This is a genomic window from Bacteroides sp. K03, assembly GCF_019734355.1.
Lineage (GTDB): Bacteria > Bacteroidota > Bacteroidia > Bacteroidales > Bacteroidaceae > Bacteroides > Bacteroides nordii.
Map to the genome: position 1 here is coordinate 1 of NZ_JAASHC010000010.1, position 115,343 is coordinate 115,343.

80 protein-coding genes, 1 tRNA gene, 1 pseudogene, 1 CRISPR repeat array and 1 riboswitch (1 of these 84 running past the window's edge) are annotated in these 115,343 nt (G+C 41.6%); of the genes and pseudogenes, 44 read left to right on the forward strand and 38 right to left on the reverse strand.

The window, feature by feature from the left end:
* Positions 1 to 362: 362 nt before the first annotated feature.
* A complete protein-coding gene (locus HCG69_RS09205) occupies positions 363 to 1,907 on the reverse strand; it encodes an arylsulfatase (protein ID WP_195448894.1) in 1,545 nt (514 codons plus the stop codon).
* Positions 1,908 to 2,131: 224 nt separating this feature from the next.
* On the opposite strand from HCG69_RS09205, the gene fsa reads away from it, so the two are divergent.
* The gene (gene fsa / locus HCG69_RS09210; RefSeq protein WP_002561134.1) at positions 2,132 to 2,788 is read left to right on the forward strand and encodes a fructose-6-phosphate aldolase; all 657 of its coding nucleotides are present in this window, start codon (positions 2,132 to 2,134) and stop codon (positions 2,786 to 2,788) included.
* A 280-nt stretch (positions 2,789 to 3,068) separates the two neighbouring features.
* Positions 3,069 to 4,235: a mechanosensitive ion channel family protein gene (locus HCG69_RS09215; RefSeq protein WP_007486414.1), complete on the forward strand. Its 1,167-nt coding sequence runs from the start codon at positions 3,069 to 3,071 to the stop codon at positions 4,233 to 4,235.
* Here HCG69_RS09215 and HCG69_RS09220 read toward each other — a convergent pair.
* A complete protein-coding gene (locus tag HCG69_RS09220; RefSeq protein ID WP_221649802.1) occupies positions 4,232 to 8,173 on the reverse strand; it encodes a response regulator in 3,942 nt (1,313 codons plus the stop codon). The two genes, HCG69_RS09215 and HCG69_RS09220, sit on opposite strands and share 4 nt — an antisense overlap.
* Positions 8,174 to 8,239: 66 nt before the next feature.
* Positions 8,240 to 9,691, reverse strand: coding sequence for an arylsulfatase (locus HCG69_RS09225; RefSeq protein ID WP_221649803.1), 1,452 nt, complete (start codon positions 9,689 to 9,691; stop codon positions 8,240 to 8,242).
* Between the two features lie 215 nt (positions 9,692 to 9,906).
* Between HCG69_RS09225 and HCG69_RS09230 the strand changes: the two genes are divergently transcribed.
* Positions 9,907 to 12,351, forward strand: a complete 2,445-nt coding sequence (locus HCG69_RS09230; protein ID WP_221649804.1) for a glycoside hydrolase N-terminal domain-containing protein — start codon at positions 9,907 to 9,909, stop codon at positions 12,349 to 12,351.
* Between the two features lie 98 nt (positions 12,352 to 12,449).
* Here HCG69_RS09230 and HCG69_RS09235 read toward each other — a convergent pair whose 3' ends face one another.
* The gene (locus HCG69_RS09235; protein ID WP_221649805.1) at positions 12,450 to 13,502 is read right to left on the reverse strand and encodes a class I fructose-bisphosphate aldolase; all 1,053 of its coding nucleotides are present in this window, start codon (positions 13,500 to 13,502) and stop codon (positions 12,450 to 12,452) included.
* Positions 13,503 to 13,554: 52 nt separating this feature from the next.
* Positions 13,555 to 14,301, reverse strand: coding sequence for a 2,3-diphosphoglycerate-dependent phosphoglycerate mutase (gene gpmA / locus HCG69_RS09240; RefSeq protein WP_221649806.1), 747 nt, complete (start codon positions 14,299 to 14,301; stop codon positions 13,555 to 13,557).
* A gap of 212 nt (positions 14,302 to 14,513) precedes the next feature.
* On the opposite strand from gpmA, the gene HCG69_RS09245 reads away from it, so the two are divergent.
* Positions 14,514 to 16,334 carry a PAS domain-containing protein gene (locus tag HCG69_RS09245; protein ID WP_221649880.1) on the forward strand — a complete coding sequence of 607 codons (1,821 nt, stop codon included), beginning with the start codon at positions 14,514 to 14,516 and terminating at the stop codon, positions 16,332 to 16,334.
* A gap of 129 nt (positions 16,335 to 16,463) precedes the next feature.
* Here HCG69_RS09245 and HCG69_RS09250 read toward each other — a convergent pair whose 3' ends face one another.
* Genes HCG69_RS09250 through HCG69_RS09265 form a run of 4 tightly spaced genes read right to left on the reverse strand, consistent with a single transcriptional unit; the run spans position 16,464 to position 20,835 of the window.
* A complete protein-coding gene (locus HCG69_RS09250; protein ID WP_221649807.1) occupies positions 16,464 to 17,918 on the reverse strand; it encodes an ATP-binding cassette domain-containing protein in 1,455 nt (484 codons plus the stop codon).
* Positions 17,919 to 17,923: 5 nt separating this feature from the next.
* A complete protein-coding gene (pulA, locus tag HCG69_RS09255) occupies positions 17,924 to 19,921 on the reverse strand; it encodes a type I pullulanase (protein ID WP_221649881.1) in 1,998 nt (665 codons plus the stop codon).
* Positions 19,922 to 19,969: 48 nt separating this feature from the next.
* Positions 19,970 to 20,536 (reverse strand): crossover junction endodeoxyribonuclease RuvC, encoded by a 567-nt coding sequence (gene ruvC, locus HCG69_RS09260; RefSeq protein WP_002561125.1) that lies wholly within the window; start codon positions 20,534 to 20,536, stop codon positions 19,970 to 19,972.
* Positions 20,533 to 20,835 (reverse strand): DUF4286 family protein, encoded by a 303-nt coding sequence (locus HCG69_RS09265; RefSeq protein WP_221649808.1) that lies wholly within the window; start codon positions 20,833 to 20,835, stop codon positions 20,533 to 20,535. Before HCG69_RS09265 ends, ruvC begins: the two co-directional genes overlap by 4 nt.
* Before the next feature lie 113 nt (positions 20,836 to 20,948).
* Here HCG69_RS09265 and HCG69_RS09270 point away from each other — a divergent pair.
* Together HCG69_RS09270 and HCG69_RS09275 are read left to right on the forward strand one after the other, a co-directional pair.
* A tRNA-Ala gene (locus tag HCG69_RS09270) sits at positions 20,949 to 21,022 on the forward strand.
* Positions 21,023 to 21,355: 333 nt separating this feature from the next.
* Positions 21,356 to 21,770: a CRISPR direct-repeat array (repeat unit 20 nt; unit sequence GCTGTTAAAGATACTAATTT).
* Positions 21,771 to 21,971: 201 nt separating this feature from the next.
* Positions 21,972 to 22,127 (forward strand): hypothetical protein, encoded by a 156-nt coding sequence (locus tag HCG69_RS09275; protein WP_221649809.1) that lies wholly within the window; start codon positions 21,972 to 21,974, stop codon positions 22,125 to 22,127.
* Positions 22,128 to 22,290: 163 nt separating this feature from the next.
* Here the strand turns inward: HCG69_RS09275 and HCG69_RS09280 are convergent, their stop codons facing one another.
* Positions 22,291 to 22,548: a hypothetical protein gene (locus HCG69_RS09280; protein ID WP_221649810.1), complete on the reverse strand. Its 258-nt coding sequence runs from the start codon at positions 22,546 to 22,548 to the stop codon at positions 22,291 to 22,293.
* Positions 22,549 to 22,984: 436 nt separating this feature from the next.
* Between HCG69_RS09280 and HCG69_RS09285 the strand changes: the two genes are divergently transcribed.
* The 7 genes from HCG69_RS09285 (at position 22,985) to HCG69_RS09315 (ending at position 31,477) form a co-directional block, all read left to right on the forward strand.
* Positions 22,985 to 24,004, forward strand: a complete 1,020-nt coding sequence (locus tag HCG69_RS09285; protein ID WP_221649811.1) for a phenylalanine--tRNA ligase subunit alpha — start codon at positions 22,985 to 22,987, stop codon at positions 24,002 to 24,004.
* 239 nt (positions 24,005 to 24,243) lie between these two features.
* Positions 24,244 to 25,437, forward strand: coding sequence for an MFS transporter (locus tag HCG69_RS09290; protein WP_221649812.1), 1,194 nt, complete (start codon positions 24,244 to 24,246; stop codon positions 25,435 to 25,437).
* On the forward strand, positions 25,434 to 26,081 hold the full coding sequence (nth, locus tag HCG69_RS09295) for an endonuclease III (RefSeq protein WP_195349066.1): 648 nt from the start codon (positions 25,434 to 25,436) through the stop codon (positions 26,079 to 26,081). Before HCG69_RS09290 ends, nth begins: the two co-directional genes overlap by 4 nt.
* A gap of 125 nt (positions 26,082 to 26,206) precedes the next feature.
* Positions 26,207 to 27,466: a phosphoglycerate kinase gene (gene pgk, locus HCG69_RS09300; RefSeq protein ID WP_221649882.1), complete on the forward strand. Its 1,260-nt coding sequence runs from the start codon at positions 26,207 to 26,209 to the stop codon at positions 27,464 to 27,466.
* Positions 27,467 to 27,543: 77 nt separating this feature from the next.
* Entirely contained in the window at positions 27,544 to 28,524 is a 981-nt protein-coding gene (locus HCG69_RS09305; protein WP_221649813.1) for an ABC transporter substrate-binding protein, read from the forward strand.
* 105 nt (positions 28,525 to 28,629) lie between these two features.
* Positions 28,630 to 30,831 (forward strand): tetratricopeptide repeat protein, encoded by a 2,202-nt coding sequence (locus tag HCG69_RS09310; protein ID WP_221649814.1) that lies wholly within the window; start codon positions 28,630 to 28,632, stop codon positions 30,829 to 30,831.
* Positions 30,832 to 31,231: 400 nt separating this feature from the next.
* Positions 31,232 to 31,477 carry an RNA-binding protein gene (locus HCG69_RS09315; RefSeq protein WP_002561115.1) on the forward strand — a complete coding sequence of 82 codons (246 nt, stop codon included), beginning with the start codon at positions 31,232 to 31,234 and terminating at the stop codon, positions 31,475 to 31,477.
* Between the two features lie 90 nt (positions 31,478 to 31,567).
* On the opposite strand, the gene HCG69_RS09320 is transcribed toward HCG69_RS09315, so the two are convergent.
* The 6 genes and pseudogenes from HCG69_RS09320 to HCG69_RS09345 form a co-directional block, all read right to left on the reverse strand.
* The gene (locus HCG69_RS09320) at positions 31,568 to 32,149 is read right to left on the reverse strand and encodes a Maf-like protein (RefSeq protein ID WP_221649815.1); all 582 of its coding nucleotides are present in this window, start codon (positions 32,147 to 32,149) and stop codon (positions 31,568 to 31,570) included.
* Between the two features lie 19 nt (positions 32,150 to 32,168).
* Entirely contained in the window at positions 32,169 to 32,690 is a 522-nt protein-coding gene (locus tag HCG69_RS09325) for an HAD family hydrolase (protein ID WP_221649816.1), read from the reverse strand.
* A 23-nt stretch (positions 32,691 to 32,713) separates the two neighbouring features.
* Positions 32,714 to 33,508, reverse strand: coding sequence for a Rossmann-like and DUF2520 domain-containing protein (locus HCG69_RS09330; RefSeq protein WP_221649817.1), 795 nt, complete (start codon positions 33,506 to 33,508; stop codon positions 32,714 to 32,716).
* Complete coding sequence (locus HCG69_RS09335; RefSeq protein WP_002561111.1) at positions 33,505 to 33,840, reverse strand: hypothetical protein; 336 nt, start codon at positions 33,838 to 33,840, stop codon at positions 33,505 to 33,507. Before HCG69_RS09335 ends, HCG69_RS09330 begins: the two co-directional genes overlap by 4 nt.
* 2 nt (positions 33,841 to 33,842) lie before the next feature.
* Positions 33,843 to 34,379, reverse strand: a complete 537-nt coding sequence (locus tag HCG69_RS09340; RefSeq protein ID WP_007486257.1) for a nitroreductase family protein — start codon at positions 34,377 to 34,379, stop codon at positions 33,843 to 33,845.
* Positions 34,380 to 34,668: 289 nt separating this feature from the next.
* Positions 34,669 to 35,436, reverse strand: a pseudogene (locus tag HCG69_RS09345) (DUF4373 domain-containing protein).
* A gap of 78 nt (positions 35,437 to 35,514) precedes the next feature.
* Here HCG69_RS09345 and HCG69_RS09350 point away from each other — a divergent pair.
* Positions 35,515 to 35,610: a smalltalk protein gene (locus HCG69_RS09350; RefSeq protein WP_221649818.1), complete on the forward strand. Its 96-nt coding sequence runs from the start codon at positions 35,515 to 35,517 to the stop codon at positions 35,608 to 35,610.
* A gap of 181 nt (positions 35,611 to 35,791) precedes the next feature.
* Positions 35,792 to 35,977 (forward strand): hypothetical protein, encoded by a 186-nt coding sequence (locus tag HCG69_RS09355; RefSeq protein ID WP_221649819.1) that lies wholly within the window; start codon positions 35,792 to 35,794, stop codon positions 35,975 to 35,977.
* Here HCG69_RS09355 and HCG69_RS09360 read toward each other — a convergent pair.
* Positions 35,961 to 36,503 (reverse strand): carbonic anhydrase, encoded by a 543-nt coding sequence (locus HCG69_RS09360; protein WP_221649820.1) that lies wholly within the window; start codon positions 36,501 to 36,503, stop codon positions 35,961 to 35,963. The two genes, HCG69_RS09355 and HCG69_RS09360, sit on opposite strands and share 17 nt — an antisense overlap.
* Positions 36,504 to 36,621: 118 nt before the next feature.
* On the opposite strand from HCG69_RS09360, the gene HCG69_RS09365 reads away from it, so the two are divergent.
* The 11 genes from HCG69_RS09365 to HCG69_RS09415 all read left to right on the forward strand — a co-directional run bounded on the left by HCG69_RS09365 (position 36,622) and on the right by HCG69_RS09415 (position 50,441).
* On the forward strand, positions 36,622 to 37,608 hold the full coding sequence (locus tag HCG69_RS09365) for a GNAT family N-acetyltransferase (RefSeq protein ID WP_221649821.1): 987 nt from the start codon (positions 36,622 to 36,624) through the stop codon (positions 37,606 to 37,608).
* A gap of 43 nt (positions 37,609 to 37,651) precedes the next feature.
* Positions 37,652 to 40,057, forward strand: a complete 2,406-nt coding sequence (locus HCG69_RS09370; protein ID WP_221649822.1) for a TonB-dependent receptor — start codon at positions 37,652 to 37,654, stop codon at positions 40,055 to 40,057.
* A gap of 104 nt (positions 40,058 to 40,161) precedes the next feature.
* Positions 40,162 to 40,566, forward strand: coding sequence for a methylmalonyl-CoA epimerase (mce, locus tag HCG69_RS09375; RefSeq protein WP_002561104.1), 405 nt, complete (start codon positions 40,162 to 40,164; stop codon positions 40,564 to 40,566).
* 119 nt (positions 40,567 to 40,685) lie between these two features.
* A complete protein-coding gene (locus HCG69_RS09380; protein WP_221649823.1) occupies positions 40,686 to 42,239 on the forward strand; it encodes an acyl-CoA carboxylase subunit beta in 1,554 nt (517 codons plus the stop codon).
* Positions 42,240 to 42,258: 19 nt separating this feature from the next.
* On the forward strand, positions 42,259 to 43,173 hold the full coding sequence (locus HCG69_RS09385; protein ID WP_221649824.1) for an OadG family transporter subunit: 915 nt from the start codon (positions 42,259 to 42,261) through the stop codon (positions 43,171 to 43,173).
* Between the two features lie 25 nt (positions 43,174 to 43,198).
* The gene (locus tag HCG69_RS09390; protein WP_221649825.1) at positions 43,199 to 43,642 is read left to right on the forward strand and encodes a biotin/lipoyl-containing protein; all 444 of its coding nucleotides are present in this window, start codon (positions 43,199 to 43,201) and stop codon (positions 43,640 to 43,642) included.
* A 2-nt stretch (positions 43,643 to 43,644) separates the two neighbouring features.
* On the forward strand, positions 43,645 to 44,805 hold the full coding sequence (locus tag HCG69_RS09395) for a sodium ion-translocating decarboxylase subunit beta (protein ID WP_221649826.1): 1,161 nt from the start codon (positions 43,645 to 43,647) through the stop codon (positions 44,803 to 44,805).
* A gap of 206 nt (positions 44,806 to 45,011) precedes the next feature.
* Complete coding sequence (locus HCG69_RS09400; protein WP_221649827.1) at positions 45,012 to 46,862, forward strand: glycoside hydrolase family 13 protein; 1,851 nt, start codon at positions 45,012 to 45,014, stop codon at positions 46,860 to 46,862.
* 467 nt (positions 46,863 to 47,329) lie between these two features.
* Positions 47,330 to 47,770 carry a MarR family winged helix-turn-helix transcriptional regulator gene (locus HCG69_RS09405; protein ID WP_221649828.1) on the forward strand — a complete coding sequence of 147 codons (441 nt, stop codon included), beginning with the start codon at positions 47,330 to 47,332 and terminating at the stop codon, positions 47,768 to 47,770.
* 3 nt (positions 47,771 to 47,773) lie between these two features.
* A complete protein-coding gene (locus HCG69_RS09410) occupies positions 47,774 to 48,841 on the forward strand; it encodes an HlyD family secretion protein (protein WP_221649829.1) in 1,068 nt (355 codons plus the stop codon).
* Positions 48,842 to 48,845: 4 nt separating this feature from the next.
* The gene (locus tag HCG69_RS09415) at positions 48,846 to 50,441 is read left to right on the forward strand and encodes an MFS transporter (RefSeq protein ID WP_221649830.1); all 1,596 of its coding nucleotides are present in this window, start codon (positions 48,846 to 48,848) and stop codon (positions 50,439 to 50,441) included.
* Between the two features lie 432 nt (positions 50,442 to 50,873).
* Here HCG69_RS09415 and HCG69_RS09420 read toward each other — a convergent pair whose 3' ends face one another.
* Together HCG69_RS09420 and HCG69_RS09425 are read right to left on the reverse strand one after the other, a co-directional pair.
* A complete protein-coding gene (locus tag HCG69_RS09420; RefSeq protein WP_002561098.1) occupies positions 50,874 to 51,878 on the reverse strand; it encodes a class II fructose-bisphosphate aldolase in 1,005 nt (334 codons plus the stop codon).
* Between the two features lie 178 nt (positions 51,879 to 52,056).
* Complete coding sequence (locus HCG69_RS09425) at positions 52,057 to 53,073, reverse strand: endonuclease/exonuclease/phosphatase family protein (protein ID WP_221649831.1); 1,017 nt, start codon at positions 53,071 to 53,073, stop codon at positions 52,057 to 52,059.
* Positions 53,074 to 53,338: 265 nt separating this feature from the next.
* Here HCG69_RS09425 and HCG69_RS09430 point away from each other — a divergent pair, with 265 nt between their 5' ends.
* From HCG69_RS09430 to HCG69_RS09440, 3 genes are all read left to right on the forward strand, one after another.
* Positions 53,339 to 53,593 carry a type B 50S ribosomal protein L31 gene (locus tag HCG69_RS09430; protein ID WP_002561096.1) on the forward strand — a complete coding sequence of 85 codons (255 nt, stop codon included), beginning with the start codon at positions 53,339 to 53,341 and terminating at the stop codon, positions 53,591 to 53,593.
* A 146-nt stretch (positions 53,594 to 53,739) separates the two neighbouring features.
* Positions 53,740 to 55,716: a sensor histidine kinase KdpD gene (locus HCG69_RS09435; protein ID WP_221649832.1), complete on the forward strand. Its 1,977-nt coding sequence runs from the start codon at positions 53,740 to 53,742 to the stop codon at positions 55,714 to 55,716.
* Positions 55,717 to 55,821: 105 nt separating this feature from the next.
* A complete protein-coding gene (locus tag HCG69_RS09440; protein ID WP_221649833.1) occupies positions 55,822 to 58,218 on the forward strand; it encodes a transglycosylase domain-containing protein in 2,397 nt (798 codons plus the stop codon).
* A gap of 132 nt (positions 58,219 to 58,350) precedes the next feature.
* On the opposite strand, the gene HCG69_RS09445 is transcribed toward HCG69_RS09440, so the two are convergent.
* The 6 genes from HCG69_RS09445 to HCG69_RS09470 all read right to left on the reverse strand — a co-directional run bounded on the left by HCG69_RS09445 (position 58,351) and on the right by HCG69_RS09470 (position 69,000).
* Complete coding sequence (locus HCG69_RS09445; protein ID WP_221649834.1) at positions 58,351 to 61,170, reverse strand: alpha-amylase family glycosyl hydrolase; 2,820 nt, start codon at positions 61,168 to 61,170, stop codon at positions 58,351 to 58,353.
* Positions 61,171 to 61,247: 77 nt separating this feature from the next.
* Positions 61,248 to 62,735 (reverse strand): DUF5115 domain-containing protein, encoded by a 1,488-nt coding sequence (locus tag HCG69_RS09450; RefSeq protein WP_221649835.1) that lies wholly within the window; start codon positions 62,733 to 62,735, stop codon positions 61,248 to 61,250.
* Between the two features lie 29 nt (positions 62,736 to 62,764).
* Positions 62,765 to 63,649 carry a SusE domain-containing protein gene (locus HCG69_RS09455; protein WP_221649836.1) on the reverse strand — a complete coding sequence of 295 codons (885 nt, stop codon included), beginning with the start codon at positions 63,647 to 63,649 and terminating at the stop codon, positions 62,765 to 62,767.
* 33 nt (positions 63,650 to 63,682) lie between these two features.
* Positions 63,683 to 65,266, reverse strand: coding sequence for a starch-binding outer membrane lipoprotein SusD (gene susD, locus HCG69_RS09460; protein WP_221649837.1), 1,584 nt, complete (start codon positions 65,264 to 65,266; stop codon positions 63,683 to 63,685).
* Positions 65,267 to 65,293: 27 nt separating this feature from the next.
* Positions 65,294 to 68,338: a TonB-dependent receptor gene (locus tag HCG69_RS09465; RefSeq protein WP_221649838.1), complete on the reverse strand. Its 3,045-nt coding sequence runs from the start codon at positions 68,336 to 68,338 to the stop codon at positions 65,294 to 65,296.
* A 335-nt stretch (positions 68,339 to 68,673) separates the two neighbouring features.
* Positions 68,674 to 69,000, reverse strand: a complete 327-nt coding sequence (locus tag HCG69_RS09470) for a cupin domain-containing protein (protein ID WP_221649839.1) — start codon at positions 68,998 to 69,000, stop codon at positions 68,674 to 68,676.
* A 386-nt stretch (positions 69,001 to 69,386) separates the two neighbouring features.
* Here HCG69_RS09470 and HCG69_RS09475 point away from each other — a divergent pair, with 386 nt between their 5' ends.
* From HCG69_RS09475 to HCG69_RS09520, 10 genes are all read left to right on the forward strand, one after another.
* Positions 69,387 to 70,397, forward strand: coding sequence for a LacI family DNA-binding transcriptional regulator (locus tag HCG69_RS09475; RefSeq protein ID WP_221649840.1), 1,011 nt, complete (start codon positions 69,387 to 69,389; stop codon positions 70,395 to 70,397).
* A 181-nt stretch (positions 70,398 to 70,578) separates the two neighbouring features.
* Positions 70,579 to 71,892: an SLC45 family MFS transporter gene (locus tag HCG69_RS09480; RefSeq protein ID WP_221649841.1), complete on the forward strand. Its 1,314-nt coding sequence runs from the start codon at positions 70,579 to 70,581 to the stop codon at positions 71,890 to 71,892.
* A gap of 152 nt (positions 71,893 to 72,044) precedes the next feature.
* On the forward strand, positions 72,045 to 74,351 hold the full coding sequence (locus tag HCG69_RS09485) for a family 65 glycosyl hydrolase domain-containing protein (protein WP_221649842.1): 2,307 nt from the start codon (positions 72,045 to 72,047) through the stop codon (positions 74,349 to 74,351).
* A 128-nt stretch (positions 74,352 to 74,479) separates the two neighbouring features.
* Positions 74,480 to 75,538 carry an efflux RND transporter periplasmic adaptor subunit gene (locus HCG69_RS09490; RefSeq protein WP_221649843.1) on the forward strand — a complete coding sequence of 353 codons (1,059 nt, stop codon included), beginning with the start codon at positions 74,480 to 74,482 and terminating at the stop codon, positions 75,536 to 75,538.
* 148 nt (positions 75,539 to 75,686) lie between these two features.
* Positions 75,687 to 78,719, forward strand: a complete 3,033-nt coding sequence (locus HCG69_RS09495; protein ID WP_221649844.1) for an efflux RND transporter permease subunit — start codon at positions 75,687 to 75,689, stop codon at positions 78,717 to 78,719.
* Between the two features lie 89 nt (positions 78,720 to 78,808).
* The gene (locus tag HCG69_RS09500) at positions 78,809 to 80,080 is read left to right on the forward strand and encodes a TolC family protein (RefSeq protein ID WP_221649845.1); all 1,272 of its coding nucleotides are present in this window, start codon (positions 78,809 to 78,811) and stop codon (positions 80,078 to 80,080) included.
* 707 nt (positions 80,081 to 80,787) lie between these two features.
* Positions 80,788 to 81,001: riboswitch (cobalamin riboswitch) on the forward strand.
* A gap of 145 nt (positions 81,002 to 81,146) precedes the next feature.
* Complete coding sequence (locus HCG69_RS09505; RefSeq protein ID WP_221649846.1) at positions 81,147 to 83,156, forward strand: TonB-dependent receptor; 2,010 nt, start codon at positions 81,147 to 81,149, stop codon at positions 83,154 to 83,156.
* An 8-nt stretch (positions 83,157 to 83,164) separates the two neighbouring features.
* Entirely contained in the window at positions 83,165 to 84,310 is a 1,146-nt protein-coding gene (locus HCG69_RS09510) for a YncE family protein (RefSeq protein WP_221649847.1), read from the forward strand.
* 56 nt (positions 84,311 to 84,366) lie between these two features.
* Positions 84,367 to 85,653, forward strand: coding sequence for a PKD-like domain-containing protein (locus HCG69_RS09515; protein WP_221649848.1), 1,287 nt, complete (start codon positions 84,367 to 84,369; stop codon positions 85,651 to 85,653).
* Positions 85,654 to 85,668: 15 nt separating this feature from the next.
* Positions 85,669 to 88,800, forward strand: coding sequence for a DUF5074 domain-containing protein (locus HCG69_RS09520; RefSeq protein WP_221649849.1), 3,132 nt, complete (start codon positions 85,669 to 85,671; stop codon positions 88,798 to 88,800).
* 154 nt (positions 88,801 to 88,954) lie between these two features.
* Here HCG69_RS09520 and HCG69_RS09525 read toward each other — a convergent pair whose 3' ends face one another.
* The 8 genes from HCG69_RS09525 to HCG69_RS09560 all read right to left on the reverse strand — a co-directional run bounded on the left by HCG69_RS09525 (position 88,955) and on the right by HCG69_RS09560 (position 97,605).
* The gene (locus HCG69_RS09525) at positions 88,955 to 89,683 is read right to left on the reverse strand and encodes a nitroreductase family protein (protein WP_221649850.1); all 729 of its coding nucleotides are present in this window, start codon (positions 89,681 to 89,683) and stop codon (positions 88,955 to 88,957) included.
* Positions 89,684 to 90,045: 362 nt separating this feature from the next.
* The gene (locus HCG69_RS09530) at positions 90,046 to 91,281 is read right to left on the reverse strand and encodes a sodium ion-translocating decarboxylase subunit beta (RefSeq protein WP_221649851.1); all 1,236 of its coding nucleotides are present in this window, start codon (positions 91,279 to 91,281) and stop codon (positions 90,046 to 90,048) included.
* The gene (locus HCG69_RS09535; protein ID WP_221649852.1) at positions 91,281 to 93,107 is read right to left on the reverse strand and encodes a biotin/lipoyl-containing protein; all 1,827 of its coding nucleotides are present in this window, start codon (positions 93,105 to 93,107) and stop codon (positions 91,281 to 91,283) included. Before HCG69_RS09535 ends, HCG69_RS09530 begins: the two co-directional genes overlap by 1 nt.
* A 113-nt stretch (positions 93,108 to 93,220) precedes the next feature.
* Entirely contained in the window at positions 93,221 to 93,481 is a 261-nt protein-coding gene (locus tag HCG69_RS09540) for an OadG family protein (RefSeq protein WP_221649853.1), read from the reverse strand.
* Positions 93,482 to 93,853: 372 nt separating this feature from the next.
* Positions 93,854 to 95,428 (reverse strand): peptide chain release factor 3, encoded by a 1,575-nt coding sequence (locus HCG69_RS09545; RefSeq protein ID WP_221649854.1) that lies wholly within the window; start codon positions 95,426 to 95,428, stop codon positions 93,854 to 93,856.
* Positions 95,429 to 95,436: 8 nt separating this feature from the next.
* The gene (gene rfbD / locus HCG69_RS09550) at positions 95,437 to 96,291 is read right to left on the reverse strand and encodes a dTDP-4-dehydrorhamnose reductase (RefSeq protein ID WP_221649855.1); all 855 of its coding nucleotides are present in this window, start codon (positions 96,289 to 96,291) and stop codon (positions 95,437 to 95,439) included.
* A 95-nt stretch (positions 96,292 to 96,386) separates the two neighbouring features.
* Complete coding sequence (locus HCG69_RS09555; protein ID WP_221649856.1) at positions 96,387 to 96,926, reverse strand: DUF4924 family protein; 540 nt, start codon at positions 96,924 to 96,926, stop codon at positions 96,387 to 96,389.
* Positions 96,927 to 96,951: 25 nt separating this feature from the next.
* Complete coding sequence (locus tag HCG69_RS09560) at positions 96,952 to 97,605, reverse strand: LysE family translocator (RefSeq protein ID WP_221649857.1); 654 nt, start codon at positions 97,603 to 97,605, stop codon at positions 96,952 to 96,954.
* A 541-nt stretch (positions 97,606 to 98,146) separates the two neighbouring features.
* Between HCG69_RS09560 and purL the strand changes: the two genes are divergently transcribed.
* The 4 genes from purL (at position 98,147) to HCG69_RS09580 (ending at position 107,397) form a co-directional block, all read left to right on the forward strand.
* Positions 98,147 to 101,851, forward strand: coding sequence for a phosphoribosylformylglycinamidine synthase (purL, locus tag HCG69_RS09565; protein ID WP_221649858.1), 3,705 nt, complete (start codon positions 98,147 to 98,149; stop codon positions 101,849 to 101,851).
* A gap of 284 nt (positions 101,852 to 102,135) precedes the next feature.
* On the forward strand, positions 102,136 to 106,140 hold the full coding sequence (locus HCG69_RS09570) for a two-component regulator propeller domain-containing protein (RefSeq protein ID WP_221649859.1): 4,005 nt from the start codon (positions 102,136 to 102,138) through the stop codon (positions 106,138 to 106,140).
* Between the two features lie 55 nt (positions 106,141 to 106,195).
* Entirely contained in the window at positions 106,196 to 106,735 is a 540-nt protein-coding gene (locus HCG69_RS09575) for a chromate transporter (RefSeq protein WP_221649860.1), read from the forward strand.
* A 113-nt stretch (positions 106,736 to 106,848) separates the two neighbouring features.
* Positions 106,849 to 107,397: a chromate transporter gene (locus HCG69_RS09580; RefSeq protein WP_025867013.1), complete on the forward strand. Its 549-nt coding sequence runs from the start codon at positions 106,849 to 106,851 to the stop codon at positions 107,395 to 107,397.
* A 92-nt stretch (positions 107,398 to 107,489) separates the two neighbouring features.
* On the opposite strand, the gene HCG69_RS09585 is transcribed toward HCG69_RS09580, so the two are convergent.
* Together HCG69_RS09585 and HCG69_RS09590 are read right to left on the reverse strand one after the other, a co-directional pair.
* Positions 107,490 to 108,995, reverse strand: a complete 1,506-nt coding sequence (locus HCG69_RS09585) for a glycoside hydrolase family 10 protein (protein WP_221649861.1) — start codon at positions 108,993 to 108,995, stop codon at positions 107,490 to 107,492.
* 143 nt (positions 108,996 to 109,138) lie between these two features.
* Positions 109,139 to 111,076: a sensor histidine kinase KdpD gene (locus HCG69_RS09590; protein ID WP_221649862.1), complete on the reverse strand. Its 1,938-nt coding sequence runs from the start codon at positions 111,074 to 111,076 to the stop codon at positions 109,139 to 109,141.
* A gap of 184 nt (positions 111,077 to 111,260) precedes the next feature.
* Here HCG69_RS09590 and uvrA point away from each other — a divergent pair, with 184 nt between their 5' ends.
* Positions 111,261 to 114,032: an excinuclease ABC subunit UvrA gene (gene uvrA / locus HCG69_RS09595; RefSeq protein WP_221649863.1), complete on the forward strand. Its 2,772-nt coding sequence runs from the start codon at positions 111,261 to 111,263 to the stop codon at positions 114,030 to 114,032.
* Between the two features lie 106 nt (positions 114,033 to 114,138).
* Here uvrA and HCG69_RS09600 read toward each other — a convergent pair whose 3' ends face one another.
* The 3 genes in view from HCG69_RS09600 to HCG69_RS09610 are tightly spaced (at most 10 nt apart) and all read right to left on the reverse strand, a layout consistent with a single transcriptional unit that may run on beyond the window.
* The gene (locus tag HCG69_RS09600; protein WP_221649864.1) at positions 114,139 to 114,624 is read right to left on the reverse strand and encodes an outer membrane beta-barrel protein; all 486 of its coding nucleotides are present in this window, start codon (positions 114,622 to 114,624) and stop codon (positions 114,139 to 114,141) included.
* Between the two features lie 4 nt (positions 114,625 to 114,628).
* Complete coding sequence (locus HCG69_RS09605) at positions 114,629 to 114,859, reverse strand: hypothetical protein (RefSeq protein ID WP_002561056.1); 231 nt, start codon at positions 114,857 to 114,859, stop codon at positions 114,629 to 114,631.
* 10 nt (positions 114,860 to 114,869) lie between these two features.
* Positions 114,870 to 115,343: the 3' portion of a carbon starvation protein A gene (locus tag HCG69_RS09610; protein ID WP_221649865.1), read on the reverse strand. The gene runs 957 nt beyond the window's last position; the window shows 474 of its 1,431 coding nt (coding positions 958-1,431); its start codon lies off the right edge, out of view; its stop codon occupies positions 114,870 to 114,872.

Sequence of the window (115,343 nt, forward strand, 5' to 3'; positions counted from 1 at the left end):
GAAGGGCAGGATTAGAGTTGCTAAGAATTAAGATGGTGATGGAACATGTCTTTTTCAACTAAATTGAAGAAGAACCAGTTAACACAATAAAAAGTGTACACTCTTGAATCCAATGAAACAGCGCCTTCATTTCAACTGATAATCAATAATTTAGACTAACCACAACATTCAAATATCACTTTATATCTTGTTTATATAAAAATCCATACTTACTTTTTTAGCAACTAAGTAACTTCTCTAATTATTTTCAACAATAATTTTATAACAATACATTGAAACAAAATTTTAGAAAAAATAAAAAGGCTCCCAACGTATGGAAGCCTTTTTATTAAAGGTGTGTTTTATTCAAATCAATAGCAATCTCAGTACAGCGGCAACCCATATCGCCCATCTACAACCTTTTCCAATTCAGTACTTAACTGTTGTACGCGTTTGGGCTGCTCTTTTGCCAGATTATTCTTTTCACCGACATCCTTTTTCAGATCATACAATTGTGGTTCCATACTGTTACCTAACTCGATATTCACAGTCTTATTATAAGCAGGGCCCTGACCGGGACGAACATATTTCCAACGCCCGTCTGTAATAGAAAGGTTGTTTTGTGCATTCTGTAACACCAGATAGTCACGTCCTTTTTTCTCTTTTCCCATCCAGGCAGCTTTCATTGGACGACTGTCCGGTGCTGCACCTTCGGGAAGAGACTGATTCAGCATCTGGGCAAAGGTAGCAAACCAGTCAATCTGGCAAAGCAATGCGTCGGATACTCCCGGCTTAATCTGTCCCGGCCATCTCCAAATACAGGGAACACGTGTTCCGGCTTCATAAATACTGTATTTACCACCCCGATATTCACCTCCGGGTTTATGATCGCCCAATAGTTCTACGGCCTGATCTTTATAACCGTCATCAACCACAGGACCATTATCACTGGAAATAATGACCAATGTGTTCTTATCCAATCCCAACTCTTCAAGAGTATTCAGAATTTCACCCACACTCCAGTCAAATTCCAATAAACAATCGCCACGAGGCCCCATGCCACTCTTACCTACGAATTGTGCTCCGGGAACACGAGGTACATGAGCATCTTGTGTGGCAAAATAAAGAAAGAAGGGAGCATCTTTGTGCTTTTCAATAAAAGATACGGCTTTCCCGGTCAGTGTTTCGGCTATTTTATCATCTTTCCAAAGTGCCGACTTTCCACCTTTCATAAACCCGATACGGGAAATCCCGTTGACAATGCTCATATCATGCCCGTGCGAAGGGTGCATAACCAACAACTCCGGATTATTCTTACCGGTAGGTTCACCCGGGAAGTTCTTTTTGTAACTCACCTGGATAGGATCGGCAGGATCAATATTGATCACCTGATCGTTTTCTACAAATACACAAGGCACACGATCACCGGTGGCAGCCATAATAAACGAATAGTCAAAACCAATATCATTGGTACCCGGTTTCAAGGGTTTATTCCAATCCTGTTCGCCTCCCTTATCTCCCAGGCCAAGATGCCATTTACCTACCACTCCGGTTGCATAGCCGCTTTGCTTGAACATATCCGGCATAGTATAACGCTCCGGACGGATGATTGAAGCAGCGTCACCATCGGCAATACCTGTTCCGGCTTTACGCCAGGCATATTCGCCCGTAAGCATAGCATAACGGGAAGGTGTACTCGTAGCCGCCGCGCTATGTGCATTGGTGAAACGCACACCTTGGGCAGCAGCACGATCTACATTAGGAGTGTGGATCGTTTTTGCACCATTACAACTGAAATCACCGAAACCAATATCATCGGCATAAATAAAAACTACATTGGGACGCTGAGGTTCGTTATTTTGCGCAACAATCTGTTGAGCCAGACAAGGAGTTAAAACAAGAGGAAGTACAAAATATCTTTTTTCCATAATTAATTAATATTAGATTCCGAAACAAATATCGTCATTTACAAAGAGATTTACATCCTATATCAGTCAATACTTTTTCCGTACAATGAAAAAAAAGACGTTTATGGACATATTGATAGACAAATTTGGAAACAGAGAAAGGTTGTTTTTGATAATCTTGGAAATGGATAAACAAATACTTATCTTTGGACGTTAGATAGTTAACCACTAAAACTATATAAGTTATGAAATTTTTTATCGACACAGCCAATCTGGAGCAGATACGCGAGGCATATGCACTCGGAGTGCTCGACGGAGTTACTACCAATCCTTCGCTCATGGCAAAGGAAGGAATCAAAGGTACCGAAAATCAACGTAAACATTATGTTGAAATATGCAATATTGTAGGCGGTGATGTAAGTGCGGAAGTGATAGCCACCGATTACGAAGGAATGATTCGCGAAGGTGAAGAACTTGCAGCACTCAATCCGCATATTGTAGTAAAAGTGCCTTGTATTGCCGAAGGTATTAAGGCTATTAAATATTTTACAGAAAAGGGTATCCGTACCAACTGTACACTGGTCTTCTCTACCGGGCAGGCACTATTGGCAGCCAAAGCAGGAGCTACCTACGTATCTCCCTTTGTTGGTCGGCTGGATGATATTTGTGAAGATGGCGTAGGCTTAGTTGCCGAAATCGTACGAATGTACAGATTTTATAACTATAAAACTCAGGTACTGGCTGCTTCGATACGCAGTACAAAAAATATTATGGACTGTGTAGAGGCCGGTGCAGATGTAGCCACTTGTCCGCTAAGCGCCATCAAGGGGTTGCTTAACCATCCATTGACAGATTCCGGACTCAAAAAGTTTCTGGAGGACTATAAAAAGGTCAACGGATAAGAGCCTATTTAAAATTTTCCTCAAAAGTTTTTTCTTCAGCTTCTTTTGAGTTTATTTTCGGTCTGTTTTCCCGTTTTTATTAGCTTCGCACAAAACCTCTTTTGATCATTTCATTAAGGTATAGTCATCACATAGCCCGCTATGCTCCTCATAAAAACAGAAAAACATCCGCAAAAATAACTCTCAAAACAATGCTGAGCAAAATTTAAACAGGCTCTAAAAATCCGGGGTAAACAATTTCCTGAGTCTGCCGTTATACTTATAAAAACAAGATATAACTATGGACTTAGGAAATTGGATGAATAAGATTCTCATCGGATGGGGAGTAGACCCAAAGATAGCTAACACTTTCGATGAGGCTATTATCGCTGTTTTAATGATTTGTATTGCTGTGGGGCTTGATTATCTCTGCCAAAGTATTTTTGTTGGCGGGATGAAGAAGTACACCAAGCACTCTCCGCATGTATGGAATACATTATTGATGAAACGACGTGTATTTCATAACCTCATACATACCATTCCAGGCATATTGATATATGTAATGCTTCCGATGGCTTTCGTCAGAGGAAAAGAGTTACTGCTCATTTCGCAAAAGATATGTGCTATTTACATTATCATGTCTTTGTTGCTCGCTCTGAACGGGGTTCTGCTAATGATATTGGATGTATATACAGAGAAGGCAACAGCGAAAAATCGTCCGATGAAAGGCTTCATCCAGGTATTACAGGTTCTTCTCTTCTTCGTTGGTGGTATTATCATGATTGCTATCCTCGTTAATAAATCTCCTGCCAGCCTGTTTGCCGGATTAGGTGCTTCGGCAGCCATTCTGATGTTGGTATTTAAAGATACAATTCTTGGTTTTGTAGCGGGTATTCAGCTTTCTGCCAACGATATGGTACGTTTGGGCGACTGGATCACTCTCCCTTCAGGAAATGCCAATGGAGTGGTGCAGGAAATCACATTAAATACCGTAAAAATTCAGAATTTCGATAATACCATCTCTACAGTTCCTCCATACAGCTTGGTGAGTAACCCGTTCCAAAACTGGCGTGGAATGGTAGAATCGGGTGGACGGCGTGTTATGAAGAATATCACACTCGACCTCACCACTCTGAAGTTCTGTACCCCGGAAATGCTGGATAACTTTCGGAAAGAGATTCCTTTATTGGCCGACTACCAACCGGAAGAAGGGGTAATACCTACAAACTCACAAGTTTACCGCGTCTACATAGAACGTTATCTATGCAGCCTGCCTGTAGTCAATCAGGACCTGGACCTGATTATCAGCCAGAAAGAAGCAACCGAATATGGTGTACCCATCCAGGTATACTTCTTTTCCCGCAACAAGATATGGAAAGAATATGAACGAATCCAGTCTGATATCTTCGACCATCTGCTCGCAATGGTTCCGAAGTTTGAACTCAAAGTATATCAATATTCAGATTAAGAGGTCCGCTTATGGCTCTCTTTATACTGAGTAGGTGTCTCTCCTGTGTATTGCTTGAACGCTGTACTAAAATAACGTGAGGTAGAGAATCCTGTACGCTCTGCTATCTCTGTAAAGTTGAGGTCAGTAGTAGTAATAAGCTGTATCGCCCTTTCCAGTCTGAACTTATTGATGTAATCATTGGCTCCCATATCCGTCAAGGCTTTCAGCTTATTATACAATGTAGCGCGACTCATATACATCTCTTTACAGAGAAATGCAATATCCAGTACTGAACTATCCAGATTTTCTACAATAACTTTATTCAGCTTCAGAAGGAAAGTTTCATCTGCCTGGCTGAAAGTACTTTCCTCCGGTGCCGGTAATAATCCTGCATTGAGATAACGTACTTTAGTTTGCTCTCTGTTGCGCAAACGACTGCGAATCAGTTCCAACAACATTTCTTCCTCAAACGGTTTGGTCAGATAACCATCTGCACCAATCTTGTATCCGTGCAACTGACTTTGTTCGTCATCACGTGCAGTGAGCAAAATAACCGGTATATGGCTGATGTCAATATTCTCTTTTATCTGTTTACAGAGTTCATATCCGTTCATACGTGGCATCATCACATCACTGACTACAATGTCGGGCTGGTACTTCCGAACGATTTCCAAAGCCTCTACACCATCTGCAGCAGTATATACTTGCTTAAAGTGTGCTTTCATCGTATCTCTCAGGAAATCAATCAAATCCTGATTATCATCTACTACAAGCAACGAATAATCCTTCGTTTGGAAAGTATTTGTTTCTGTGTTCTTTTCTTCGTTATCATCCGTTATCAATTCGTTCAGATAGGCTTTGGGCTGACAAATAATCTCTTCTGATACTACCTGAAGCGGAAGTTCAAAGAAAAAAGTGGCACCTGCTGTATCATTGTCTCTGGCACCAATACTACCTCCATGCAACTCTGCCAATATTTTAGAATAAGACAAACCAATGCCCGTACCATTCCTTTCACCACTTCCCTGGTAGAATCGGGTGAAGAGTTTACGTATATTTACCTGCTTCAATCCACAGCCCTGATCGGATACGGAAACGCGAACCGACTGCTCATCCGGCAGAAGTTCCGTTTGAATCAAAATTTCACCACCCTCCGGACTATGTTTTAAGGCATTAATCAATAAATTGGTAAGGATGATCTCACATTTCTCCCTGTCAAAACTAACCACTGTAATCTGTTCATCCAACTGATAGCGTATATGTACGTTCCGTGCTTCTCCTTCACTTATAAAATCGGCAGAAACCTCTAATACCCAATCATTCAACTGCTGTGGGTAGACCTGCAACTTACTGACTCCAACCTCCATTTTTCGTAAATCCAACACCATGTTAAGTAAGTTTCTCATACGCTGTGACTGCCTGTAAATTCCTTTAAGCGGAACATAATTGGAATCTGTAGGTGCCAAAGATTTCAAAATACGATTGAGTGGTGCATGTATCAATGTCAATGGTGTACGGAGCTCATGACTGATATTAATAAGAAAACGTACTTTTTCTTCATACATTTGCTTTTCATGCTCCTTCATCGCCCACTTTAGCTTGTTTTCTTTACGGCGCATAGTGACCAGAAAAACCTGAATAATAACGCCGGATACAAGTAATATACAACATAGGATAAACCACCACGTCTGATACCACGGTGGTAATATGGTCAAGCTCAAAACTTGTTGTAAAGGAGTCCAGTTTCCGTCTTTTGTACTACATGAAGCCATAATCCGATAATCTCCGGGAGGTAACGAACGAATGACTAACTCCGAACTATAGGAATCAATGTACTGGTTATTCAATCCGACAATCTGGTAACGATATATTTTCTGACGGAAAATATCTTTCTCACAAGACATTACACGAACCGCAATAGACTTACTGCTCCAGGATACGGAAATACCGGTGGGATTTGCACTTAACGCATCATTTACCGACTCTCCGTTAATCAGTACATCCGTCAACTGCATTTGTGGATACTCTGAACTTTCTACCGGCAAATTCTTGTCTATCCTCAACAGTCCTCTGATGCCACCCATATAAATATCTCCCCGGGTAGAAATCAATCTGGGTTTAGACAAATATTCGTTTATAAAAACTCCGTCCGACTCACCAAACAGAATAAACCTCTTTTCATTGACAAGCCATGCAAACAACATATTGTCCGCACCTATCCATATTTTACCTCTCTGATCACACATTATGGAGGTGATCTCACCAAAAAGCGAGGTAGGTAAATGATTGTACTGACGGGTTGCCGGGTTATAACTGCTCAACCCCTGGTTGCTGCCAATCCAAAAGACACCGCGTTCGTCCCGTGATACGGCATTGATAAGCGTATCTTTGCCACAGGTATACACCGTATGTAGCTTATTAGTAGAGTGATTTAATACATAAATCCGTCTCAAATCACAAAAATAACTTACATCTGCTTCATGAGCTACCGGAAGAATTGTCCCAACCAAATCACTTCCTTCCTCTTCGATAGCTGCTTCAACCTTTCCGGAAGCGATATCATACCGGTAAATATGAGAGCCAAGCAATAGCACAGAACCCAAAGATACCTGACAAACATTTACTGTCTTCCCACTATACCGGAGCAGATTGTTTATTTCTTCGTTGTCAATGACCAACGGTTTGAGAGTTCCCGTCGATTTGTTAAAGACAAATAATCCTTTGGAGAAAAGAGAAAGTAACAATTCATTAGACGTATAGCCGGTAACAGAGGCAACCTTAGCCTTCCAGGTAGTAGGATAATGCCGGAATTTCTCTGATTCAGGATTTAATCTGTTCAACCCACCTCCATCCGTACCAATCCATATATCATCGGATACAGAATCCTGGTATAAACTAAGAACAGCATTATCACTTAACCCGTCATCATTCCCTGGTACTACATCCGTATAGGTTTTCATCGATATTTCACGAATATTGATCAGACCACCCCGGATACTACCTGCCCACATATTATTATTGACATCATTGTGCAGATATAAAATAGAATTTACAGGCAGGGAATAGCTATTACCGGGAATATGCTCAAGAATAGACATTTCTTTTGATTCGGGATCTAATATATTAATTCCTCCCCCATCGGTCCCTATCCAGAGATGATCATCTCTTTCGGTCATACATAGAACAACATCGTTATTGAGCTGAGAATTCTGAGTTGTATAAGAGGCCAGTAAAGTACCGTCTTTTGAGAAACACCGGATTCCATTATTATAGGGAGCCACCCAAATACGCTGCCGGGAGTCTATCATTATTTCCATAATCTCCTTGCCACAATCAAAAGGAGGAGAAGTTACTTGCCCGGAACGGAGATTAAGCAGTAAGACACCTTGCCAGCGACTGGCACAAAGCAGTGTTTCTGCATCCCACATACCAATAAACGAAATGGAGAATTGGGTATCGGAAGTAAAATCCTGAAGAAGAATGAAGGAATCATCTTTATAGCTATAAAAGTAGATTTTATTTCGTGCACCAAACAAGATCCCCTGATTTATTCTACACGAAGCATTAACTATTATATTCTGATTGTTCCGGTTTTTAATAACATCAAAATCATCGCTTTTGCGTCGGTAACGGGCTATCCCTTTATCTGTCATAATCCAAATGTTATGCAGACTGTCCTCCATGATCTGATGAACATGATTATGAGGTAATGAATTGGGATTGTCAGACTGATGTATATAACGTTTTAACTCATGCCCGTCGAAACGCCCCAAACCAGCTTTTGTCCCGATCCATACAAATCCTTTCTTTTCGGCATAAATACACCGCACCGTAGAGGGTAAACCCTCATTTAAGGATATCTGTTTGAAATAATAATGACTGGCTTTCAGATTATTAGAATAAAGAAACAAGCCTATTATCAAACAAAAGAGACGAAAGTTATTAGATATTTTCATAAGTAAGATTCGTATGTGATCAGGGCAAAAATAAACGTTTCTTTCTCATCTACCAAAAAAAGAGTATTAAAAGAGCGGCCAGTTCGGATCATCCGTATGAGCTTCCAACATGATAGCTTTCAATTCTTCTGCCTTTTCCGGATATTTATTCAGTAGATTATACTTCTCAGAAGGATCTGACGCCAGATTATAAAGTTCATAATATGGCTTTTCACCACGGATATTCATATGCACTAATTTCCACGACCCTTTACGTACCGCCTGACGCCCATTCAGTTCCTGAAACTCGAAATACAGGTATTCATGCTCTTTCTGCCCTTTTCTATTTTCAAGCAAAGGAAGCATGCTCACACCATCCATCTCTTTGATAGCAGCTTTTGGATTCAAAAGCTCTTCAAAAGTAGGCATAAGATCCCAAAAAGAACACATAAAATTTGTTTCCGTACCCGCCTGGATATGTCCCGGCCAGGAAATGATCATAGGAACACGAATCCCTCCCTCATACAAATCGCGCTTATAGCCACGCCAGATACCGTTACTATTAAAGAAATCCGGATCGGCTCCCCCTTCTCTATGAGGCCCGTTATCACTGGCGAAGATAATAATCGTATTATCGTATATTCCTTTATCCTTCAGCTTTTGTACCAATTGACCAACGTATACATCGAGCCGGTAAATCATTGCAGCAAATGTAGCACGGGGATTGAGTTGGGTACAATATCCTCCTTTACGAAATGCAGGACTTCCGGGTTCAAAGCCTTTGTATGGAACCTCCGGAAATTTACCACGAAATTTATTTATAATACTATCTTCGGGTACAATCAGTTCGGCATGTGGAATGATAGTAGGATAAAATAAGAAGAAAGGTTCTTCCTGCTTCCTGTTATCTAAAAAAGAAAGTGCTTTAGAATGAATCAAATCCTGAGAATAGGTTCCTTTGCCATATTCCACTTCCAACACATTATCTTTGAGTTCAATACGTTGATCGTTTTCCCATAAATGATCGGGGTAATAACTATGAGCCAGTAACTGACAGTTATAACCATAAAAATGATCGACACCTTGTTTATTGGGGTCACCTGTGGAACCTACGAATCCCAACCCCCACTTACCAAACGTACCGGTTTCATAACCTGCATCTTTGAATAAATGAAAAATAGTACGGGAGTCTGCCGGTAAAGGAAACTGCCCTTCGGGATTCAATTCCTTATTCCCCCGGATAGCTGTATGACCGCTATGAGTACCTGTCAACAGGCATGATCGTGAAGGAGCACTGACCGTTGTACCGGAATAACATTGCGTGAAACGCATTCCATTCTGAGCTAACAGATCGATATTGGGAGTATCAAATTTTTCTTGCCCGTAACAGCTCAGATCACCATAACCCAGGTCATCAGCCAGAATAAAAACAACATTAGGACGTTGGGAAGTTTTTGATTTCTTTTTCTGTGCAAAGCCCGGTTGAATTCCGGAAAAACCGATAAGTAATACGCTTCCGTATAAAATTTTGTTTCTCATTATGTACTAATATTTAAGATTTTCGTCACAAAGATAAGGTTTTCCATGAAAAGGCTTTTCCATTTTTGTCTTTTGATATGTTCGAATTTGTCTAAAGTCGTCCAATCCGGATTTTATTATCCGTTTTTCAAAGAAAACCTGATACTAAGAAAATAAATCACACGTTATTATTACAATTGAACAATCATCTTTGCTAAATTATTAATCATATTTATATGAAAAAGCTCTATTTATCTATTCTGGCTGCCCTATTCATTGTAGGTGCCCGCGCAGAGAAGCCGGATAACACTCCCTCTCTTTCCATCTGGTTTGATACTCCCAACAACCTTGACGGACGTGCTATCTGGCAAAGAGCCGATGGTAAAGGTGAAAACCCGGATAAAGCCTGGGAAACAAGTTCACTACCTTTGGGAAATGGTAGTCTTGGAGCCAACATTATGGGTTCTATTGCTGCCGAACGTATTACATTAAACGAAAAGACCCTATGGAAGGGTGGACCAAATACTTCCGGCGGAGCAGACTATTATTGGAATGTAAATAAACAATCGGCACCAATATTAAGAGAAATACGCCAGGCATTCACAGATGGTGACCAAAAACGGGCAGAGATACTGACCCGTAAAAATTTTAATGGTCTGGCAGCTTATGAAGAAAAGGACGAGACTCCCTTCCGTTTCGGCTCGTTCACTACCATGGGAGAGGTATATGTGGAAACCGGATTAAGTGAAATCGGCATGAGTGATTACAAACGTATTTTGTCATTGGATTCAGCCATGGCAACAGTCTGTTTCCTTAAAGACGGAATTCAATATCAAAGAAACTATTTTATCTCTTATCCGGACAGTGTGATGGTGATGAGATTTACCGCGGACAAACCGGGAATGCAAAATCTCACATTCAGCTACAGCCCCAATACTGAGACACAAGGAAAGATAGAAGCAGATGGAACAAACGGTCTTTGTTACGCCGGAAAGCTAAATAACAATCAAATGAAGTTTGCGCTTCGGTTCCGCGCCATAAACAAAGGAGGAACAGTAAGAGTTGAAAACGGAAAACTCGTGATAAAAGATGCAAACGAAGTTGTGTTTCTACTCACAGCCGATACGGATTATAAAATGAACTATAACCCGGACTTCAACACTCCGGAAACGTATGTGGGAAATAACCCGTCAGAAACTACCCGGAACATGATGAAGCAAGTGGAAGCAAAGACTTACGAAGCACTTTACCTTCGCCACCAAAATGACTATACTGCACTCTTCAACCGTGTAAAATTGAGCCTGAACCCTCAAGTGCCCATTGCAGACCTGCCTACTGATCAACGGCTGAAGCACTATCGCCAGGGAACTCCGGACTATTATTTAGAACAACTTTATTATCAATACGGACGTTATCTGCTAATAGCCAGTTCACGTCCCGGAAATATGCCGGCAAACCTGCAAGGCATATGGCACAATAACCTGGATGGCCCATGGAGAGTAGATTATCATAACAACATTAACATCCAGATGAACTACTGGCCTGCCTGCTCCACCAATCTGGACGAATGCATGTTACCTTTAATTGACTTTATACGTGGATTAGTGAAACCCGGAGAAAAAACAGCAAAAGCGTATTTTAATGCGCGTGGGTGGACGGCTTCTATTTCTGCAAATATCTTTGGATTCACCGCTCCCCTATCCAGTGAACAGATGGAGTGGAACTTCAACCCAATGGCCGGTCCCTGGCTGGCTACACACATTTGGGAATATTATGATTATACGCGTGACAAAAAATTTCTTTCAGAAATAGGATATCCATTGATAAAAAGTAGTGCACAGTTCACTGCTGACTACTTGTGGCATAAACCGGATGGAACATATACAGCAACCCCTTCTACTTCTCCAGAACATGGTCCGGTGGATCAGGGGGCTACCTTCGTACATGCGGTCGTACGGGAAATCCTTTTAGATGCCATTTCAGCAAGTAAGATATTAGGAGTAGACGCAAAAGAACGCAAACAATGGGAAAATATATTAAAGAACCTGGCTCCTTATCAGATTGGACGATACGGACAACTGATGGAGTGGTCAGTAGATATTGATGATCCTAACGACAAGCACCGCCACGTTAACCACTTATTCGGGTTACACCCGGGACATACTCTATCTCCCATTACAACTCCGGAATTGGCTCAGGCTGCCAAGGTGGTATTGCAACACCGGGGTGACGGTGCTACCGGTTGGAGTATGGGATGGAAGTTAAATCAATGGGCAAGGTTACAAGATGGAAATCACGCCTATATGTTATTCGGAAATTTATTAAAGAACGGAACCTTGGACAATTTGTGGGATACCCATGCTCCCTTCCAGATTGATGGAAATTTCGGAGGGACAGCAGGCATTACAGAGATGTTGTTACAAAGCCATATGGGATTTATTCAATTGTTGCCGGCACTTCCTGATGCCTGGAAAGAAGGTTCAATCAATGGCATTTGTGCCAAAGGTAATTTTGAAGTCTCTATCGCCTGGGAAAATAACCAACTAAAAGAAGCAACTGTCACATCAAAAGCCGGGGCACCTTGTACTATTAAATATGGTGACCAAACTCTCTCATTCAAAACTCAGAAAGGACAGAGCTACAAAATTGTAGGAGAAGGGGGGAAAATTAGGAGGGAGTGATGAGTGAAGTGATGAGTGATTAGTGATGAGTGATGAGTGGCTGCGCTATTATGCCGCATGGCACTAATCACTCATCACTAATCACTCATCACTATTTATCACGCTATCGTCACCGCCGGATCAAGATAAACATCCTGAATGGCATTCAATAATTCGACACCTTTATTCATCGGTTTCTGGAAAGCTTTACGTCCACTAATCAGCCCCATACCTCCGGCGCGTTTATTAACAACAGCTGTAACTACGGCATCTCTTAAATCGGAAGAGCCATGAGATTCTCCACCGGAATTTATTAATCCAACGCGTCCCATATAGCCATTGGCTACCTGATAACGGCAAAGATCAATAGGATGTTCCGAAGCTAACTGTGTATACATACGTTCGTCTGTTTTACCAAAACCAATAGCAGTAAAGCCACCATTGTTTACAGGAAGTTTCTGTTTTACAATATCAGCTTTGATAGTCACACCAAGACGGTCAGCCTGTCCGGTAAGGTCAGCAGCAGCATGATAATCCACACCATCTTTCTTGAAATCGCTATTACGCAAATAACACCACAAGATAGTTGCCATACCTAATTCATGGGCGTAATCAAACGCTTCGGCTATCTCCACCAATTGACGGCGGCTCTGCTCAGAACCAAAATAAATAGTAGCACCTACAGCTACAGCCCCCATTTCCCACGCTTCTTTCACAGTGCCAAACAGTACCTGATCATACGTAGTAGGGTAACTTAACAACTCGTTATGATTCAACTTCACCACAAAAGGAATCTTATGTGCATACTTACGTGCCACAGCACCCAATATACCAAAGGTAGAAGCTACGGCGTTACATCCTCCTTCAATAGCCAGTTTCACAATGTTCTCCGGATCGAAATAAATCGGATTCGGAGCAAAAGAAGCTCCCGCTGTATGTTCAATATCCTGATCAACAGGAAGAATAGAAACATAACCGGTATTGGCCAGACGACCATGTCCGAGAATCGTTTGTAAACTACGTAAAGTCTGTATATTACGGTCAGAATCTATCCAAATACGATCAATCGTTTCGGAAGAAGGGATATGAATCATCGATTTATCCATAGTCTTGCAAGTATGGTCAAGGTAATATGCAGCCTTGTCACCCAATAAATCTGTTATTTTACTCATAATGTTGTTTTTTTAAATTAATAAAACCAGTAGTTGAAAGTTAGTATCCCAACTACTTTTTCTTGCCCTGATTAGCCACTGCTTCCATCAGTTTTTTTATCTCTTCAGGATCACCCAGAAAATAATCATTCACCAGATTGAGATCATCGTCGAACTCGAAAACATAAGGCACTGCTGTCGGAAGATTTAAATTCACAATATCTTCATCAGAGATATGTTTCAGATGTTTGATAATCCCCCGTAAACTGTTTCCATGAGCTACAACAAGTAACTGATCAGCAGTTTTCAGATTTGGAAAAATGATACACTTCCAGTAAGGCATAATACGCTCAATGGTTTCTTTAAGAGACTCCGTACGGGGTAATTCGGTATCAGGAACTTCCTTATAACGATTTTCAAAACGAGGATTGCGCGGATCATCCTCTGCCAAAGCATGAGGAGCCACATCATAGCTACGACGCCAGACCAATACTTGTTCATCACCATATTTAGCAGCTGTTTCGGCTTTGTTCAATCCTTGCAATGCACCATAATGTTTCTCATTCAAGCGCCAGGTTTTCTCCACCGGAATCCAGTCCTGATCCAACTTATCTAATGCGCAATTCAATGTTTTCACTGCCCGTTTAAGATAAGAAGTGTAGGCTTTATCAAAATTAAAACCATTTTCTTTCAACAACTCACCTGCTCTGTTGGCTTCAGTAATACCTTTCTCTGTAAGATCTACATCTGTCCATCCAGTGAAACGATTCTCTTTATTCCACGCACTTTCTCCGTGGCGAAGCAAAACTATTTTTTTCATCTGTCATTACTCCTTTCTATTTTAGTATACAACACTTTTAGCAAGAGCAAAGTTCACAATAAGAGATAAAGTTGTCAATACCCAAAAATACTGATTTATTATTCTCTTTCTCAATTCAAATGCGTATTTTTACAGCGTTAAAAAATACCGAATAAAAAGATACCACTTTGAATACAAACAAACAGTCAGACAGCGAATTTATCTTTAAACTGATGAACAAAGCAAATATGGGATGGTGGGAAGCCGATTTAAAAACAGAAAGTTATGTCTGCTCCGAATTCATTTCCAACTTACTAGGACTCGACAGTGACGGAATCATCAGTTTTGAAGATTTCAACAAACGCATTTTAAAAGAAGACCAAAATCATACCAGTCCACTTTCTTCCATTGAAATACAGCAAACGATTGAAGAAGTATATCTTCTTAATACCCCCAAAGGCAGTGTGTGGATACGTAGTAAAAAATGTTTTGAGGAGACTGATGAAGAGGGGAATACAAAAATATATGGTATCGCCGAGGCACAAGACGGGCCTAATATGACTACTGCCTATCAGGCACTAAAGTATAGCGAACGCATTCTGCATAATATTTATAAAAATCTTCCGGTAGGAATCGAACTATACAATAAAGAGGGTTATCTGATAGACCTCAATAAGAAGGAGTTAGATTTATTTCATATCCCCGATAAACAACATGTTTTGGGAGTTAATATTTTCGATAATCCCATCTTTCCGGAAGAGATAAAAGAAAAAGTAAGAAATCATGAAGACGCTGATGTTACATATCGCTACGACTTCTCCAAATTGAATGGATATTATAAATCTCTGCAAACTCAAGGTACAATAGATTTAATGACAAAGGTTACTACTTTGTATGATAATAACGGGAGTCCCACCAACTTCCTGTTAATCAATGCAGATAAGACCGAAGATACAATGGCATATAATAAAATCCAGGAGTTTAAAAGCTTTTTTGATCTTGTGGGCGATTATGCCAAAGTAGGTTATGCACATTTTGACGGACTAAGCCGGGACGGCTACGCACTCAAAAGCTGGTTTCGGAATGTAGGAGAAAAAGAAGGTACGCCACTAACACAAATTATCGGTATCCATTCTCATTTTCATCCTGAAGACCGTGCCGTAATGATCAACTTCCTTGATGATGTAGTGAAAGGTACTGCTTCAAAACTATGCCGGGATGTCCGTATTCGCCGGGAAGACGGACATTACACATGGACACGCGTGAATGTTCTTGTCAGGAATTATCGTCCACAGGATAATATCATTGAAATGTTATGCATTAACTTTGATATTACCGAGCTCAAAGAAACTGAAATGAAACTTACTAAGGCCAAAGAAAAAGCAGAAGAGTCTGACCATCTGAAATCAGCCTTCCTTGCCAATATGAGCCACGAAATACGTACACCTCTAAATGCAATTATAGGTTTTTCAAGTTTACTGCAAGAAGCTACCAGTCCGGAAGAAAAAAAACAATATGTAGACATCATAGAAGAGAACAACCGACTACTATTACAGTTAATTTCAGATATTCTTGACCTCTCCAAAATAGAATCGGGTACCGTTGAAATGTGTCCGGGAAAAATGGAAATACGACAACTCTGTACGGATCTGATAAGTACATTGCGAATCAGGGCTGAAGAGAATGTAGAATTACGTATCGCCCCAAACTTACCGAAACTACACATTATAAGTGACAAAAACAGGATACATCAGGTATTAATGAATTTCGCAACCAACGCTATGAAATTCACCTCTGAGGGAAGTATTACTTTAGGATATGAAATTCATGAGAAAGAAGTAAAGTTCTATGTAATAGATACAGGCATCGGAATTGAACCGGAAAAACAAGAAGAAGTATTCGAACGTTTCGTTAAACTCAACTATTTTATTCCGGGTACTGGTTTAGGACTTTCTATCTGTCAAAGCATTGCCACACAATTGGGTGGTAAAATTGGTCTTGAATCAGAACCGGGTAAAGGCTCCTGTTTTTGGTTCACTCACCCATTAAACTAAATAACGCTCGTCATATTTTAGTGGATAGAGGTTGCAAATGTCCATCATACCTGAAAGAAGGTAAACATTGCTCTTCTATCCACTAAAATTTCATTTATAACTTGAATAATTAAAAATAAAACCTTGCTCTTATCTATTTCTTTTCAAGAAAATACGATTTGAAATTACATCCGGTAACTCAGATTCATAATGTGTCACCATGATCATCGTTTTGTCCCGCCGACGGCAAAAAGCTTCAATCACCGTCTTCACTCGCCGGCGATTAAATGTATCGAGTCCATGAAGTGGCTCATCCAGAATCAGTAGCTCAGGATCCTTAACAAATGCACGTGCCAATAATGCCAAGCGTTGTTCACCACTCGATAACTGTAGGAAAGGTTTATCTTTTAACCGGACAATGCCGAAAATATCCATCCACCACTCACATATCGCTATCTGCTTCTGCTGCGGACGTTTATAAAGTCCGATACTATCATGCAATCCGCTTGCCACAATCTCAATAGTAGGCAGATTTTTCAAATAAGCCCGGTGCATTTCAGGACTCACATAACCAATGTGCTTTTTTATCTCCCAAATACTTTCTCCCGTACCGCGTTTACGCCCAAACAAGCTGATATCGCAAGCATACGATTGCGGATTGTCGGCACAAACAAGACTGAGCAAAGTAGACTTTCCTGCACCATTCTCTCCACTGAGCGCCCATTTTTCACCCCGACGTACAACCCAGTCAAGCTCCTTAAGAATGATACGGTCTCCATAACGAATACTGACTTTGTTTAATCTTACGACCTCTTCCGAATCATAATTCGTACTTTCGTAAGGTAAATCAATAATACGTTGCTGTAGTTCTGTGAACGGTTCTTCCATCACATGTTCGCGATATCTCTCCAAATAGTCTTCACGAGGTATTTTATCATACACAGTCAAATGATCTACAGGAATAACATGAGTTATAAATGAAGGCACATCGTCCAACATTGATAGTATGAGAACGATCTGTACAGACGACAACTTCGTAAGACGTTCGAGCAGACTGAAAAGCAGTTCACGCGTAGGTGCATCCAATCCTATAAAAGGATTATCCATAACAAGTACCCGTGGAGAAGTAAGCAACGCTTTTGTCAGCTGAAATTTTCTTAATTCCCCACTCGAAAGCAGAATTATCTTTTTATCCAGCATCGGTTCAATGCGAAACAGTTCAAACAGTTCCTGTTTCAGAGCCTCATCTTTTATCTCTCCCAACATTTCACGAACTTCGGGTGCATCATCCTGATCGTGCGCATTCCAACGCTGCTGATAGTAATAATTAGCATCCGCTGCCCCATAAGTATCACGAAAAGCAATATATTTTACATTGTCATATACCGTATTGGTAACAGACGGGGAGAAGTCGTACACTAAACTTCCTTCCTTTAGCGGATACTTTCCCAAAAGCGTATCCACCAACAAACTCTTTCCACCTCCATTAGGTCCCACCACAGCAACATGTTCTCCTGCTGACAGTACCACCGTTACCGGTTGTGCCAAACGAATAAGCGGGTTGCGTGTTACGCCCCCCGCTATACTAATAGTATTCTGTATCATCTGTTTTATTTATACATTATCAATGCCGACTGTGCAGGAACAGTAATTTCTGGTCCGTACAACATTCCCATACCACGGCTATCAATTGCTCCATCACGGCAAACTACTGTATATTTACCTTCCGGTACCGTCAACTTCGCCGGAGTATTACGTGAATTATAGGCCACAACAATCTCTTCCCATTTATCTCCGTTAGCATAATCTTTCAAACGGAATGCCACCAGGTTACTACCTTCTACAGGAATAAATTCCAGATGCTTACGTACCAGATCAGCATCTCCCATACGAAAAGCAGGATGTGATTTGCGTAAGTCTATCAACCGTTTGTAGTACGTAAACACATCGTTATTTGTTGTTTTGCGTTTCCAGTCGATAGCATTAATAGAATCCGGACTCTCATAACTATTGTGTACTCCCTTTTTATCACGCATGACCTCTTCGCCTGCCTGAATAAAAGGCACACCTTGTGAAGTAAATACTACTGTCTGAGCCAGCTTGTCCAGACGTGCCAATAAATCCGGAGTGATTTCCGGGACGCTTGATTTCAAACGATCTACCAGACACATATCATCGTGACAAGATACATAGCTAATCATTTGAGTAGGCTGTAATGCCCACGGTGCCTTACTATAATTCACCGAATCATAATTAATTTGCGGATGTTGGATAGCTCCCACGATACCAAATTTCAGACTTTCTTCTCCTCCGGGTAGCCCAGCGAGGAATGCACCTTTATGGTTATCATTGAACGGCCCTCTCAACCCATCGCGTAATTCATCTGAGAATGCAGCAATGCCTGGCATCTCATGCACATTTACCTTCATAGCCAACGAATCAGCCAGATATTTAGGAGCTTCTGCTGCCCATCCTTCTCCATATATATAAATAGAAGGATCTACCTTATCCACCGCTTTACGAATCTCGTTCATTGTCTCTATATCGTGGATTCCCATCAGGTCAAAACGAAAACCATCGATATGATATTCATTAATCCAGTACAATACCGATTCAATCATATACTTACGCATCATAGCACGGTCACTTGCAGTCTCATTCCCGCAACCGGAACCATTGGCCAATGTTCCGTCTTCCTTATGACGATAAAAATAGCCAGGCGCAGTACGTTCAAAGTTACTGTCGGCCGTGTTGAATGTATGATTGTACACCACATCAAGTACTACACGGATACCTGCTTTGTGCAGAGCCTGCACCATCTGTTTGAATTCCTTAATACGTACAGCTGGATTGTATGGATCAGTAGAGTATGAACCGTCCGGTACATTATAGTTCTGAGGATCATATCCCCAGTTATATTTATTCTCGTTCAGCTTTGTTTCATCCACGGAAGCATAATCATAAGATGGCAACAGGTGTACATGTGTCACTCCCAACTCTATCAAATGATCTATTCCCGTCAACAATTTATCAGGATTCATTGTACCATGCTCTGTCAATGCAAGGAATTTTCCCTTGTTCTTTATACCCGAAGCAGAATCTACTGAAAAATCCCGGTGATGCATCTCATAAAGAATAATATCTGCCGGTGACTTTAATTCCGGACGGGTATCTGTATCCCATCCTTCAGGGTCGGTATCCCTCATATTGATAATTGCAGCACGTTTACCATTCACCCCTACTGCTTTGGCATTGATTCCGGGTGTATCACCCAACCACTTATCATTCACTTTCACATTGAAAGTATAAAATTTCCCCAGTAAGTCCTTATCCACTGTAACCGTCCAGGTACCTTCTTCGCCCGATACTAATGGCACTGTTTCATAAGCATGCCCACCTTCTCCGGCCTCAAACAACATCAACCGTACTTCATCTGCGGTTGGAGCCCAAAGAGAAAACTTTGTAGCAGCAGGTGTATATTCCATCTCCGTCAGATTTCCCGAACGTACGGGGTACAGTTCATAAGAAGTATATTCCTTTTTTGCAGGAGTACAACTCATTGCCACAACTGTTGTCACTCCAATTATTGCCAGATAATTAAACTTCATAGCATCCTTAATATATTTAAAATTCAAATTTCCTGTTTTTAAAACAATTCACCTCACCTTGTCCGGATTCTTAGCTATAAAATCTTTCCATCCGTGATAACCCTTCTCTATCGTAGGGCGTCCCATCTGAAGGAAATGACAATAAGCTGCTGCCAATCCGTCTGTAGCATCCATAAAAACAGGCATCTCTTCCTTTGCCAAATGGAGCATTCGTTGCAACATATCCGCCACCTGCTCTTTCGACGCCTGACCATTACCTGTAATTGCCATTTTTATTTTCAGCGGAGCATACTCCGTAATCGGAATATCTCTGCTCAATGCTGCTGCCATTGCCACTCCCTGTGCACGTCCAAGCTTCAGCATCGACTGTACATTTTTCCCAAAGAAAGGTGCCTCAATAGCCAGTTCATCCGGCAAATAACTCTCAATAATGCTTAATACACGTTCGTGTATATGTCTAAGCTTCAAATAGTGATCACCAAATTTACGCAAGTCGATAACTCCCATAGCAACCATTTCAGGCTTTGTACCCGTTACCCGCAAAATCCCATACCCCATAATGGTAGTACCAGGATCGATGCCCAGAATTATCTTTTCTTTGACCGGTTGTATCACTCTATTACCTCCATCAGTGTAGGAAATCCAATTGCCTTATCTTTAAATGTTTTTGATAATTCTTCATTCAGTTTCACCCCTTGCTCCAAGTGCCAGCGATGCAACACTCCACTACTCTCCACTTCCCACTGTAAAGAATAAGATGTACCCTCATCCCGATGGCTTAGTATCCGACAAAGACGTGGTGACTTCAACGCTCCATATTTCTCTATTTCAGGGATATAACATTCTTTGATCCATATCAAAAAATTATCGTGAATCTCATCATCCACTTGAAAGGTTGTATTATAGATAAGCATATTTTCTTTTTTGATTATTATTTACCGCAAACATAGCAATTATTTCAGAATAATGCATTATATTTGCGCCACGAAAACGGAACAAAGCCTGCAATCGTTGACGTAACTTAATTGGGGGGTTAGCTCATCTGGCTAGAGCGCAACACTGGCAGTGTTGAGGTGATCGGTTCGAGTCCGATACTCTCCACCTCTTCTAAAGGTTATACAGCATAGTTTTTGCATCTTTCTAAATTAATCTCAAATATAAGTTATCATTATTATTGCTAAGCCCCCAAAGAACAATTTGGTATTAGAAGCACTATCAGATACTTTCATCAAGAGTTTTAAAGGAAGATATATCATCATAAAGAATATTTCATTCATCTATAGATTGATTATAACTCTAAATTTTATAGTTTCGGAACCTACAATTCAAACCACTTTTTTCATTTATAACAGAGAATAAGTAACTACCTTCACCCCAAAATTTCTATATATAAGACTCGTAAACCATTTAAAAACAGCACTTACCGAAGCTATCGCTGTTAAAGATACTAATTTGAGAGCTAATCACAACGATAGAATACGGTCGATCATTTCTTCCGTGGCTGTTAAAGATACTAATTTGAGAGCTAATCACAACTGGTGTGAAATATGAATTAAAATAGAATATGCTGTTAAAGATACTAATTTGAGAGCTAATCACAACTGTTCCCTTCAGTGTATTTGATAACCCCGAGCTGTTAAAGATACTAATTTGAGAGCTAATCACAACACCTCGATTAGTAGCCCCTCCCAAATCGTGCTGTTAAAGATACTAATTCAAAAGCTAATCACAACGTGACAGCTTCTTCAACGGCATCAGTAATTGCTGTTAAAGACACTAACTTAAAAACCAATCACAGCTCTGCTCTTCAGATTGCATCTCATTCTATAGTTGCTAAAGATATTAAATTAAAAATAAATCATAACTACACCTATAGCTCATTTAACACCATCAAGCATAAATTAACATTACAGAATATCAACGTACTACATTATCCATCATTACATCCATTGGTTAAAACAGTAATTACACGATCACAGAACAAAAAAGCCATTGGAACGTTCCAATTTAAATTAGCAGATAGGATTACAATACTTAATTATATAAAGTCATGAAAATAATAATAGCAATTATCATAGCAATAACTATATTCGCGTTGATAAAGTCAGCAATAAAAGCCAATAAGGTAAAGAAAGAAATAGATGTTGTTTCTCCGCCAGACAATGATGCGGAAAGCAATAAAGAACAAGTAAATAAAAAAGGATAAGAAAAATCAGTTAAAAATCATTACTGATCGTTCCGATAAAGGTTTTCCCTCGATCTGAAAAAGAAATTCCTTCTATTCAAACCGACGAGAACATGCGCATAAACAGAATACCTGTTCATCATCACAAGATACTCATATAAAGGTATTTACAGTATAAATCTGATTATTTTTCTGCCCACTCAAGGATCACAGGACTCTTCACATCCACCCCAAACAAATGCGCCTTTGCCAGTATATTGCGCGCCAATTGCGCTTTATACCCTTCAGGAGCATACCTGAAATAAGCTTCTGCCGCTCTTACATGGGCGGCATCATGAATAGGAAACTCCCGTAATTCAGGTATTCCAAACTCTGAAGTATCCAACTCTTTTCGTTCATTCGTTGTCAGCTTATCAGATGACATTTTATGCATTTCACTCATAATGATTCACTTTTATTGTTATACATTACATAACGTAACAGAAAACAGATCCATAAAGATTGACGAATAAAGCAATATTAAGAAACAGGTGAGTATTTTCGAAAAAGAAAAGAAGCATTCTCTCAGAAGAAAAACAAAGAATTAAATAAATCAAAAGGCTAACAAAAAAAAAGGCTATCTATCCCAGACAGCCAATCTTTGTTAACCTTAAATCTAATACTATGAAAAACACAGTACAAAGATACGGACTTTCAGGACATTTGCAAATATTCTGCATATAATTGTAAGAATTATAACATCGTTTAATAGATACCAGAAACTCATTAACACTTCAATAAGATATTCACAAAAACAATAGCCTGTTTGGAAGCTGAATAAGATAAAAACCACTATCTTTGCAACGTTTTATACTGTAAAATAACAATAAACCAAAGATATGATAGCTAAGATTAACCAACTTCTCGAAGAAGTTGAAGCACTGAAAGCCACCAATGCAGAAGAACTTGAAGCACTCCGTATCAAGTATCTCAGTAAGAAAGGAGCCATCAACGACCTAATGGCTGACTTTCGTAATGTAGCGGCTGAGCAGAAAAAAGAAGTCGGCATGAGACTGAATGAACTAAAAACAAAAGCATTAGAGAAAATCAATGCACTGAAAGAACAGTTTGAGAGCCAGGATAATGGTGCATGCGAACTGGACTTGACCCGTTCAGCTTATCCCGTAGAGTTGGGAACACGCCACCCACTCTCTATCGTAAAGAACGAAATTATTGATATTTTCGCCCGCTTGGGATTTAGTATTGCCGAAGGTCCGGAAATAGAGGATGACTGGCATGTATTTTCAGCACTGAACTTTGCTGAAGATCATCCGGCACGTGACATGCAAGATACTTTCTTCATCGAATCACACCCGGATATTTTGCTACGCACACATACTTCTTCTGTACAAACACGGGTTATGGAAGTGTCGCAACCTCCTATCCGTATCATTTGCCCGGGACGTGTATACCGTAACGAAGCTATCAGCTATCGTGCGCACTGCTTCTTTCATCAGGTAGAAGCACTGTATGTGGATAAAGATGTATCGTTCACAGACTTAAAACAAGTATTATTGCTCTTCGCCAAAGAAATGTTTGGTGCAGATACAAAAATCCGTCTGCGTCCGTCATACTTCCCGTTCACTGAGCCAAGTGCAGAAATGGATATCAGTTGCAATATCTGTGGCGGTAAAGGATGTCCGTTCTGTAAACACACTGGCTGGGTAGAAATTCTTGGTTGTGGTATGGTAGATCCGAATGTACTCGAATCTAACGGAATAGATAGTAAAGTATATAGCGGATATGCTCTTGGTATGGGGGTTGAACGTATCACAAACTTAAAATACCAGGTAAAAGACTTACGTATGTTCTCAGAAAACGATACACGATTCCTGAAGGAATTCGAAGCAGCCTATTAAATTTACAATTGGACAATTTACAATTTACGATTAAAAAGACTTTGATTTATCAGTAAATCAGGTAGACATCGAAATTTGTAAATTGTCCAATTTGTTATAAAAGACACAGTCTTAGAAGCAGCATACTAAAAAAAGTTGAAAATTGAAAATTGAAAGTTGAAAATTACTATTCAGCATGATAGCGCAGCCAACTTTCAATTTTCAACTTTTAATTCTCAACTAAATAAGTTCTCAATTTTATGAAAGACAGGCTCGTTACTCCCGGATATTGCCTTATACTAATGGCAAACTTCCTTTTGTATTTTGCCTTCTATCTGATACTTCCCATCCTTCCTTTTTATCTGACTGAGATTTTCCATACCGGAAATGCGGCAATAGGAGTTATTTTGTCATGTTACACCATTGCGTCACTCTGTATCCGTCCGTTCTCCGGTTATTTACTGGATACATTATCCCGTAAACCTCTTTACCTGATTGCTTATTTCATTTTTATTTCCATATTTGCAGGATATATGCTGGCGGGGGTATTGACCTTATTCGTCATGCTGCGCATAGCACACGGATTAGCATTCGGTATGGTCACAGTGGCCGGAAACACGATCGTAATCGACATTACTCCCTCATCACGCCGGGGGGAAGCGGTAGGATACTATGGATTAATGAACAACACAGCAATGAGTTTCGGCCCCATGACAGGACTGTTCATGCACGATGCCTATTCATTTGAAACAATCTTTCTCTGCTCCTTCATTGCAGGAATATTAGGATTTATCGCTGCCTGCCTCGTAAAAACTCCTCCTAAACAACCCGTAAAACGAGAACCGTTATCATTAGACCGCTTTGTATTAATAAAAGGAATACCTGCCGGTATAGCCCTATTACTGCTCTCTATTCCTTACGGAATGACAAGTACCTACGTAGCAATGTATGCCAAAGAGATAGGTATTACACTGAGTTCAGGGCTATTTTTTACCTTTATGGCAATAGGTATGGCTGTTTCACGTATGTTCTCAGGCCGGCAAGTGGATAAAGGGCGCATCACACAGGTTATCACCTTAGGACTATATCTGGTGTCAATCTGCTTCTTCTTTCTTGCTGGTTGTGACAAGCTGATGAAAATAAGCCCCGAACTCACCGAAATGCTCTTCTTTATAATCGCATTGTTATTAGGAGTAGGCTTTGGCACAATGTTTCCGGCATTCAATACCTTATTTGTCAACCTGGCACCCAACAGCCAACGCGGTACAGCTACCTCTACCTACCTCACCTCCTGGGATGTAGGTATCGGTATCGGACTTACAGCCGGAGGCTATATTGCCCAGCTGACTTCCTTTGATATGGCATATCTCTTTGGTGCCTGCCTGACAGTGGTTTCTATTTTTTATTTCAAACTGAAAGTGGCTCCTCACTATCATAAAAACAAATTACGATGAGAAAAAAAGAACGTTATGAGAAAGTAATCGCCTGGTTTCAGGAAAATGTACCCGTGGCAGAAACGGAACTGCATTACAACAATCCGTTCGAACTGCTGATCTCCGTCATCTTGTCTGCTCAATGCACAGACAAGCGTGTGAATATGATTACTCCACCACTCTTTCACGACTTCCCTACCCCGGAAGCATTGGCTGCCAGCACGCCAGAAGTTATATTTGAATATATCCGCAGCGTTTCTTATCCCAATAATAAAGCCAAACACCTGGTAGGTATGGCAAAAATGCTGGTAAAAGACTTTAACAGTGAAGTTCCCGGCACACTGGAAGAACTTGTAAAATTACCCGGCGTAGGACGAAAAACCGCCAATGTCATCCAGTCTGTTGTATTCAACAAGGCAGCAATGGCAGTAGATACCCATGTCTTCCGCGTAAGCCACCGCATCGGATTAGTAGGTGCGAACCATACTACTCCTTTTAGTGTTGAAAAGGAGTTAATGAAAAATATTCCTGCAAAACTGGTACCAATTGCCCATCATTGGTTAATCCTTCACGGGAGATACGTCTGTCAGGCACGTACCCCCAAATGTGACACCTGTGGTTTGCAAATGATGTGTAAATATTTTCAAGAAGCCAAAATTAAGTAGCAAGTAGTCAGAATTAAAGCCAAATGCCTACTAAATTCTAACTACCGACTGGTATATTCTAAAAAATTAATAGTAACTTTGCGGGCACTGAAAAAAGAAAAACTAACACTTTTAAATAATAGAGTATTATGACAATAGACAAATTCAACTTTGCTGGTAAAAAGGCATTCGTTCGCGTTGACTTCAACGTACCCTTGGACGAAAACTTCAACATTACAGACGACACACGTATTCGTGCAGCTCTTCCTACTTTGAAGAAGATTTTAGCAGATGGTGGCAGTGTAATCATCGGTTCTCACCTGGGACGTCCGAAAGGCGTTGCTGATAAGTTCTCTCTGAAGCACATCGTTAAGCATGTATCAGACTTGCTGGGTGTAGAAGTTCAGTTTGCAAACGACTGCATGGGCGAAGAAGCTGCTGTCAAAGCTGCTGCTCTGCAACCGGGCGAAGTGTTATTGCTCGAAAACCTCCGCTTCTATGCTGAAGAAGAAGGCAAACCAAGAGGACTTGCTGACGATGCAACAGATGAAGAAAAAGCTGCAGCTAAGAAAGCTGTAAAAGAAAGCCAGAAAGAATTTACAAAGAAATTGGCTTCTTATGCTGACTGTTACGTAAACGATGCATTCGGTACAGCTCACCGTGCACATGCTTCTACGGCTCTGATTGCTAAATACTTCGACAAGGATAACAAAATGTTTGGTTACCTGATGGAAAAAGAAGTAAAAGCAGTGGATAAAATATTGAATGACATCCAACGTCCGTTCACTGCTATCATGGGCGGTTCTAAAGTTTCTTCAAAGATCGAAATCATTGAGAATCTACTGAACAAGGTTGATAACCTGATTATCACTGGTGGTATGACTTATACATTCACCAAAGCTCAGGGTGGTCAGATTGGTCTGTCTATCGTAGAAGATGATAAACTCGATCTTGCTTTGGACCTGATGAAGAAAGCCAAAGAAAAAGGAGTTAACCTGGTATTGGCTGTTGATGCTAAAATCGCAGACTCTTTCTCTAACGACGCTAACACTAAATTCTGTGCCGTAAATGAAATTCCTGACGGATGGGAAGGTCTTGACATCGGTCCGAAGTCAGAAGAAATCTTCGCTGAGGTTATCAAGAATTCTAAAACAATTCTGTGGAATGGCCCAACAGGTGTATTTGAATTCGAAAACTTCACCCACGGTTCCCGCACAGTAGGCGAAGCTATCGTTGAAGCTACTAAGAAAGGTGCTTTCTCACTCGTAGGTGGCGGTGACTCTGTAGCTTGTGTTAACAAGTTCGGATTGGTCGATGGTGTTTCTTATGTTTCTACAGGTGGTGGTGCACTACTTGAAGCTATCGAAGGAAAAGTACTTCCGGGTATTGCTGCTATCGAAGAATAATAAAAAAACATCTTCATTATAACATAAAAGGCAGCTCTTTTTTCACACAAAAAGAGTTGCCTTTTTCCTTTTCAATAATGAAAAAGCTGCTATTACTCAGTATATCTGCCCTCTTTATCCTTGCATGTCATAGCGGACCCAAAGAGGCAACCACCACACAAGTCAAGCTTCAACCCGTCACTCTAGGATTGATGCCTACTATGGATGGTTTTCCGTTCATTGTTGCCCATCGGCAGGGCATCTATGATTCACTGGGACTGGAAGTAAATTTAGTACGTTTTAATTCAGCAAATGACCGGGATGCCGCTCTTCAGGCAGGACGTATTGACGGAATGATAACCGACTACCCCAGTACTATATTGCTGCAATCGCATCATCCGGGATTAGCCGTTATAATGGAAAATAACGGATATTTCTGTTTCATATCAAGCAAGAAGAGTGGAGTTAACCAACCAGAACAATTAAAAAAGAAAAATATAGCCATATCCCGCGGAACTGTAATAGAATATGCTACCGACCTGTTTTGTACAAAATACGGCATCAAAGCAGAAGAAATAAACAAGCCTGAGATAGCACAAATCCCATTGCGCCTCAATATGCTGGAATATGGACAAATAGAAGCTTCCTTCCTGCCCGACCCTTTTGCAACCATAGCTATGAACGATGGAAACAAATCCTTGATCAGCACCCGCGAACTGAATATCCATCTCACCGGAACGGCTTTTACAGAGGCTGCACTAAAAAAGAAAAGAGCAGAGATAGCATCACTCATCCAGGGTTATAACCTTGGAGTGAAGTACATACAAACACATTCACCCCAAGAAATAGCAACTCTATTGGCCGAAGAATTCAGAATATCAGAAAACCTCGCCAGGCTTATTCTGTTACCATCTTATACTCCTGCCAGTCGGCCCAACATTCAAGAGATCAGTAATGCCCTTAAATGGCTGAAAGAAAAGAACAGGATACCAGCTCATTACCTGGGAGAAAATCTGATAGATACCACCTTCACAGCTCCATATAAAATACCCTCTTACACCCCAAATACCAGCCAATAAATATTATAAATGCCAAATTTCGTTTATAATAAATAAGAAAGTAACTTCTTTTTGGCATCATTTTTGTTCTACTAACTAAGATAACAGTACAAATACCTTGAAATTATGAACGAAAAAGCCATCAACGAGCAACACATATACATTTGTAATTTAATCGAACAAAAACGGTTAAAAGAAGCTTTAGTGCAACTGGAGTCTTTCCTGTGGCAATGTTCGGATTGGGAGCTCCGCCACCAGCTGGAGCAATTACAAACCTCCTATAATTTCATGTTACAGTATATGAAACAGGGTATAGCCGATCCGGAACGAGAAAAATTATACACAAAACTTCGTGCCAATGCATTAGAAATTGCCGATAAGGGACGTCTGCTAATGCTTGATGACGTGTCAACGCATTTCTATCACATAGTACGCAGTAAGCGTACACAAGAGCTAGCGCCTTATACTACAAGTGTTCTGATGCATGTATTGGAATCTTTTAACGACGATTTGGCAGTCAGCGGATTATTGTCAGACAATAATTTGGATGAAGTTCTGAAAAGACACGAGGAAACACAGAAATTCCTGTTTCTGCAAACCTGGTCGAATAGTAGCTGGACTGTAGAAAATGAAGCCGAAGCACAGGCTATGCTGAAATCAGAACTACTTCCGGTCAATGATTTATGTCTGTTTACCAGTACTGTAATGTTAAGCCTGATGGAGTGCTTTGATCTGCGGAAGTTAATGTGGTTGTTGGATGCATACCAATGCAATAATATACATGTCAGCCAACGGGCATTGATCGGAATTATTTTTGCTTTACACATCTATAATACCCGTCTCGATCTATATCCGGAATTCAGTAAACGTCTGGAACTGGTCAATGAAGAATTCCCATTAGACGAAGATCTCGCACGTATATACCGTCAACTTCTCTTGTGTCAGGAAACGGAAAAAATAGATAAGAAGATGCGCGAAGAGATCATCCCGGAAATGCTGAAAAATGTCTCTTCGATGCGTAATATGAAATTTGGGTTCGAAGAATCTGATGAAGAAAAAGACGATCGGAATCCGGACTGGGGCAATGTGTTCGAGAACTCACCACTAGGCGATAAGTTGCGCGAAATGAACGAACTGCAAATAGAAGGGGCCGATGTATATATGAGTACATTTTCACAATTAAAGAATTTTCCCTTCTTCAAGGAATTACACAACTGGTTTTATCCTTTTGACAGACAACAGTCAAATGTTATCAAAATGATGAGAAAGGAAACCAGTAAAGAAAATAGGATGATAGACATACTCCTGCAATCGGGATTTTTCTGCAGCAGTGATAAGTATTCGCTCTTCTTCACTATGGAGCAATTTCCACAGTCACAACGCAATCTGATCTTCAGCCAACTCACCGAACAACAAGCGGAAGAGTTTGCCGAACAGTCTAAAGCTGAAACATTAAAGAGATTTTCCGAACGCCCGGGTACAATCAGTAGTCAATATCTGCACGACTTGTATCGCTTCTTCAAACTAAACATACGCAAAAATGAGTTTAGAGATATATTCAAGGAAAAGATAGAGTTACACAAAATATCAGCATTGAAAAATATCCTGTACCAGGAGGGTATACTGGCCTCAATAGCAGATTTCCACTTAAAAAAAGAACATTGGGCAGAGACTGTTGAACTATATAAGGAAATAGAACAGATGAATGCTCCTCTGAGTACACAGTCGGAGTTTTATCAGAAGTTAGGTTATGCCCTGCAAAAGCAGAAAAAGCTAGAAGAAGCCATTGCTGCCTACCTGAAAGCAGATACCATCAAACCGGATAATGTATGGATAAACCGCCACCTGGCGAGTTGTTACCGTCTGTTACGTAACTTCACAAAGGCATTGGAATATTACCGGAAAGCCGAAGAAGCTTTACCAGAGAATCATAATATTGTATTTTATATCGGTAGTTGTCTGGCCGAATTACAACAGTATGAAGAAGCACTAAATTATTTCTTCAAACTTGATTTCATGGAAAATGATTGTATCAAGGCATGGAGAGGTATCGGCTGGTGTTCATTCATCAGTGGTAAACTGACGCAAGCTACCAATTATTATAATAAGGTAATAGAGAAAGCCCCACTTGCAGTAGATTATCTGAATGCCGGACATGTAGCATGGGTATCCGGAAATATAGAAAAGGCAGCAGAACTCTATGCCCGTTCCAAAGAGACGAGCGGAGATCAGGAAATATTCCTGGATATGTTCAACAAAGATAAAGCCTATCTCATCAAACAAGGAATAACGAAAGAGGATATCCCACTGATGCTGGATTTGTTATAATTCACCGAAAGGGTTCAATAATAAAATCAACTATTATTAAAACGCAGATTAACATTGATTTACGCAAAGAATAAATTATATTGGAGATAATTAGTGTTCATCTGCGTTTCTAAAGTTGCATATTGATAGTTTCCTTCGGCTTTTGACATACCTATAGCAAGTCAAACGTTAACTTATGGCCTTTATTCACAAAAAAGGATATAATATAGCAAATAAACAGCCTTACATAGTGTGATATCCCAAAAGAATGCCGTTCTTTGCAGTACGAAACAATAAGAGGTTTATAATAATTTGCTTTCATATATGTATCTCCTCAGTTATCCACATTGAGTATTTCCATTCTGATTACTTTTTCTCAAAACTTTTTTATTGCATTATTAATTTTTTTATATTTACGTTTATGAACATGTATGTTGGAAACCTTAGCTACAATGTTAAGGAATCAGATTTGAGACAAGTAATGGAAGAGTATGGAACAGTAGAATCTGTAAAACTCATCACCGACCGCGACACAAGAAGATCAAAAGGTTTTGCCTTTATCGAAATGCCGGAAGCATCGGAAGCAAAAAATGCAATCACAGAATTGAACGGAGCAGAATATGCAGGCCGTCCGATGGTAGTGAAAGAAGCATTGCCCAGAAATTAAGATTAAACTCTGAGATAATAAAAAAGGATATCGCCAAGCGGTATCCTTTTTTTGTTCATTTGGAATTATTCTTTAAGCCGGTTTGCACAACTACAGTCGTTTGAGTTCCTGATACAACCGCTGTATAGGCAATCCCATTACATTAAAATAGCTTCCTGAGATAGATTCCACACCAATAAAACCAATCCATTCCTGCACACCGTAGGCTCCGGCTTTATCCATCGGAATATATTTATCAACGTAATAAATGATTTCCTCTTCGGTCAATGTGGCAAATGTTACATCCGTAACGGCAGTAAAACTTTTCTGCCAATCGCTGGTAGTCAAACAAACCCCGGTAATAACCTGATGAGAAGTTCCGGAGAGCTTACGCAGCATATCTATAGCCCCTTCCCTACCCTTAGGTTTCCCAAGCACCTCCCCATTCAACCACACAATGGTATCTGCTGTAATAAGCAATTCACCCGGCTGAATAAAAGCTTTGTAAGCATCCGCTTTCTCACGGGAGATATAAGCAGGAATTTCTGTTCCCTGCAAAGTATCGGGATAAGATTCGTCTACATCCGGAAGAGTTTTTACTACATAATCCACTCCCAAGCCAGACATCAGCTCTTTTCTACGAGGAGAATTAGAGGCTAACACAATATTGTATTTCTTTAAATTATCAAGCATAATAATAAGTTGTTAGTAGTCACCATCCAAAGGCATCATCCGACATCCATTTTCCATGTACCTTCAGCACCTGTTCTATCACATCACGACCACAACCGTAACCACCTGCAGCGTGAGAGATGTATTTTGCCACCTTCTTTACTTCAGGAGCAGCATCTTTCGGGCAGCACGGAAGACCGCATTCCTGCATCACTTCAATATCGGGCACATCATCTCCCATGTACATTATTTCCTCATCCGTAAGACCATATTTATCACGAAACTCACGATAATCATGTATCTTCACAGCCGAGCCCATATACAAATCAGTCACTCCCAAAGCTGAGAAACGAATACGCACAGCCTCCGTACGCCCGCCAGTAATAATGGCAATGCGCAACCCTTTTTTCACAGCCAACTGGATAGCATAGCCATCTTTAATATTCACAGTACGCATCGGCTCACCCGACGGATGCAATGGAATCATATCCGCACTCAACACCCCATCCACGTCGAAGGCAATGGCTTTTATCTTTTTGAGGTCGTAATTGATTGTACTCATAATGATATTTACGATTAAACGATTTACGATTTACGATTGAAAATACTGCGACTGATAAGCTCATAAAGTTGCTGCATTCCGGGATCATCAGAGAGCATGGCGAGATGATTGTTGATTACATTTTCATCATAGCGTATAGCAGGCCCGGTTTGGGCAACTTTAGGGCTCAGCTCATGTACTTTACGGGCTGTCTCGTCAATCAAAGGAAGCATTACATCGAACGGGAGATTATACTTCTCCAGCAATTCAGCTGCCAGCGCATACATATGGTTCGTGAAGTTGCAAGTGAACACAGCAGCAAGATGCAAACTCTTGCGTTGTTCGGAAGTAGCTTCGTAAACACGTTCGGACAAAGTGGCAGCGATAGCTTTGAGCAGTTCCGTATCTTCGGGTGTGGACGCTTCAATAAAAAAAGGAATCTCACGGAAGTCCACTTCACGTTGTTTACTGAATGTCTGCATGGGATAAAAAACGCCGTAATGCTCTACATGCCCCTCCCAGATACTCATTGGAATACTGCCAGCCGTATGTACCATCAAAGCTTCTTTTCGTTTCCCGGCCACAATCGCAGGAAGCAATTCCGCAACAGCCGAATCTTTCAGCGAAACGATATACAGCCGGGCAAATGGATTTATATCTTCCGGATGAGTAGTAAATTCTGCTTCTACTTCTTCTGCCAACCGACAGGCCGAATCTTCCGTACGGCTATACACCTGCACGATACGAAATCCTTTACGATACAAAGCCTTAGCCAGGTTTGTCGCCAGATTTCCGGCACCAATAAATACAATTGGCGTATCTTCTATACTTCTTTTCATCGCGTTGATATCAAATACAATATTCCTCCGATTATCAGCAATGCCAGAGGCAGCAGATAGGCGGACATACTTCCCAGCAGAGCTACAATCAGACCGATATTCATCACAAGCCAAAGCCCTATCAGCACCAGGCCAACAGATTTATCATGTTTGAGAAACAAGAAAATAACAGCTGTATACAGCAGGAAATTATCTTTATTCATCACCCACGGCAATCCAATGGCAGAAAAGTGTATCAGCTTGTCAATGAGGTAAAGCACGCCTATCACAATCAGAGTGACAGCAGTTGCCTTGTATGTATCTCTATTGTTGTTGGCTTTAGCAGCACTCACTGTTATTTTCCTCCGAATTTATTAATATGAATTTTCTCCCACTGCAGGTGGCTTTCATCAAAAGGTTTACGTTCCATGCCTTTGTGTCCGATGGCGATAACAGACAGAACCTGAAGTTGCAAAGGTATATCAAGTACGCTACGCACATATTCGTCCGACGGCATGCCGGTAGCAGCATAGCGTTCACGGATTTGCACCCAGCAACTACCTAATCCCAGATCTTCAGCCTGCAATTGAAGCATAATAGAAGCAATAGAGGCATCTTCAATCCATACGTCACTTGCCAATGGGTCAGCAGTAACAACGATGGCAAGTGCAGCATCGGCAATAAAAGCAGAAGCCTGTTCCTTACAGTGCGAAAGCTTCTCCAATGTCTCTTTATCATCTACGGCAATAAACTGCCAACCATTGCTACGTTTAGAGGTAGGCGCCATCAGTGCGGCTTTCAACAAAGTCACTACCTGCTCTTGTGAGAGTTCTTCACCGGTAAACTTCCGCATACTGCGGCGGTTCTTTATTAATTCACTGAAATTTTCCATGCTATTTTCACTTTCTTTATACTTGTAAAGACAAATGCAAAGATAATGCAAACTGAGAGCAGAATAAAGTGAACTTGTTCATTTTTTATGCCAAGGTGCAGCTTATCTTCGCTTTTCGGCAAAGATAAGGATAAAAACCGAAAAACTAAATAGTTCAGCAGGCTTGCTATAAACTGGAAAGTCATATAACAAGACTGTACACTTTTGTATGACAAGAATGTACAGCTTTGTAGTGCAAGGTTGTACACTTTTGCATGGTAAGAATGTACGATCTGATAAATACTGATTATCAAGCACTTACAAGCATCTTTATGAGATATTTTCCCGGCATCACTATCTTTGCCCACGAGGTCTGTGCCAGCACCTTCCACACCGGAGTACCGATCTCCCCATAATTCGACATTCGTAGAATGGCCTTTATATCTTCGGTGTCCGTCACCTTAATCCGATCCAATGCCAGTAGCAACCCGTCATAGTTGTGCGTCTTTTTATTGAGCGCATATTCCGGAGGTGGAGGCAAAACAGAATTCTCCTCCCTCTTCTTCTTTTCTTCTACTTTACTTTCTTTTACTTTACTTTGTCTGAAAATGTCTGCATTTTCCAGACTCAACTCCATCTGAACGGGAAAAATGTTCGCATTTTCTGAGTTCGTACTCTCTTTCTGCTTACATTTTATCTCTTCCTCCTTACATTTCACCTCTTCCAGCAGATAGGGTAATTTTGCTAAATCCCTCTTTCTCCGGCTGGTAGCCTCCAACCATACCCGCTGAATATCCACCGAGGTCAGTATACGATGCTTTTCATAGCTTTCCTTATCAAAAAATCCTTTTTCAATCAGTATACCGATTATACTGTCTACTTCTTCTTTCGTATATTCCCTTCCCAATTTATAGGCAAATATCTCACATTGTTCCTCATCCCATTGTATGTAATACCCCTCTTTATATATCTTACAAAGTATTTTTATTACCGGATAAGGTCCTTTGATACCACAGCTCCTTCAAAAAAAGGCTGCTTTCGTAGGAAAATAAACGATTCCATTAAATTCTGTTGCCATAATTATTTAGTTGAGAGTTGAAAGTTGGCTGCACGGTGTTTAAAGCTTTTATGTATTAATTAATAATTTGAGAGATTTATGAAAAAGACAGTCTGGAGTACGATTCTGAAAATGATTATTGCAGTGGCCAGTGCTATTGCAGGAGCAATTGGCGGTCAGGCAATGACGCTCTGAAATAAAAAACGATAATTGAACAAAGAAAGCTCCCGGCGGTTCATAAAAGAGAACTGACCGGGAGTTTTTTGTATTTGTATGCTATCAATTACTCTCGGGAGATACATCGGGCCAACGCTGGAAGAGATTATTAAATTTAAAATAAAATCCGTATCTTTGCACTGATAAACAAATTATCATTATGAAAAATCGAATAACCCAAGACGATTACATCAAAGCGAATCGTAAAGCCAGCCGTGAGGCTGAAATTGAGAAGTACGGTCACCCCATTTGCTATAAACGGGTGCACCAGTCAAAAAAAGTATATAACCGCAAAAAGATAAAGGCAGACGATAAGGCTCTGCCTTTTTTTATACAATCTGCGTAAGCTTTCCGGTGAGTGAATCAATGATAAAACCATGCACACGAACATCAGAAGGAATCAGCGGATGACGAATAATAGAATCAACAGTTTCGCATACAGATTTCTCCGTATCATCAAAGCCACCCAACCAGGAATGAAAATCAACACCACAAAAGTGAATCATATCAATCAGATCCTCACGAATACCCCGGGCTTTCATTCGTCCAAGGATCTCCTCACTATCCATATGATGTGCCCCGCAATCGGAATGAGCAATAACCATAATTTCCTCTACTCCAAGTTCATAAATAGCTACCAACAAACTACGGATAACACTACCGAAAGGATGGGAAATAACAGCCCCGGCATTCTTTATTATTTTTGCATCACCATTTCTCAGACCAAGAGCAGCAGGAAGTAATTCTGTCAAACGGGTGTCCATACAAGAGAGAATAGCAAGCTTCTTATCAGGGTATTTATTAGTTATATATTTTTCGTACCCCTTATTCTCTACAAACTGTTTGTTAAAAGCAATAATTTCTTCTACCATAATTTCAGTCAATTTCTAAATGTTATGACAAATGTAGTAAACATCTGCATTATATTACAACAAAACAATCGTCTTTCTTGTTGAAAAGATAAATAAAAAGATGTAAATTTGCCACAAGATGCCCTTAAAGCTTACTACATATTATCGCGGGAGTGAAATTCCCGATCTACCGGGAAAAAATACATTTCACTCTAAGGAGTTGTTTCTGATATATGAAGCAACACCAGGATATGCGCCGGTGTTTATCGTTGCAACTGACAACGGAAAACCGATAGCCAGACTGCTTGCGGGAATACGCACCAATAAAAGACTCTTTCCTCCTTCTATCGTTCGTCGTTGTGAAGTATACGGTACGGGAGAGTATCTACTGGAAGATACCACCGACAAAGAAGCCATATTTGGAGAAATGCTGGAACATCTCACCACGGAAGTACTCCGGGATTCTTTTATGATAGAATTTCGTAACCTGGATAATGCACTATTCGGATACAAACATTTCAGAGCAAACGGATATTTCCCTATCAACTGGCTGCGGGTGCGTAATTCATTGCATAGCCAAAAAACGGCAGAAGAGCGGATCAGCCCTTCACGAATCCGGCAAATTAAGAAAGGACTTAGAAACGGAGCTAAAGTGGAAGAAGCGCACTCAGTAGAAGAAATACAGGAATTCTCACACATGCTGTATAAAATATACTCATCACATATACGCAAGCATTTTCCTCACATCGAATTCTTTCGCCACATGGAAGAAAGATTGATGCATAGCGATCAGGGAAAGATTTTCATTGTACGATATAAAGAGAAAATCATTGGTGGGGCTGCGTGTATCTATTCGGGAGATAGTGCTTACTTGTGGTTCTCGGGAGGAATGCGAAAAACATATGCATTGCAATATCCTGGTATTTTGGCGGTATGGATGGTACTAAAAGATGCATACGAACGCGGATACCGACATTTGGAGTTCATGGATGTAGGGCTTCCTTTCAAAAAACACGGATATCGTGAATTCGTTCTTCGCTTCGGTGGAAAACAAAGCAGCACGCGCCGTTGGTTCCGTTTCCGGTGGGCGTGGCTGAATAATTTATTTACCAAGATATACGTTTAGAACGATTTTTCCGTTATTATCTCATTAGGCAACGATAGCGGATATGAATAAGCGTCTCTCAAATCTATTTCTATTTTTACTATTCACTTTCCCCGTCTTGGCTCAACAAGTCAAGATAGGAGGTGTCATTACTGATGAAAACGGAGAACCCGTAGAGCTGGCTACCGTACGCATAGAGGGAACAGCTATTGGCACTGTCAGTAATCTGAAAGGAAAATATTCACTTAAATTTACATCAAGAGATACAGTAACGGTGATATATTCAATGATAGGATATAACACCCGAAAACGCGTATTGGTAAATCCACAGGGAAATATCAGTATCAATATGACCCTGCCTGCTTTGGGATACGAACTGGGAGAGGTAACCATTACAGAAAGCCGCCGGCAAACCAACACAGTACAACAGATAGACATGAAAGCCAATAAACTGATGCCGGATGCGTCAGGAGGAAATATCGAGTCGATCATTGCAACGCAAGCCGGAGTAAGTTCAAACAATGAGCTGAGTTCTCAATATAATGTACGTGGAGGAAGCTTTGACGAAAATATGGTTTATGTGAACGGAATAGAAGTTTACCGCCCGTTGCTGGTACGTTCCGGACAACAGGAAGGATTAAGCTTTATCAATCCGGATATGGTGGAGAGCGTAGGTTTTTCATCGGGTGGATACGAAGCACGATACGGAGACAAAATGTCATCTGTACTGGATATCACCTATAAAAAGCCAGAGCATTTTGAAGCAACAGGAGCATTCAGTTTACTGGGAGTTTCTGCTTATGCAGGTTTTGGTAATAAGAAGTTTTCATGGACCAACAGTATCCGTTATAAAAGTAACCGCTACTTACTGGGAACGCTGGATACAAAAGGAGAATATGACCCACAGTTTATAGATTATCAAACATTTATAAGCTGGAGACCAAGTAAAAGATGGGAAGTAGGATTCATCGGGAATATATCTGAAAACAAGTATATCTTTCAACCCGAGGACCGTACCACACGATTCGGGACATTAGAATCTGCACGCGAATTCAAAGTATACTTTGACGGACAGGAACGAGATCTTTTCCGTACTTTCTTTGGTGCAGCCAATGCTACGTATAACTTTGACGAAAATAACAGCCTGACTTTCCAGGCTTCTGCTTTCCAAACCAAAGAACAGGAAACTTATGACATCAGCGGACAGTACTGGCTCAATGAGCTTGACTCCTCCGGAGAAGATTCTGATACTGAAACAGGCGAAACAATAGGGGTAGGTACATATATGGAACATGCCCGCAACTATCTTAATGCCAAAGTACAAAGTTACTCCTTTACAGGACGTCACCGCATCAAACGCCACGCCGTCCAATGGGGATTGGAGTTAAAGACCGAACGTATCAAAGACAAACTACGTGAGTGGGAAATGCGTGACTCTGCCGGATATTCATTGCCACAGGTTCCGGACGGACCGGAATTGATTTACAGTCTCTCCTCCAAAAATGATATCAATAGTAGCCGTTTCTCTCTTTATGCACAAGATAGCTATAAGTTTCAGACTGGAGCAGGGTTATTCACTCTTACAGCAGGAATCCGTGGCAGCTATTGGAGTTGGAACAAAGAATTTATCGTAAGCCCAAGAGCCTCGCTTGCACTTATCCCGAAATTCAACGAAAAGTTTACAATCCGGGTGGCAGCAGGTGTATATTATCAGGCTCCTTTTTATAAAGAATTCCGCGACACGACTATGGTAAACGGAATGGCAACCGTAACACTCAACAAGAATATCAAATCACAACGTTCCATACATTTTGTTGCCGGAAGCGATTACAGTTTCCGGGCTGTGGGACGCCCGTTCAAATTTACGGCAGAGGTGTACTATAAAGCGTTAAGCAATCTTATTCCTTATAACGTTGACAACGTCCGTGTCAGCTACTACGGACGCAATATGGCAAGCGGTTACGCAACAGGACTCGATATGAAACTGTTTGGAGAGTTCGTACCCGGAACTGATTCCTGGCTCACATTCTCAATAATGAAAACTGAAGAAAAGATAAACGGCAAATGGCTCCCCCGCCCTACCGACCAGCGATATAATCTTTCGCTCTACTTCACTGATTACTTTCCGGGAAGTACGAAATGGAAGATGAATCTTAAAGGTACTCTTGCTGGAGGACTTCCCTTCGGACCTCCTCACAGCGGACGTGAAGAAGCTGTATTCCGTACGCCTTCCTATCGCCGTGTAGACATTGGCATGTCTCGTGTTTTGATAGACAATACAGACAAGCATAAAACCGGATTCGGACGCAATATTCGCAGTATGTGGTTAGGGCTGGACGTTTTCAATTTGCTAAATATCAGTAACGTTAACTCCTATTATTGGGTGACCGACGTACACAATAATCAGTTTGCAGTGCCCAATTACCTTACATCTCGTCAAATCAACGTCAGACTGCTGATTGACTTTTGAAATTAAATGCTGAAATATTTCTTTATTAACGAAGAATTGATTTTCTTTGTGCTGGTTTAAAAGGAACCAAAAACTAATTTAAAGCCAATATAAAGAACACAGTTATGAAGATTTCACACATTGAACACTTGGGCATTGCTGTAAAAAGCATCGAAGAAGCCCTACCGTACTACGAGAATGTATTAGGTCTGAAATGCTACAATATTGAAACAGTAGAAGACCAGAAAGTGAGAACAGCTTTCCTTAAAGTAGGCGAAACAAAAATCGAACTGTTAGAACCAACCTGCCCCGAAAGTACTATTGCTAAATTTATTGAAAATAAGGGTGCTGGCGTTCACCACGTGGCATTTGCCGTTGAAGACGGCGTAGCTAATGCATTGGCAGAAGCTGAAAGTAAAGAAATCCGTCTCATCGATAAAGCTCCCCGTAAAGGTGCCGAAGGACTCAACATCGCTTTCCTTCACCCAAAATCAACACTGGGCGTATTGACTGAACTTTGTGAACACTAAAATCATTGACGATTAGACAATTTACGATTGAAATTACTATTAGCAATGTAGTAAAAGAAACTTCAATCGTAAATCGTCTAATCGTAATTTCTATAAATCCTTTAAAACAAGAAAGACTCATGAGTAACCAGCTTGAAAAAGTAAAAGAGCTTATTGAACTTCGCGCTCAGGCTCGTTTAGGTGGTGGCGAAAAGGCTATTGAAAAACAACACGCAAAAGGCAAATACACTGCCCGCGAGCGTATTGCACAACTGCTGGATGAAGGCAGTTTCGAAGAATTGGATATGTTTGTACAACACAGATGTACTAACTTTGGGCAGGAAAAAAAGCACTTCTTAGGTGATGGTGTTGTGACCGGTTACGGAACAATTGAAGGAAGATTAGTATATGTTTTCGCACAGGATTTCACTGTATTCGGTGGCTCACTATCGGAAACCATGGCACAGAAAATATGTAAAGTAATGGATATGGCCATGAAAATGGGTGCTCCTGTTATCGGTATCAACGACTCGGGTGGTGCACGTATTCAGGAAGGTATCAATGCACTTTCCGGTTATGCTGAGATTTTCCAGCGTAACATTATGGCATCAGGAGTGATCCCACAGATCTCTGGTATCTTTGGTCCTTGTGCCGGTGGTGCTGTTTACTCTCCTGCGCTGACCGACTTTACGTTGATGACTGAAGGAACTTCTTACATGTTCCTCACTGGCCCGAAAGTGGTAAAGACTGTGACAGGTGAAGACGTATCACAGGAAGACCTCGGTGGCGCAAGTGTTCATGCAACCAAATCGGGTGTAACTCACTTTACTGCCGAAACCGGTGAAGAAGGTCTGTCAATTATCCGCCACCTTCTTAGTTTCATCCCACAGAACAACCTTGAAGAAGCTCCGCTAATGGAGTGTACAGATCCTATCGACCGTATGGATGATCTTCTAAATGAGATTATTCCGGACAGCCCGAACAAGCCATACGATATGTATGAGGTGATTGGTGCTATCATCGATAATGGCGAATTCCTCGAAGTACAAAAAGATTATGCCAAGAATATTATCATCGGATTTGCCCGTATGAACGGACAATCTGTAGGTGTGGTTGCCAACCAGCCCAAATATCTGGCAGGTGTACTCGACAGCAATGCATCTCGTAAAGGTGCCCGCTTCGTTCGTTTCTGCGATGCATTCAACATTCCTTTGGTAACCTTGGTAGACGTTCCGGGATTCCTTCCGGGAACAGGACAAGAATACAATGGTGTTATTCTGCATGGTGCGAAGTTGCTTTACGCTTACGGTGAAGCTACTGTGCCTAAAGTAACTGTAACATTACGTAAATCATATGGTGGTTCACACATCGTAATGAGTTGTAAACAGCTCCGTGGCGATATGAACTATGCATGGCCAACAGCTGAAATTGCTGTAATGGGTGGTGCAGGTGCTGTAGAAGTACTGTATGCAAAAGAAGCCAAAGAACAGGAAAACCCGGCTCAGTTCCTCGCAGACAAAGAAGCAGAATATAGTAAGCTGTTTGCTAATCCATATAATGCAGCTAAATATGGCTACATTGACGATGTGATTGAACCGAGAAACACCCGTTTCCGCATCATTCGTGCATTGCAACAGTTGCAGACTAAAAAACTAACAAACCCTGCCAAGAAGCACGGTAATATTCCATTGTAACAAATAAAACCTGATTGTTATGAATAAAAAAAGAATTGGGATATTTATCGCGTTAGTAGCAATAGTTTGCTTAGGGCTGAACGCACAAAGAGCCACAAGTCTTAAAATCAACGAAGTTCTGGTAACCAATGAGCAGAATTATCAGGATGATTATGGCTTGCATAATGCATGGATAGAAATATTCAACACCTCTTTTGCCACGGTCAATATCGAAGGCTGTTTTCTGACGAACGATAAAGATAATCCGACCAAATATCCTATTCCCAAAGGGGATGTATTGACGCAGATTAAACCTCGTCAACACACTCTGTTTTGGGCAGACGGAATGCCAAATCGTGGAACGTTCCATGTGAACTTTACGCTTGACCCCAATAAGGAAAATTACATTGCTTTGTATGACTCGAACGGCAAAACATTGATTGACGAAGTTACTATTCCTGCCGGAATGCTTGCTGACCAGTCATATGCCCGCCAAGAGGACGGAAGTGCAAATTGGGTTATTAAAGGAGGAGGAGAACACAGTTATGTAACTCCGAGTACTAATAATATGACTCAGGATAAGAATGAAAAAATAGAAAACTTCAAGAAACACGATGAGGATGGTTTTGGTATGGCTATCATTGCAATGTCGGTTGTGTTTATCGGTTTGATATTATTGTATGTTTCATTCAAAATAGTAGGTAATATTGCAGTTAAACTAGGTAAGAAAAATGCAATGAAAGCAACTGGTATCACTGATAAGACAGAAGCCAAAGAAAAGAATCTGGGTAGTCATTCCGGAGAAGAAGCTGCCGCCATCGCTATGGCTCTGCACGAATTCATGAATGATGCACATGATGTTGAAGACATGATTTTGACTATCAACAAAGTAAAGCGTAGCTATTCACCGTGGAGTTCTAAAATCTACACTTTACGCCAGACTCCGAAAAGATAATTATTAACCCTAATAAATTGAAGCAATGAAACAATATAAATATAAAATCAACGGAAACCTCTACAACGTTACAGTAAACGATCCGGAGGAAAATATCGTGAGCGTTGAAGTCAACGGAACCCCTTACAAAGTGGAACTGGACAAACCGGTAAAACCTGCTGTCGCTCCGAAACCTGTAACTCGCCCCGCTGCTGCTCCAAAGACAGATAGTGGTGCACCTGTGGTACAACGCCCTGCAAACACTGGTTCCGGAAAGAAAGACGGTGTGAAATCTCCGCTACCGGGTGTTATTCTCGATATTAAAATAAAAGAGGGCGATACTGTAAAGAAAGGCCAGACCATAATCATCCTCGAAGCCATGAAGATGGAAAACAATATCAACGCACACAAGGATGGAAAGGTTGTAGAAATCAAAGTTAAACAAGGAGACTCCGTACTGGAAGGTACAGACCTCGTAATCATTGAATAATTATGGGAGATTTCTTATCATTTTTGGGGAATAACCTTGTTGACTTCTGGGGATATACGGGTTTTGCAAATGCAACGCCGGGACATCTTGTCATGCTGGTGGTTGGACTCTTTTTTATCTACCTTGCGGTAGCTAAAGAGTTTGAGCCGATGCTTCTTATCCCTATTGGTTTTGGTATCCTCATCGGTAATATTCCCTTCAACATGGAAGCCGGACTAAAAATAGGCATCTATGAAGAAGGTTCCGTACTGAATATACTCTATCAGGGAGTAACCTCCGGTTGGTATCCGCCACTCATTTTCTTGGGTATCGGAGCCATGACGGACTTCTCGGCACTGATCTCCAATCCAAAACTAATGCTGATCGGAGCTGCTGCACAATTTGGCATTTTCGGTGCTTACATCATTGCACTTCTTATGGGATTTGAGCCGAACCAGGCCGGTGCTATCGGTATTATCGGTGGTGCGGATGGTCCTACGGCTATCTTCCTTTCATCTAAGTTAGCTCCGAACCTGATGGGTGCCATTGCCGTGTCGGCTTATTCATACATGGCATTGGTTCCGGTGATACAACCGCCTATCATGCGTCTGTTGACTACTAAAAAAGAACGTGTTATCCGTATGAAACCGCCAAGAACCGTATCTCATACAGAAAAGGTTATCTTCCCGATTGTAGGTCTGTTGCTTACAACATTCCTTGTTCCTTCGGGTCTACCCTTGTTAGGTATGTTGTTCTTCGGTAATTTATTGAAAGAAAGTGGTGTAACCCGTCGTTTGGCAAATACGGCCAGTGGTCCGTTGATTGATACGATCACTATCTTATTGGGATTGACAGTAGGTGCTTCTACACAGGCTTCCGAGTTCTTAACCTGGAGTTCTGTACAGATCTTTATTCTGGGTGCTATCTCATTTATTATTGCTACAACAGCTGGTGTTCTATTTGTGAAGTTCTTCAACATCTTCTTGAAGAAAGATAATAAGATCAATCCGCTGATTGGTAACGCAGGTGTATCTGCCGTTCCTGACTCTGCACGTATCTCACAGATTGTAGGTCTGGAATATGATCCGACCAACTACCTGTTAATGCATGCTATGGGTCCGAACGTGGCAGGTGTTATCGGTTCAGCAGTTGCGGCCGGTATCTTGCTGGGATTCCTTATGTAAACCATCATTTAATTATCAAAAGAGTAAAGGCGTTCTCTGCATGCAGAGGGCGCCTTTATTGCATGCAGTCAACTCCTAAACGCCCTCCCCGGCACAACAATGAAAACGTTTGCATAAATATATAAGAGGCAGCAGGAAAAGAAAATAACTCATTTCAGGAATTTGTCCTATATTAGCATCGGTAAAATCCATAACACACTACTATCATGAAAAAATTGTTATTTATCTTAGGTTCTTTTCTACTGTCTCTTAATACTTATGCAGCTATGAATGTGAACAAAATTGACCCACCTTTCTGGTATGCTGGCATGAAGAATCCGGAACTCCAGCTTATGGTTTACGGTGAAGGTATTGGTGATGCCTCCGTATCCGTCAACTACCCCGGAGTATCACTCAGCAGTACCGTAAAGCTGGAAAGTAATAACTATCTGCTCGTTTACCTGCACCTGGACAAAGAGGTGAAACCTGGTAAATTACCTCTCACTTTTACTATCGGAAAAAAGAAACTGGTAAAAGAATACGAACTGAAGGCACGCAGTAAAAAGGGATGCGACCACAAAGGTTTCGATGCATCCGACGCTCTCTACCTGTTGATGCCGGATCGTTTTGCAAATGGAAATCCAGACAATGATAATATTCCGGGTATGTCACCTTATAAGGTAGATCGTAATGACCCCAACGCTCGTCATGGTGGCGACTTGGCAGGTATAGAGCAACACCTGGACTATTTTGAAGACCTGGGTGTAACCGCTCTTTGGTTTACTCCAGTGCTGGAAAACAATATGGAAGGTGGTTCCTATCATGGCTATGCTACTACTGATTATTACAAAGTTGATCCACGTTTCGGGACAAATGAGGAGTATCGCCAACTCATCGCCAAATCTCACGAACGAGGCATAAAGATTGTGATGGATATGATTTTCAACCATTGCGGTGTAGAACATCCCTGGATAAAAGACATGCCCTCAAAGGATTTCTTCAATAATCCTGATCATGAGAAAAACTTCGTGCAGACCTCTTTCAAACTGACTCCGCACGTTGACCCATATGCCTCTAAATATGACTTCGATCAGATGAACGATGGTTGGTTTGTGACAGTAATGCCCGACCTGAATCAGAAGAATCCACATGTTTATAAGTATCTGGTACAAAACAGTTTCTGGTGGATAGAATATGCCAATATTGACGGTATCCGTATGGATACATATCCGTATGCAGATTACAATGCCATGAGTAACTGGATGAAGGAACTGAATGAAGAATATCCCAACTACAACACAGTAGGAGAAACATGGGTGACAGAACCGGCTTATACAGCCTGGTGGCAGAAAGATTCAAAGCTGTCGGCTCCTCAAAACAGCAATCTGAAAACAGTTATGGATTTCAGTTTCTTTGATAAGATCAATACAGCAAAGAATGAACAAACAGAAACTTGGTTTAAAGGCCTGGACCGCGTATATAACAGTTTTGTTTACGATTTCCTCTACCCTAACCCGGCTTCCGTACTGGCATTCATCGAAAACCATGATACAGACCGCTTTCTGGGTGAAGGTGATAACTTGGCTATGCTGAAACAAGCCTCTACCCTATTATTGACTACACGCCGTATCCCGCAACTGTATTATGGAACAGAAATCATGATGAACGGAGTAAAGAGTAAAAGCGATGGTTATGTACGTAAAGACTTTCCCGGCGGATGGGCAGGTGATAAAGAGAATGCACTGACAACCGAAGGACGTACTAAATTGCAGAACGAATGTTACAACTTCTACAAAACATTGCTGAACTGGCGTAAAGGCAACGATGTGATTGGTAAAGGCAGTATGACACAATTCATGGTACAAAACGGTGTATATGCTTATGCCCGCCAATATGAAGGTAAAACCGTATTTGTAATGCTAAACGGTACAGATAAAGAAACAACTCTGCCACTGACTTTCTACAAAGAAATTCTAAAAGATAAGGTACAGGGAAAAGACATCCTGACCGGAAAGATAATCAATCTAAACGGTGAACTGAAAATGGCACCGAGAGAGTCTTTGGTAATAGAGCTATAAAACAACTAACCGGTAAAGCCTGAAACTTCCACTGAAACTATTCAAGAAAGGGAAGGAATCTAATCCGGGAAAAGTTTGATATATCTCTTTTTTATCGTATCTTTACAAACATACTAATAAAGTAGTTTCAGTTAAACTGCAATAGACCGGAGAGGCGATGGCTTCTCCGGTCTTTTTTTGTATATACTCTCAGAAATCCTCTTACAAAGGGTACATATCGCCCATATACTATCGGGAAACATGAAATATGCCGGTAGCAAACCGAACATTTACCGTAATCAGAAATAGTTTTTCCCGGTATGAAAAAAAGTTTTCTCCTATTCTTATCAAAGAGCACACATTTTGCAAAAAAAAGAGGATTAGAGTATTAACAATAAGTAAACTTACCCTTGATAATATAGTCAAATATTTGACTATTTCCTAAAAGAAAACACTACCTTTACATCCGATTCTAAAATAGCAAAACAATGGCAAATAGTGAACCGGCAAGAGAGCTTATTTTGCAAATGCTCCACACCCGAATGGCATTCCGCCAAACCATCCAACGAGTATTGAAAGCGGATAATATTGATATGACCTTCGAAATGCTACAAGTCATGCACTGCCTTTGGAAAAATCAAGGGATCAGCCAACAAAGCCTGGCGGAACAAACCGCCAAAGATAAAGCCTGCCTGACCAACCTGATAAATAACCTCGAAAAAAAAGGTTGGGTCATACGCCGGGAAGATCCGGAAGACAAACGTAGCCGGTTGGTATACCTCACCGAATCGGGCGAGAAACTGGCACAGAGAGTCAATCCTCTCACCAAAGGTGTCTATAAAGAGATAGAGCAACACATCTCTGAAAAACAGATACAATCCTGCCTTGCCGGGATGAATAAAATAACAGAGATACTCAATAAGATATAGTTTATGTCTACATTACACAAAAAACAAGCCAGACTGAAAAAGCTGAAAATCAGAAATATTACCCTTAATACTGTATGTATTTGTCTGGCAGTGACAGGTATTGTATGGACAGTAAATTACTTCTGGAGATATGCCAATTATGAAATTACAAATGATGCCATGGTAGACCAGTACATTGCTCCGCTCAACATACGTGCCAGCGGATATATCAAAGAGGTGCGCTTTACCGAGCATCAGCATGTAGAAAAGGGGGATACTCTCCTCATACTCGACGACCGGGAATACCGCATCCGTCTGAAAGATACCGAAGCAGCCCTAATGGATGCACGCGGTTCAAAAGATGTACTCAGTTCGGGCATCGAAACATCGCACATGAATATTGCTGTACAGGATGCCAATATAGCCGAAACCCATGCCCGACTCTCACAACAGGAAACGGAACTTCACCGTTATGCCAGCCTTATAAAAAAGCAAGCCGTCAGTCAGCAGGAATACGAACAAGCAAAAGCAAACTACGAAGCCAGCAAAGCACGCTACGAAGCATTGATGAGGCAGAAAGACTCTGCCAGTTCACAATACTCGGAAACAAGTAAAAAGAGTATCGGCATCGAGGCCAACATCCTCCGTAAAGAGGCAGAAGTGGAAATGGCACAACTCAACTTATCTTACACCGTAGTCACTGCTCCTTATGAAGGGTATATGGGACGACGTACGCTGGAACCCGGACAATTCGTACAAGCCGGGCAAACACTTTCATATCTTGTACGCAGCAATGACAAATGGATTACAGCAAACTATAAAGAAACTCAAATTGACCACATCTTTATCGGGCAAAAAGTACTCATCAAAGTAGATGCTCTGAAAGGACAGACTTTTGAAGGAAAAGTAACAGCTATCTCCGAAGCTACCGGTTCCAAGTATGCACTGGTTCCTACAGACAATTCTGCAGGTAACTTTGTCAAGGTACAACAACGTATTCCTGTCCGCATAGAGTTTACTAACGCTTCATCACAGGAAATGAAACGTTTACGTGCCGGAATGATGGTAGAAGCAGAGGCACTAAAGCAATAATTCCATGGTAAAGCTCAATCTCCCCCTTCGTCCCTGGGTTCCCCAATGGTTGGGTATCGTCACCATGTTTGTCATTATGCTGCCCGTCATGATGCTGAACGGAGCTTATACGGGAAGTATCGTAGAGGTTAGCAATACACTGGGCGTACTTAGCGAAGACATTACAATGGGGTATTATGCTACCTCAATAGGTATGGCAGTAGCCTACCCCATCGTACCAAAATTCCGCGCCATAGCTACTCCTAAAACACTCTTACTGACTGACCTGTCCCTGCAAATTCTTATCAGTCTCTTTTGCGCACATGTCACCAACATGGATATCATCATCGTATGTAGTTTCTTCATTGGGTTTCTCAAAGCCTTCATCATGCTGGAATTCATCATACAAGTCCGTCCCTTTTTCAGCCCAAAGAACGTACGCAGTGAGTTCTATGCTTATTTCTACCCGCTTGTTTTTGCAGGTGGGCAAATTTCAATAGCCATCACAGCACAACTGGCCTATTACTATCAGTGGCAGTACATGTATTACTTCGTATCTATGCTGATGATGATTGCCATCCTATTTATACTCTGTTTTTTCCGTTATGCCCGCCGCCCCACATGTATCCCTCATAAAGAAATAGACGGAAAAAGTATTCTGATCATCTCCACTACCTTACTGATGACAATTTATATATTCACGTACGGCAAAACACTCGACTGGTTCGACTCTCCCCGGATATGTATCTACTCCCTGATTATCCCCCTCCTTGCAGGGCTCTTTATCTATAGGCAGCGAACACAAGAAAAGCCCTACGTCAGCCTGAAACCTCTCAGCAAACACAAATCTATTATCGGATACATTTTCATGGTACTGGTTATGTTCTTTTCGGCTACCAGTTCGCTCATCACCAACTACATGAACAGTATCATCCGTATAGACAGTGTACATACCAATGCACTCAATCTATGGTTACTGCCCGGTTTTATCCTGGGAGCTATCATCTGCTTCTGGTGGTTCAGATGGCAACGCTGGCGGTTTCGTTTCCTCATTGGCGGAGGCATGTTTTGTTACGTCATATATCTGAGCATACTTTATTTCGGTATAACCTCCTACAGCACATACGAAATGCTTTTTATCCCGATGATTCTCCGTGGACTGGGCATGATGACGCTTTTCATCGCCTTTGGCGTATATGTGGTAGAAGATCTCGATCCCCAATTAATGCTCTCCAATGCTTTCTTTCTAATTACGTTCCGGTCGGTACTTGCACCGGTACTCTCGGCCTCATTTTTTAGCAATATGCTCTATCGCCTGCAAATACAGGACATGAACATTCTGGCTGAAAACATGACCTTGACTAATCCCACTGCAACGAGCCGCTATACTCAGGCATTGAACAGCGCACTGACACAGGGGCATGATTTCAGCGAAGCAAGTCAGATAGCAACCAATGGATTCTATTCTATCCTTCAACAACAAAGTCTGTTACTCGGATTGAAAACAATTTTCGGCTATGTACTGATAGCAGCATTGGCAATCGCCATTATCTGTTGCTTTATTCCATTCCACAAAACGATAAAGGTGGCAGTAGTAAAAACGGGAGATGATATGGTATAAATAATAGAGACTGCTCCCTTACGCTAAGAGAACAGCCTCTATCTTCTTAATTCTTCACCAGAATCGGCTAACAGTAGTAACAATGCAGAAGGTATCGGATAATAACATCCACCGATTCATTTCTTTTTTCTTCTGAAAAAAGGTATGCTCACCAAGCAAAAAGTGATTTCTCAGAAGATTTCTCTATATATTTGTGTGTGATGCGCTCTACAGCGAACCAGAAACAATTCAGCCATCATTAAGCTATCAGAAAATAAACTGTTCACATAGGATAGCATGTTTCAATTAAAGTAGAATATGTTTGTCAATCAACTACTTATTATAACCACAAATATAAACAAAATCTGAATCAAAAAAATTTTATTGCAAGAAAAAACACAAAAAAAGCTGTACCATTTGCAGGCACAGCTTTCTACATATCAAAGTGGAAAATTATTTAGCCAATTTATTGTCTGAACCAAGTACATTAAGGATTTTGTGCTTGTACAATTTTTCCATATTATCACGAGCCGGGCCCAAGTATTTACGTGGGTCGAACTCAGCCGGTTTCTCAGCAAATACCTGACGGACAGCAGCAGTCATAGCCAGACGACTATCAGAGTCGATATTAATTTTGCAAACTGCTGACTTAGCAGCTTTACGCAATTCTTCTTCAGGAATACCGATAGCAGCTTTCAGTGCACCACCATATTTGTTGATAGTTTCAACTTCTTCTTCAGGAACTGAAGATGAACCGTGAAGCACGATTGGGAAGCCCGGAAGTTTCTCCATTACAGCATCCAATACTTCAAATGCCAAAGGAGGAGGAACCATACGGCCAGTCTTCGGATCAATGTGACACTGTTCCGGAGTGAACTTGTAAGCACCGTGAGAAGTACCAATAGAAATAGCCAATGAATCACAACCTGTACGGGTAGCGAAATCAATTACTTCTTCAGGGTCAGTATAAGTGTGGTGGTCTGAAGAAACTTCATCTTCAACACCTGCCAATACACCAAGTTCACCTTCCACAGTTACATCAAACTGATGAGCATAGTCTACTACCTTCTTAGTCAGAGCAACGTTTTCTTCGTAAGGAAGATGAGAACCGTCGATCATTACTGAAGAGAAACCTGAATCGATACAGCTCTTGCAAGTTTCAAAAGTATCTCCGTGGTCAAGGTGCAAAACGATTTCAGGATGAGCGCAACCCAATTCCTTTGCATATTCTACAGCACCCTGAGCCATGTAACGCAATAAAGTAGCATTAGCATACTGACGAGCACCTTTAGATACCTGAAGGATAACCGGAGATTTTGTTTCTACAGCAGCCTTGATAATAGCCTGCATCTGTTCCATATTGTTGAAGTTAAAAGCAGGAATAGCATACCCGCCTTTAATAGCCTTAGCAAACATCTCTCTTGTGTTTACCAGTCCTAAATCTTTGTAATTTACCATTTTGTTTAAAAGTTTATTGTTAGTGAATAAAAATTCTATGCAAAAGTACACATTATAGTTTTAATACAAAACCAAAGCGTAAGAAATATCCTCGATAATGAGTACAAATCAATCCTATTTCAGAGTCTTAAATATCATTTAATAGTTGATTGTAATCTCTACGTAGCAAAGAGAGAGCTTATTTCTTCAAATAAATAATAGTCGGCAAATGATCACTATAGCCATTCAACCACAGTTTTCCACCATGTGTACGCAAAGGCGAACCTTTGTATTTTCCATCCTGCTGAAAAAGATATTCACGGATGAAGACCTCATTGTGATCGTATTTCAATCCTCTTTTAGCATTGAGCAACGTAGGCGAAATAACAATCTGATCAAACAAATTCCATTTACCGCGATAAAGCAACGTACCTACTCCTTTATCTTCCAATGTTTCCCACCAGGGATTGAACATATCATGTTTCTTCACCTCTTTTTTATATTTCTTTGCACCCAAGGTAGCCATACTCTGATCCATCGGATCATCATTCATATCTCCCATAACAATCAGTTTCAATTTCTTATTATTTTGTTGCAAAGAATCGATCAATGCACGTACCTGACGGGCAGCATGTATACGCACAGGTTCGGCAGCCCCACGCGAAGGCCAGTGATTTACAATAAAGCAAACGTTATCTCCCGCCATTTTACCATTTACAATCAGAAAACCTCGTGTTTTGTGTATCGTATCTCCTTCGAAAGGGGCAGAAAGTACCAATTTACTTGATGATACAGTAAACTGTTTCGGATCATAGAGCAGTGCACAATCAATACCCCGTTTATCCGGCCCTTCATAATGCACAATCTCATAACCGGAAGAAGCCAAAGCAGGTTGCTTCACCAAGTCGTCAAGCACTCGCCTGTTTTCAGCTTCAGCCACACCGATAGCAGCAGGACCACCAGGAACTTTATCCCGGGAGATCTCACCCAGTACTTTCGCCAAGTTCGTTAACTTTGCCATATATTTTTCAGTATTCCACTGTTTGGGTCCGTCCGGCAGATATTCAAAATCATTCTTACCGGGATCATGGATAGTATCAAACAAGTTTTCAAGATTATAAAAAGCGATGCTATACAAGCGCTTTCCAGATTCCTGTGCCCGTCCGCCAATAGCAATCAGCAACAAAAAGTTCAATGCAATAATCAGTTTTTTCATATTATAAATAATTTAATAATGTGCTAATATGCCAATGTGCCAATTACTATGCAGTATCATAGCGCAGCCAATTGGCGCATTGGCATATTAGCATATTGGCACATTATTCTCCACAAAAGTCTTAAAAAAAAAGCGAGAATCATTGTTTTTTTCCCAATCTTTTTTCTATTTCACAGAAAAGCATTATCTTTGCGCACTGAAAATGACCATTACACTATTCTTACCAAATAGTAAACGATATAATAATTAAAAAACAAATACTGAAATGAAAAAAGGTATTCATCCAGAATCATACCGTCCGGTAGTATTCAAAGATATGTCAAATGGCGATATGTTTTTGTCTCAATCAACAGTAAACACTAAAGAAACCATCGAATTCGAAGGTGAAACTTATCCGTTGCTGAAAATTGAAATCTCAAGTACTTCTCACCCGTTCTATACTGGTAAATCTACATTGGTAGATACAGCAGGTCGTGTTGATAAGTTCATGAGCCGTTACGGTGACCGCAAGAAAAAATAATCCGGTAGTCGGTTGACTATAAGAAAAGAGGAAGTTTCAAATGAAACTTCCTCTTTTTTTATAGATATTCATTGATCAACCGGGTAAAAAATATATCTTTGTATACAGAAACATATCCTAAACAACAACAAGCAATATATTCTCCTATGAAGACCTATATACAAAGTACAGGCTTAATACTCTTTTTATTCTCATGCCTTACGCTCAAGGCCGGTAACTCTTTTGCATTTCATCCCGATTCTGTACCAGCTTCCATACAAGTACTCGAAAAGTATTATCAAAAACCTCAAGAATATATCAAACACTGGAATATACTAAAGGCAAGGGCAGATTCAATGGAGAGTATAAAGGATGAGTTCTTTCTGTATAAAGACAGAAATTATTTTCACTATATAGGTGGAGAGGTAGACAGCCTACGCAAATACACGCCCATCGTTAAGGATTTATGTCTGATATACAAAGATATACATGGATTTTATTACAACTGGCTTCTACTCTGTGAAGGCTATAATAACGTAGGAAACGGAAAGGCAGGAACTTTGGAAAATGAACAAATGTACAACTATGCCAGAGAAAACAAAAGTGAAATAGGCATGGCATACAATTTGTTTGTCATTGCCTCCAGCTACCTTGCAGCCAGAGAAAACGAAAAAGCAGAGCCGTACCTCATCCGGGCCATGCAGAAATTCTATCAGATGAAACGATGGGATCTCTATACCGTACTAGCCTCCAACGAGATAATTCTTCTGTCGGCAGAAAATCGTGAAACAGAGTCCCAAAGGGTTTTCCAACAATTAGACTCACTTGCCAACCAAGCCCTGGCAGGTAAATTACGTGGACTCTCACCCAGAAATATTGCAATGATAAAGTATCTGGCATTCAGTAAGTGTATCAATAACAGAGATATTAAGACATTCAAGAAATATCTGTCTGAGCTGGAAGAAGTATATAAAAAAGCACCTTCTATCCCCCGATTTTATCTATATGACGGAAAACAGACTTATGCATATCTAATGAAAGATTACATCAAGCAGGCTGCTTATATAGATTCATGCGCCAACTACTACAAATCGCGAAACAGCAAAGAGAATATGAGGCGCATGTATCTGAACGGGGCAAATGCACTTGCCATGGCAAACAAATATGATGAAGCCTATCACAAACTGATTTCAGTGATTGAGTTGGGAGATACGCTTTCATGGGAAAAGACTCAGAAACAACTGAATTATCTATCAACCAAATATGATGTCAATAAACTAAAACTGGAGAAGCAGGAACTCAGTCTGAAAGCACGTAATATGCAATTATTACTAACCATTGGCATTGGTATAATCTTACTCTTTATTCTGTTTTTCCGCATGACTGTTTATAGACGGCAATTAAAATTGAATGCGAAGTTACACCAACAGGACCTACAGCTGATTGCAGCAAACGAAAAGATACAAAAAGCCAATGAGATGAAAAATGTATTCATACAAAATATGAATCATGAAATCCGTACTCCATTAAACACAATAGTAGGTTTTGCTGATTGCCTCGCAACCCCTAACATCTTTTCTACCGATGAAATAAAAGAAATCAGTAACACTATAAAAACAAACAGCGATCATCTTTTAAGGCTTATCAGCGATATGCTATCCATTGCAAGTCTTGACAGTGACAGTGAAGAACCAATGAAGAGCTCTTTCTCTGTCAATGAATGTTGCAACAATGTCATCGATGAAGTAAAAGAGTTTGCAAATACCAAAGTTCATCTGCATGCCACTCTCAAAGAAGAAGACTTTACAATGATTTCTGACAAGAAAATGGTTCATCAGATACTGTTCAACTTATTACATAATGCTGTAAAATTCACTCCTGAAGGCGAAATTGAATTAAGTTATGAAGTTATTCCCGATAAAAAAGAGATCCGTTTCCTGGTACGTGATAGCGGAATAGGCATCCCTAAAGAAAATCAAAAGAAAGTTTTTGAACGATTCTACAAAGTAGATTCATTTACACAAGGTTCCGGGTTAGGATTATCCCTTTGCCAGATTCTGGTTCAAAGGCTTCAGGGCAGTCTCTACCTCGATGATAAATATCAGAAAGGAAGTCTGTTTGTGTTTATACATCCACTTTCATAAGAGGTGAACTTTTCTGCAACCCAATGATAAAACTTTCTGGTATAATGTATTGCTATACCAAAACTCCTTCGTACTTTTGCAGCCGTTTTGATTATATATATTTATATGATAACATTTGATTCCCATAGATGGGTATCACGCAGCAAAAGCGTCCTCCATTTTATTACTGACCGATGTAAAGCCTTTTGGGGCTGGTACGCAAACCTTTACCACGAAGCTCGCTGGTATAAAAAAACAATCCTTTTCTGCACTACTTTTCTTGTTCTGTTTCTACTTTATCTAGGTATGGTAGACATCAATTTTTTATGGATGTTTGGCAAATCTCCCAGCCTGTCAAGTATACACAATCCAAGTCAACCGATAGCCTCAGAAATCTATAGTGCAGACAGTGTGCTTATCGGTAAGTTCTTTCGTGAAAATCGTAGTCCGGTGAAGTACGAAGAAATATCTCCCAAACTGATCAAAACACTGATATGTACAGAAGACGAGCGATTTTATAATCACTTCGGAATAGATATCCAGGGAGTTTTTTCGGCCATTAAAGATATGGCACGAGGACAAGCACGAGGGGCAAGTACCATTACCCAACAACTGGTAAAGAATATGTTTAAGGTACGCTCTCAATATTCAACAGGGTTATTAGGAAAAATTCCGGGAGTGAAATTGCTGATAATGAAATCTAAAGAGTGGATTACTGCTGTTAAGATAGAATGCTTTTATACAAAAGAGGAGATCCTGACCATGTATCTCAATACGGTAGACTTCGGTAGTAATGCTTATGGCATCAAAACGGCCAGCAGTACATATTTCCATACCAGCCCTCAAGATATAACTTACGAACAGGCAGCTACACTTGTGGGGTTACTGAAAGCAACGACCACTTACAACCCACGTCTCAATCCCAAAAACAGTCTGAAACGTCGCAATATAGTATTGGAGAATCTATTGACTCACCAGCTTATCAGCCGACAAGAGTTTGATTCACTCAAACAGATTCCTATCAAGCTGAACTATAACATTGAAAGTAACTATGACGGGCAAGCTCTGTACTTTCGCGAAGCCATTGCCGAAAAGCTGGAAGAATGGTGCAAAGAGAATGAGATAGATCTCTATGCCGACGGATTGAAAATATACACAACCGTAGATGCCCGAATGCAAAAATATGCCGAAGCAGCTGTGAACAGACAAATGCGAGTGATACAACGCAATTTTGACAACCATTGGGGTAGCCAGAATCCATGGCGTGACCGTAACCATCAGGAAATTCCACATTTTATAGAGGACCTTGCCACACACACCATTGCCCACAAACAACTGGCAGAAAAGTATCCCGATCAGCCGGACTCTATTCACTACTATCTGAACCTGCCACATCGCCTAAAGGTGTTTGATTATGAAACCGGAACACGAGATACGACTATCAGTACCATGGATTCCATACGCTATATGGAACGTTTTATGCACTGTAGCTTTGTAGCTATGGAACCACAAACCGGCTATGTAAAAGCATGGGTAGGTGATATCAACTTCAACTCCTGGAAATATGATAAAGTTCTATCCAAACGCCAGCCGGGATCTACCTTTAAACTTTTCGTTTATGCCGCCGGATTAAACAAAGGCCTTTCTCCTTGCGACGAGCGAATTGATGAAAGTGTAGTATGGGATGTTATCGAAGAAGGTAAACCTGCCCAGTGGATTCCCCACAATGCAAATGGAATGGCTACCGGAGATACCATGTCAATAAAATGTGCGTTTGCCCGTTCTGTAAACACGATTGCGGTACAGGTGGCCAAAGAAACAGGTATTCATGAAGTGGCCCGGACAGCCAGACTCATGGGCATAAAAACACCGCTTGAAGAGACACCGGCACTCAGCCTGGGAGCCTCTGACGTATCATTGCTTGAGCTTGTTAATGCTTATACAACAGCTATTAATGAAGGAAGAGCACATGACCCGATACTCATTACCCGTATTGAAAGTGCAGATGGCAAGGAACTTTTCAAGCACCAGCCTCAGCAGGAAATACAGGCTATTCCCTACGAAACTGCTTTCTTGCTTACAGACATGCTCAAAGGAGGACTGACCGAGCCGGGTGGTACATCCAAAGCATTATGGGCGTATGATCTCTTCCGCTATAACACTGAATTCGGAGGTAAAACAGGAACCTCCTCCAATCATTCTGATGCCTGGTTTGTTGGTGTTACCCCAAACCTGGTGGGAGGCTCCTGGGTAGGAGGCGAACATCGTAGCATCCACTTTCGTACCGGAGAGTTGGGACAAGGAAGCCGTACTGCACTACCGGTTTTTGCTTACTTCATGGAGGGTGTATTAAAAGATAAACATCTCACAAAGTATAGAGGAAAATTCCCTAAACCTAAAGAGGCAATCCATAAATCATACGGTTGTCAAGGGCTTTATCATTCCAAAGATACAGATTCTATAGCGGTAAACCTGCCCGATAGCCTGGCAGGGAGTGAAGAGGATATACTTACAAGTTTTTAAGAAAACACAGATTAACGCTAATTATCGCAAAGATTAAATCTGCGATAATTAGCGTTAATCTGTGTTTCTAAAGCTGCCTGTTAACAGCTTTATCAGGCTTTTTATACATTCCTGTAAGTAATTCGTGCTCGTTTACTTCATTATCTTACAAGAACCAACTTTACCATCTTTTGTCTGAATACGGGCTACATAATATCCTGAGGGCAATACAGAGAGTCCCACAGAAGTAACATTTTCCTGCCTCTGTACCATCATGCCATTAACAGAATAGATTTCTACAAAAGCAGCCTCTTCGTTAATTACTAATTCGTCCAGACTATTATTATAATAACCCAGAACCTGGTCCGAATTGGTTACATTCTCCTCAATACCGGTAAGTATCGGTTTGAAACTGGTATAAAGACGGAATTCATGAGCCGGAACTGAAATGCTCTGTGCTACAGTTGACGACGCGATATTCAGTGTAGAATTCTCATCCATAAAGTCGTACCATACACCTGTTTTAGGGAATATCACCGAATAGTCACCAGCAACAGCTGTAAAGTTGCCAGCAATAATAATGGCTTTATCCTCTGTAGTAATTGTTATGAAACGTCCCTTATTCCAATTCGTATTACCACTTACTTTCCAGCTGAAAGTAACATCAGAAGTAAAGAGTTCCGAATACGAAGTTCGCAGATCCATTAACTTGCTATACGTATCATACAATCCTTTACGCGTTGTATTCTCAAAATAGTCCCAGCGAAGTGGTTTAGGATCAGTGCGATATGCACCACCATCATCAACCACTGTTCCATCCGAATTACTGTTTATAGAATAGTCATATCCCAATTCTTCAAATTGCCATATCATCTTAGGTCCTGGCACTGTAAAGAAGAAGGCAGCATTTGTAGCAAGTTGCTTCACACGATTTTCCAGATTATTATCATTCACCGGATTGGCACTTGTACCTCCTCCTTTGATACTTTCAGTACCCCATTTCCAGGCTTTGAAAGAAGTACGTTCCTCATCGTGACTTTCCATATAGCCCATCAGGCTATTCACAGGCATATTGGATGTTCCTCCATACAACCCGGAAAAATTAGAATTATCGGGCCATCCCATAGCCGACTCACAATAAGCGTAATTCATATTTCTCCAAAGCATAATGCCAGCCTCGCCCAACTCTTTTTCTTCTGTAGTTCCATCCGTCAGATGCTCTATAATGACATAAGCATCCGAATTCCGTTTCCAGATTTCTGAAGAAATCCGTTTCAGGTTCGCAATACGTTCCGTATCATATTTATTAGCCCACGTATCCTGAGGTGTATTGGAAAATCCTTTGGTAAAGTCATAGCGAAAACCATCTACTTTATATTCTTTCATCCAGAAACCGGCCACACTATCCACCAACGCACGGGTATAGGTGCTTTGATGATTAAAATCATATCCCCACTGCAAATCCTTATTGGGGATATTGGATTCCTTATTATACCAGGGATTATCCGCCGAAGGAGTTCCATCAGCATCACGATAGAGTAAATAAAATGGAGATTGTCCGAAACTGTGGTTCAAAACAAGGTCTATAATCACTGCCATCCCCTGTTGGTGACATTCGTCAACAAAAGCACGCAACTCGTTCTTTGCTCCATAATACTTATCTACTGCAAAATAGAATGAAGGATTGTATCCCCAACTGCTATTACCTTCAAACTCATTCACAGGCATTAATTCAATGGCATTAATCCCCAACTGTTTTAGATAGGACAATTTATCTTTTGCCGCACTGAAAGAGTGCTCTGCAGTAAAATCACGGATATGCATTTCGTATACCATCAACTGGTTTCTATCAGGTTTCCTAAATTCAGTCACCTGCCATTGATAAGGGGTCTGCCCGGTCTGAAGTACAGAAACGATACCTTCTGCTTTGCCTGTGGGATACGGTTTCAAGTCGGGATACACAGCCGGAGAGATATATGGATCATTCCAGGGATCAAGTACTTTATCCGCGTACGGATCGGCTATATAAATCGTACCATCCACTACATACTGAAAAGCATATTCCTTTCCTTTTTCCAGATCGCTCAAGGCAATCCAGAAAAATTCTCCATCCTGTTTCAGTTGATATTCCGGCAACAGTTTCCAATCATTAAAATCACCTACCACATAAACAGTCTTTTTTCCCGGTGCCTGAAGTACGAGAGTGGCTTCATTAACACCCGGATAGTTTATGCCGGGTCGTACATTGGCAGGAAGCGGTGCCTGTACAGTTTCACCTAATACATTTACTATCTGCGTAGCGCCCTCTGTCTGTCCGCCGAGAGTAGCTTCCACACGTATTTCAAAGTTTCCGGCTTGCGGAAAAGTATGCACAGCAGTGATCTCTTTCACATTACTCTGAGCTGCAATTTCTTCACTACCCACAAATAGTTTCATGTCCGCAGCCATAGAAGCCGATGCTTTCATTGTAAGTGTTTCGCCTCTGTTCAAAGTAGCCGTACCGGAAGGCTGATCAAAACGAACCGTCAGCCCTACTTCATGTACCTCCACAAAGATATCCTTATCACCGGTATCTTTTCCCTCTTTCTTACCATCTGAACTCCTAAAAACAAAAGCCATCTTCAAAATCTTCTCACCAGCCGGAACCCCATAATAATTGCGGATATCCGGAGTTATCTTCAGTTCCCACTTATCATTACCTAAAGAGGTCATTTTGTATTTTGCAAGGTTCACGTTCCAATCCGAAGCATACCTCCAATCAGAACCATCTTTACTCTGATCAGTAATAACTCCCGTATGCGCGTACACATCTCCCGTAAAACCTTTTAATCCGGCAGTACCCTGTGTGGCATCAAAAATAATCGTAACTGCCGTTCCATCTGTAGGAAAAGCAGGATCTGTAGTCACCACCTGTGCTTTTGCAGTGAACATCACTATCAAACAAAGTCCCAATAAAGCGTAAAATCGTTTCATAAATTTCTCCTTTTAAAATCCAAAAGGCTGCCTCCATACCAGAGACAGCCTTTCTCTATTCATTAGTTAACGAATAATTATTGTACTGTTCCCTTGCCAGTGGTGAAGTTCACATGCACCTTCTGACCTGCTGTTACAGGACATTTATAACCCAATTCTCCAAGATTATCACTTACCGGTTTGTTTTCACGATAAACAATGGATGCATCTCCACTCATATCCAGTGTAAATTCACTCTTCCACCAGTTTCCGGATCCGGCAGCTATACAACAAATACGTGCCACACCATCTGCTGTAGCAGCAGGAGAGACAAAGTCACCGGTCTTATCTGCCGGAACAGTAAACTGCGTTTCCGCATTACAGTTCCAACTGTTATTTACCAATCCACCTAAAAGATAAACTTCAGGTTTGAGGAACTCAACTTTCTTACCGCCAATATTATCAACAGTTACAATAACTACATACCAACCGGAGATACCAATTTGGATATTACCACCCTGATCTGTCAATCCTGCAAGTGCTATAGCATCAGGAGTCAATATATCCGTAGAGAAACCAAAATCTTGTCCGGCCCAATCTGCCACCGGAGAGAATTTAATCTGTTCATCAACATTGTAATACTGCATACTCCAGAACATACCCGGAGTCTGGGTCACAGGAACCATCTGACAAGCATCCCCCCAATTCCAATCAGAGCTATAAGCAGATCCGTTGATAAACATCGTTTCGGGTAAATCGCTCACTTCTTTGATCGTATAGGTGTAGTCTTTTACATTTATCGTAATTCTTACCTTTCCTTGCAATCCCAAAGCGATAGCTCCTGCCTGTTCTCCTTTCTTATCCGTAAAATCAAGTAAGCCGGATACAGAAGTATCACCATTAACAATGGCCCCTAACGCTTTATTCCAATCAACATCACCAACTACCCCCGACTTAGGGAAAATCTTTAAGTTAGGTTTTTCCTTTTCGTTAGTCAGTTCCAGTGTGAAGATTGCAGGATCACTTGCATCCTGTGTGAAAGCCAAGGCACCATCTGCTCCCCAGGAAGAAATATCCCCCAAAGCATAATACCCATCTTCCATGACAGGAGTAGTAACAGGAGTCACTTTCATTGCAATATCGCCAGCACTTATAGAAACAGCCTCATTATCGGAAGCCATAACCGCAACATCTACTTTTACTGCTATATCCCGTACCACAGACTGACGGCTATTGTACAGTTGATCTACCAACAGTTCCAATTCTGTAGCATCGACTTTCAATACCCCATCTTTTTCAGCAAACGGAATAGACAACGTTTTATCATTGCCAGCCAATTGTAGTTTATAGCCTACAACTTTATCGGCCCCAGACAAGGTTTCCAATTTCGCAACTTCTACAGAATCTTCCTCATACGTATCCATCACTACTTCCGGAGTAACCCCTATCACTTGGGCAGTTATACCGCTCTTAGAATCCTCCTGGGGATTGGACTGGGGATCAGCCCAGTCCGTATAGTCTTCATCACAAGCCGAGAATCCAGCCAGCATCAGAAGAGAAAACATATATAATGATATCTTTTTCATGTTTCTTTTTCGTTTTAAAGTTACAAAAGTTATTCAGCTGTTGCTTCGTAGAAATCCAAAGTATAAGCGAGTTTAGTACCGGCAATCTTAACGGTCACCACTATCTCGTAAGTACCGACCTTACCAATTCCAATATTCAATCCACCGTTATTATCATCTACCCCACTGACATCTGCCAGTTTCTTAGATTCATCCGGAACCAGTCCGTCAAAGTAAGCCACCTGATTTCCGTCCCAGCCGGGATTCATATTGAACTTCATAGCACTACCGGCAACAGTAGTCATCACTCTGGAGAATTTACCTGTACTTCCCTCTACCGGAGTCATTTCGAACCATGTATTCCAATCGTCGCCTTCAAACTTTCCTATCAAATACATTGTCTCGGGCAAGGTCACAGGAGCTTCTGCCTTATATCCCAATACTTTGGGTAGTTTAATCACATTAGAAGTACATACACCACTACCATTGGAAGTAAGAGCAGCCTGCATACGTATATATAAAGTAACAGGAGTATCAGGAAGCTCACCCGAACCGGAGAGATCCCACAACTCAACCAGCGCCAATGCAAACTCAACAGCATCTACATCCACCTTAGTAGAAGTATATTTGGTAGCAAGTGTCACATAATTAGCCTTCGTACCTGCTTCTTCATTCTCTTCTGTAAAGTTCTCGTTCAAAGACATCTGAACAGAATAAGTAGTAGCTATCGGAAAACCATAATCCGGTTGTGAACAAGTGAACTCAATGGCTTTTGAATTTTCCAGATCATACACATTATTCTCGGCATAGGGTGGAACATTCAATACAAACGTATCAGGTTCCAGCAGTGTCGGGTTACTGTCCCTGTCACTTTCACATGCCGAGAAAGCAAGTGCAGCAAGACCCACCATGAATATATTATATAGTTTTTTCATTATAGTAAACATTTTAAATGATGAATGGAACGATTAATAACCTGTGTTCTGATGCATATTCGGGTTAGCAATGATATCTGCTGCCGGAATCGGATACACATTATAAATAGAACTTACCGAAGTACCTTCAGCTTCGCCACCTTTCCAGTCCCACAAATAGCGGTTGGTTGTATAATAATTGTAACGGATCAGGTCTGTACGACGGAAGCCTTCGAAGTATAACTCACGGGCTCTTTCGTCAAGAATATCATCCAATGTCACTGTATCGAATTCGGTTGCACCGGCACGGCGACGAAGTTCATTCAAGTCTCCCGTAATAGTACTCATCGGAACGGTTCCAAGACGAAGATTAGCTTCAGCGCGAATCAGATAAGCCTCAGCCAGACGGAAAAGTGGAATATCTGTATCGGGTACATCCGGGTCACTACTATTCTGACCACCAGAAGTAAGTCCGGTCCATTTTACTACCGAGAATCCATCTGTAAATTTTGTAACAGTTTCCAGCGTTACCTGACGTTTTCCACCACCTTCGCCCGAATAGAACAAAGCACGGTTGTCTTTGGCAGCTGCAATAAGTTCATCTGTACTCTCAGTCAAAGGAGCTCTTTCGGGATCTTTAAAGAATTTACCTACTAAAGATTTACGAGCGCGGATACATGACCAGGAGGCATTAGTTCCCCATGACGGCATACCGGCAATACGAGTAGCAGCAACCAGGAAGAAAGAACCACCATAAGATTTTGTACGGATACCATCCTGACGAAGTGGGAAAATGATTTCTTTACGTGCTTCTGTATTTTCACCGTTATCAGCCATGAACAGTTCTTTGTAATTGTCACACAAATCATATCCGGAATCAATGGTCTTACCAGCATACTTGGCAGCTTCCGCCCATTGTGCAGTACCAGTATAAACTTCTGCATTCAGGTTCATACGAGCACGCAGTAACCAGTTGGCAGCTTTATCGGCACGGCCATAAGGTGCCTTACCCGGATCGTACATATCATTTTCGATAGCATTCAATTCACTTTCTATATAAGCAAACAGATCGGCACGATTCTTTTCTACCGGCAACTCTTCGGAGAAATGTTCTTTAAACGGCGCTTTGCCGAACAAATCCATATAGTAATAGTAGTATAATGCACGGAGGAAACGTGCTTCGGCGCGTTGTTTCACTGTTACTTCGTCTGTCTGGCCTTCCACCTGATCCAGGAAGAAGTTACAAAGAGTGATATTATAAGCCAAACGGTTGTACAGCATCTCAATAGTTCCATGAGAAGAATTCCATCTCATAAAGATCAACTCGGGAATACCTGCGTCCATCCAGGTCCAGATCAGTTCATCAGTAGCATATTCATTAACAGTGAACATCACACGATAAAAAGCTGTATTTCCTTCGTCATCAGAAGCGATATCCGGTTTATCGGAAGGACCTTGCTGACCTGTCAGCACAAGTGCAGCATATAGTTTAGTAAAGACCTCATCCTGAGAAAAAGTACCACTCACCTGCGGGTCAATCGGACTTATATCCAAATCACTTACACAAGACACCATACCAAATGTCAATGATAAGGAGAGTGCTGCAGGAATCAATGATTTTAAATATTTAAATTTCATAATATAATCAATTATTCGGGTTATTAATTAAAATTGAAGGCTCAGTCCGATCAGGAAAGTAGTAGGACGTGGGTAGATATTATTATCAAGCCCTATGTTCTTATTACTGTCAGTACCAATTTCCGGATCAAGTCCATCATATTTTGTAATCACGAACGGATTCTGAACAGTTGCATAAATACGTCCATTTATACCTTTATATGCCTGAGTTCTGAATAAGTGATCAAAAGAGTATCCCAAAGAGATATTGTCACAACGCAGGAAAGAAGCATTCTGTACAAAATAATCAGAATAATAATAATCACCATCACCGTTGAAACCTAATTCTACAGCAGCAGTCGGACGATTGCCAAAAGCACCGTTAGAGAAGATAGTACCCATACTGGCATTTGCAGCCAATACATCATTATATACATAGTTATTCAAACTTGCACGGAGTGCAAAACTGAAGTCCCACTGTTTCCAGGTCATCTTTGAAGTTAAGCCCATCAACACATCAGCAGCGGGTTTCTTATAGATGTATTTATCAGAAGCATTGATGATACCATCGCCATTGCGGTCAACAAATGTATTTTCAATAGGCTTACCGTCTTGATCATAAACTTGTTGGTATACATAGAATGAGTTAATCGCGTAACCTACCTTCTGTGCCTGGATATTGGCACCTGTACCTTTGGATATACCACCGGCTGCTACGAAATAGTCAGGATCATCACCACCGGTCAGTTTCGTAATTTCATTTTTGTTCCAGGTGATATTATAACCCAGATCCCAGGTAAAGTCTCTTGTTACAATCGGTTTCGTATTAATTGTGAACTCAAGACCGGAGTTTTTCAAAGAACCGATGTTACTTATCAAACGTGAGTTGAAGTTCGTTCCGGCAGCAATCTTTACAGTATTAATCAAGTCTTTAGTTTCACGATAGTAATAATCAATCGAACCCGAAATACGTCCGTTCAGGAAAGCATAATCCAAACCGGCATTGTAAGTGGTTGTTTCTTCCCATTTCAGATCCTTATTATATTCCTTAGGACGTGAAGTTGTATAATAAATATCGCCCAATGGATAATAAGCACCATTACCACTTGCTGTATAAAGCGGCATGAACGGGAAGTCCAGATTATCTCCCAAGTCTTGCTGACCCGTAATACCCCAACCTAAACGAAGTTTTAAGTCGGACAACACATCTACGTTCTTCAGGAAGTTCTCTTCCTTCATTTTCCATGCCAAAGCTACTGAAGGGAAATTGCTCCAGTGTTCGCGGAAACGGGAAGTACCATCGCGACGGAAAGTAGCAGTAAACAAGTAACGATCCAGCAATGTATAGTTCAAACGTCCGAAGAAAGAAACCAAGGTGCTGTGATAACCAAATGCACTGTTCTTACGAAGTGTGGGGTTGTAAGCCTCTCCATTGTCACGGCGTGTACCTTGTCCCACTGAATAACCTGTACGATGAAAATGTTGCTCTTCGGTACCTATCATTACATCAATGAAATGATTCTCCAATGTTTTGGAATACTGTAAATAGAGGTTACCGGACAGATTGTATTTATAACTATGCTCATTTCCGTCCCATCCGAAGTAATGGTTGGAATAAGAATACGGAGAAATAAGAGTTGTCTGAAGACCTTCTGAATAATCAGCTCCCACATTGGCATGAATGCGCATATCAGGAAAGAAGTGGAATTTATAATCAGCTTCCAGATTTCCTACGAAGCTCTTACTTTTGGAACGATCGTCTTTCAGTTCAAGAAGTGCCAGCGGGTTCTGAGTGGCATTTGCATTCTTGGTATACAACCAATTAGGATCACCATAAGGCAGTTTGCCCTCTTCCATCTTCGGAATAGCTTGCCAGAAACCACCAAAAGTATCAAACATATCACCATCCCCATATACCGGGCGGGTAGGATCCATAGATACAGCAGCACCGATAGCACCACCATCGGCATAACGGTTCTTAGCCACCATTGCTTTGGCATTTACATTAAACTTCAAATAATCATTGAAGAAAGAAGGAGCCACATTGACACTGGCAGTAAAACGCTCAAAATTAGAAGTTTTCACGATACCTTCCTGATTCGTATAACCTAATGATACACGATAAGGCATGTGTTTCAAACCACCGGAAACAGTAACATTATGATCATGACTGATAGCAGTACGGTAAATCTGATCCTGCCAGTCGGTGTTTGCTGTACCCAGACCCGGTTCAGGAATCTTGTCCACTCCACCATATACATCTGAAAGGTATGCACGGAACTCATCTCCGGTCATAACATCAAGCGTATTGCGTTTGATACCAAAAGAAACATTACCATCATAAGATACTTTAGGAGCAGAACCGGCAGCCCCTTTTTTAGTTGTAATGATAATCACACCATTGGATGCACGGGAACCATAAATAGCTGTAGCCGAAGCATCTTTCAAGACAGTAAAAGTCTCGATATCATTCGGATTCACCATTGACAAAGGATTGGAAAGTCCTTTTACACCATCATTATCCATCGCCAATCCATCGATAACAACCAGCGGGTCATTGCTGGCATTCAAAGAAGAGCCACCACGCACACGAATTGTGGCTCCACCACCCGGTGTACCACCATTAGAAATAACACTAACACCAGCAATCTTACCAGTCATCATGTCTTGTGCATTCGTAGTCATACCTTTGCTGATCTTATCCGGCTTGATAGCTGTTACCGAACCGGTAGCATCATTCTTTTTCACCGTACCATAGCCAATTACTACAACTGCGTCCAACACCTGCGAATCATCTTCAAGAGTAACAATTACTGAGGGGGCAGCTTTCACCTCTACCGTTTTATAACCGATAAAAGAGACTACAATAGTAGAATTTTGAGGAGCATTCAATACGAAGTTACCATCCAAATCGGTGATAGCACCAATAGTAGTTCCTTTTACTAACACATTTGCACCGATGACAGGTTCACCTGTTGCATCTTTTACATGCCCCCTTACAGAGACCTGCTGTGCATAAGCGCCTAATGACAAGAATAGCCCAAGTAACAAGGGCAGAATCATTTGATAGATTCTAAGATTAACTTGCTTCATGCATTTAATAAGTTAAAGTTAACAATATAAATTAATATGATATTCTCTTAATCGAAACAGGAACGTAACGCTAAGTTCCTTCTTGCGACGAAACAAAAATAGACTTATTGTTAATCAAAAGAATGAGAAAATATGAAAAACGCTGCTTGCAACTACGCAATCGTTTGCATTGCAAAGCCAGAAAGAGACATATAGTAAGGTACGCGTATAAAAGTGCTTTTAATCAGAAATCTTTGTGTCGTACTTATTCATAAGTATTCAATTTAAGGAAAACAAAGATATATTACATTATACATAATATACAAGTCTTTTTGCCTACATGCCACAAAGGCTATTTATCCCTTTATCATAGTCAGCAACATTTTAAACTTTTCTACAGCAGTTAAAGCATGCGGAGCATTAGCCGGAAACACAATGCTTTCTCCTGCTTTCAAGGTAAATGCTTTTCCATCTAATACAATATTTACCACACCTTCCAGCACCTGTACGATAGCATCGAACGGGGCACGGTGTTCACTGAGTCCTTCTCCTTTATCAAAAGAAAACAATGTAACATTTCCAGCCGGACTTTTTATTAGCTGCTTACTAATAACTCCTCCTTCAGAATATTCTACCAATGAAGCCAGATTGAGCACAACTCCTTTTTTAAATGATTGTTCCATATTCAATTTTATTTATTTATTAATGCCATGAATATAAAACGATTATGAAAACAGGATTGTTCTTAGAAAACATTAGTAAATCTACATTATTAAAATACGTATTTTATAAGGTCAAACTATGCATTTTAACGCACTGTTAATATGCATTTTAAGTAATAGTTAAATACATACTTTTACAATTAAGAAAGTCCGGGGCACCTAAAACAACAAAAGCACATACTCTATTTCATATAAAGTTTATATCTTCAATCCGGCAGAGTATGCAAACGTTTGCACTTAATTCTGATACAGAAACGGAAGATTCTTTAAAATTCTTCCTTCCAATTCTCCTATTTTTGCATATAAAGACAAAGATAAGTACCTTTGGCTGAAACTAATAGAAATCTATGAGCAAACCGCAAATTACCATCAAAGACATAGCCCGTGAATTGGGAGTATCCCCTTCCACTGTCTCAAGGGCACTGAAGGATAATCCGGACATCAGCCAGGAAACCCGAAACGCTGTACATGCGTATGCACGCGAGCATAATTATAAACCAAATGCATTGGCACTGAACTTACGGACCAGCCGCTCCAATACCATTGGTGTAATTATTCCGCAACTGGTGCATCATTTCTTTTCATGTGTATTGAGTGGCATCGAGGAAACAGCATCTCAGGCAGGATACAACATACTTGTAGCACAAAGCAATGAGAAATATGAACAAGAGGTAAAGATTGTCCACTCCTTTCTGGCAGCCCGGGTTTGTGGTGTTATCGCATCACTCGCCAAAGATACTTCTCAATATGATCATTACCAGGAATTACTCGATAATAATATTCCAATCGTTTTTTATGACCGGATCTGTACGGGTATTAATACCGAACGGGTGGTAGTGGATGATTACGCAGGTTCGTTTTCTGCTGTGGAGTATATGATACAAACAGGCTGCAAACGCATCTTTTTTTATAGTGCTGCACCACACCTCGAAATTTCAAAAAACCGGAGAAACGGTTATCTGGATGCCATGAAAAAGTATAAGATACCTGTGGACGAAAGCATGATAAAACTTTGTGATACCCGCGAACAAGCCATTGCCATTACCCCCGATATACTGGAAAGAGAAGACCGCCCGGATGGTTTTTTCGCCATTAACGACGAAACAGCTTCGGGCATTCTATACTCCTGCAAACTGGTGGGACTGAAAGTACCGGATGAAGTATCCATCTGTGGATTTACCGACGGAGCAATTGCACAAAGTACCGATCCTAAACTAACAACGGTAGAACAGCACGGTGAGGAAGTAGGAAAAAGTGCCATACATATCCTGATCGATAAAATAGAAGAGAACCCTAACGCTAAAAGTGCAAACAAAATTGTAAGAACCAACCTGGTAGTAAGAGGAACAACGAAATAATATGCCAATTAAAGAATGTGCCAATATGCCAATTAAAGAATGCGGCAATTTAATAATGTGGCAATGCGCTAATAGAAAGAGAATGAAAAAAGAATGAAACTAAATAATTAACCAATTAAAAAAAGAGTGCCGCCCAATTGGTATATTACCACATTGGCATATTGGCACATTATTAATTACCATGAAAGTAAAACCTGATCTGAGTTTTTGGAAGCTGTGGAATATCAGCTTTGGCTTTTTCGGCGTACAAATAGCCTATGCACTGCAAAGTGCCAACATCAGCCGTATCTTTGCCACATTGGGTGCCGATCCGCATAGTTTGAGTTATTTCTGGATATTGCCGCCATTGGCAGGAATTATTGTACAGCCCATCATTGGTTCGGCCAGTGACAAAACATGGACACGATTCGGACGACGTATTCCCTATCTGTTTGTTGGTTCACTGGTTGCTGTATTGGTTATGTGCCTATTGCCCAATGCCGGAAGTTTTGGGATGGTAGTCAGTACAGCTATGATATTCGGACTTGTGTCACTCATGTTTCTCGACACATCTATCAACATGGCTATGCAGCCTTTCAAGATGCTTGTGGGTGACATGGTGAACGAAAAACAAAAGGGGCTTGCCTACTCCATCCAAAGTTTCCTCTGCAATGCCGGAAGTCTGGTAGGTTACCTGTTCCCGTTTATTTTCACCTGGATAGGTATCAGTAACATTGCCGATAAAGGAACCGTCCCCGATTCTGTAATCTATTCTTTCTATATTGGAGCAGCCATTCTCATCCTTTGTGTGATTTACACTACTTTGAAGGTAAAAGAAATGCCGCCCAAAGAGTTTGAAGAGTTCCATGGCATCACCGCTGCCGAAAAGAAAGAAAAAACAAATTTCTTCTATCTGCTGAAACATGCCCCTAAAGTGTTTTGGACAGTTGGCCTGGTACAGTTTTTCTGCTGGGCAGCATTTATGTATATGTGGACTTATACCAACGGAGCCATCGCAGAAACCGTATGGAATACAACAGACGTGCAGGCTTCAGGATATCAGGAAGCAGGCAACTGGGTGGGTGTACTCTTTGCCGTACAAGCCATTGGCTCAGTTATATGGGCAGTTATCCTCCCTATGTTCAAAGCCCGGAAACTGGCTTACTCAATGAGCCTTGTGTTAGGTGGGATCGGCTTTATCTCTACTTTGTTCTTCGATAACCAGTATTTGTTATTCATCTCCTATCTATTGATAGGTTGCGCATGGGCAGCTATGCTGGCAATGCCTTTTACTATCCTGACCAACTCAATATCGGGCAAGAACATGGGTGCATACTTAGGATTATTCAATGGGACAATCTGTGTACCGCAGATTGTTGCTGCCATCATTGGCGGCGGATTGCTTCATCTGGTAGGTGGCCAGCAGGTCAACATGCTTGTATTGGCAGGTGTTCTATTAATTATAGGTGCTGTTTGTGTACACTTCATAACAGAGACATTTTCAACAAAAAGCTGAAAACATCTCTGTTGTAGTTGAAAGTTAAGAGTTGAAAGTTAAAAGTTGCTATACAGCGTGGTAGCGCAGCTAACTTTCAACTCTCAACTTTCAACTCTCAACTATTTTCACTATCTTTCTGCGCAATTAAACACATGATAAAGAAGATAGCTATGAAAAAATTCCTCAAGACAGACGAGTGGAACATTATAGAAGAAGGTTTTCATGCAGATAACCTGCGGGCATCAGAAAGTATATTCAGCCTGGGCAACGGACGGTTAGGGCAACGGGGCAATTTTGAAGAAACTTATAGCAGTGACAGTCTGCAAGGCTCCTATGTGGCAGGTATCAGTTTTCTGGACCGTACACGCGTCGGTTGGTGGAAAAACGGATATCCCCACTTCTTTTCACGTATACCGAATGCTCCCAACTGGAGTGGTATCCATCTGCGCCTCATTGATGAAGAAGTAGACCTGGCCCAATGGGATGTGGATAGCTTTGAACGACGGCTGGACATGAAAAAGGGCATATCTTATCGCGACTTTGAAGTCACTTCCCCCAAAGGGAATACGCTGAAAATACATGTGGAACATATCAACAGCATGGCCCATCAGAACCTGTGTCTCATTAAATACAGCGTAACCTCTGTCAATTACGAAGGTAAAATCTCCGTTGTCCCTTACATTAACGGAGATGTGAAACACGAAAACTCCAACTTCAACGAAAAGATGTGGAATATACTGCGTGCCGAAACCACCAATGAATATGCTTATCTATGGACACAAACCAAACGAGAGGACTCACAAGTGTGTTGCGCTATGACTTATCAGTTTTTCAAAAACAGTAAAGAGCTAAACATCAGTCCTATCAAAATAGAGAAAGAGAAACTCACCGGATTCAGTGCCGGTGCCGACGTCAAACCGGGTGAACGAATTACACTTATCAAATATACCACTATCCTCTCCTCACTCTACTATGACCGGCAGGAACTTGTAGAACATGCTGTGGCAGAGAGTAAAGAAGCCAAGGCACAGGGATGGGAAAAACTCCTGCAGGACCACCAGAATGTATGGCAGCATATCTGGGACGAGACCGATGTCACCATTGAAGGCGATCCGGAAGCACAGCAAGGCATCCGGTTCAATATTTTCCAGCTCAGCCAAAGCTATCGTGGAGACGATCCGCGTCTCAACATCGGTCCGAAAGGATTTACAGGGGAGAAATACGGAGGCAACACCCAATGGAACACAGAACTTTGCTGCGTACCGTTCTTTTTACTGTCCAGTCCGAAAGAGACTGCCAAGAATCTGCTGCTCTATCGCTATAATCAACTGCCGAAAGCTATTGACAATGCCCGGAAATTAGGCTTTAAAGACGGAGCAGCCCTCTACCCTATGGTGACATTCAATGGAGATGAGTGCCATAACGAATGGGAGATCACCTTTGAAGAGATACATCGCAATAATATCATCGTGCACGAAATAGTGCAATATGTAACGATGACGGGACATACTGATTTCATAGCCCGATATGGGTTGGAGATGATGATAGCCATCTCGCGCTTCTGGGGCCAGCGCGTCTCTTTCTCACAACCTAAACAGAAATATGTGATACTGGGAGTAACAGGGCCCAACGAATATGAAAATAATGTAGACAATAACTGGTATACCAATTACTCTTGTGTACAAACACTAAAAGCCACTATTGAAACCATAGAATTAGTAACCCATCAATATCCGGAAGAATATGCACGCATCCGCAGAGTTACCGGTTTCCAATATCCGGAAACGACTCTCTGGCAAAAAATTATAGATAACATGTACCTCCCCGAGGACCGGGAACTGGGAATATTTGTGCAAAACGACGGTTATCTGGACAAGGAACTGAAAACAATAGACGACATCCCTACAGAAGAACTTCCCATTAATCAACATTGGTCGTGGGACCGTATTCTGCGTTCGTGCTACATCAAACAAAGCGATGTACTATTGGGGCTTTACCTTTATTATTCCAACTTCGATGATGAAACCGTGCGACGTAATTTTCGGTTCTACGAACCACGAACGGTACACGAGTCTTCACTCTCTCCTTATGTACATTCCATCCTCGCCTCCCGAATAGGCGACATAACAAAAGCATATAACCTTTTTCTCCATGCCACCCGATTAGATCTGGACGATTATAACAATGAACTGGACCAGGGGTTACATATCACAAGTATGGCAGGTAGCTGGCTTGCCATCGTTCATGGGTTTGCAGGAATGCAAATAAAAGACGACATGCTCTGCTTCAATCCTGTCATCCCTGAAAAATGGAATAAATACACCTTCAAAATCCACTTCCGCCAATGTACTCTACAGATAGAGATAGGAAAAGAGGAAATAAAAATCTCGATGATAGAAGGGGATGAACTGAACATCCTTATCCATAAAGTTGTTTATCATGTCACCAGAGGAGATGTGAAAGTGATTAGTGAGTAGTGGTTAACGATTAGTGATCAGTGATTAATAGCTGCGCTACATACCGCATGGTACTAATCACTCATCACTTACTCACTAATCACTACTCACGCTCCCCTGTTTAAACGACTTTAACCAACCAAGGGAGTATGAAAAAAAACTATGTAATCGCTTTGACTGCGGCCCTTCTTCTGGCTGCATGCGGACAGAAACAAGAAGACAACGGCACTACAATCCGGCCTGTAAAGACAGCAATAGTAGAATCACGATCGGAAATCAACAAAGATTTTTCGGGAATTGTAGAAGCAGTAGACTATGTAAAGCTTGCTTTCCGCGTGAGCGGACAGATTATCAACCTACCGGTCATCGAAGGAGAGAAAGTGAAAAAAGGACAGCTGATAGCTGCCATTGATCCCAGAGACATCGCCTTGCAATATGCTGCAGACAAATCTTCTTATGAAACAGCTGCCGCTCAGGTAGAACGTAACAAACGTTTGCTGGCACGGCAGGCTATCTCTGTACAAGAGTACGAAATCAGTTTATCAAACTACCAACGGGCCAAATCAGCTTTCGAATTATCCTCCAACAATATGCGCGATACCAAGTTGACCGCTCCTTTCGATGGATCTATCGAAACACGACTGGTAGAAAATTACCAGCGCGTCAATGCCGGTGAAGGTATCGTCCAACTGGTAAATACCAAAAAGCTACGTATCAAATTCACCATTCCAGATGCTTACCTCTATCTGTTGCGTTCCAGCGATCAGAAATTCCGCGTAGAATTCGATACATATAAAGGACAGAAATTCAATGCTAAATTAGAGGAATATCTGGATATATCAACTGACGGAACAGGTATTCCTGTGACAATCACGATTGACGATCCGGCATTTAACCGTGCACTGTACGACGTAAAACCGGGATTCACGTGTAGCATCCGCTTCTCTGCCAATGTAGGTCCGTTCCTGGAAGAAAGTATGACTGTAATCCCTCTGAGCGCCCTGTTTAGTGAAGGTAATGGAAAACAGATGTATGTATGGGTAGTAAACGACAACAAAGTAAACCGTCGCGAAGTAAGCGTCATGTCTCCTACCGGAGATGCACAGGCATTCATCACCAAAGGGCTGAAAGCCGGAGAAAAGATAATCACCGCAGGAGTTAACCAGCTCGTAGAGGGAGAGAAGATTAGAGTAGTGATTAGTGAGTAGTGATTAGTGATTAGTGCCATGCGGCATTATAGTCTTACTAACCATCCAGCACTTATCACTCACTAATCGTTAATCACTAATCACTACTCACTAATCACTAATCGTTAATCACTACTCACTAATCACTAATTTACTAAACACTACTTTCATGAATTTAGCCAAATATTCATTAGACAACACCAAAGTCATCTATTTTTTCCTTGCCGTATTGCTACTTGGAGGTATTTTCTCCTTTAGCAATTTGGGAAAGAAAGAAGATGCACCGTTTGTCATCAAATCAGCCGTCATCATGACGCGCTATCCGGGAGCTGAACCTGCAGAAGTGGAACGGCTCATCACAGAACCTATCTCACGCGAAATACAAAGTATGAGCGGAGTATATAAGATAAAGTCCGAATCTATGTATGGTCTTTCAAAGATCACTTTTGAACTGCAACCCTCCCTGTCCGCCTCTTCCATCCCACAAAAATGGGACGAACTGAGACGCAAAGTACTCAATATACAGCCTCAACTTCCCAGCGGATCATCCGTACCTACTGTATCGGATGACTTTGGAGACGTATTCGGCATTTACTACGGGCTGACCGCCGATGACGGGTTCAGCTATGAAGAGATGCGCGACTGGGCCGAACGAATCAAAACGCAGGTAGTCACTGCTGATGGAGTAATGAAAGTTGCTCTGTTCGGTGTACAAACGGAAGTTGTCAATATCTTCATTTCCGTAAACAAGCTGGTGGGAATGGGTATCGATCCCAAACAACTTGCATCCTTACTGCAATCACAAAACCAGATTATCAATACTGGAGAAATCAGTGCCGGTGAACAGCAACTACGGGTTGTAGCAAACGGAATGTACACCACCGTCGACGATATACGCAATCAGGTGATCACCACTAAAGCCGGACAAGTAAAACTGGGTGATATTGCCGTCATCGAAAGTGGATATATGGATCCGGCCTCTACCATTATGCGCGTCAATGGAAAACGCGCTATCGGTATCGGTGTATCTACCGACCCGCAGCGTGATGTGGTACAAACAGGCGAAATGGTAGATGCCAAGCTTGCCGAACTCCTGCCACTCATACCTGTAGGAATGCAACTGGAGCCACTCTATCTGGAAAATGTGATCGCCAAAGAGGCCAACAACGGATTTATTATCAACCTGGTAGAATCTATCCTTATCGTTATCGTCATCATCATGCTGGTAATGGGGCTTCGTGCCGGACTACTTATCGGTTCATCACTGATCTTTTCTATCGGCGGTACAATGCTTATCATGTCTTTCCTGGGAGTAGGACTAAACCGTACTTCATTAGCAGGATTTATCATAGCCATGGGTATGCTGGTAGACAATGCCATTGTAGTAACTGACAATGCCCAAATAGCTATTGCACGAGGTATGGACCGGCGCAAAGCACTGATTAACGGGGCTACCGGACCACAATGGGGGCTATTAGGCGCTACGTTCATCGCCGTCTGTTCTTTCTTACCTTTGTATCTGGCACCTTCCGCCGTTGCAGAAATCGTGAAACCGTTGTTTGTGGTTCTTGCCATATCACTCGGACTCAGTTGGGTATTGGCACTGACACAAACCACTACATTCGGTAATTTCATTTTAAAAGCAAAGCCTGCCAACGGAGCAAAAGATCCGTACGATAAGCCGTTCTATCACAAATTTGCTTCTATCCTGCATGTGCTGATACGAAAAAAAGCATTGACACTAAGTGCAGTAATTGCTCTTTTCGTAATCTCCTTAGTGATAATGGGAATGATGCCTCAAAACTTCTTCCCATCTCTTGATAAACCTTATTACCGGGCAGACGTCTTCTACCCCGATGGTTACAGTATCAATGAAGTAGCCCAAGAGATGAAAACGGTTGAAGCACACCTGTTGGCACAACCGGAAGTAGACAAAGTATCCATCACCTTCGGTAGTACCCCGCTGCGTTACTACCTGGCATCTACTTCTGTAGGACCCAAACCTAACTTCTGTAATATACTGGTAGAACTTAAAGACAGCAAATACACCAAAGAGCAGGAAGAGAATTTCGATGCATACATGAAGGCAAACTATCCGAATGCCATCACCCGCACCAGCCTCTTCAAACTATCACCGCCTGTGGATGCCGCCATTGAAATTGGTTTTATCGGCAACAATGTCGATACGTTGGTAATGCTCACCAATAAAGCGCTGGAAATAATGCACCGTAACCCCGATCTGATCAATATACGTAACTCCTGGGGGAATAAGATTCCGGTATGGAAACCGATATATAGCCAGGAACGTGCCCAACCACTCGGTGTATCCCGCCAGGGAATGGCACAAAGTATCCAGATCGGGACGAACGGCATGCCCTTAGGCGAATACCGCAAAGGTGATCAGGTACTCCCTATTTTACTAAAAGGAAATACCGTGGATTCATTCAAAATCAATGATCTCCGCACGTTACCCGTATTCGGTACAGGCACAGAAACCACCAGTCTCGAACAGGTAGTATCGGAGTTTGATTTCCAATATCGCTTCTCGAATGTAAAAGACTACAATCGCCAGATGGTGATGATGGCACAGTGTGATCCACGTCGCGGAGTGAATGCCATTACTGCCTTCAACCAGGTATGGTCTCAAGTGCAAAAGGAAATACAAGTACCGGAAGGATATACCATGAAGTATTTTGGTGAACAAGAGAGTCAGGTAGAATCCAACGAAGCACTGGCAGCAAACATGCCGTTGACATTTTTCTTAATGTTTACCGTATTACTGCTGCTGTTTAAAACCTATCGCAAACCGATTGTTATTCTGCTGATGTTGCCGCTCATCTTTATCGGCATTGTATTGGGTTTACTCGTATTGGGCAAATCGTTCGACTTCTTTGCCGTTCTTGGTCTGTTAGGGTTGATTGGTATGAATATCAAAAATGCAATTGTACTGGTAGATCAGATAGACATTGAAACCCGTTCGGGTAAAACCCCACTTGATGCTGTAGTTAGTGCAACTGTTAGCCGTATTGTTCCGGTAGCAATGGCCTCGGGAACCACTATTCTGGGTATGCTCCCACTATTGTTTGACGCTATGTTTGGCGGTATGGCAGCAACCATTATGGGTGGCTTACTGGTAGCATCGGCACTGACATTGTTTGTACTTCCGGTAGCTTATTGTACGATACTAAAAATTAAAGGATAAGATTGGTGAAATAGGATTAACTTTGTACTCGCAAAGTTACCGGACGCACATAGTGCATCATCATCGCTAAAACGATTAAAATAATGACAATGAAAACTCAGATAATACTATTCGCATGGTTGTGCTCCGGATTGAACCTCCTGGCACAACCGGCACAACTCACCCGCGAAGCCTATCGTAACCGGGTAGAGAACTACAGTCAGGTGTTAAAACAACAGAAACTGAAAAGTATGGCAAGTACCGAAGGACGCAAAATTGCCTTCACCGGATTCCTACCGCAGATAGATATTACTGGAGAAGGTACATTGAATCTCAAAGAAATGGATGCCTGGGATGGTCCTGCCGGACAATATCGTAATTATACCTATCAGGGGGCGTTTGTTGTTGCTCAGCCTCTCTATGCCGGTGGTTCCCTGCAAGCCCAAAACAAGGTGGCCCAGGCAGACGAGAAACTGGACCGGCTCAGTACGGAACTCACCCTCGATCAGATCCATTATCAAAGTGATGCAGTATACTGGAATGCTTCTGCCGCCCATGCCATGCTCCTGTCCGCCAAACAATATGAGGACATTGTGCAGCAACAATTCAATATTATTCAAGACCGTTTTGACGACGGAATGATAAGCCGTACAGATCTGCTGATGATTTCTACCCGCAAAAAAGAAGCGGAACTGCAATACATCAAAGCACGCCAGAACTATACGTTGGCTTTACAAAAACTGAATATACTGATGGGAGAAAGTCCCAATACTCCCGTAGACAGTCTGTATGAAATTGGGATACCGTGCGAAGCGGTTACACTCCTTAGCCTGGACGATGTACTGCAACGCCGTGCCGACTATGCCAGTACGGAAATCAACATAGAAAAAAGCGAAGCACAACGAAAGGCTGCCCTTAGTCAGTACAACCCGCAAGTAAACCTATTTCTATCCGGAGGATGGGCTACTGCATCTCCCAACATGGGCTATGATGTTGCTTTCACTCCGATCTTGGGATTAAACGTAAACATTCCTGTTTTCCGTTGGGGGGCACGCTTCAAAACGAACCGTCAGCAGAAAGCCTATATTGGTATCCAGAAGTTACAGCAAAGTTATGTGACAGATAATATCAGCGAAGAACTCTCAGCCGCTCTTACCAAACTAACGGAAACGGAACATCAAGTGACTACTGCACAAGAAACAATGGATTTGGCAGAAGAAAATCTCAGTCTGGCCACCTTCTCTTATAATGAAGGGAAAGCGAGTATGGTAGATGTACTTTCGGCCCAGCTTTCATGGACGCAGGCACACTCAAATCTTATTAATGCACACCTTGCCGCTAAAATGGCAGTAGCCGAATACCAGAAGGTGACAAGCTATTAAAATGCTTCCTGCACGGTGAGTACGCCGGGTGATGGCTAATTGTAACGCAGATAAAAAAATTCTGTGCAAGTTCGATTCATTTCTGTATGGTTTTGAATGTATTTCACCACAGAGTAACACGGAGTTCCACAGAGTTTAAATCTTTATTGAAACGCGGATTAACACATATAAACACAGATTAAAAGACTGTATTTCTTTATCTTATATTTGTTTCCCTTTGCGAAAATCTGTGTTAATCCGCGTTTCAATAAAGATTTAAACTCTGTGTTACTCTGTGGTGGGTTTTACTCATTTCCGATCTATTTTGAACTTAATGGTGTTTGTCATTGTCATCAGTCTCTTTCTCCGGTATTGACAAAGCCCCCTCTCGTAGAGTAACGTATAAAGCCTCGGTGTGTAACGTTGTTTTAGATGTACATGTAAAGCGGTACGACATGTACATGTGGGACAGCACGACATGTGCATCTCATGCTGCTTTACATGTACATGTAAAACAATACTGCTCACCGGGGAAAGGAACGTTCCTTTCCGAGAAAGACAAAGTACAATACCGGGCAAGGGTAACAATGCCGTCTATGGGCACTTCCGCCATCGAAAAGACAGGGCCATCATCTTCGTTACTGTACGGTTTTAAATATATCTCAAGTCCTGCCCTCAGAACAAACAAATATTTCCTCCCTTCCCTTTCATTTTTACCCAATTAATTTCTAACTTTGCCCCGCATTGGTTCATCTTCTCCATGCATTCGGAGAAGATGATTAAAAGGGAATCAGGTGAGAATCCTGAACAGTCCCGTTGCTGTATGTTTCATTCAAACGTAGTAAACACATACTTCATGCCACTGAAAGACTTCAAGTCGATTGGGAAGGCGTTTACTTACGGAAACGAGTCAGAAGACCTGCCATGCATATTTACTCAATAGCTTTCGAGGACAAGCTGTGAGGACGGAAACGTTGTAGCTCTTTGACAAAGAGTGGCTACAACTTCTCTATCATCATACATATTTGGACCTTTTTACAGCTATTTGATAATAACAATGAATAATAATTATCAAATTAGTTAACGCATGGGAAATAAGGCGAAGTGGATTACTGTCACTTTTCTGTTATTGACTACTTTAGTATATGCTCAACGCAACAAAGTAGATACATTGCATACTTATTGGATAGATGAGGTGACAGTCACCTCATCCAAAAAGTTGTCGAAAGAAATTATCCCCGTACAAATTATGGAAGGGGCGCAGCTGGAAAAGCTAAGCGTCCATTCCGTAGCAGATGCCATACGTTACTTTTCGGGCATACAAATTAAAGACTTCGGCGGTATCGGTGGATTGAAAACAGTTAATATACGCAGCATGGGAACTAACCACGTGGGAGTATTCTATGACGGTATCGAATTGGGCAATGCACAAAACGGACAGGTTGACCTCGGACGGTTCTCACTCGATAATATGGAAGCTGTTTCCATCTACAACGGACAGCGTAGTGCTATCTTCCAATCAGCTAAAGATTTTGGCTCATCAGGCTCCATTTACATGCAAAGCCGTACCCCTAAGTTTGAAGATTCCAAACGTTATAATATACGAGGCAGCTTCAAAACCGGGTCTTTTGGTGTTGTCAATCCGTCGATGCTTTGGGAACAGAATATCAACGACCGCCTTTCCAGTTCATTCAGTACCGAATACATGTTTACCACCGGACATTATAAATACCGCTACAAAACTACGGGAGGATATGATACCACGGCCGTACGCAAGAATGGAAATGTGAATTCTATCCGTATAGAAGGTGGGCTATATGGAAAAATAACCAATGGAGAGTGGAAAAGTAAAGCCTACTTTTATAAATCAGAACGAGGACTCCCCGGAGCAATGGTTCGTAACAAACTGTTTCACGAAGACCAGCAATGGGATACGAATTTGTTTGTGCAGTCGTCCGTCAGAAAACATTTTTCAGATAAATACAGTCTGTTGATAAACGGAAAGTATGCGTATGACTATCTGCACTACCTTGCCGACACGAAGAAAGACACTACAATGATGTATATTGAAAACCACTACCGGCAGCAAGAAGTTTACTTCTCAGCTGCCAACCTCTACTCATTCAATAAACACTGGAGTGTATCTATGGCATTGGATTATCAGTGGAACAAACTGAATGCCGATTTATATAAATTCCCCTATCCCACCCGCCATACCACACTGGTATCGGTGGCAAGTGCACTCGACTTTGAACAATTCAAGCTGCAAGCCAGTGTACTGGGAACATTCGTCGTAGATCATGTACGCATAGATACGATGTCTATGGAGAACAAAAAGCAGATTACCCCTACTTTGGCGGCTTCTTACAAACCGTTTCGTAAAGTAAACTTCCACCTGCGCGGTTTCTACAAGAATATTTTCCGTATGCCTACTCTAAACGATTTATACTATACATTTATCGGCAATATCAAGTTGAAGCCGGAATTTACTACCCAGTATAACCTGGGATTCACCTATGCACCTGTCATCAAAGGGAAATGGCTAAAAAACATTGAGATACAAACAGATGCCTATTACAACGAAGTAGAAAATAAAATTGTAGCAATGCCCACCTCCAACCAGTTCCGTTGGACGATGAAGAATCTTGGGATGGTAGAAATACGGGGAGTAGACGTAGCCATACAAAGCGACTGGAAACTACCAAAGGAAATATCCATTGATGCCCGGCTCACTTACACTTACCAGAAAGCACAAGACTTTACCGACATTAAAGACGATTATTACGGTGACCAGATACCCTACATCCCTTGGCATAGCGGTTCACTGATTATAAATGCTAACTGGCGTGAGTGGGATCTCAACTACAGTTTCATATATACGGGAGAACGGTATGACATGCGTGCCAATATTCCGGAAAATTATGTACCGGAATGGTATACAAACGACCTGTCATTATCCCGTACTTTCAAGATAAAGAATCTGAACTACCGACTGACCGCAGAGGTTAATAACCTCTTCAATCAGCAGTTTGAAGTAGTAAAGAGCTACCCCATGCCGGGAACTAATTATAAATTTATTCTTACTATTCATATATAGACAAACAGATGAAAAAGCTATCGTTCATTACCCTCTTACTCACCGGTTGCCTTCTGATCTTTTCGTGCACAGGCGACGATGAAGTACTTGTACATTCTACCGGAACACAAGTACAGCCCCCTACTCATCCGGAATTTATTACAGGTTTCTATCTACTGAATGAAGGAAACATGGGAAGTAATAAATGTACCCTGGACTTCTTTGACTATACCACCGGATATTACCATAAAAACATCTATGCCGAGACCAATCCGTCTGTTGTGATGGAGTTGGGAGATGTAGGCAATGATATTCAGATTTACGGTGATAAACTGTATGCCGTTATCAACTGCTCGCACTTCATTGAAGTAATGGATAAAAACAATGCCCGCCATCTGGGCACTATTGATATCCCCAACTGCCGTTACATAACCTTTCATGAGGGATACGCCTATGTCAGCTCCTATGCCGGCCCCGTACAGATAGATCCCAATGCCCGCCTGGGATACGTAGCCAAAGTAGACACAGCCACTCTCCAAATAGTAAGCCAATGCCTTGTAGGATATCAGCCGGAAGAGATGGTGATTACAGGCAATAAACTCTATGTAGCCAATTCCGGTGGTTACCGCTTTCCTAATTATGACCGCACCGTTTCGGTCATCGACCTGAATACTTTCACCGAGCTTTACAAAATAGATGTTGCCATCAATCTGCACCGGCTCAAAGCAGACCGTTATGGCTACCTCTATGTAAGTTCACGGGGTGACTATTACACCATCCCGTCCGACCTCTATGTAATAGACAGCCGTACAGATAAAGTAGTAGAGAAGCTGGGTATTGCAGCATCCGAGCTATGTATTGATGATGATAATCTCTATCTCTACAGCACCGAATACAGCTATGTCAGCCAGCAGGAATGGGAGATTACCTATGCCCTGATCGATACCCGCACCCGAAAGGTTGTTACCCGGAACTTTATCACAGACGGAACAGAAAAATCAATAAAGAAACCTTATGGTATAGCCGTTAATCCGGAGACGAAAGAGTTTTTTGTAACAGATGCCAAAGACTATGTATCTCCGGGTACACTCTATTGCTTCACCCCGGAAGGAAAGAAGAAATGGTCAGTGACCACAGGTGATATTCCTGCACACTTTGTGTTTGTGCATAAATAATAAGCACAGCATCATCTATGATATAAAAGTTCAACAATTATTAAACATCTATTTATATGATCCACTTCAAATTACATTCTTATCTGACAGCAAGCCTCTTTTCCGGTTGCTGCCTATGGTTTGCTGCGTGCTCAGAAACCCCCGACCCTCCTGTCGAAATAACCGATCCTATCGAAGTACCCTCCGATGATGGCAAGATCGTTATCGAAATTCCTGCCGGAGGACTTCAGATCCCCCGCTGTAAAATACTCTCCATCGCTCCTGTTCTGACAGGAGAAGAAACCTACGAAATGCAATGGAGCATAGGAGATTCCGTCATCTCTTCTCAAAAAGAACTGGAATTTATAGCACTCAATCCGGGACAGTATTCTATCACATTGCAAGCTACAAACAGCGAACAAAAAAAGAGTACACTGGACTTTACTGTCACCGTAAAGCAGGAAGAGAAAAACTACTCCCCCTATATCACTTCCATACCGGAATATAAGCCGGCACCGGGACAGTTCGTCAACGAGCTTCCCAAATACGAAGAAGGAGATACTCAAAGGGCTATCAACCAAAAAGTACTCGAAGCCATCGGATACAATACCCGTGGAATGATTACTTTGGGCGGTTATGGCGGTTATGTAATCTGTGGCTTCGATCACACCATTGTAAATGTACCGGGTCAGTATGATCTCAAAATTCTTGGTAATGCTTTTCATGCTAATGCTAACCCTAACCCGGAAGCACCGGAAGAAGGCGGAAGCTGTGAGCCGGGTATTGTCATGGTGGCATACGACCGCAATAAAAACGGCATTGCCGATGACGATGAATGGTATGAACTGGCAGGAAGTGAATATACCAAAGAAACCACTCTCAAAAATTATCAGATTACCTATTATCGTCCGGACGAATATCACGAACCGGTAGAAGCACCCGAAGACGAACAATCCTGGAATACAGATGCGGAATATATCGCATGGCAAGATAACCGGAATACGCAGGGCTTTATGCCTAAAAACATATACCACCGGCAGGATTATTATCCGAAATGGCTGGAAGAAGATGAACTCTCTTTCAAAGGTACACTGCTGCCCAATAATGCAAAAGACGAAAGCAGTGAAGGTAAGTACTGGGTGCTTTACGCTTATCCATGGGGATATGCCGATAACGGACTTAATGTAGATGAAACCTCCAACTTCAACATCGAATGGGCTGTAGATGCCGAAGGCAATCCGGTACATCTGCCAGGTATTGATTTTGTGAAGATTTATACCGGAGTCAACCAATACTGTGGCTGGCTGGGAGAAACATCTACCGAAGTAATGGGAATTAATGACTTACATCTATTAAATAACTAATCATTCAAAACAATTATGAGAAAACTATTATCGCTATTAGGATTAATGTGCTTTGTCTGCATTGGGTTGCAGGCACAACAAACTATGTTCGTGCAGGGAGTACCCCGGCAAGTTTCGACTCTCCCGAAAGCACTGAAAAGTACCGGTATCTCAATCGATGCTTCAAAAATCAAGTATTATGTAGGCGAAGGAAGCAAAACCTCCGTACTCGTGATACGATGGAACGACGGTAGAGGTGCCGAAAACCTTGTTTGGGGATACAAATGGGAAGATGCCGCAAAAGCTACCGGTGACGCTATGCTGAGAGCTATAGCCAAAGCCGACCCACGTTTCTATATGCTGGTTTACGGTGATACACAATACGGATCTGCCATAGGTGGATTTGGATTCGACCTGAATGGCAATAGAAACATTGGCTTGAAAAAAGGTGATGAAGAGAAAAAAACAGATGAAGAGGGGTTAGTACACACCTCAGCATATGACTTTGACGACTATACCGCCATAGATGCTACCGACCACTGGGCCTCAGGATGGTATAGTGGATATTGGAGCTACTATACAGCCGGTAATCTTACAGAAGAGCCGGATTATAGCAGTGTAGGAGCCTCCAGCCGTATATTGACCGATGGCTCTCTCGACTTATGGTCATTTTCTTCTTTCTCCGGTTCGGGTGAAGCAGCCGAAATAAACTATTACTTCTATGTTCCCACTCCGGAAACAGGTATCTATCTTCCGGATGAGATTACGCTTCCTATTTCAGACGGTGGTGTACTGCCTACTATTCTGGGCTGTAATGGTGAAACAGCCGGTACCATGCTGTGGACCATCCAGGATAAAGAGTCTCAAAAAGATAATACCCTTATCAAAACGATACGCAGTACTAAAGATGCTTTCAATGGTGCAGTCACTTTTGCCGGAAATAAAACCGGAGATGCCTATGTTTACTTTAGAACAAAGATAGGAAACAGTGCAAACTATTTTCAATCTAACACCTGCAAGATTACAGTAACAGCACCCGAAAAGCCTATCACAAAAATTGCATTCCAACAGGCAGAAATGGAGTCAGGAATCAAGCAAACGGTGGAAAACCCATTGACTCTTACTCCTTCCAATGCGACTTACACCGCTCTCACTTACACCAGCAGCAATAAAGAAGTGGCATCCGTCAGCACAGCCGGAAAAATCACGACTACTGCTACCGAAGGGGAGACAATCATCACTGCTACCAGTGTATACGATGAAAATGTAACAGCTTCATTTAAGCTGACCGTAAAATGCCAGAAAGCAGTAGAGAAGATTGAACTTGGTGGTGAAAACAAAGTGATTGAAATAGAATTCAAAGACATCTATTGCCCGGTTCCTGTTATCACCCCTGCCGATGCTGACTATACCGATGTTACTTACCAGATTGCAGATCCTGACATCGCCAGTTTCTATCAGGCTAATATCATTGCGAAAAAGGTAGGAGAAACTACCATGACTGTAACCGCCAAAGACGGAAAAGGAGCAAGCACTACCGTAAAACTAATTGTGAAAGAACGTGACCACTCTCCTTATGCCGGATATCAGGATGGTACATTTATCCTGAATGAAGCCTGGTTCGGACACGAAAACGGTGATATGAATTTCCTTACCGAAGATAAGGAACTGATGTATCGTGTATACGACCGGGAGAATCCGGGAGAAGCCTTTGGTGCCACTTCTTGCTACGGTATGATTTATGCTGATAAGTTCTTTGTTATCTCTAAACAACCCAAAGACGGAGGAGACAGTACCCCCGGTGGTGGCCGATTGGTAGTGATGAATGCCAAGACATTAAAGAAAATTGCCGGATTCGATGTTATCGGAGGCGGTGACGGACGTGCCATAGTAGGCGTAAACCCTGATAAAGTCTATATCAGTACTACTGCCGGTGTAGTTGTATTTGATGTTAAAAACCTCAAAGTAGGTGATATCATTGAAGGAACACAAGGTGCAAGCTTATACAACGGACAGACCGGAGATATGGTAAAAGCCGGCAAATATGTATTTGCCATCCAGCAAAGTAAAGGTACAAACATTATTGATACAGAAACCGACAAGCTGGTAAAATGCATTGAAAACAGCAAGATACAAGGCATTACACAAGGTGCCGACGGTAGTGTATGGCTGGGATCAACCAATACATTGGAACGTCTGAATCCGGAAACTCTGACAATAGAAGAAACCCTGCAATTACCGACAGGCGCAGAAATCAGCTGCTCATGGGGAGCATGGAGACCTACTCCATTCTGTGCAAGCCGCACGAAAAATATACTTTATTGGTCAGGAGGCAGTAGCGTCATGTATGGAGGAGCCGGATATTATCGTTACGAGATAGGTACGGATATCAGTACTATCAAGCCGTTCTTCAGTGTAGCCGAACTACCGGGAGCAACAGAAGGAAAACTTCAGACCTCTTATGGAACACCCCGCTATGACGACCGTACGGATGAATTAATCGTAATGACGACACAAAAAGGTTTCGGAACGGATTACGAACACAACTGGATTCATATTGTGAACGGTACAACCGGAGAGTTGAAAAAGACTATCAAACTGAAACAATACTATTGGTTCCAGGCCATGCCTATCTTCCCGGACAAATATGCACCGGAGGTAAATGGTGTAGAAAGTACATTATCATTTACCACAAGTAGCGCACCTACTGTTATTGATCTGACGGACAAAGTGACCGATAAGGACAACCTAACGTACAATATCAGTAAAACATTAAAAAGTGTGAGCAATGAAAGTATTGCTACTGCAACATTAGAAGGTAATACACTGACTGTAACTCCAAAAGCTATCGGTGAGACAACCATTACACTCGCAATTGAGTCCAATGGCGTAGTTGTAGAAAAGAATATTCATGTAGTAGTATCCGGTGGTACCGGCATTAACGATGTGGAAACCGGAAAAACAATTTACTGCAAAGACAACATGCTCAGCATTTACGGATACGAAGGATACAGATTTATCATGTACAACAGTAACGGACAGGCAATCGGTAGTTACGAAGTAAACAGCGATCGCTATAACGCTCCGACAGATGTTGCCCGTGGAATCTATCTGCTGAACGGACATACAGGCAAACAAACTGTCTCCGCAAAAATCATTGTTGAATAAAAGTTCCGGAATAAAGTAGAAAGGAGGTTTCGCTTCCTTATCTACCCAATAGAATAAAGAGAAGCTGCTTCATTTGTTAGCAGCTTCTCTTTTTGTTATCCTGTTGAATCCATTTTTTCTGAGGCTTCAGGCATCGGATGAAAAAGGTATATAACTACATTCTGTGATAGATTTCATTGAACGGTACTCTCCCCCGTTCTCCCCAGATTCCTTTATTTCCATTTCGTATTCCACAAGGAATTATCATGTTTATTCCGGCACCATGAGGTAGTTTCAGTAACTTCTTGATTCGTTTGCTATCAAAACCCTCCAAAGGACAAGTATCATATCCTTCATTTGCCATCGCAATCATAAATGTTTGCGCAGCAAGTGCACAGGATTTATGAACGACCACACGCATATCACTTTCAGAAACTTCCCGCATCATCGGGCGGAATAAGCTGATACTCTTAGCCAGTATTACCCTCAAAAAGCCTAAGATTCCAAAAAAACGGGCGTAAATGAAAGGCATTAGTTTCCCATAATATAATTCCCGGTCTTTGATACGTTTCTCCTGACGTTCTTTCGGACTATTTCGCATGATATTTCCTTTTTCAAATTCAAGAACGGACTTTGCACGCTTCTTATACAGATCCTGACGTGTAACGAAAACAACTATTTCTGAAGCCGTAGCAGTAGCTGACTGCCCAAGACAGGCTTTTGAAATCTCCGCCAACAATTCGGGGTTCGTTATTTGGTAGAACTCCCACAATTGCATATTCGAGCTATTGGGAGCTAAAGTTGCTAATTCCAGACAGTATTTCACCGTTTCCGGTTTTACTGGTTTTTCTTTATCAAACACTCGTACGGAACGACGGAAGTTCAAGACCTCTTCTAAATTCATTTTATACTCTATTTATTAAATTAGTTTCACTCAATTGTTACATAACAACTATTACTGACAGTATCAGATACATAATATCCCGTTTCATGTTGATAAGTAATCATTCTGAAACGATCACAAATAATGTACCAATTAGCTCATTATTTATCAAATATCCAACAACTGACCCACATTAATAACATAATTGCAAGCTAACTGTATTGCAGTCGGCCAGATTATTAACATAAATTCTATTACATTGAAACAGACATGAAAAGAGTAAAGCTCTCTGCTGATTTCAAAAATGCCTCCCTAAAGTCTTGTCTAAACTTTAGGGAGGCATTCTTAAACTAATTCATGAACCTCACACAGAGGTATGCCAATCAGGCAAGGAATGAAATCAATACTCCCGCAGCTACGGCTGAACCGATAACCCCGGAGATATTACTTGCCATGCAATACTGCAACACATGATTCTTTGAATCGTACTTCAAGGCAATTTCATTTGCTACGCGACTTGCCATAGGCACAGCACTCAATCCCGTGGCACCGATCAACGGGTTAATCTTTTTCTTAGAGAAGAGGTTGAATAGTTTCACGAGGAAGATACCTCCGGTAATACTCAGGGCAAAAGCAAGGAACCCGCCGACTACAATACCGATAGTAGTCCAGTTGAGGAAAGCCTCAGCAGTCATGGTAGCACCTACGGAAAGCCCCAGGAAAATAGTTGCAGCATTCATAATACTGTTGGAAGCGGCATCAAACAGACGGAAGGTATTGCTGCCTATTTCCTTCACAAGGTTACCAAACATCAACATACCAATCAACGGCACAGCACTCGGCACAAAGAGAGCAACAACAGTAGTCACCGCAATCGGGAAGATAATTTTCAATACACGCAGATTTTTGATTTCCGTCTTTGAAGGATATTTCTTCTCCTGTTCTTTCATATTGATACTCAGCTCTTTTTTAGTACAGAGCAAACGGACTACCATCGGAATAATCACCGGAACCAGTGCCATATAAGAGTAAGCGGCAATAGCAATCGGTCCCAGCAAATGAGGAGCCAGTTTAATAGTGGTAAAGATAGCCGTAGGACCATCAGCTCCTCCAATGATACCCAATGAAGCTGCTTCCTGGGGAGTAAAACCGATCAGGATAGCTACCAGCAACACGGTAAAGATACCCAACTGGGCAGCTGCCCCGAATATAGAAAGATGCAGATTACGCAACATTGGTCCGAAGTCAGTCAACGCACCCACTCCCATAAATATAATAGGTGGCAGGAATCCCGTCTTTATCAACATATAATAGATGAAGTTCATGAGTCCTAACTCATGGGCAATGTCATGCAAAGGCATTTCCCAAATGCTCTTCATCACACCATTCACCATCACCATACCGTTCTCATCGGCCTGAATAACCCCCATATCACCTCCTGGGAAGTTGGCAAGCAGCACGCCAAAAGCAATAGGTATCAATAGCAACGGTTCGTATTGTTTCTTGATACCCAAATAGAGCAGAACGAAAGCGATAGCATACATTATCAGAAACTGCGGTTCGGCAATGATATTGCTGAAAGCAGTCATATCGTATAAGTTTTCAAATATCTCGTTCATTATCCTATCTTCATTAATATGTCATCTTCAGAAACTGTATCTCCCGGATTACTGCAAATAGCCGTCACTGTACCACCAAACTCGGCACGAATGGCATTATACGTCTTCATAGCTTCCACATAGCAGAGTACATCTCCTTCTTTTACGGTATCCCCAACTTTCAATGCTGTCTCCTGTGCATTCTTTACAAGGAAGAATTTACCTTCCAACGGAGAAAGTACATCTTTACCCTCACCTACCGGGGCAGCAGCAGGAGCAGCAGGAAGTTCGGCATCACCATAAGCCACAGTAACGCGATAAGCCTGTCCGTCTACCTGCACAGTAAGTGTTTTGGGTTTCGCATCTTCCTGAGGCGATTTATCTCGTTCTGCACGGCGTTTGGCCACATCAGCAAGGAAATCTTCTTTCGCTTTGCCACTCTTATAAGCCTCGTACTGTGCAGGGTGCATGGCGTATTCAAAGAGTTCTTCGTCATCTTCACCTGTTTCCCATTTATTCTCTTTCATCAACTTGCGATACTTATCAAGGTCGTCCGGATAATTATCCTGCGGATCACCTTCAAAGAATTTACGACCTTCACGCTCGGCTTTCTCTATAATCTCGGGAGCCAATTTACCAGGCAAACGTCCTGCCTTACCAAGTATCATATCCCAAATGTCATCAGCAATCATACCCCAGCGCTCTTTGCCTTTCTCCATAGCTATCACATTCATCATAGCTAAATTCTTAACATATTGGCTGAACGGGGTCACTAAAGGAGGATAACCGACACGCGGCCATACATAAGCCACTTCGTTGAAGAGCTTAATCAGTAACTGATCCTGCGTCATGAAAGGCAGATTGTGTTTAGCTTTATATTTATTGATGGATTCCAGATTGGTTTCGAGATCGGCCATAAGGCTCCCCATCATACCACCCGGAAGCCCCGGAGCAATAAGCAGGGAATTCATCAGACGATTCTTCGGACTGATGTAAAGTCCAAGAAAATCATCCATAAATTCCTGAATCATGCCACGTACTTTCATGTACGCCTCCATATTTATTTCAGGTACCTTGAAACCGGCATCCTTCAGCATAGCCTGCACACTAAGCAAATCGGCATGACCGGTACCCCAGGAGAGTGGTTCCATACCCACATCAATATAATCGCAACCCGCCTCGCAAACTTCAAGAATGCTTGCCATATTAAAACCAGGTCCTGCATGACTATGATACTGCACAGGAATATCAGGATGTGCAGCTTTTATATTGGCTACAATCTTTCCCAGGGAAACAGGGCGTCCGATACCTGCCATATCTTTGATACAGATCTCATCTGCCCCCAGTTTTATCAGTTCCAAAGCCATATTAGTATAGTACTCTACAGTATGGAGGGGCGAATGAGTTATACAAAGTGAACATTGCGAAATCATCCCCGCATCATGGGCATAGGTGATTGAAGGAGCAATATTACGAACATCATTCAATCCGCAGAAAGTACGGGTGATATCTGTTCCCTGAGCTTTCTTTACTTTATAGAAGAGTTTGCGCACATCGGCAGGAACAGGGCTCATACGGAGTCCGTTCAAGGCACGATCAAGCATATGGGTTTGAATACCGGCTTCATGGAAAGGTTTAGTCCATTCGCGGACAGCACGGTTGGGGTTCTCACCAAACAACAGATTCACTTGCTCAAAACCGCCACCATTGGTTTCAACACGGGCAAAACATCCCATTTCAATAATAGCAGGAGCTACTTTAACAAGCTGGTCTACACGAGGTACATATTTTCCGGCACTCTGCCACATATCTCTGAAAACCAGACTAAACTTGATTTCTCTTTTCATATTCTTTTAGTTGTGTCTTGATAATTTGTCAATTAAATAACGTGCCGGTATATTACAACCCTCATAAGCGCAGCCAATCGGTACATTGGCAAATTGGCACATTAATCTATTATTTATAATTTCTCTACCTTTGTCACTTTACCCTTCCCCTGAGTTACTACATTAACAGCCGCAGTAATTGCAGCCAGGATATTCCCAGGAACAGGTGCAGGACCTTGCGAAGAAGTCTGTTTGACAGGCACTACCTCTTCGGGAGCATATTTATTGACGAGTGAGATCAGTAATTTACCAAGATAAATAACGATAAGTAAAATGACGAACACGGTAGCCATACCAACTACCATCAGCAGAAACGCTGTCTCTAAGTTTTCCATATAATAAGTTATTAGTTGTTTGATCGGTCTTCAAAAAATCGCTCGAAATTACCAATAAAAGAAGAAAAAATAAAGGCAGGAAAGAATAAAAAAAGCTAAATCGGAAGATCAGAGGAGGAAAAACAAAGAATAATAAGGCTTGCAATAGTGGACTATGACAGTTTACGGTTCTGCTCACCACAGAGTGACACAGAGTTTCACGGAGTTTTATTATCCGGATAAAACGCAGATTAACGCGAATTAGCACAGATTAAAGTGCTGATGTTCTTTCTTTTGCACCTGTGTTTTTGCGTTAATCTGCGTTAATCCGCGTTTCAACTAGAAAAATAGTACTCTGTGAAACTCTATGTCACTCTGTGGTGAACTCTGAACTCAGAACTCGCTCGTAAAGTGGAACTTTATCTTCTTAAAGTCCATCTGTGCCATTTGCAATACATAGTTGGAGTCTGCCAGAAATACGTCCCTACCCTCACGGTCTTTTGCCATGAACTGATATTTACGTTTCTTGAATGCTTCCAGCTCTTCAGCATCATCACTTTCAATCCAGCACGCTTTGTAGAGGCTTATCGGTTCCCAACGACAAGAAGCATTATATTCATTCAGCAAACGATACTGGATCACCTCAAACTGAAGTTGACCTACCGTACCAATAATCTTCCGACCATTAAACTGGTTGACAAACAACTGTGCCACACCTTCGTCCATCAACTGATCAACTCCTTTAGCAAGCTGTTTCTGCTTCATAGGATCAGCATTCTCAATATACTTGAACATTTCGGGCGAGAAACTCGGCAAACCACGGAAATGCAATAACTCACCTTCTGTCAGCGTATCACCGATTTTAAAGGTACCATTATCCGGCAAACCAATGATGTCACCTGCATATGCCTCATCAATCGTAGTCTTGCGCTGGGCCATAAACTGTGTAGGCGACGAAAAACGCATCGTTTTTCCATGACGCACATGCAGATAAGGAGCATTACGCGTGAACTTACCCGAACAGATTTTACAGAAAGCAATACACGAACGATGGTTCGGGTCAATATTAGCAGTAATTTTAAAGACAAATCCGGTAAATTTCGGTTCATCCGGTTCCACCTCACGTTCTTCTGCCTGGACAGGACGAGGACTGGGAGCTATCTCTACAAAGCAGTTGAGTAGTTCCTGCACACCAAAGTTATTCAATGCCGAACCAAAGAATACAGGTGCACAATCTCCTGCCAGATAAGTCTCATTGTCAAATTCAGGATAAACACCTTCAATCAGTTCCAAATCACCACGCAACTTGTCTGCCAGTGTAGCACCAATCTGGTTGTCCAGTTCTTCACTATTGATATCCACTGCAATTTTCTCTGTCACCACCTGCTTAGAGGGCTGATAGAGATCTAACTTATTCTCATATATATTATATACACCTTTGAAACGGGCCCCCTGTTCAATAGGCCATGACAACGGGCGAACCTGAATCATCAGTTCTTCTTCCAGTTCGTCCAGCAGGTCAAACGGATCTTTACCCTCGCGGTCCATCTTATTAACAAAGATGATAACAGGTGTCTTACGCATACGACACACCTCCATCAACTTACGGGTTTGTGTTTCCACCCCCTTCGCACCGTCTACTACAATGATAACGCTATCCACAGCGGTCAGTGTACGATATGTATCTTCGGCAAAGTCCTGATGGCCCGGAGTATCGAGAATGTTAATTTTATAATCGCGGTAATCGAACTCCATCACGGAGGTAGTTACTGAAATACCACGCTGTTTTTCAATCTCCATCCAGTCCGATGTAGCCGTTTTTTTTATTTTATTACTCTTTACGGCACCTGCCACCTGTATCTGTCCACCAAAAAGCAATAACTTTTCAGTCAATGAAGTTTTACCGGCATCCGGATGTGCAATAATGGCGAATGTACGCCTTCTCTGTATTTCTGAATTATCTGCCATACAATAAATTAATCATTCAATAATGCCATGCAACGCGCAAGGCTCTCTTCCCAATGAGGGATTTCAATATCAAAAGTGGTTTTAATCTTCGTTTTGTCAAGCACCGAATAGTGTGGGCGGGCCGCCTTCGTAGGATAGTCTGCCGTATGCAATGGATGTACCTTGCAAGTAGTGATACCTGCCAGACGATGAATTGTTTTTGTAAAATCATACCAGGAGCACACTCCTTCGTCACTAAAATGATAAACACCACGCACTATACCTTTATTAATAACAGCATAAATGGCCCGTGCCAGATCATTGGCATAGGTAGGTGTTCCCACTTGGTCAAAAATCACCCCCAATGCTTCACGCTCGCGTCCCAGACGTATCATTGTCTTCACAAAGTTATTACCATAAATGGAGTAGAGCCATGCCGTACGGATAATGACAGCCTTTTCACAACCTTCCATCACCGCCTGCTCACCTGCCAGTTTGGTAGAGCCATATACAGAAGCCGGACAAGTTGGTTCTTCTTCTGTATAAGGAATATGAGCTGTTCCGTCAAAAACGTAATCAGTAGACACCTGTATGATAGCCGCACCCCGGTGCTGGGCAGCACGGGCAAGATATCCTGGTGCGATATGGTTCAGCCTATCACATAGCTCACGATTGTCTTCCGCATTATCCACCGCAGTATAAGCAGCACAATTCACAATCAATTCGATTTCATTCTCTGCAACAAAAGCTTCAACTGCTTCTTCATTACAGATATCGAGTTCCTGTACATCCGTAAAGAAATAAGTGTGTTGTGCATTTTCTGCAGAAAGTACCTTCATCTCGTTACCTAACTGTCCGTTAGCTCCGGTTATCAGTATATTCATAATCAATAATTTTTCAATGTGCTAATACGCCAATTATCATACAGCGCATCGTTATAGCGCAACCAATTGGAACATTATTTATATTGGCGCATTATTTATTCTAATTCCAATTCTCCTTTTTTCTCTTTATCATAGTAGTTTGCCAACATCGAGAGGAAACTACTGATAGACTCTATCGCCTTTGTAGTACCTTCACTCACCTCTTTTTTCTGCAAACGTAATAACATTACACCATACAATGCCTCAAAACAAGTTTCCAATTCAGGTTCTTCCTTTTTACCGCTCTTACTACGCAATTCTACTATAAAAGGCAATGCTTTGAAGTAAGCAGCATTATAAAACGGAAATTTCGGAGAAGCAAGCAGTGCGTTATGTAAATCCGTCAGGTTAATGATAACATTCTTATTAATTTGCAAGTGGCCTTTCTCGCGGACATTTTCCTCGCGCATCATGGTAATGAGATTACCATACCACTCACGCAATGCCGGACGGTCTTCTTCCGGATAACGGGCAATGATGTTTTGTTCTACCTGATCGAGATCACACCCATTGGCACGAATCAGATCCTCTACTTGCCACATATATATAAGGTATTCGGCAATATTCTTCTCTTTTAGTTGTTGTGCTATTTTCATCTCTTCAATGTCTTCCTTCTTAATTTCAATAAATTGACTCTCCAAGCAGGGTATAGATCAATCCCACTATGGATACCAGCATAACAATACTACCTATGACACGGTTCAGAATCCAAATACCGCGCAGGTTGAACTTTTTACGCACTTTATTGACGAAAAAAGTAATTCCAAACCACCAGGCTAATGCACCGACAGCGATAGCCAGATATCCGGTGATTGTTTCAAAGAGTAATACGCCCGGCTGCAGAAAAGCAAAACGGGCAAAAAGACCAATAAACAGGAATATAATGAGCGGATTAGAAAGTGTGACGGCAAAAGCCGTGACAAAATTATGAAAATAAGAACCTTTGTTGGTAGATGCCGGACGAATGGATTTTACCGGATTACTACGAAATGTATAAATACCAAAAAGAAGCAGCATAAGGCTTCCTAATAATTGCAGATAGAAAATATTTTTATCAATATAGTCGAAGATAAAACTCATTCCATAGCCTGTCAGCAGGGCATATGCAATATCGCTCAAAGAGGCTCCCAATCCGGTCACGAATCCATACCAACGCCCTTTATTTAAAGTGCGCTGAATGCAAAGGACTCCGACCGGCCCCAACGGAGCGGAGACAATAACGCCGATAGCAAAGCCCTTTATCAATATATCGAGAATTGTTTCTATCTGATTCATGTCGCAAATATCGCACTTTTTTATGAGACGGACATAGGTTATTAACGTTTTTTCGACTGAGTTTGTGCGAGAAAAGTTGTTACGGGCAACAGATTTATAGCTAAACCACCTAAAGAAACAAAAATACCATGAGCTGTACGGAACACAATCCGATAACACAAAACCCCTCTACAGTCACATTTGAGCTAAACGAATCCGTCCGGAAATGACCTGAACCGGGAAACACTTTTTTACGGCATTTACAACATCACCGTGAGAGGTCCATGAATAAGAGTCACTTTTAGCGTGCAATAATGCTGCTATAAACCTACTACTAAAGAAAGAAAAATGCCGGTTACATTTCATACGGTTACCGGTTACATCCGATCCAATTCCCGGTTACGCTCTATCCACTTCCCGGTTGTATGAAAAAACAGCTCATAACTTCGGGATACCGATGAATTTGTTTATCTTTGCACCGTAAAGAAAACGAGACTTATCTTCATATCCCGAAGAAGTTTCAATCGTTAAATCGTAAATCGTTAAATCGTAAATATAAAACATGATTCTTTTTTTCAGAACCCCTTCCAAGAGTGTGATTGCCGTAGAGAGCAACCAACCGCTCACCCCGGACGATAGTAAGAAACTCTGCTGGCTATTTGGAGAAGCCAAAGCGGAAAGTGAAGAAAACCTGAAAGGTTGTTTCGTAGGACCACGCCGCGAAATGATCACCCCCTGGAGTACAAATGCTGTAGAAATCACCCAGAACATGGGACTTGAAGGTATCAGCCGTATCGAAGAGTACTTCCCTGTGAAAGATGAAAACGCAGATCGTGACCCAATGCTGCAACGCATGTACAAGGGACTGGATCAGGATGTGTTTATTACCAACCGCCAGCCGGAACCAATTATTCACATTGAGGACCTGGAAACGTTCAACGAAAAAGAAGGCCTTGCCCTCTCCAAAGAAGAAATGGACTACCTGAAAAAGGTAGAAAATGATCTGGGACGTAAACTCACCGACTCAGAAGTTTTTGGTTTCGCACAGATCAACTCAGAACATTGCCGTCATAAAATATTCGGTGGAACATTCATCATTGACGGTATAGAGCAGGAATCATCGCTCTTCCAGATGATCAAGAAAACCACACAGGAAAATCCCAACAAAATTATTTCAGCCTACAAAGACAACGTAGCATTCGCAGAAGGACCGGTAGTAGAACAGTTTGCTCCGGCAGACCACTCCAAACCTGACTTCTTCCAAATAAAAGACATTAAAAGTGTGATCTCACTGAAAGCAGAAACACACAATTTCCCTACTACAGTAGAACCGTTCAATGGTGCATCTACCGGTACGGGTGGTGAAATACGCGACCGTATGGGTGGTGGTAAAGGTTCATTGCCGATTGCCGGAACAGCTGTTTACATGACTTCTTATCCCCGTACGGATGAAGAACGTAGCTGGGAAGATATACTGCCCGTACGCCAATGGCTGTATCAGACTCCGGAGCAGATTCTGATCAAAGCCTCCAATGGTGCAAGTGACTTTGGTAATAAGTTCGGCCAACCGCTGATTTGTGGTTCAGTACTGACTTTCGAGCATAAAGAGAACAACGAGGTATATGGCTATGACAAAGTAATCATGCTTGCCGGTGGTGTGGGTTATGGCACGCAACGCGACTGCCTGAAAGGAAAACCCGAAGCCGGTAATAAAGTAGTTGTCATCGGTGGTGACAACTACCGTATCGGACTCGGTGGCGGTTCCGTATCATCTGTTGATACAGGCCGTTATAGTAGCGGTATCGAGCTGAATGCCGTACAACGTGCCAATGCCGAAATGCAGAAACGTGCCAATAATGTAGTACGTGCCCTCTGTGAAGAAGATGAAAATCCGGTGGTTTCTATCCATGACCACGGTTCGGCCGGTCACGTCAATTGCCTCTCGGAACTTGTTGAGGAATGTGGCGGACTAATAGACATGAGTAAATTGCCAATTGGCGACAAAACCCTGTCAGCAAAAGAAATCATAGCCAATGAATCACAAGAGCGTATGGGGCTTCTCATCAAAGAAGAAGCCATAGAACATGTGCGCAAGATTGCCGAACGTGAACGTGCTCCGATGTATGTGGTAGGTGAAACAACCGGTGACCACCGTTTTGCTTTCCAACAGGCCGACGGCGTACGCCCGTTCGATCTGGCTGTAGAACAGATGTTCGGTTCGTCACCCAAAACATACATGATAGATAAGACTGTAGAGCGTCATTATGAAATGCCGCAATACGAACTCTCCAAACTACACGAATACCTCACAAACGTATTGCAACTGGAAGCAGTGGCTTGCAAAGACTGGTTGACGAACAAAGTGGACCGTTCGGTAACAGGTAAAGTAGCTCGCCAGCAATGCCAGGGAGAAATTCAGTTGCCATTGAGCGACTGCGGTGTCGTAGCACTGGACTACCGTGGCGAGAAAGGTATCGCTACCTCTATCGGACATGCCCCTCAGGCTGCACTCGCCGATCCAGCGGCAGGTTCTATCCTATCCGTCAGCGAAGCATTGACCAATCTGGTATGGGCACCTATGGCAGAAGGTATGGACAGTATCTCTCTGTCAGCCAACTGGATGTGGCCGTGTCGTTCTCAGGAAGGCGAAGATGCCCGTTTGTACACAGCCGTAAAAGCATTGAGCGATTTCTGCTGTGCGCTGCAAATCAATGTTCCTACCGGAAAAGATTCTCTGTCTATGACACAAAAATACCCCAATGGCGAGAAAGTAATTTCTCCGGGCACAGTGATTGTTTCTGCCGGTGGTGAAGTGTCTGACGTAAAGAAGGTGGTTTCTCCGGTACTGGTAAACAATGAAAAAACAACACTTTATCATATTGACTTCAGCTTTGACACACTAAAACTGGGCGGATCGGCCTTTGCACAGTCGCTTGGCAAAGTAGGTGACGAAGTGCCTTGCGTACAAGATGCCGAATACTTCCGCGATGCATTCATGGCTGTACAGGAACTTGTGAACAAAGGTCTAATCCTTGCAGGACATGATATCTCTGCCGGTGGTCTTATCACTACCTTGCTCGAAATGTGCTTTGCCAACGTAGAAGGTGGTCTTGAGATTAACCTCGACAAGATAAAAGAAACTGATATAGTAAAAATTCTTTTTGCAGAAAATCCGGGTATTGTTATCCAGATTGCCGATAAGCACAAAGATGAAGTGAAAAAGATCCTCGAAGATGCAGGTGTAGGCTATATCAAATTAGGTAAACCAACTGACGAACGCCATATCCTGATATCTAAAGAAGAGGTTACTTATCAATTCGGTATCGACTATATGCGCGACGTATGGTATGCTTCTTCTTACCTGCTGGATCGGAAGCAATCTATGAACGGTTGTGCTAAGAAACGTTTTGAGAATTACAAGATGCAACCGCTGGAATTCGCATTCATGCCGGGATTCAAAGGAAAATTGTCACAATATGGCATTACTCCGGACCGTCGTACACCAAGCGGTATTCGTGCTGCTATCATTCGTGAAAAAGGTACAAACGGTGAGCGTGAAATGGCTTATTCACTCTATCTGGCAGGCTTCGACGTGAAAGATGTTACAATGACCGACCTCATCAGCGGACGTGAAACGCTGGAAGATGTAAACATGATTGTTTACTGTGGCGGCTTCTCGAACTCGGATGTATTGGGCTCTGCCAAAGGCTGGGCAGGAGGCTTCCTGTTTAATCCGAAAGCCAAAGAGGCGCTCGACAAATTCTACGCTCGTAAAGACACCCTATCACTGGGTATCTGTAACGGCTGTCAGCTGATGATGGAATTGGGACTTATCAATCCGGAACACAAAAAGCAAGGCAAGATGCTTCACAACGATTCTCATAAGTTCGAATCTACTTTCATAGGTTTGACTATCCCAACCAACCGCAGTGTTATGTTCGGTTCACTAAGTGGTAGCAAACTGGGTATTTGGGTAGCTCACGGAGAAGGAAAATTCTCTCTGCCATATGAAGAAGACAAATATAACGTAGTTGCAAAATATTCTTATGATGAATATCCGGGTAACCCGAATGGTTCAGATTACTCAATAGCCGGACTGGCAAGCGAAGACGGACGCCACTTGGCAATGATGCCTCATTTGGAACGTTCTATCTTCCCCTGGCAGAATGCCTATTACCCGGCAGATCGTGTAAACAGCGACCAGATAACACCATGGATCGAAGCATTTGTCAATGCACGCAAATGGATAGAAAAGAATATGAAATAAACTTTTATATTACATTTATATATCAAAGGCTGTTATCTTACAAAAGTGACAGCCTTTTTGTTTTCTTAATAACGGGAAAAATCAGTATTGTTTCTTTCTAATATCAGAACAGAGGTATCGATATATTCACATTATGCAACGTTTGAATACATTAAACAAGCAGACAACGCAAAGCGAATCGCTATCTTACGGAAATATTTTGTTATATCAGAAATACTTCTTAATTTTGTATCTGAATCCCCCTCCAGAAAGCTAAGTTCTGTAACTCTAAATGTCTTACTAACATGAAAAAATGGCTTTTTCTCATATTATTGTTTCCATTTACTTGCATAGCACAGACCTACAAATACATTGGAGTAGAAGATGGTCTGAGCAATAGACGGGTGTACGCTATCCAAAAAGACCAAAAAGGATATATGTGGTTTCTTACACACGATGGGATAGACCGCTACAATGGTAAAGAATTTAAACACTATAAATTACAGGACGGAAAAGAAGAAACCGGTTCTTTGCTCAACCTGAACTGGCTATATCTTGATACGGATGGAACCCTTTGGGAAATTGGTAAAAAAGGACGTATTTTTCGTTACGACGCAATACACGATACCTTCATACTGGAATATAAACTTCCTGTTGTAGAGAACAAAGATCTCCCTGCACCGGTCAGTCATAGTTTTATTGACGATAATCACAACATATGGTTATGCTGTGACAAGACAATCTATTTGTATAATACAAAATCACAAGAAGTATCTCAGCTGAAAAACACCATAGAAGAGACCATCACAGATATTGCTCAAATAGACAAAACGCGCTTTTTTATCGCTACAGAAGAAGGAATACACTACGCTGAACTAAAAGACGAAACAATAACTCATATTCATTGTGATAAACTGGATAACATCGCCATTCAAATGAACAAGTTGTACTTTGCCCCCAAGGTGCGAAAACTATACATAGGAACTTTTCAACGTGGTGTTTTTGTATATGACATGAATACCAAACAAACGAGCCAACCCAAAGAAAGCCTCAGCGACATTAGTATAAATACCATTAAACCCTTAAATGACAAAGAGCTTCTCATTGCCACAGACGGTGCGGGGGTATTTAAAATGAATATGGATTCATATTACACGACTCCATACGTTGTTGCTGACTATAACAAAAATAATGCTATGAATGGGAATAGCATCAATGATATCTATGTAGATGACGAGGACCGCATATGGCTTGCAAATTATCCCATAGGTATAACCGTACGCAATAACCGTTATTCAAGCTACAACTGGATAAAACATTCTATCGGAAACAAACAGTCACTGGTCAACGATCAGGTGAATAGTATCATTGAAGATTCTGACGGTGATCTATGGTTTGCTACTAATAATGGTATCAGCCTCTACTATTCTAAAACCGGACAATGGCATTCTTTCCTGAGTTCTTTCGATACAGATCCTCAAAACAAAAACCATATATTTATCACTCTGTGCGAAGTGACTCCCGGGACAATCTGGGCCGGAGGATACAGTTCGGGAATCCACGAAATTAACAAAAGAAACTTGTCTGTAGAATACTTTTCCCCTTCTTCATTTGCCAATCTGAATATACGTTCGGACAAGTATATACGTACCATAATAAAAGACTCACAGGGAAGTATATGGTCGGGAGGATACTACAATCTTAAAAAGATTGATTTAAAAACAAAATCAATACAACCTTACCACGGCTTGAACTCCATTACGGCTATTGTAGAAAAAGACAGTACACAGATATGGATAGGAACAGCTACAGGGCTATTTCTGTTGGATAAGAAATCAGGAAGTTTTGAACGTATCAAGCTGCCAGTTGAATCAACTTATATTTATTCATTATTACAGGTGTCTAACGGGAGTTTATACATCGGAACCAGCGGTTCGGGACTATTAATATATGATTCTAAGACAAAGCTATTCACCCATTATTATACAGATAACTGCGCTCTCATATCAAATAATATATATACCATACTTTCTGACAATGAACAAGAAATCTTTATCAGTACAGAAAATGGATTAGTCAGCTTCAATCCACAAATGAAAACATTCCATAACTGGACAAAAGAGCAGGGTTTAATGACTATTCATTTCAATGCAGAATCGGGTATATTACGTAGCAACAACAAATTCATATTCGGAAGTTCGGACGGTGCAGTAGAGTTTCATAAAAAGATGAAAATACCGAGAATATATTCGTCAAAGATGGTTTTCAGCGATTTCAGTCTCTTTTACCAAACTCTGTATCCGGGAGATGAAAACTCCCCACTAAAGAAAGATATAGACGAGACCCATACACTAAAATTAGAGTATGATCAAAACATATTCTCTATCAAGGTATCGTCTATCAACTATGATTATCCGTCCAACATTCTCTATTCCTACAAGATGGAAGGATTTTATGACGAATGGAGCCGTCCCGGAAAAGAAAACATTATTCGTTTTACCAACCTTAGTCCGGGAGAATATATGTTGCGCGTACGAGCTGTTTCCAATGAAGATAAACGGATTGTACTGGAAGAACGCGAAATGAAAGTCATCATAGCACAGCCTATCTGGCTCTCGTTGTGGGCACTATTATTTTATACAATTCTCATAGGACTTATCAGTGCTATTATAATCCGTGTTATCATTTTAAGAAAACAAAGAAAAGTGTCAGATGAAAAGATTCACTTCTTTATCAATACAGCACACGACATCCGCACACCGCTCACTCTGATCAAAGCACCCTTGGAAGAGTTGCGTGAGAAAGAGCAACTCAGTAAAGATGGTATAGCAAATACAAATACGGCATTGCGTAACGTCAATGCTTTGCTACGCCTGACCACTAATCTGATTAACTTTGAACGGGCTGACGTCTATTCTTCGGAACTATATATATCAGAATACGAGCTTAACACTTATATGGAGGAAACATTCAATGCATTCCGCCCATATGCCACAGTGAAGCATATCAACTTCACGTACGAAAGTAATTTTCGCTATCTGAATGTGTGGTTCGATAAGGAAAAGATGGACTCAATATTGAAAAATATCATATCCAATGCTTTAAAATACACACCCGAGAGTGGTAGTGTACATGTATTCGTCAGTGAAAACGAGGATACATGGAGTGTAGAAGTAAAAGATACAGGTATAGGTATCCCCGCCAATGAACAGAAAAAACTATTTAAGATTCATTTCAGGGGAAGTAATGCCATCAATTCTAAAGTGACAGGTAGTGGTATCGGACTAATGCTTGTGTGGAAGCTCGTACATCTGCATAAAGGAAAAATACATCTGAATAGTATCGAGCATCAGGGTTCAATAATTAAAGTATCATTCCCTAAAGACAACAAACAATTCAAGAAAGCACATCTGACAGTGAAAAGCCGGGAAAAGAAAGAAGATGAACAGACTATCTATAGTTCACCGGAAATTTATGAAAATGCCAAAAGCGAGCATAATGAAAACCGCCAGCGCTTACTGATTGTTGAGGATAATGACGAGTTACGCAATTATCTAGGACATACCCTCTCAGAGACATACACCATACAAATGTGCAGTAATGGTAAAGAAGCTCTTACTATTGTGAAAGAGTATAAACCGGAACTGATTATCTCGGACATTATGATGCCCGAAATGCGTGGAGATGAATTGTGCACAGCTATAAAGAATAACATCGACACTTCGCATATTCCCATCATTCTGCTTACTGCACTGAATGATGAAAAGAATATTCTTGAGGGATTAAAGATTGGTGCTGATGAGTATGTAGTGAAACCATTCAATATAGGCATATTAAAAGCTACAATCACGAACCTGTTGACCAATCGCGCTCTATTACGTAATAAATATGCTAACCTGGAATTAAGTGATAATGAGGAAGAGGAAGAATGCATCAATTGTTCCAAAGATATAGACTGGAAATTTATTGCTACCGTGAAGAAAAGCGTAGAAGACAATATGGACAACCAGGCCTTTAATGTAGATGTACTTTGTACATTACTGAATATGAGTCGTACAAGCTTCTACAACAAAATAAAAGCACTAACAGACCAGGCTCCTGCAGATTACATCCGCGTGATTCGATTGAAACGGGCCGCACAGCTATTAAAAACAGAAAAGTATACAATTACTGAAGTAGCAGAAATGACTGGTTTTAATGATGCTAAATACTTCCGTGAAGTGTTCAAGAGACATTTCAAAGTAAGTCCCAGTAAGTATATGAAGGGAGAAGATAACAAAAACAGCAAAGAAGAAGAGGAAGAAGATTAATGCGGCAGAATGACAGAATATACACATTCTGCTGCAATATTATACTTAAATTAAGATGAATATTTATTTTGAAGCATTCGGCATCTTTTTCAAAATAGGTGCTTTCACTATCGGTGGTGGCTATGCAATGGTTCCGCTTATAGAAAATGAAATCGTTACTAAACGAAAATGGATCACCCAGGATGATTTTATTAATCTGTTGGCTATTTCCCAATCAGCACCCGGCATCTTGGCTGTGAACATTTCTATATTTATAGGTTACAAACTAAAAGGAATTCCGGGAAGTATCATCACTGCACTGGGTACCATCCTACCTTCGTTTATCATCATTCTGGCTATTGCCCTGTTTTTCCACAACTTTCAGGACAATGTGATCGTAGAACGGATCTTCAAAGGAATCCGCCCGGCGGTAGTTGCCCTGATTGCCGCACCTACATTCAGCATGGCAAAGTCTGCACGTATCAGTCGTTATAACATATGGATTCCTGTGGTATCCGCATTACTTATCTGGTTGCTTGGTTTCTCTCCTATCTGGATTATTATCATAGCAGGAGTAGGTGGATTCCTGTGGGGGAAGCTTAAAAAGAGTGATTAGCGGGTTAGTGATTAGTGATTAGTGCCGTGCGGCATTACAGCGCAGCCCACTTATCACTAATTACTTATCACTTATCGCTTATCACTAATCACTTATCACTAATCACTTATTTCATGATTTACTTACAGCTTTTCTATACTTTCTTTAAAATCGGGCTTTTTGGCTTTGGAGGTGGATATGCAATGCTATCCATGATACAGGGAGAAGTAGTAACCCGCTATAATTGGGTTAGTTCACAAGAGTTTACTGACATTGTGGCTATCAGCCAGATGACCCCAGGACCTATCGGAATCAATGCAGCAACCTATGTCGGATTCACCTCAACAGGAAGTATATGGGGCTCGGTTATTGCAACTTTTGCTGTAGTATTGCCCTCATTCATTTTAATGTTAACCATCAGTAAATTCTTTCTGAAGTATCAGAAACATCCTGCCGTTGAATCGGTATTCAGCGGACTGCGTCCAGCTGTAGTAGGATTATTAGCCTCAGCAGCACTCGTACTGATGAATACGGAAAACTTCGGCTCACCCACGAAAGACACTTATACATTTGTAATCAGCGTTATCATCTTCCTGGTAGCTTTTATAGGAACCAAAAAATATAAGGCGAACCCTATATTAATGATTATAGCTTGCGGAATAGCAGGGTTGATACTTTATTGAATTGAGAAGGGAGAATGGAGAGGGGAGAAGTACTATGCAGCATGATAGCGCAGCTTACTTCTCCCCTCTCCATTCTCCCTTCTCAATTCTCTTTATAGTTTAACTTTCTTATCTACCGATTTGGATTCATTATGCAAGCGGTCAAGAGCCGTCACAACATAGCGGTATTTGTTTTTCCCATTCTCATAGGGCAATTTATAAAAGTTATTGCGAGTAATAGCTACAATGTGTGAAGGATCATCAATGTTCACCTTTTCTTTATTATCAAAACGATAAACGACATATTGTACAGCTTTATCCATCTCATCTTTATATTTAGGAGCTGTCCAAAAGAGCATATAGCCATCAGCCGTCCATACTTTCTTCACTTTACGAACTTTGCCAGGCGCTTCATTATCCATAAAGTCAAAAACAGGAACCAGAGCCGGATATTTATGATATTCTTGTGTTAACGCATCCCGGTACTTACCGGCATTCTCCACCACAGCACTGGCAGGCCACTGGCAACTCCCACCAATCGTTTGATAAGCACGCTGTAGAGCCATCTTGCGAGGAAGCTGGTTGACAGAAGGGTTATTCGGATCGGCATGCTGAACCGTATTCATCACAGACTGACCAATGAATAACGGACGATTCTCTGTATTCTTAGCCCACCACTTCACCAGTGTTTCATAATCGGCACGCGGGTGTCCGATCTCCCAATATATTTGTGGAATATTATAATCTATCCAACCCTGACGCGCCCAAAGAAGAACATCAGCATACAAATCATCATAATTCTGCAAACCATTTGTCTTACTACCCAACGGATCAGTCTTTTCATTCCGATAAATACCAAAAGGACTGATACCAAACTTCACCCATGGTTTTATTTCCCGGATAGTTTCATGAATCTTTTTTATCAGAACATTGACATTACTACGACGCCAGTCGGCTTTATTAGTAAATCCGCCACCATAACGGGCAAAACTGGCATCATCAGGAAAATCCTTCCCAGCAATAGGATAGGGATAGAAATAATCATCCATATGAATGGCATCTACATCGTAACGGGAAACAATATCAGTAATAACCATGCAGATATGCTTACGACTTTCGGGTAAAGCAGGATCAAAGTATAACTGGTTTCCATAGGTAACAAACCATTCCGGATGAATATTGTACACATGATTAGTAGCCAGATCACTATTCAGATTTGTTTTTGTACGGTAAGGATTAATCCAGGCATGAAACTCCATACCTCGTTTATGACATTCATCAATCATAAATTGCATAGGATCCCAATAAGGAGAGGGAGCTTGTCCCTGTACACCCGTCAGAAAACGGCTCCAGGGTTCCAGTTGTGAAGCATACAATGCATCTGCCTCAGGGCGTACCTGAAAGATTATAGCATTAATACCAGCTTTCTGCAAAGAGTTCAACTGCTCTATAAGCGTTTGCTTCAGCTTTTCGGCAGGCATCCCCTTGAATTGCCCATTAACGGTTTGCATCCATGCAGCACGAAATTCACGTTTCGGATAAGCAGTACCCGACGTCTGTGCTCCTACTCCCAAAGACAAGAGAAGGACAAACAAAATAGTAAAGGTTCTCAGATTCATATGTTTATTCTCAATCTATTATATAGGGCGCAAAGATAATGCAAACCGAGAGTAGAATAAAATGAACTCATTCATTTTTTATGCCAAGGTGCAGCTTATCTTCGCTTTTCGAGCAAAGATAATACAATCTGCATTATCTACAACTATCCGACCGGCCATTCCACAACAAAACGTGCCCCATCCGTATAGGTTGTATCCAAGAAGATTTGCCCATCTACAATATCCATTATCTGCCGCGCAACAGCAAGTCCCAGACCTGTGCCCGGAGAGAAAGTATCTATTTTGACAAAGCGTTCAAAAATAGAGTTTTTATATTCCACATCAATACCCGGCCCGGAGTCTTCCACAATAAAACGCACCACTCGTTTCTGTTTATCTTCATCATACCGAAGACGAATCACTCCGGATTCAGTAAACTTGGCCGCATTGCCAAGAAGAGCAAGAAGTACACGCTTTACCCAAGGATAGACAACCCGCATTGTCACAGGTACAGACAAAGGTTCATACTGTAACTCAACCCCTTTTCTCAAAGACGGAAGGACTTCGGAAATACACTCCTTACAGCAGGTATCTACATCCATAATCTGCTTAGGTACATTTTCCGTTTGAGAATCCATATCGGCGATATCAATAACATTGCTCACCAGATCAAGCAGATAAGTGTTACTCATTTCTATTTGTTCGGCATATTCCTTCTCTTCCTCTTCACTGATCCCTCCGGCAGCAATCAAAGAAGAGAAACCAACAATAGAGTTCAACGGGGTACGAATTTCGTGAGTGATGTGTTGAATAAAAGAACTCTTTATACGGCTTGCCTTAATTACAGCCTTGTTGGCTGCATCGAGTTTCTTATTCATAGCCAGCGTACGAACATAGTAATAAGTAAGGATAAGTAATAGAACGAAAATACAGCATCCACCCGTAAGCACAGCAATAAGTCTGTTCCGACTAACTTCAGCACTCAATTCAAGCTTTTCCATCTTCAGCTTATCCACATCAAACTGAATCGTATATTTACTCAGTTTATCGTCCAACTCCGCCGAACGCACTGAATCATTAACCTGAGAGTAAGAAGCATATACCTTACAAGCCTCTTTAAAACGCCCGACACTCTCCAGGCATTGCGCCTTATAAAACAAATTAGAAGGATAACAAGCACCAATAGACTTGTGATAATCCTGCAGAGAGTCCAGATAAGTCAGTACCTGATTTATATTATTAGCTGTACGGCTACACATTATCTTATATCCGAACCAGGCATCTTTAGCCATACTATCCGGATGTTTCAAATAAAGACTGTCAGCCTCACGAATATATTTTGCAGCTGCCCCCGTTCCCTTCTCGGCAAGAGTGGCAATCACCCGAAACTGTAAGAAACGCATATACAATGATTCGCGCAGTTTCTGTCCGGCAACTTTCATCTCAGTCGCCAGCTTTTCGATACGATCAAAGTATTGAAGAACATTGGAGTATTCCTGCCGGGAAAGATAAGTTTGCATTATATTCAGACAGACCACATAAGCGTCTTCATAATACTTGGCATCTTCGAATATTTTAAGAGCATTGTTATAATATTCAATACAGAGTTTCATGTTATTACTAAATACCCTGTGATTATAACCAATACACATTTCACTACAGGCCTGTCCATAGCGACTGCGACTTTTCTCTGCATCTTTATTCAACAATTCAGTTTCGGCAATAGCCTCTTCCTGCCTGCCACTCTCTGTCAATCGCTGAATATACTGACGCCATATCTGATAACGGGCATTATTCTTGTTGCGTCCGGCATGCCAGTTCATTAGTTCATATCCCACAACTTTCAGACTATCAACTTCTCCCAACTGATAATAATGGTCAAACAAGTCACCATAGGCATTCTCTATCTGAGTACTATCATCCAGTTCACGTGCCAATTTCATACACCTGTCATTGAGTGCCAGAAAACCCTCTTTAGCAATCATCTGCCGGGCACTATCAACCAAAATCTGCAAATTCTTTGTTTTGTTTGTACTCCGTAACGGGAGATTGCATAGCAAAAGAAGAATAATTAAACAAGAAATAATCCGGATGCCTTTCATGCGTTAATTCCTTATATTATCAAGATTCAATAAATCGTAACTAAATTACGACTTTAATTAACAGCGTGTTATAATATGTTTCAAAATATAACATATCTTAACCAGTTGAACAAGCAGGCTCCTGCTACGTCCTGACGATAAAATCATTAACTTTGCCAGCCATCTATAGAAAGGACCATTAAATATGTCAGAAAATAACTATATATCAATCAAAGGAGCCAGGGTTAACAACCTAAAGAATATTGATGTAAACATCCCCCGCAACAAACTTGTCGTTATAACCGGATTATCAGGTTCGGGTAAATCATCACTTGCTTTTGACACACTCTATGCCGAAGGGCAAAGGCGTTATGTTGAAAGCCTGAGTAGCTATGCCCGCCAGTTTCTGGGGCGAATGAGTAAACCTGAATGCGACTTCATCAAAGGTATCCCCCCTGCGATTGCTATCGAACAAAAAGTAAACAGTCGTAACCCCCGTTCTACTGTAGGAACTTCTACCGAAATTTATGAATACCTACGACTCCTGTATGCTCGTGTAGGACGAACATATAGTCCGATAAGTGGTCAGGAAGTAAAAAAGCACTCTCCTGAAGATATCGTGAATTGCATGCTTTCTTATCCGGAAGGTACACGTTATACTGTTCTCACACAAATACTTTTGCGTGAAGGCCGGACGATAGAACAGCAACTGGAGATAGACCTCAAGCAGGGCTTCAACCGCATTGAAGTGAATGGAGAAATGGTACGCATTGACGAATATAAACCAGCAAAGAATGACACTGTATATCTACTGGTAGACCGCATGTCTGCAGCAAGTACCAAAGATGCCATCAGCCGTTTGACAGACTCAGCAGAAACAGCAATGTACGAAGGAGATGGTATGTGTATGCTTCGCTTTTATCTGCCGGATGGAACAACGAAGCTACATACATTCAGTACTAAGTTTGAAGCTGACGGTATCACGTTTGAAGAACCGAATGACCAGATGTTTTCATTCAACTCTCCAATTGGAGCCTGCCCTGTATGCGAAGGATTCGGTAAAGTGATTGGAATTGACGAACATCTGGTAGTACCCAATCGTTCACTCTCGGTTTACGACGGAGCAGTAGTATGCTGGCGAGGTGAGAAAATGGGTGAATGGAAAGATATGGTGATACGCGGTGCAGAGAAAGCAGGGCTACCTATATTTACTCCTTATTTTGAATTGACGGACGAGCAACGCCGCATGCTATGGGAAGGTACAAAGTATTTTGAAGGTATTAACGCTTTCTTCAGAATGCTTGAAGAAAATCAATACAAGATACAATACCGTGTAATGCTGGCACGCTATAGAGGAAAGACGCTTTGCCCTACCTGTCACGGTACACGATTGAAACCGGAAGCAGGATATGTACGGGTAGCAGGACGTAGCATATCAGAATTGGTTGATCTCCCTATCACAGAATTACAACAGTTTTTTGATACCCTGCAACTGGATAAACACGACACAGAAGTAGCGCGCCGCATCCTGTTGGAAATCAATAGCCGTATTCGTTTCCTTATTGATGTGGGGCTGGGATACTTGACCTTGAACCGGTTAAGTAACTCGCTTTCGGGTGGTGAGAGCCAACGCATCAACCTGGCAACTTCTCTGGGAAGCAGTCTGGTAGGTAGCCTTTATATTCTTGACGAGCCAAGTATAGGTTTGCACAGTCGCGATACAGACCGCTTGATCCGCGTCCTGCGCGAATTGCAGGCATTAGGCAATACGGTCATAGTAGTAGAACACGACGAAGAAATCATCCGTGCTGCCGACTACATCATAGACATCGGTCCGAATGCCGGACGTCTGGGAGGAGAAGTAGTTTACGAGGGTGATATGAAAGATCTGAAAAAAGGAAGTAACAGCCACACGGTACGCTACCTGCTGGGAGAAGAAGAAATACCTATACCGACACACCGACGTCCGTGGAACAACTATATAGAAATAAAAGGAGCACGCGAGAATAACCTGAAAGGAGTAGATGTACGTTTCCCGCTAAATGTAATGACGGTAGTAACCGGCGTTTCCGGTTCGGGAAAGAGCACGCTGGTACGCGACATATTTTACCGGGCATTGAAACGTGAATTGGACGAGTGTAGTGATCGTCCGGGAGAATTCGTTTCTATCGGAGGAGATATCCAGAACTTACGTAACATCGAATTCGTTGACCAAAACCCGATTGGTAAATCTTCCCGTTCCAATCCGGTTACGTACATTAAAGCATACGACGAAATTCGTAAACTATGGGCAGAGCAGCCATTAGCAAGACAAATGGGATATACCGCCGGATTCTTTAGTTTCAATAGTGAAGGCGGGCGTTGCGAAGAGTGTAAAGGGGACGGAACAATCACAGTAGAGATGCAGTTCATGGCAGACCTTGTACTGGAATGTGAATCTTGTCATGGAAAACGCTTCAAAGCAGATACACTGGAAGTAAAGTTCCATGATAAAAATATATATGATGTACTGGAGATGACCGTAAATCAGGCTGTAGAATTCTTCACTGAGCATGGACAAAAGAAGATAGTGAAAAAACTAATGCCACTACAGGATGTCGGTTTGGGATATATCAAATTAGGACAGTCCTCCTCTACCCTGTCGGGGGGTGAAAACCAGCGTGTGAAACTGGCATACTACCTGAGCCAGGAGAAAGCTGACCCGACGCTCTTCATCTTTGATGAACCTACCACAGGCTTGCACTTCCACGATATACGAAAATTACTGGAAGCATTCGATGCACTGATCCGCCGTGGACATACAATTATCATTATTGAGCATAATATGGATATGATAAAATGTGCCGACCACATAATAGATCTCGGACCGGAAGGCGGGGATAAAGGTGGATATATCGTAGCTACAGGAACACCGGAAGAGGTAGCAGCCTGCAAAACAAGCTATACGGGAGAGTTTTTACAAGCAAAGCTTGCTTAAAGAGAATGGAGAAGGGAGAATGGAGAGGGGAGAAGTACTATGCAGCGTGATAGCGCAGCCCACTTCTCCCCTCTCCATTCTCCCTTCTCCCTTCTCCATTCTCTTCTCAGAAGTAGAATCCGAAACCTATCTTAATACCGAACTTGGATAAATCGCTGTCATTAAAGCGCCATTTGTAGTATACAGCCGGTTCAATGGTTACTGTTTTTGAAAGGAAATATGCATATCCTGCTTCAATTCCCAGTCCCCATTCCGTCCCGCTATGTCCGCCTTTCATACGATAACGGTTCAGATCAATACCTGCTCCTAAATAAACACCTGTTTTATTAAAGTAAAAACGACCACCTGTTCCTATCGTATACACATCTATCGGTTTACTCCAATCGGCACTGGCTTCTACCATTAAAGCAATGCCTTCTGCAAGGAAAGTACCGGCTTTGGCACCAACACCAAACTGTGCTTTCTCACTGTTGCTATATGAGAAATTCAATCCGGTCAATGACGGATTAATAATCCACTTCCCTTGTTCAAACTGTGCCCGAGCGCCTAATGAGGCTACCAACAGGCAAATAACCAATGCAAATTTCTTCATACATTCATTTCTTTAAATTATTATAATGTTCTTCTTCACGACGCCGTTGCTGCATCTTCTCTTTTTTTCTCAGCACCAGCCAGAGGGCAAAGACGATGACATATGAAACGGCAAGAGTAACATACTTCTCTGTATCGCTTACTTCCGTATTGCGCGGCAACAAATAGGCAGCCGTCACAGAAACATAAATAAGCAGGGCAAGAGTAACCCCGGTTGATTTCTTTATTTTCTTCATTAGGTCTAAATTAATCATTCAATCTCTTTTGAGCCGAACGCCCTTTCCATACAAAAAACCAGATGGCAGCCACTAACGTGCATACTCCTCCAATACTATAGGATAGCGAATGCAAAAGTGCCAGTCCTTCTGGAGCGATGCAGATATAAATAGAGCAAACAGCCGTCATAAACAAAGCAGGTATCAGTGTTATCCAATATGGTTTCTTTGAACGGGCCAGATAGACTGTAATAGCCCACAGGGTAAACACAGCAAGCGTCTGATTGGCCCAAGCAAAATACCGCCATATCATATTAAAACCGTCAGCATCACGCAGGCTGTAAAGCAACAAGCCGATAGCTACCACAAACATCGGAATACAAATGTATAAACGGCGACGCATACTTTTTTGTTCCATTCCCAAAAAATCGGCTACGATAAGGCGAGCCGAACGGAAAGCTGTATCACCCGAAGTTATAGGTGCAGCAATCACACCCAGAATAGC

Excerpts from the sequence above, each read along its gene's own strand:
- HCG69_RS09205 (WP_195448894.1), bottom strand. The coding sequence starts at position 1,907 with ATGGAAAAAAGATATTTTGTACTTCCTCTTGTTTTAACTCCTTGTCTG.
- fsa (WP_002561134.1), top strand. The coding sequence starts at position 2,132 with ATGAAATTTTTTATCGACACAGCCAATCTGGAGCAGATACGCGAGGCA.
- HCG69_RS09215 (WP_007486414.1), top strand. The coding sequence starts at position 3,069 with ATGGACTTAGGAAATTGGATGAATAAGATTCTCATCGGATGGGGAGTA.
- HCG69_RS09220 (WP_221649802.1), bottom strand. The coding sequence starts at position 8,173 with ATGAAAATATCTAATAACTTTCGTCTCTTTTGTTTGATAATAGGCTTG.
- HCG69_RS09225 (WP_221649803.1), bottom strand. The coding sequence starts at position 9,691 with ATGAGAAACAAAATTTTATACGGAAGCGTATTACTTATCGGTTTTTCC.
- HCG69_RS09230 (WP_221649804.1), top strand. The coding sequence starts at position 9,907 with ATGAAAAAGCTCTATTTATCTATTCTGGCTGCCCTATTCATTGTAGGT.
- HCG69_RS09235 (WP_221649805.1), bottom strand. The coding sequence starts at position 13,502 with ATGAGTAAAATAACAGATTTATTGGGTGACAAGGCTGCATATTACCTT.
- gpmA (WP_221649806.1), bottom strand. The coding sequence starts at position 14,301 with ATGAAAAAAATAGTTTTGCTTCGCCACGGAGAAAGTGCGTGGAATAAA.
- HCG69_RS09245 (WP_221649880.1), top strand. The coding sequence starts at position 14,514 with ATGAACAAAGCAAATATGGGATGGTGGGAAGCCGATTTAAAAACAGAA.
- HCG69_RS09250 (WP_221649807.1), bottom strand. The coding sequence starts at position 17,918 with ATGATACAGAATACTATTAGTATAGCGGGGGGCGTAACACGCAACCCG.
- pulA (WP_221649881.1), bottom strand. The coding sequence starts at position 19,921 with ATGAAGTTTAATTATCTGGCAATAATTGGAGTGACAACAGTTGTGGCA.
- HCG69_RS09265 (WP_221649808.1), bottom strand. The coding sequence starts at position 20,835 with ATGCTTATCTATAATACAACCTTTCAAGTGGATGATGAGATTCACGAT.
- HCG69_RS09275 (WP_221649809.1), top strand. The coding sequence starts at position 21,972 with ATGAAAATAATAATAGCAATTATCATAGCAATAACTATATTCGCGTTG.
- HCG69_RS09280 (WP_221649810.1), bottom strand. The coding sequence starts at position 22,548 with ATGAGTGAAATGCATAAAATGTCATCTGATAAGCTGACAACGAATGAA.
- HCG69_RS09285 (WP_221649811.1), top strand. The coding sequence starts at position 22,985 with ATGATAGCTAAGATTAACCAACTTCTCGAAGAAGTTGAAGCACTGAAA.
- HCG69_RS09290 (WP_221649812.1), top strand. The coding sequence starts at position 24,244 with ATGAAAGACAGGCTCGTTACTCCCGGATATTGCCTTATACTAATGGCA.
- nth (WP_195349066.1), top strand. The coding sequence starts at position 25,434 with ATGAGAAAAAAAGAACGTTATGAGAAAGTAATCGCCTGGTTTCAGGAA.
- HCG69_RS09305 (WP_221649813.1), top strand. The coding sequence starts at position 27,544 with ATGAAAAAGCTGCTATTACTCAGTATATCTGCCCTCTTTATCCTTGCA.
- HCG69_RS09310 (WP_221649814.1), top strand. The coding sequence starts at position 28,630 with ATGAACGAAAAAGCCATCAACGAGCAACACATATACATTTGTAATTTA.
- HCG69_RS09315 (WP_002561115.1), top strand. The coding sequence starts at position 31,232 with ATGAACATGTATGTTGGAAACCTTAGCTACAATGTTAAGGAATCAGAT.
- HCG69_RS09320 (WP_221649815.1), bottom strand. The coding sequence starts at position 32,149 with ATGCTTGATAATTTAAAGAAATACAATATTGTGTTAGCCTCTAATTCT.
- HCG69_RS09325 (WP_221649816.1), bottom strand. The coding sequence starts at position 32,690 with ATGAGTACAATCAATTACGACCTCAAAAAGATAAAAGCCATTGCCTTC.
- HCG69_RS09330 (WP_221649817.1), bottom strand. The coding sequence starts at position 33,508 with ATGAAAAGAAGTATAGAAGATACGCCAATTGTATTTATTGGTGCCGGA.
- HCG69_RS09340 (WP_007486257.1), bottom strand. The coding sequence starts at position 34,379 with ATGGAAAATTTCAGTGAATTAATAAAGAACCGCCGCAGTATGCGGAAG.
- HCG69_RS09350 (WP_221649818.1), top strand. The coding sequence starts at position 35,515 with ATGAAAAAGACAGTCTGGAGTACGATTCTGAAAATGATTATTGCAGTG.
- HCG69_RS09355 (WP_221649819.1), top strand. The coding sequence starts at position 35,792 with ATGAAAAATCGAATAACCCAAGACGATTACATCAAAGCGAATCGTAAA.
- HCG69_RS09360 (WP_221649820.1), bottom strand. The coding sequence starts at position 36,503 with ATGGTAGAAGAAATTATTGCTTTTAACAAACAGTTTGTAGAGAATAAG.
- HCG69_RS09365 (WP_221649821.1), top strand. The coding sequence starts at position 36,622 with ATGCCCTTAAAGCTTACTACATATTATCGCGGGAGTGAAATTCCCGAT.
- HCG69_RS09370 (WP_221649822.1), top strand. The coding sequence starts at position 37,652 with ATGAATAAGCGTCTCTCAAATCTATTTCTATTTTTACTATTCACTTTC.
- mce (WP_002561104.1), top strand. The coding sequence starts at position 40,162 with ATGAAGATTTCACACATTGAACACTTGGGCATTGCTGTAAAAAGCATC.
- HCG69_RS09380 (WP_221649823.1), top strand. The coding sequence starts at position 40,686 with ATGAGTAACCAGCTTGAAAAAGTAAAAGAGCTTATTGAACTTCGCGCT.
- HCG69_RS09385 (WP_221649824.1), top strand. The coding sequence starts at position 42,259 with ATGAATAAAAAAAGAATTGGGATATTTATCGCGTTAGTAGCAATAGTT.
- HCG69_RS09390 (WP_221649825.1), top strand. The coding sequence starts at position 43,199 with ATGAAACAATATAAATATAAAATCAACGGAAACCTCTACAACGTTACA.
- HCG69_RS09395 (WP_221649826.1), top strand. The coding sequence starts at position 43,645 with ATGGGAGATTTCTTATCATTTTTGGGGAATAACCTTGTTGACTTCTGG.
- HCG69_RS09400 (WP_221649827.1), top strand. The coding sequence starts at position 45,012 with ATGAAAAAATTGTTATTTATCTTAGGTTCTTTTCTACTGTCTCTTAAT.
- HCG69_RS09405 (WP_221649828.1), top strand. The coding sequence starts at position 47,330 with ATGGCAAATAGTGAACCGGCAAGAGAGCTTATTTTGCAAATGCTCCAC.
- HCG69_RS09410 (WP_221649829.1), top strand. The coding sequence starts at position 47,774 with ATGTCTACATTACACAAAAAACAAGCCAGACTGAAAAAGCTGAAAATC.
- HCG69_RS09415 (WP_221649830.1), top strand. The coding sequence starts at position 48,846 with ATGGTAAAGCTCAATCTCCCCCTTCGTCCCTGGGTTCCCCAATGGTTG.
- HCG69_RS09420 (WP_002561098.1), bottom strand. The coding sequence starts at position 51,878 with ATGGTAAATTACAAAGATTTAGGACTGGTAAACACAAGAGAGATGTTT.
- HCG69_RS09425 (WP_221649831.1), bottom strand. The coding sequence starts at position 53,073 with ATGAAAAAACTGATTATTGCATTGAACTTTTTGTTGCTGATTGCTATT.
- HCG69_RS09430 (WP_002561096.1), top strand. The coding sequence starts at position 53,339 with ATGAAAAAAGGTATTCATCCAGAATCATACCGTCCGGTAGTATTCAAA.
- HCG69_RS09435 (WP_221649832.1), top strand. The coding sequence starts at position 53,740 with ATGAAGACCTATATACAAAGTACAGGCTTAATACTCTTTTTATTCTCA.
- HCG69_RS09440 (WP_221649833.1), top strand. The coding sequence starts at position 55,822 with ATGATAACATTTGATTCCCATAGATGGGTATCACGCAGCAAAAGCGTC.
- HCG69_RS09445 (WP_221649834.1), bottom strand. The coding sequence starts at position 61,170 with ATGAAACGATTTTACGCTTTATTGGGACTTTGTTTGATAGTGATGTTC.
- HCG69_RS09450 (WP_221649835.1), bottom strand. The coding sequence starts at position 62,735 with ATGAAAAAGATATCATTATATATGTTTTCTCTTCTGATGCTGGCTGGA.
- HCG69_RS09455 (WP_221649836.1), bottom strand. The coding sequence starts at position 63,649 with ATGAAAAAACTATATAATATATTCATGGTGGGTCTTGCTGCACTTGCT.
- susD (WP_221649837.1), bottom strand. The coding sequence starts at position 65,266 with ATGAAATTTAAATATTTAAAATCATTGATTCCTGCAGCACTCTCCTTA.
- HCG69_RS09465 (WP_221649838.1), bottom strand. The coding sequence starts at position 68,338 with ATGAAGCAAGTTAATCTTAGAATCTATCAAATGATTCTGCCCTTGTTA.
- HCG69_RS09470 (WP_221649839.1), bottom strand. The coding sequence starts at position 69,000 with ATGGAACAATCATTTAAAAAAGGAGTTGTGCTCAATCTGGCTTCATTG.
- HCG69_RS09475 (WP_221649840.1), top strand. The coding sequence starts at position 69,387 with ATGAGCAAACCGCAAATTACCATCAAAGACATAGCCCGTGAATTGGGA.
- HCG69_RS09480 (WP_221649841.1), top strand. The coding sequence starts at position 70,579 with ATGAAAGTAAAACCTGATCTGAGTTTTTGGAAGCTGTGGAATATCAGC.
- HCG69_RS09485 (WP_221649842.1), top strand. The coding sequence starts at position 72,045 with ATGAAAAAATTCCTCAAGACAGACGAGTGGAACATTATAGAAGAAGGT.
- HCG69_RS09490 (WP_221649843.1), top strand. The coding sequence starts at position 74,480 with ATGAAAAAAAACTATGTAATCGCTTTGACTGCGGCCCTTCTTCTGGCT.
- HCG69_RS09495 (WP_221649844.1), top strand. The coding sequence starts at position 75,687 with ATGAATTTAGCCAAATATTCATTAGACAACACCAAAGTCATCTATTTT.
- HCG69_RS09500 (WP_221649845.1), top strand. The coding sequence starts at position 78,809 with ATGAAAACTCAGATAATACTATTCGCATGGTTGTGCTCCGGATTGAAC.
- HCG69_RS09505 (WP_221649846.1), top strand. The coding sequence starts at position 81,147 with ATGGGAAATAAGGCGAAGTGGATTACTGTCACTTTTCTGTTATTGACT.
- HCG69_RS09510 (WP_221649847.1), top strand. The coding sequence starts at position 83,165 with ATGAAAAAGCTATCGTTCATTACCCTCTTACTCACCGGTTGCCTTCTG.
- HCG69_RS09515 (WP_221649848.1), top strand. The coding sequence starts at position 84,367 with ATGATCCACTTCAAATTACATTCTTATCTGACAGCAAGCCTCTTTTCC.
- HCG69_RS09520 (WP_221649849.1), top strand. The coding sequence starts at position 85,669 with ATGAGAAAACTATTATCGCTATTAGGATTAATGTGCTTTGTCTGCATT.
- HCG69_RS09525 (WP_221649850.1), bottom strand. The coding sequence starts at position 89,683 with ATGAATTTAGAAGAGGTCTTGAACTTCCGTCGTTCCGTACGAGTGTTT.
- HCG69_RS09530 (WP_221649851.1), bottom strand. The coding sequence starts at position 91,281 with ATGAACGAGATATTTGAAAACTTATACGATATGACTGCTTTCAGCAAT.
- HCG69_RS09535 (WP_221649852.1), bottom strand. The coding sequence starts at position 93,107 with ATGAAAAGAGAAATCAAGTTTAGTCTGGTTTTCAGAGATATGTGGCAG.
- HCG69_RS09540 (WP_221649853.1), bottom strand. The coding sequence starts at position 93,481 with ATGGAAAACTTAGAGACAGCGTTTCTGCTGATGGTAGTTGGTATGGCT.
- HCG69_RS09545 (WP_221649854.1), bottom strand. The coding sequence starts at position 95,428 with ATGGCAGATAATTCAGAAATACAGAGAAGGCGTACATTCGCCATTATT.
- rfbD (WP_221649855.1), bottom strand. The coding sequence starts at position 96,291 with ATGAATATACTGATAACCGGAGCTAACGGACAGTTAGGTAACGAGATG.
- HCG69_RS09555 (WP_221649856.1), bottom strand. The coding sequence starts at position 96,926 with ATGAAAATAGCACAACAACTAAAAGAGAAGAATATTGCCGAATACCTT.
- HCG69_RS09560 (WP_221649857.1), bottom strand. The coding sequence starts at position 97,605 with ATGAATCAGATAGAAACAATTCTCGATATATTGATAAAGGGCTTTGCT.
- purL (WP_221649858.1), top strand. The coding sequence starts at position 98,147 with ATGATTCTTTTTTTCAGAACCCCTTCCAAGAGTGTGATTGCCGTAGAG.
- HCG69_RS09570 (WP_221649859.1), top strand. The coding sequence starts at position 102,136 with ATGAAAAAATGGCTTTTTCTCATATTATTGTTTCCATTTACTTGCATA.
- HCG69_RS09575 (WP_221649860.1), top strand. The coding sequence starts at position 106,196 with ATGAATATTTATTTTGAAGCATTCGGCATCTTTTTCAAAATAGGTGCT.
- HCG69_RS09580 (WP_025867013.1), top strand. The coding sequence starts at position 106,849 with ATGATTTACTTACAGCTTTTCTATACTTTCTTTAAAATCGGGCTTTTT.
- HCG69_RS09585 (WP_221649861.1), bottom strand. The coding sequence starts at position 108,995 with ATGAATCTGAGAACCTTTACTATTTTGTTTGTCCTTCTCTTGTCTTTG.
- HCG69_RS09590 (WP_221649862.1), bottom strand. The coding sequence starts at position 111,076 with ATGAAAGGCATCCGGATTATTTCTTGTTTAATTATTCTTCTTTTGCTA.
- uvrA (WP_221649863.1), top strand. The coding sequence starts at position 111,261 with ATGTCAGAAAATAACTATATATCAATCAAAGGAGCCAGGGTTAACAAC.
- HCG69_RS09600 (WP_221649864.1), bottom strand. The coding sequence starts at position 114,624 with ATGAAGAAATTTGCATTGGTTATTTGCCTGTTGGTAGCCTCATTAGGC.
- HCG69_RS09605 (WP_002561056.1), bottom strand. The coding sequence starts at position 114,859 with ATGAAGAAAATAAAGAAATCAACCGGGGTTACTCTTGCCCTGCTTATT.